Origin of the sequence: Streptomyces sp. NPDC058195, assembly GCF_042883525.1 — a bacterium.
In the GTDB taxonomy this organism is placed as follows: domain Bacteria; phylum Actinomycetota; class Actinomycetes; order Streptomycetales; family Streptomycetaceae; genus Streptomyces.
In genome coordinates this window covers 111748-225629 of the sequence record NZ_JBHVVM010000011.1, presented here as the reverse complement: position 1 = coordinate 225629, position 113882 = coordinate 111748, and the positions used below count along the sequence as shown (strand labels likewise).

The 113882-nt window shown below is 72.2% G+C and carries 97 protein-coding genes, 2 tRNA genes, 3 pseudogenes and 1 riboswitch (2 of these 103 only partly in view); of the genes and pseudogenes, 47 read left to right on the top strand and 55 right to left on the bottom strand.

What is annotated here, in order from left to right; all coding sequences use genetic code 11:
* The 4 genes from ACFVWY_RS16790 to ACFVWY_RS16775 all read left to right on the top strand — a co-directional run.
* The coding region annotated (locus tag ACFVWY_RS16790) for a type I polyketide synthase (RefSeq protein WP_389872441.1) crosses the window boundary (this coding region is incomplete at its 5' end): on the top strand, positions 1 to 1060 show 1060 of its 3626 nt. 2566 nt of the annotated region lie to the left of the window's left edge.
* Positions 1057 to 2499: an MFS transporter gene (locus ACFVWY_RS16785; protein ID WP_389872438.1), complete on the top strand. Its 1443-nt coding sequence runs from the start codon at positions 1057 to 1059 to the stop codon at positions 2497 to 2499. The genes ACFVWY_RS16790 and ACFVWY_RS16785, both read left to right, overlap by 4 nt.
* Before the next feature lie 119 nt (positions 2500 to 2618).
* Entirely contained in the window at positions 2619 to 4076 is a 1458-nt protein-coding gene (locus tag ACFVWY_RS16780) for a cytochrome P450 (protein WP_389872436.1), read from the top strand.
* 104 nt (positions 4077 to 4180) lie between these two features.
* The gene (locus ACFVWY_RS16775; protein WP_389872433.1) at positions 4181 to 4879 is read left to right on the top strand and encodes a 4'-phosphopantetheinyl transferase; all 699 of its coding nucleotides are present in this window, start codon (positions 4181 to 4183) and stop codon (positions 4877 to 4879) included.
* Here ACFVWY_RS16775 and ACFVWY_RS16770 read toward each other — a convergent pair.
* Positions 4879 to 5073, bottom strand: a pseudogene (locus ACFVWY_RS16770) (IS4 family transposase); the annotation flags it as partial. The gene ACFVWY_RS16775 and the pseudogene ACFVWY_RS16770 sit on opposite strands and share 1 nt — an antisense overlap.
* Before the next feature lie 200 nt (positions 5074 to 5273).
* On the opposite strand from ACFVWY_RS16770, the gene ACFVWY_RS16765 reads away from it, so the two are divergent.
* Positions 5274 to 5453, top strand: coding sequence for a hypothetical protein (locus ACFVWY_RS16765; protein ID WP_389872431.1), 180 nt, complete (start codon positions 5274 to 5276; stop codon positions 5451 to 5453).
* A 365-nt stretch (positions 5454 to 5818) separates the two neighbouring features.
* On the opposite strand, the gene ACFVWY_RS16760 is transcribed toward ACFVWY_RS16765, so the two are convergent.
* Positions 5819 to 5892 (bottom strand) — tRNA-Pro (locus ACFVWY_RS16760).
* A gap of 53 nt (positions 5893 to 5945) precedes the next feature.
* Positions 5946 to 8579: an ATP-binding protein gene (locus ACFVWY_RS16755; protein WP_389872429.1), complete on the bottom strand. Its 2634-nt coding sequence runs from the start codon at positions 8577 to 8579 to the stop codon at positions 5946 to 5948.
* A gap of 107 nt (positions 8580 to 8686) precedes the next feature.
* Here ACFVWY_RS16755 and ACFVWY_RS16750 point away from each other — a divergent pair, with 107 nt between their 5' ends.
* Positions 8687 to 9187, top strand: coding sequence for a DUF309 domain-containing protein (locus ACFVWY_RS16750; protein ID WP_389872426.1), 501 nt, complete (start codon positions 8687 to 8689; stop codon positions 9185 to 9187).
* A gap of 91 nt (positions 9188 to 9278) precedes the next feature.
* The gene (locus tag ACFVWY_RS16745) at positions 9279 to 9791 is read left to right on the top strand and encodes a hypothetical protein (protein WP_389872423.1); all 513 of its coding nucleotides are present in this window, start codon (positions 9279 to 9281) and stop codon (positions 9789 to 9791) included.
* Between the two features lie 7 nt (positions 9792 to 9798).
* On the opposite strand, the gene ACFVWY_RS16740 is transcribed toward ACFVWY_RS16745, so the two are convergent.
* The 3 genes from ACFVWY_RS16740 to ACFVWY_RS16730 are packed head-to-tail and all read right to left on the bottom strand — an operon-like array spanning position 9799 to position 13926.
* Positions 9799 to 11034 carry an FAD-dependent oxidoreductase gene (locus tag ACFVWY_RS16740; protein ID WP_389872420.1) on the bottom strand — a complete coding sequence of 412 codons (1236 nt, stop codon included), beginning with the start codon at positions 11032 to 11034 and terminating at the stop codon, positions 9799 to 9801.
* A complete protein-coding gene (locus ACFVWY_RS16735; RefSeq protein WP_389872484.1) occupies positions 11031 to 12473 on the bottom strand; it encodes an NAD(P)/FAD-dependent oxidoreductase in 1443 nt (480 codons plus the stop codon). The genes ACFVWY_RS16740 and ACFVWY_RS16735 overlap by 4 nt, the downstream gene beginning before the upstream one ends.
* Positions 12474 to 12492: 19 nt before the next feature.
* Positions 12493 to 13926, bottom strand: a complete 1434-nt coding sequence (locus ACFVWY_RS16730) for an FGGY family carbohydrate kinase (RefSeq protein WP_389872417.1) — start codon at positions 13924 to 13926, stop codon at positions 12493 to 12495.
* A 480-nt stretch (positions 13927 to 14406) separates the two neighbouring features.
* Between ACFVWY_RS16730 and ACFVWY_RS16725 the strand changes: the two genes are divergently transcribed.
* From ACFVWY_RS16725 to ACFVWY_RS16705, 5 genes are all read left to right on the top strand, one after another.
* Positions 14407 to 15414, top strand: a complete 1008-nt coding sequence (locus tag ACFVWY_RS16725) for a hypothetical protein (protein ID WP_389872414.1) — start codon at positions 14407 to 14409, stop codon at positions 15412 to 15414.
* 109 nt (positions 15415 to 15523) lie between these two features.
* Positions 15524 to 17053, top strand: a complete 1530-nt coding sequence (locus ACFVWY_RS16720; RefSeq protein WP_389872411.1) for an amino acid permease — start codon at positions 15524 to 15526, stop codon at positions 17051 to 17053.
* Positions 17054 to 17257: 204 nt separating this feature from the next.
* Positions 17258 to 18361: a substrate-binding domain-containing protein gene (locus tag ACFVWY_RS16715; protein ID WP_389872408.1), complete on the top strand. Its 1104-nt coding sequence runs from the start codon at positions 17258 to 17260 to the stop codon at positions 18359 to 18361.
* A gap of 165 nt (positions 18362 to 18526) precedes the next feature.
* On the top strand, positions 18527 to 19567 hold the full coding sequence (locus tag ACFVWY_RS16710; RefSeq protein WP_389872405.1) for a hydroxyacid dehydrogenase: 1041 nt from the start codon (positions 18527 to 18529) through the stop codon (positions 19565 to 19567).
* On the top strand, positions 19564 to 21465 hold the full coding sequence (locus ACFVWY_RS16705) for a DUF2264 domain-containing protein (RefSeq protein ID WP_389872402.1): 1902 nt from the start codon (positions 19564 to 19566) through the stop codon (positions 21463 to 21465). The genes ACFVWY_RS16710 and ACFVWY_RS16705 overlap by 4 nt, the downstream gene beginning before the upstream one ends.
* Before the next feature lie 46 nt (positions 21466 to 21511).
* Here the strand turns inward: ACFVWY_RS16705 and ACFVWY_RS16700 are convergent, their stop codons facing one another.
* The 4 genes from ACFVWY_RS16700 to ACFVWY_RS16685 are packed head-to-tail and all read right to left on the bottom strand — an operon-like array spanning position 21512 to position 25130.
* A complete protein-coding gene (locus tag ACFVWY_RS16700; protein WP_389872399.1) occupies positions 21512 to 22144 on the bottom strand; it encodes a lactate utilization protein C in 633 nt (210 codons plus the stop codon).
* Positions 22141 to 23691: a lactate utilization protein B gene (locus tag ACFVWY_RS16695; protein ID WP_389872396.1), complete on the bottom strand. Its 1551-nt coding sequence runs from the start codon at positions 23689 to 23691 to the stop codon at positions 22141 to 22143. Before ACFVWY_RS16695 ends, ACFVWY_RS16700 begins: the two co-directional genes overlap by 4 nt.
* Positions 23688 to 24455: a (Fe-S)-binding protein gene (locus ACFVWY_RS16690; RefSeq protein ID WP_389872394.1), complete on the bottom strand. Its 768-nt coding sequence runs from the start codon at positions 24453 to 24455 to the stop codon at positions 23688 to 23690. The genes ACFVWY_RS16695 and ACFVWY_RS16690 overlap by 4 nt, the downstream gene beginning before the upstream one ends.
* A gap of 42 nt (positions 24456 to 24497) precedes the next feature.
* Positions 24498 to 25130 (bottom strand): TetR/AcrR family transcriptional regulator, encoded by a 633-nt coding sequence (locus tag ACFVWY_RS16685; protein ID WP_389872391.1) that lies wholly within the window; start codon positions 25128 to 25130, stop codon positions 24498 to 24500.
* A 114-nt stretch (positions 25131 to 25244) separates the two neighbouring features.
* Here ACFVWY_RS16685 and ACFVWY_RS16680 point away from each other — a divergent pair, with 114 nt between their 5' ends.
* Positions 25245 to 26261, top strand: a complete 1017-nt coding sequence (locus ACFVWY_RS16680) for a hypothetical protein (protein WP_389872388.1) — start codon at positions 25245 to 25247, stop codon at positions 26259 to 26261.
* A 38-nt stretch (positions 26262 to 26299) separates the two neighbouring features.
* On the opposite strand, the gene ACFVWY_RS16675 is transcribed toward ACFVWY_RS16680, so the two are convergent.
* The 3 genes from ACFVWY_RS16675 to ACFVWY_RS16665 all read right to left on the bottom strand — a co-directional run bounded on the left by ACFVWY_RS16675 (position 26300) and on the right by ACFVWY_RS16665 (position 29242).
* Positions 26300 to 27046 carry a FadR/GntR family transcriptional regulator gene (locus ACFVWY_RS16675; protein WP_389872386.1) on the bottom strand — a complete coding sequence of 249 codons (747 nt, stop codon included), beginning with the start codon at positions 27044 to 27046 and terminating at the stop codon, positions 26300 to 26302.
* Between the two features lie 133 nt (positions 27047 to 27179).
* Positions 27180 to 28229, bottom strand: a complete 1050-nt coding sequence (locus ACFVWY_RS16670) for a S66 peptidase family protein (RefSeq protein WP_389872384.1) — start codon at positions 28227 to 28229, stop codon at positions 27180 to 27182.
* Between the two features lie 233 nt (positions 28230 to 28462).
* Positions 28463 to 29242, bottom strand: a complete 780-nt coding sequence (locus tag ACFVWY_RS16665) for a crotonase/enoyl-CoA hydratase family protein (RefSeq protein WP_389872382.1) — start codon at positions 29240 to 29242, stop codon at positions 28463 to 28465.
* 97 nt (positions 29243 to 29339) lie between these two features.
* On the opposite strand from ACFVWY_RS16665, the gene ACFVWY_RS16660 reads away from it, so the two are divergent.
* Positions 29340 to 30239, top strand: a complete 900-nt coding sequence (locus tag ACFVWY_RS16660) for a DUF2510 domain-containing protein (RefSeq protein WP_389872379.1) — start codon at positions 29340 to 29342, stop codon at positions 30237 to 30239.
* A 93-nt stretch (positions 30240 to 30332) separates the two neighbouring features.
* Complete coding sequence (locus tag ACFVWY_RS16655; RefSeq protein ID WP_389872376.1) at positions 30333 to 30659, top strand: hypothetical protein; 327 nt, start codon at positions 30333 to 30335, stop codon at positions 30657 to 30659.
* 44 nt (positions 30660 to 30703) lie between these two features.
* On the opposite strand, the gene ACFVWY_RS16650 is transcribed toward ACFVWY_RS16655, so the two are convergent.
* Positions 30704 to 31336, bottom strand: coding sequence for a class I SAM-dependent methyltransferase (locus tag ACFVWY_RS16650; protein ID WP_389872374.1), 633 nt, complete (start codon positions 31334 to 31336; stop codon positions 30704 to 30706).
* Between the two features lie 465 nt (positions 31337 to 31801).
* Here ACFVWY_RS16650 and fusA point away from each other — a divergent pair, with 465 nt between their 5' ends.
* The 7 genes from fusA (at position 31802) to ACFVWY_RS16615 (ending at position 40413) form a co-directional block, all read left to right on the top strand.
* Positions 31802 to 33889: an elongation factor G gene (gene fusA, locus ACFVWY_RS16645; RefSeq protein WP_389872371.1), complete on the top strand. Its 2088-nt coding sequence runs from the start codon at positions 31802 to 31804 to the stop codon at positions 33887 to 33889.
* A gap of 154 nt (positions 33890 to 34043) precedes the next feature.
* Positions 34044 to 34613 (top strand): TetR/AcrR family transcriptional regulator, encoded by a 570-nt coding sequence (locus ACFVWY_RS16640; protein ID WP_389872482.1) that lies wholly within the window; start codon positions 34044 to 34046, stop codon positions 34611 to 34613.
* 51 nt (positions 34614 to 34664) lie between these two features.
* Positions 34665 to 35852 (top strand): GDSL-type esterase/lipase family protein, encoded by a 1188-nt coding sequence (locus ACFVWY_RS16635; protein ID WP_389872479.1) that lies wholly within the window; start codon positions 34665 to 34667, stop codon positions 35850 to 35852.
* Between the two features lie 504 nt (positions 35853 to 36356).
* On the top strand, positions 36357 to 38219 hold the full coding sequence (locus ACFVWY_RS16630; protein ID WP_389872477.1) for an ABC transporter ATP-binding protein: 1863 nt from the start codon (positions 36357 to 36359) through the stop codon (positions 38217 to 38219).
* A complete protein-coding gene (locus ACFVWY_RS16625; RefSeq protein WP_389872368.1) occupies positions 38216 to 38452 on the top strand; it encodes a hypothetical protein in 237 nt (78 codons plus the stop codon). Before ACFVWY_RS16630 ends, ACFVWY_RS16625 begins: the two co-directional genes overlap by 4 nt.
* Before the next feature lie 27 nt (positions 38453 to 38479).
* Positions 38480 to 39259, top strand: a complete 780-nt coding sequence (locus ACFVWY_RS16620; protein ID WP_389872365.1) for a PIG-L deacetylase family protein — start codon at positions 38480 to 38482, stop codon at positions 39257 to 39259.
* A gap of 62 nt (positions 39260 to 39321) precedes the next feature.
* Positions 39322 to 40413, top strand: coding sequence for an NUDIX domain-containing protein (locus tag ACFVWY_RS16615; protein WP_389872363.1), 1092 nt, complete (start codon positions 39322 to 39324; stop codon positions 40411 to 40413).
* Positions 40414 to 40919: 506 nt separating this feature from the next.
* Here the strand turns inward: ACFVWY_RS16615 and ACFVWY_RS16610 are convergent.
* Positions 40920 to 40993, bottom strand: a tRNA-Pro gene (locus ACFVWY_RS16610).
* A 125-nt stretch (positions 40994 to 41118) separates the two neighbouring features.
* Between ACFVWY_RS16610 and ACFVWY_RS16605 the strand changes: the two genes are divergently transcribed.
* From ACFVWY_RS16605 to ACFVWY_RS16595, 3 genes and pseudogenes are all read left to right on the top strand, one after another.
* A complete protein-coding gene (locus ACFVWY_RS16605; RefSeq protein ID WP_389872360.1) occupies positions 41119 to 41820 on the top strand; it encodes a transketolase in 702 nt (233 codons plus the stop codon).
* A 32-nt stretch (positions 41821 to 41852) separates the two neighbouring features.
* Positions 41853 to 42755 (top strand): transketolase family protein, encoded by a 903-nt coding sequence (locus ACFVWY_RS16600; RefSeq protein ID WP_389872358.1) that lies wholly within the window; start codon positions 41853 to 41855, stop codon positions 42753 to 42755.
* 72 nt (positions 42756 to 42827) lie between these two features.
* Positions 42828 to 42905 (top strand): annotated as a pseudogene (locus ACFVWY_RS16595) (RidA family protein); the annotation flags it as partial.
* A 412-nt stretch (positions 42906 to 43317) separates the two neighbouring features.
* On the opposite strand, the gene ACFVWY_RS16590 reads toward ACFVWY_RS16595, so the two are convergent.
* From ACFVWY_RS16590 to ACFVWY_RS16570, 5 genes are all read right to left on the bottom strand, one after another.
* Entirely contained in the window at positions 43318 to 43905 is a 588-nt protein-coding gene (locus ACFVWY_RS16590; RefSeq protein WP_389872355.1) for a GAF domain-containing protein, read from the bottom strand.
* Positions 43902 to 44525 (bottom strand): ATP/GTP-binding protein, encoded by a 624-nt coding sequence (locus tag ACFVWY_RS16585; protein WP_389872475.1) that lies wholly within the window; start codon positions 44523 to 44525, stop codon positions 43902 to 43904. The genes ACFVWY_RS16590 and ACFVWY_RS16585 overlap by 4 nt, the downstream gene beginning before the upstream one ends.
* Positions 44526 to 44847: 322 nt before the next feature.
* Entirely contained in the window at positions 44848 to 45219 is a 372-nt protein-coding gene (locus ACFVWY_RS16580) for a DUF742 domain-containing protein (RefSeq protein WP_389872473.1), read from the bottom strand.
* Positions 45220 to 45221: 2 nt separating this feature from the next.
* Positions 45222 to 45656: a roadblock/LC7 domain-containing protein gene (locus tag ACFVWY_RS16575; protein ID WP_389872353.1), complete on the bottom strand. Its 435-nt coding sequence runs from the start codon at positions 45654 to 45656 to the stop codon at positions 45222 to 45224.
* 7 nt (positions 45657 to 45663) lie between these two features.
* Complete coding sequence (locus tag ACFVWY_RS16570) at positions 45664 to 47625, bottom strand: sensor histidine kinase (RefSeq protein ID WP_389872350.1); 1962 nt, start codon at positions 47623 to 47625, stop codon at positions 45664 to 45666.
* Positions 47626 to 48295: 670 nt separating this feature from the next.
* Between ACFVWY_RS16570 and ACFVWY_RS16565 the strand changes: the two genes are divergently transcribed.
* Positions 48296 to 48907: a class I SAM-dependent methyltransferase gene (locus ACFVWY_RS16565; protein WP_389872347.1), complete on the top strand. Its 612-nt coding sequence runs from the start codon at positions 48296 to 48298 to the stop codon at positions 48905 to 48907.
* Positions 48908 to 48969: 62 nt separating this feature from the next.
* On the opposite strand, the gene ACFVWY_RS16560 is transcribed toward ACFVWY_RS16565, so the two are convergent.
* Positions 48970 to 50172, bottom strand: coding sequence for an MBL fold metallo-hydrolase (locus tag ACFVWY_RS16560; RefSeq protein WP_389872345.1), 1203 nt, complete (start codon positions 50170 to 50172; stop codon positions 48970 to 48972).
* Between the two features lie 329 nt (positions 50173 to 50501).
* On the opposite strand from ACFVWY_RS16560, the gene ACFVWY_RS16555 reads away from it, so the two are divergent.
* Both ACFVWY_RS16555 and ACFVWY_RS16550 read left to right on the top strand, forming a co-directional pair.
* On the top strand, positions 50502 to 51065 hold the full coding sequence (locus ACFVWY_RS16555; protein WP_389872342.1) for a carboxymuconolactone decarboxylase family protein: 564 nt from the start codon (positions 50502 to 50504) through the stop codon (positions 51063 to 51065).
* 104 nt (positions 51066 to 51169) lie between these two features.
* Positions 51170 to 51760 carry a TetR/AcrR family transcriptional regulator gene (locus ACFVWY_RS16550; RefSeq protein WP_389872470.1) on the top strand — a complete coding sequence of 197 codons (591 nt, stop codon included), beginning with the start codon at positions 51170 to 51172 and terminating at the stop codon, positions 51758 to 51760.
* A 44-nt stretch (positions 51761 to 51804) separates the two neighbouring features.
* On the opposite strand, the gene ACFVWY_RS16545 is transcribed toward ACFVWY_RS16550, so the two are convergent.
* Together ACFVWY_RS16545 and ACFVWY_RS16540 are read right to left on the bottom strand one after the other, a co-directional pair.
* Positions 51805 to 52806, bottom strand: coding sequence for a DUF6745 domain-containing protein (locus ACFVWY_RS16545; RefSeq protein WP_389872339.1), 1002 nt, complete (start codon positions 52804 to 52806; stop codon positions 51805 to 51807).
* A 79-nt stretch (positions 52807 to 52885) separates the two neighbouring features.
* A complete protein-coding gene (locus ACFVWY_RS16540; protein WP_389872468.1) occupies positions 52886 to 53212 on the bottom strand; it encodes a hypothetical protein in 327 nt (108 codons plus the stop codon).
* A gap of 191 nt (positions 53213 to 53403) precedes the next feature.
* Between ACFVWY_RS16540 and ACFVWY_RS16535 the strand changes: the two genes are divergently transcribed.
* Genes ACFVWY_RS16535 through ACFVWY_RS16510 form a run of 6 tightly spaced genes read left to right on the top strand, consistent with a single transcriptional unit; the run spans position 53404 to position 59587 of the window.
* A complete protein-coding gene (locus ACFVWY_RS16535; RefSeq protein WP_389872336.1) occupies positions 53404 to 54357 on the top strand; it encodes an STM4015 family protein in 954 nt (317 codons plus the stop codon).
* A 7-nt stretch (positions 54358 to 54364) separates the two neighbouring features.
* Positions 54365 to 55333: an STM4015 family protein gene (locus ACFVWY_RS16530; RefSeq protein ID WP_389872333.1), complete on the top strand. Its 969-nt coding sequence runs from the start codon at positions 54365 to 54367 to the stop codon at positions 55331 to 55333.
* On the top strand, positions 55314 to 56468 hold the full coding sequence (locus ACFVWY_RS16525; RefSeq protein WP_389872330.1) for an STM4014 family protein: 1155 nt from the start codon (positions 55314 to 55316) through the stop codon (positions 56466 to 56468). Before ACFVWY_RS16530 ends, ACFVWY_RS16525 begins: the two co-directional genes overlap by 20 nt.
* Positions 56469 to 56505: 37 nt before the next feature.
* Positions 56506 to 57321, top strand: a complete 816-nt coding sequence (locus tag ACFVWY_RS16520; RefSeq protein ID WP_389872466.1) for an STM4013/SEN3800 family hydrolase — start codon at positions 56506 to 56508, stop codon at positions 57319 to 57321.
* On the top strand, positions 57318 to 58706 hold the full coding sequence (locus tag ACFVWY_RS16515; protein WP_389872327.1) for an STM4012 family radical SAM protein: 1389 nt from the start codon (positions 57318 to 57320) through the stop codon (positions 58704 to 58706). Before ACFVWY_RS16520 ends, ACFVWY_RS16515 begins: the two co-directional genes overlap by 4 nt.
* An 8-nt stretch (positions 58707 to 58714) precedes the next feature.
* Complete coding sequence (locus ACFVWY_RS16510; RefSeq protein ID WP_389872324.1) at positions 58715 to 59587, top strand: STM4011 family radical SAM protein; 873 nt, start codon at positions 58715 to 58717, stop codon at positions 59585 to 59587.
* Positions 59588 to 59655: 68 nt separating this feature from the next.
* Here ACFVWY_RS16510 and ACFVWY_RS16505 read toward each other — a convergent pair whose 3' ends face one another.
* The 3 genes from ACFVWY_RS16505 to ACFVWY_RS16495 form a co-directional block, all read right to left on the bottom strand.
* Positions 59656 to 60495: an SGNH/GDSL hydrolase family protein gene (locus ACFVWY_RS16505; protein ID WP_389872321.1), complete on the bottom strand. Its 840-nt coding sequence runs from the start codon at positions 60493 to 60495 to the stop codon at positions 59656 to 59658.
* Positions 60496 to 60668: 173 nt separating this feature from the next.
* The gene (locus ACFVWY_RS16500; RefSeq protein ID WP_389872319.1) at positions 60669 to 61574 is read right to left on the bottom strand and encodes a peptidoglycan DD-metalloendopeptidase family protein; all 906 of its coding nucleotides are present in this window, start codon (positions 61572 to 61574) and stop codon (positions 60669 to 60671) included.
* A 3-nt stretch (positions 61575 to 61577) separates the two neighbouring features.
* Positions 61578 to 61734, bottom strand: a riboswitch (cyclic di-AMP (ydaO/yuaA leader).
* Positions 61735 to 62029: 295 nt separating this feature from the next.
* Positions 62030 to 64126: an alpha-galactosidase gene (locus ACFVWY_RS16495; protein ID WP_389872316.1), complete on the bottom strand. Its 2097-nt coding sequence runs from the start codon at positions 64124 to 64126 to the stop codon at positions 62030 to 62032.
* A 225-nt stretch (positions 64127 to 64351) separates the two neighbouring features.
* On the opposite strand from ACFVWY_RS16495, the gene ACFVWY_RS16490 reads away from it, so the two are divergent.
* Positions 64352 to 65164, top strand: coding sequence for a tyrosine-protein phosphatase (locus ACFVWY_RS16490; RefSeq protein ID WP_389872314.1), 813 nt, complete (start codon positions 64352 to 64354; stop codon positions 65162 to 65164).
* Between the two features lie 10 nt (positions 65165 to 65174).
* Here ACFVWY_RS16490 and ACFVWY_RS16485 read toward each other — a convergent pair whose 3' ends face one another.
* The 18 genes from ACFVWY_RS16485 to ACFVWY_RS16400 form a co-directional block, all read right to left on the bottom strand.
* Positions 65175 to 65342 (bottom strand): DUF6126 family protein, encoded by a 168-nt coding sequence (locus ACFVWY_RS16485; protein ID WP_389872311.1) that lies wholly within the window; start codon positions 65340 to 65342, stop codon positions 65175 to 65177.
* 32 nt (positions 65343 to 65374) lie between these two features.
* Positions 65375 to 65980, bottom strand: coding sequence for a helix-turn-helix domain-containing protein (locus tag ACFVWY_RS16480; protein ID WP_389872308.1), 606 nt, complete (start codon positions 65978 to 65980; stop codon positions 65375 to 65377).
* 62 nt (positions 65981 to 66042) lie between these two features.
* Positions 66043 to 67440 carry an aspartate aminotransferase family protein gene (locus ACFVWY_RS16475; RefSeq protein ID WP_389872305.1) on the bottom strand — a complete coding sequence of 466 codons (1398 nt, stop codon included), beginning with the start codon at positions 67438 to 67440 and terminating at the stop codon, positions 66043 to 66045.
* On the bottom strand, positions 67437 to 67661 hold the full coding sequence (locus tag ACFVWY_RS16470; protein ID WP_389872303.1) for a hypothetical protein: 225 nt from the start codon (positions 67659 to 67661) through the stop codon (positions 67437 to 67439). Before ACFVWY_RS16470 ends, ACFVWY_RS16475 begins: the two co-directional genes overlap by 4 nt.
* 110 nt (positions 67662 to 67771) lie before the next feature.
* Positions 67772 to 68791 (bottom strand): adenosyl-hopene transferase HpnH, encoded by a 1020-nt coding sequence (gene hpnH / locus ACFVWY_RS16465; RefSeq protein ID WP_389872300.1) that lies wholly within the window; start codon positions 68789 to 68791, stop codon positions 67772 to 67774.
* 5 nt (positions 68792 to 68796) lie between these two features.
* Positions 68797 to 69456 (bottom strand): 1-hydroxy-2-methyl-2-butenyl 4-diphosphate reductase, encoded by a 660-nt coding sequence (locus tag ACFVWY_RS16460; protein WP_389872298.1) that lies wholly within the window; start codon positions 69454 to 69456, stop codon positions 68797 to 68799.
* Positions 69456 to 71456: a squalene--hopene cyclase gene (gene shc, locus ACFVWY_RS16455; RefSeq protein WP_389872296.1), complete on the bottom strand. Its 2001-nt coding sequence runs from the start codon at positions 71454 to 71456 to the stop codon at positions 69456 to 69458. Before shc ends, ACFVWY_RS16460 begins: the two co-directional genes overlap by 1 nt.
* Before the next feature lie 106 nt (positions 71457 to 71562).
* A complete protein-coding gene (locus ACFVWY_RS16450) occupies positions 71563 to 72666 on the bottom strand; it encodes a polyprenyl synthetase family protein (protein ID WP_389872293.1) in 1104 nt (367 codons plus the stop codon).
* Positions 72663 to 74051, bottom strand: coding sequence for a hydroxysqualene dehydroxylase HpnE (gene hpnE / locus ACFVWY_RS16445; RefSeq protein ID WP_389872290.1), 1389 nt, complete (start codon positions 74049 to 74051; stop codon positions 72663 to 72665). Before hpnE ends, ACFVWY_RS16450 begins: the two co-directional genes overlap by 4 nt.
* Positions 74052 to 74169: 118 nt before the next feature.
* A complete protein-coding gene (gene hpnD / locus ACFVWY_RS16440; protein ID WP_389872287.1) occupies positions 74170 to 75090 on the bottom strand; it encodes a presqualene diphosphate synthase HpnD in 921 nt (306 codons plus the stop codon).
* A 29-nt stretch (positions 75091 to 75119) separates the two neighbouring features.
* Positions 75120 to 76031: a squalene synthase HpnC gene (hpnC, locus tag ACFVWY_RS16435; RefSeq protein ID WP_389872284.1), complete on the bottom strand. Its 912-nt coding sequence runs from the start codon at positions 76029 to 76031 to the stop codon at positions 75120 to 75122.
* A 444-nt stretch (positions 76032 to 76475) separates the two neighbouring features.
* Complete coding sequence (locus ACFVWY_RS16430) at positions 76476 to 77261, bottom strand: ABC transporter ATP-binding protein (protein WP_389872281.1); 786 nt, start codon at positions 77259 to 77261, stop codon at positions 76476 to 76478.
* Complete coding sequence (locus tag ACFVWY_RS16425) at positions 77254 to 78183, bottom strand: ABC transporter permease (protein ID WP_389872278.1); 930 nt, start codon at positions 78181 to 78183, stop codon at positions 77254 to 77256. Before ACFVWY_RS16425 ends, ACFVWY_RS16430 begins: the two co-directional genes overlap by 8 nt.
* Before the next feature lie 107 nt (positions 78184 to 78290).
* Positions 78291 to 79163 (bottom strand): glycosyltransferase family 2 protein, encoded by an 873-nt coding sequence (locus ACFVWY_RS16420; RefSeq protein WP_389872464.1) that lies wholly within the window; start codon positions 79161 to 79163, stop codon positions 78291 to 78293.
* A gap of 8 nt (positions 79164 to 79171) precedes the next feature.
* Positions 79172 to 79951, bottom strand: a complete 780-nt coding sequence (locus ACFVWY_RS16415; RefSeq protein WP_389872276.1) for a CDP-alcohol phosphatidyltransferase family protein — start codon at positions 79949 to 79951, stop codon at positions 79172 to 79174.
* Positions 79929 to 80990 carry an iron-containing alcohol dehydrogenase family protein gene (locus ACFVWY_RS16410; RefSeq protein ID WP_389872273.1) on the bottom strand — a complete coding sequence of 354 codons (1062 nt, stop codon included), beginning with the start codon at positions 80988 to 80990 and terminating at the stop codon, positions 79929 to 79931. The genes ACFVWY_RS16415 and ACFVWY_RS16410 overlap by 23 nt, the downstream gene beginning before the upstream one ends.
* Complete coding sequence (locus tag ACFVWY_RS16405) at positions 80978 to 81715, bottom strand: sugar phosphate nucleotidyltransferase (protein WP_389872271.1); 738 nt, start codon at positions 81713 to 81715, stop codon at positions 80978 to 80980. The genes ACFVWY_RS16410 and ACFVWY_RS16405 overlap by 13 nt, the downstream gene beginning before the upstream one ends.
* Positions 81712 to 83481 (bottom strand): DUF5941 domain-containing protein, encoded by a 1770-nt coding sequence (locus tag ACFVWY_RS16400; protein ID WP_389872460.1) that lies wholly within the window; start codon positions 83479 to 83481, stop codon positions 81712 to 81714. The genes ACFVWY_RS16405 and ACFVWY_RS16400 overlap by 4 nt, the downstream gene beginning before the upstream one ends.
* A gap of 437 nt (positions 83482 to 83918) precedes the next feature.
* On the opposite strand from ACFVWY_RS16400, the gene ACFVWY_RS16395 reads away from it, so the two are divergent.
* From ACFVWY_RS16395 to idi, 3 genes are all read left to right on the top strand, one after another.
* Complete coding sequence (locus ACFVWY_RS16395; protein WP_389872268.1) at positions 83919 to 84860, top strand: cation diffusion facilitator family transporter; 942 nt, start codon at positions 83919 to 83921, stop codon at positions 84858 to 84860.
* A 209-nt stretch (positions 84861 to 85069) separates the two neighbouring features.
* Positions 85070 to 86338: a GNAT family N-acetyltransferase gene (locus ACFVWY_RS16390; protein WP_389872265.1), complete on the top strand. Its 1269-nt coding sequence runs from the start codon at positions 85070 to 85072 to the stop codon at positions 86336 to 86338.
* 146 nt (positions 86339 to 86484) lie between these two features.
* Positions 86485 to 87078: an isopentenyl-diphosphate Delta-isomerase gene (gene idi, locus ACFVWY_RS16385; protein WP_389872262.1), complete on the top strand. Its 594-nt coding sequence runs from the start codon at positions 86485 to 86487 to the stop codon at positions 87076 to 87078.
* A 71-nt stretch (positions 87079 to 87149) separates the two neighbouring features.
* Here idi and ACFVWY_RS16380 read toward each other — a convergent pair whose 3' ends face one another.
* Positions 87150 to 87605 (bottom strand): ATP-binding protein, encoded by a 456-nt coding sequence (locus ACFVWY_RS16380; RefSeq protein WP_389872259.1) that lies wholly within the window; start codon positions 87603 to 87605, stop codon positions 87150 to 87152.
* 134 nt (positions 87606 to 87739) lie between these two features.
* Positions 87740 to 88366 carry an HdeD family acid-resistance protein gene (locus tag ACFVWY_RS16375; protein ID WP_389872256.1) on the bottom strand — a complete coding sequence of 209 codons (627 nt, stop codon included), beginning with the start codon at positions 88364 to 88366 and terminating at the stop codon, positions 87740 to 87742.
* A gap of 80 nt (positions 88367 to 88446) precedes the next feature.
* On the opposite strand from ACFVWY_RS16375, the gene ACFVWY_RS16370 reads away from it, so the two are divergent.
* Positions 88447 to 89217 (top strand): enoyl-CoA hydratase/isomerase family protein, encoded by a 771-nt coding sequence (locus ACFVWY_RS16370; protein WP_389872253.1) that lies wholly within the window; start codon positions 88447 to 88449, stop codon positions 89215 to 89217.
* Between the two features lie 15 nt (positions 89218 to 89232).
* Here the strand turns inward: ACFVWY_RS16370 and ACFVWY_RS16365 are convergent, their stop codons facing one another.
* Together ACFVWY_RS16365 and ACFVWY_RS16360 are read right to left on the bottom strand one after the other, a co-directional pair.
* Complete coding sequence (locus ACFVWY_RS16365; protein WP_389872251.1) at positions 89233 to 89868, bottom strand: DJ-1/PfpI family protein; 636 nt, start codon at positions 89866 to 89868, stop codon at positions 89233 to 89235.
* 139 nt (positions 89869 to 90007) lie between these two features.
* Positions 90008 to 90970 (bottom strand): GlxA family transcriptional regulator, encoded by a 963-nt coding sequence (locus ACFVWY_RS16360; protein WP_389872249.1) that lies wholly within the window; start codon positions 90968 to 90970, stop codon positions 90008 to 90010.
* Positions 90971 to 91105: 135 nt separating this feature from the next.
* Between ACFVWY_RS16360 and ACFVWY_RS16355 the strand changes: the two genes are divergently transcribed.
* A complete protein-coding gene (locus tag ACFVWY_RS16355) occupies positions 91106 to 91969 on the top strand; it encodes a hypothetical protein (RefSeq protein WP_389872246.1) in 864 nt (287 codons plus the stop codon).
* A 173-nt stretch (positions 91970 to 92142) separates the two neighbouring features.
* Complete coding sequence (locus ACFVWY_RS16350) at positions 92143 to 94560, top strand: Tex family protein (RefSeq protein ID WP_389872244.1); 2418 nt, start codon at positions 92143 to 92145, stop codon at positions 94558 to 94560.
* Between the two features lie 86 nt (positions 94561 to 94646).
* Here the strand turns inward: ACFVWY_RS16350 and ACFVWY_RS16345 are convergent, their stop codons facing one another.
* The 3 genes and pseudogenes from ACFVWY_RS16345 to ACFVWY_RS16335 all read right to left on the bottom strand — a co-directional run.
* A complete protein-coding gene (locus ACFVWY_RS16345; RefSeq protein WP_389872241.1) occupies positions 94647 to 96122 on the bottom strand; it encodes a chlorohydrolase family protein in 1476 nt (491 codons plus the stop codon).
* A gap of 23 nt (positions 96123 to 96145) precedes the next feature.
* The gene (locus ACFVWY_RS16340) at positions 96146 to 97783 is read right to left on the bottom strand and encodes an ABC-F family ATP-binding cassette domain-containing protein (protein WP_389872238.1); all 1638 of its coding nucleotides are present in this window, start codon (positions 97781 to 97783) and stop codon (positions 96146 to 96148) included.
* Positions 97784 to 97815: 32 nt separating this feature from the next.
* Positions 97816 to 98163 (bottom strand): annotated as a pseudogene (locus ACFVWY_RS16335) (transposase); the annotation flags it as partial.
* A 382-nt stretch (positions 98164 to 98545) separates the two neighbouring features.
* Between ACFVWY_RS16335 and ACFVWY_RS16330 the strand changes: the two are divergent.
* From ACFVWY_RS16330 to ACFVWY_RS16320, 3 genes are all read left to right on the top strand, one after another.
* Positions 98546 to 100741, top strand: a complete 2196-nt coding sequence (locus tag ACFVWY_RS16330; protein WP_389872235.1) for a hypothetical protein — start codon at positions 98546 to 98548, stop codon at positions 100739 to 100741.
* A 100-nt stretch (positions 100742 to 100841) separates the two neighbouring features.
* The gene (locus tag ACFVWY_RS16325; RefSeq protein ID WP_389872233.1) at positions 100842 to 101801 is read left to right on the top strand and encodes a DUF11 domain-containing protein; all 960 of its coding nucleotides are present in this window, start codon (positions 100842 to 100844) and stop codon (positions 101799 to 101801) included.
* Complete coding sequence (locus ACFVWY_RS16320) at positions 101798 to 103660, top strand: DUF11 domain-containing protein (RefSeq protein ID WP_389872230.1); 1863 nt, start codon at positions 101798 to 101800, stop codon at positions 103658 to 103660. The genes ACFVWY_RS16325 and ACFVWY_RS16320 overlap by 4 nt, the downstream gene beginning before the upstream one ends.
* 498 nt (positions 103661 to 104158) lie before the next feature.
* Here the strand turns inward: ACFVWY_RS16320 and ACFVWY_RS16315 are convergent, their stop codons facing one another.
* On the bottom strand, positions 104159 to 106153 hold the full coding sequence (locus tag ACFVWY_RS16315; protein WP_389872228.1) for a Xaa-Pro dipeptidyl-peptidase: 1995 nt from the start codon (positions 106151 to 106153) through the stop codon (positions 104159 to 104161).
* Positions 106154 to 106366: 213 nt separating this feature from the next.
* On the opposite strand from ACFVWY_RS16315, the gene ACFVWY_RS16310 reads away from it, so the two are divergent.
* Both ACFVWY_RS16310 and ACFVWY_RS16305 read left to right on the top strand, forming a co-directional pair.
* A complete protein-coding gene (locus tag ACFVWY_RS16310; RefSeq protein ID WP_389872226.1) occupies positions 106367 to 107860 on the top strand; it encodes a M1 family metallopeptidase in 1494 nt (497 codons plus the stop codon).
* Between the two features lie 114 nt (positions 107861 to 107974).
* Positions 107975 to 109024 carry a LacI family DNA-binding transcriptional regulator gene (locus tag ACFVWY_RS16305; protein ID WP_389872224.1) on the top strand — a complete coding sequence of 350 codons (1050 nt, stop codon included), beginning with the start codon at positions 107975 to 107977 and terminating at the stop codon, positions 109022 to 109024.
* 113 nt (positions 109025 to 109137) lie between these two features.
* Here ACFVWY_RS16305 and ACFVWY_RS16300 read toward each other — a convergent pair whose 3' ends face one another.
* The 3 genes from ACFVWY_RS16300 to ACFVWY_RS16290 form a co-directional block, all read right to left on the bottom strand.
* Positions 109138 to 111828 carry a M4 family metallopeptidase gene (locus ACFVWY_RS16300; RefSeq protein ID WP_389872221.1) on the bottom strand — a complete coding sequence of 897 codons (2691 nt, stop codon included), beginning with the start codon at positions 111826 to 111828 and terminating at the stop codon, positions 109138 to 109140.
* A gap of 125 nt (positions 111829 to 111953) precedes the next feature.
* Positions 111954 to 112970 carry a helix-turn-helix transcriptional regulator gene (locus tag ACFVWY_RS16295; RefSeq protein ID WP_389872219.1) on the bottom strand — a complete coding sequence of 339 codons (1017 nt, stop codon included), beginning with the start codon at positions 112968 to 112970 and terminating at the stop codon, positions 111954 to 111956.
* Positions 112971 to 113196: 226 nt separating this feature from the next.
* Positions 113197 to 113673, bottom strand: coding sequence for a macro domain-containing protein (locus ACFVWY_RS16290; RefSeq protein WP_389872216.1), 477 nt, complete (start codon positions 113671 to 113673; stop codon positions 113197 to 113199).
* A 132-nt stretch (positions 113674 to 113805) separates the two neighbouring features.
* Between ACFVWY_RS16290 and ACFVWY_RS16285 the strand changes: the two genes are divergently transcribed.
* On the top strand, positions 113806 to 113882 hold the beginning of the coding sequence (locus ACFVWY_RS16285; RefSeq protein WP_389872214.1) for a MerR family transcriptional regulator. 655 nt of this gene lie beyond the right edge of the window; 77 of the gene's 732 nt are visible here — the first part of the coding sequence; it begins with the start codon at positions 113806 to 113808; its stop codon lies beyond the right edge, outside the window.

Below are 113882 nucleotides of genomic sequence, written 5' to 3'. Positions count from 1 at the left end.
CTTCGACTCCCTCGGCGCCGTCGAACTCCGCAACCGCCTCACCCAGGCCAGCGGCATACGACTCCCCTCCACCCTCGTCTTCGACCACCCCAACCCCACCGCCGTCGCCCACCACCTCCTCACCGAAATCAGCGACACCCTCACCACCGCGGCCGCCCTCAGCGAGGTACCCGCGTCCGCGGCGGCGGCCCTGCCGGGCGGCACGGGAAGCCGGTCCGTTCTCGGCACCCTGGGAACGCTGCTGCGCCACGCGCACACCTCGGGTTCGATCCGGCACACGGTGCCGCTGCTGACCGAGGCCTCGCGCTTCCAGAGCTCGTTCGCCTCCGCTGCCGAGCTCGGGGACACCCGTGGGTACGTCGTCCGGCTCGCGTCCCGGCAGGACGGGGAAGCCACCGGTGACACGGCCGAGAAACGGCTGAAGATCGTCTGCGTTCCGTCCTTCGTGGTCGGTTCGGGCCCGCACCAGTTCATGCGGTTCGCGGACCAGTTCGAAGGTCGACGGGACGTCTACGTCTGCACCCTGCCCGGCTTCCGCGGCGGAGAGCCCGTACCGGCCACCTGGGAGGCGGCCGTCGACGTCCTTGAGCAGGCGATCCGGCACGCCGTTGGCGACGACCCGTTCGTGCTCGTCGGCTACTCCATCGGCGGGGTGGTCGCCCACTCCCTCTCGGCCCGGTTCGAGGCCTCCGGGGCCTCCCCGGTTCCCCTGGTGATGATCGACACTCCGACCCCGGAGGGAGAGGAGGAGACCGACCGGGTCTTCTCGATGGTGATGACGGAGATCCTGAGCCGCGAGGACGCCGCCATCGTCGTCGACGACGCCAACTGGCTCTCCATGGGCACGTACATGAGGCTCCTCACGGAGCGCCCGGCCGCCGGGATCTCCGCGCGCAGCCTCCTCATCCGCGCCGGTGAACTCCTCGGCGACACCGGTCAGTCCTGGCCGGCCTGGCAGATCACCGACGACGACGTGGAGGTCGCCGCCGACCACTTCGCCCTGATCGAATCGGCGTCCGCGGACACCGCGAACGCCACGGAGAGGTGGATCGAAGCATGAGCCCCCATCACACCACCGGCCGGGCCGCCCCGGCCCCCGCACCTGCTTCCGGGCCGGTGTCCGAGGTCCTCGCCGCCCGGCGGGGGCTGTCCATCGCCGTGGTCCTCACCGGGGTCTTCGTCTCGTCCCTGGACCTGTTCATCGTCAACATCGCCTTCCCGGAGCTGGCCCGGTCCTTCCCGGACTCCTCCCTCGGCGACCTCTCCTGGGTACTGAGCGCGTACGCGATCGCCTTCGCCGCGCTGCTGATGCCCGCCGGGTCCTGGGCCGACCGGTCCGGCCGCAAGCGGGCGTTCATCGCCGGGTTCGTCCTGTTCACGATCGCCTCGGCGGCCTGTGCCTTCGCGCCGTCCCTGGGCGTGCTCGTCGCGGCCCGGATCGCGCAGGCCGTCGGCGGCGCGCTGATGCTGCCCAGCTCGCTCGGGCTGATGCTGCCGCTGTTCCCGGCGCACAAGCGCGGTGCCGCGGTCGGCCTGTGGGCGGCCATGGGCGGCGCGGCCGCCGCGGCCGGACCGCCGGTGGGCGGGCTCCTGGTCCAGGCGGACTGGCGCTGGGTGTTCCTGGTCAACCTGCCCCTCGGGCTCGTCGCCGTCCTGGTGGCCTGGCGGGTCCTTCCCGAGATCCGGGACAGTGGCCGCTCGGCCCCGGACGTGACCGGCGCGCTGGTGCTGGCCGCGGCCATCGCGGCCGTGGTCGCCGCGATCGTGCAGGGCGAGTCCTGGGGCTGGGGCAGTGCCCGGGTGCTCGTACTGACTGCGGCAGGCGCGCTCGGTCTCGCGTACAGCGCCCTGCGGGTCCTGCGCCACCCCTCGCCGATCGTGGAACCCGCCGTCCTGCGCATCCGCTCGGTGGTCTTCGGAGACCTGGCCACCCTGTTGTTCTTCTCGGGCTTCGGGGCGATGATCCTGGGCTCCACCCTGTTCCTCACCCAGGTCTGGGGGCACTCCGTCCTGCGGGCCGGGATGGAGATCGCGCCCGGCCCGCTGATGGCAGCCGCGTGCGCGGTCCCCGGCGGGATCCTCGCCTCCCGCTACGGAGCCCGCTGGGTCGGATTCGCCGGCAGCGTGCTGTTCGCCGTCGGAGGCGCCTGGTGGGCCGCCGCGACCGCCGTCGCCCCGGACTACGCGTCCGCGTTCCTCCCGGCGGGCATCGTCGCCGGCATCGGCTCGGGGCTGGTCCTGCCCAGCCTGTCGGGGGCGGCGACCCTGCCGCTGCCACCGGAGCGCTTCGCCACCGGCACGGCCCTGATGTCGATGTGCCGCCAGGTCGGCCTCGCCCTGGGGGTCGCCGTGGTCGCGGCCGTCCTGGGCTCCCGGCCCGCGCTGGCCGAGTTCCACGCCACCTGGCTGTTCATGGCGGGCTGCGGGCTGGCCGGTGGCCTCGCGATGCTCCTCATCGGCACGGGACGCGCCCCCGCGGCTGCCGCGCCCGCACCTTGACCCGTACCCCGGCAGCACCCCAGCACCCCCAACACCCCAGCACGTCAGCACCCGCGCGCAGGGGCGGGCGGACGACACCGCCGCCCGCCCCGCGCACCTCGAAAGGATGAACGGCAGTCATGAACACTCCCCAGCAGGCGGATCCCGCGAACGGAACGGCCGGAGAGACGCCCGCCGCGGCCGGATGCCCCGTGGACCACACCGCGGCCGCCGCTCCCCGCACCCGGCCTGCCCTCCCCGCCGAGGCTCTGCCCGGGCCCAAGATGTCGGCGCTGCGGCAGATCCTCTCGTACTGGAAGAACCCCGCGGACTTCGTGGAGAGCTGCCAGGACCAGTACGGGGACCGCTTCGCCCTCCGCATCCGGGTTCCTCCCCGCCCGCTGTACGTGCTCTCCGCCCCCGAGGACATCAAGCAGATGTTCCTGGCCCCGGCCGACGTACTGCACACCGGGACCGGCTCGGCCACGATCGAGAAGTTCACCGGGCAGTCCGGGCTGGCCTGGCTGGACGAGGACGCCCACAAGACCCGCCGCAAGCTGCTGATGCCGAGCTTCCACGGCAAGGCGCTGAACCGCATCGAGGAGTCGGTCAGCCGCATGGCCGTCGAGGAGGTGGCGAAGTGGCCGCGGAACGAGGCCATGCCGCTGCACCCGCTGGTGCACCGCTTCACCCTGAACGTGATCCGTGAGGTCATCTTCGGACGGGTGGTGCCCGCCCAGTGGGACGAGCTCCTCGAAGTCCTCATCGGGATGATGAAGTTCAACAACAGCATGGCGTCGGCCATGATGATCCACAAGATGTCCCCCGCGGCGGTGCGCGTGCTGCGCATGATCCGCCCGCTGGGGCTGGACGAGTTCCTGACCCTGCGCGAGCGCGCCAACGCCCTCATCGCCGGGGCCGTCGCGGACCGCCGGGCCGTGGGGGACCTCGACAACGACATGCTCTCGGTGCTCCTCGGCATCACGCACGAGGACGGCACCCCCCTCTCCCAGACCGAACTGCGCGACGAGATGATGACCATCTTCCTCGCGGGCACCGAGACGACCGCCGCCGCCATCTCCTGGGCCTTCGAGTTCCTCAGCCGTGAGCCCGAGGCGCTGGAGCGGCTGGTCGCGGAGATCGACGCGGGCACGGAGGACGCGTACCTGACCGCCACCGTCCAGGAGGTGCTCCGGGTACGTCCCTCGATCCCGCAGATCATCCCCCGGACCGTCGTCAAGCCCATCGAGATCGGCGGGGTCCGCTTCGAGCCGGGCATGGTCCTGTGGGCGAGTGCCTACCTCATGAACCGCGACCCCCAGCTCTACCCCGAGCCCGGCCGGTTCCGCCCGGAGCGCTTCCTCGGGAACAAGCCGGGCGTCTACACCTGGATCCCGTTCGGCGGCGGCCGGATCCGCTGCATCGGCGACAAGATCGCGCTGCTGGAGATGAAGACCGTCCTGCGCGAGGTGCTGGGCAACTGCGAGCTCCACCGCACCGACCCCGCGCCGGAGGCCACGAAGAGCCGCAGCGTCTCCACCCTCCCCGCGAGGGGCGCCTTCCTGGAGCTGCGCCCCCGCACCCGCGTCGGGAGCTGAGCCACCGGGCGGCGGGCACTTCCCCCTGGCCCGCCGCCCGCCGCCCGCACCCGGCACCCGGCACCCGGCACCCGGCAGCATCCGGTGGAAAGGAGTACACCCCCGTGCTCAAGGAGATACTGCCCCCCGGCGCTGTGGCCGCGGAGTCCTTCGGGGATCCGCCCCCCGGCACGCTGGCGCCCGGCGAGGGACTGCTGCCGGAGGAAGAGCCCCTGGTGGCACACGCCGTACCGGCCCGGCGCGCCGAGTTCACCACCGTACGAATCTGCGCCCGACGCGCCCTGTCCGGGCTGGGCCAGCCACCGGTCCCGGTGACCGCGGACGGCCGGGGAGCACCCCGGTGGCCCGTCGGCGTGATCGGGAGCCTCACCCACTGCACCGGCTACCGCGCGGCGGCGGTGGCCCTGGCCTCCCCCGGCCTACGCTCCCTGGGCGTGGACGCGGAACCACACCGCGCGCTTCCGGACGGGGTCTTGGAGACCGTCGCCCTGCCCTCCGAGCGGCGCGCGCTGACGGCGCTGACGCGACGGGCCCCCGCGACCGCCTGGGACCGGATTCTCTTCAGCGCGAAGGAAAGCGTCTTCAAGGCCTGGTACCCCCTGACGAAGGAACAACTGGCCTTCGAGGAAGCTGAACTGACCCTGTCCGCGACCACCCCCCGGACAGGCACCTTCGAAGCCCGCCTCCTCCGCCCGGGCCCCCTCCTGGACGGCCACCCCCTCACCACGTTCAAGGGCAGCTGGTCACTGCGCGGCGGCCTGATACTGACCGCGGTCGCGGTCGGCCCCGGCCACGGCACGTGACCCGGAGCGGTCGTCACCGTGATGTGCGCATCGGTGATCCTCAGCCGGGTCTCGTTGGTCCTGGCCAGGTATGACCTGTCCGGCAGGAGTACCGGCGTGCGGGTGTCCGGGTTCCCTTGAGGCGTGCCAGCGGCTGTGCCCCGGTACCCGCAAGCCTTCGCGAGGAAGTCGTCGGAGTCGAAGCTCCGGCCGTTGTCACGGCGGGCGTGGGAGGTACCGGACCGTTCGCGCGGACGAGGGCTCCTGGGACCATGCCCGGCGCCCGAAGTCCTTTTCGCCGCACCAGAGTCCGGCCTCGTGGGACACCGTCACGGGCAAGCTGGGCGAAGACCGGCCGCCGCGTCCGATCGCTGGCTGGCTCGCCCGCACCGTCGCGCCCGAGGACGGTATGCAGGTGTCTCACGAGACGATCTGCGAAAGCCTGTTCATCCGGGACCGAGGCGTACTGAAGAAGGAACTCGTCTCCCCTGTGCGCCGCCAGCGCACGATGCGCCGCCCGAAGAACGCCTCCACCGCAGGTCAGCAGCGCGGCTGCGTCCGCGACGCGGTCTCCATCCGCGAAACGCCCCGCTGAGGCCGGAGAACCGGGCTGTTCCCGGCCACAGGGAAGGCGGCCTGATCACCGGTGCGAAGACCAGCCCTATCGCCACGCGGTCGAACGCCACTCCCCGCGTCGCGCTCGTCCGGGACGCAGGCAAGGACACCACCAGCGTGATCTCTGCCCTCAGGTCCGTACCCGGACATACGCAGAATCACGGCCGCAGGGGCGGCACTCTCGGCCCGCTTCAGTGGACTGCGCGCACCGCGCTCACTGCCGAGCCCCATCGTCCTGACCGCTGGGCCTGGCCGAGGACACCGGTCCCCAACTGGTCCCTAAAAATGATCAAGGGCCGGTTTCGGATTTCTCCCAAACCGGCCCTGACCCACGACTGTCTCCAGTCGGGACGACAGGATTTGAACCTGCGACCCCTTGACCCCCAGTCAAGTGCGCTACCAAGCTGCGCCACGTCCCGGCGCGAAACACCTTCCCGGTTCCACCGGGCGGCTTCGCAGGACAAACATTACCTCACTCCGAGGACCGGATCGACGCCCGTGCCTGGTGGGCGCGGTTCGCCAGGGATTCCGCGCCGCAGGCGGTGGCCAGTTTGTACGCTCGGGCGAGTTCCCGCGGGGAGCGGATGGCGATGCCGTAGTCGACGAGGGCCAGCGCGTGTTCGTACGCGGCCGGGGACGACTCCAGGTGGCGGACCGACTCGGCCAGCAGGCGGGTGGCCTCCTCGGGAGCGGCGAAGAGGGCCAGGCAGCGCAGGGCCTCGCCGATCGCGGTCTCCGTGCCGAACCGTTCGGCGTGCACCCGTGCGGTTCCGGCGAGCTGGGCGGCTCGGGCCGGGTCCTCCTCGGCCAGGGCTCGGGCGAGGTCACCGGCCCAGGGGGCCCACACGCCGTTGAACCTGCCACGGGGTTCGAGGCCGTGACCGGCCGCTTCGAGCTCGGCGACCGCCTCCTTCGTACGGCCTTCGGCCAGCAGCAGCCGGCCGCGTACGCACGGGCCGTCGGGGAGCACCATCGCGCTGGGGTACGGCGCTCCGAATCCGTAGCGGTCGGCGATCTCGCGGGCGTCGGTGACCCGGCCCCGGGCGACCAGGGTGTCGATGAGCAGGCAGGCCGCGTCCCAGTGGACCGGCAGTCCGCTGCCCACACGGTCGGCGAGGCGCAGACCTTCGCGCAGGAAGCCCTCGGCCTCCGCCAGCCTGCCGCGACGACGGTGGACCAGCCCGAGCAGGGTGTGCGCGAACGCCAGGTGCGCGCCGCTCCAGCCGGAGATCTCGAAGGCCCGCACGGCCTCGCCGAAGAGTTCCTCGGCGCGGTCGAGCTGGTCGGTGAAGGCGTAGGTGATGCCGACCAGGGTCGGCAGCTCGAAGCCCCACTCGGTGTCGGTCCAGCCGAGTCCCCGGGCCGGGCGCCCGTCGACCAGGGCGCGTTCGCAGAGGTCGACGACGAGCTGGGCGTTCTCGCCGCGCAGCATGGAGTCGAAGGCCCGGAGGGTGAGCAGGGCGCGTTCGGCGTTGTCGCGGCCGTGCAGGTGGTCGGCGTTGCGGGCGAGCCGGGCGGAGCGGCCGGGGCCGTCGTCCTCGGTGGCCTGCATGCCCTCCCAGAGGAAGTGGGCGGCCTGGAGCCGCATCAGGCCGGGGCCCGGTGCGGTACGGGCGGCTTCCGCGGCGAGCGCGCTCGCGGCCTCCTTGAGCTGGTTGTTGTGCGAGTGCGCGGCCGCGAGCCGGTAGGTGGCGTCCACGCGCTGGTCGTCGTCGAGTCCGGGCATGCCGAGGGCGTCGCGCAGGTGCTGGACGGTGGTGGCCGGGGAGCTGAGCAGGGTGGCGCAGCCCAGCTCGTACAGGAGGGTGGCCTTCACGCGCTCGCGCGGGGGTTCCTTCAGGGCTCGTTCGAGGCAGCGGCGGGCGGCTTCCGGGGCACCGACGGCGAGGTGTTGCTTGGCCGCTTCGCGGAGCTGCTCGACGAGTTCCTGGTCGTCGTCCGGGTGGACCTCCAGCAGGTGCCGGGAGGCCGCGGCAGGGCCGAGCCCGGCCCTGCTGATCGCCCAGGCGGCCCGGCCGTGCATGGCGGTGCGGGTGGCCGGCGGGATGGAGCGGTAGACCGCGCTCGCGATGAGCGGGTGGACGAACTCCAGCGGGTCGAAGCCGGTGACGATCCGTGCCTCGCGCAGCCGCGCGGTGCAGTCGGCGGCCTCGGCCGAGGTCATTCCGGCCAGGGTGGCGGCCAGGTCCTGGGAGATGTCCGTGCCGAGGACGGCCGCCGCCCAGGCGAAGCGGGTGGCGTTGGTGCCGAGCCGTTCGAGCCGGGCGACGAGTCCGCTGCCGCGTGCGGAGGCGCCGAGCTCGCGCAGCAGTCCGGCCGACTCGTCCAGCGGCACCAGCTCGCGGTCCTGCACCTTGGCGACGAGCTCGACCGCCTCGTACGGGTTGCCACCGGTGACGGCCCACACCTCGCGGCAGAAGGGGTCGTCCGCGTGTTCGCCCAGGGCCGCGCGGACCAGTTCGGCGGTGGCGTCCGGGGTGAGGGCGCGCAGCGCGACCCGGACCTGGGCGGGATGGGCGCCGCCCAGCCCGCCGTCCTTCTCGCGGGCGGCCAGCTCCTCGGGGCGGTGGGCCTGGACGACCAGGACCGGGAGTTCACCGAGGCGGGCGGTGAACGAGGCGAGCCAGGCGAGGGATTCGCCGTCCGCCCAGTGCGCGTCGTCGATGACGAGCAGCAGCGGACGATGGCTCAGCCGGGAGGCGAGGCGGCCGACGACGAAGTCCAGGCCGTCGCGCACGCCCTGCGGGTCGGGCTGCGGGCCGGTCGGCTCGGCCAGTCCGAGGGCGGGTGCGGCGACCTCGTACCAGGGGCCGAACAGGGTCCGGACCTCGTCGGGCGGGAACCGGTCGAAGGCGGGCTGGAGCAGTTGGCGCACGACGTGGAACGGCACGGAGGTGACCGTTTCGCCGCCGCGTGCGGACCAGACCGTGCAGCGGTCGGCGGCCATCGCCTGGATCTCGCCGAGCAGCGCGGTCTTGCCGATGCCGGCCTCACCGCTGAAGATCAGCAGTCCGCCGACGGCTTGGGCACCGCAGAGTGCGTCCACCGCCTGCGCGGCGACGGCGAGTTCCGGTTCGCGTTCGTACAGCGGCCGGGACGGCTTCATCCCTACCCTCCCCAGGGGTGGTGCGTGTGGATTCGACACTAGTCGTGAACGGTGGTCGACGGACAGTGGTTCGGACAGTTCACCGCGGGTGCGGGCACAATCGAGGAGTGGACGAGAAACGCAGGGACCGCGACGCCGGGGGCAGGGCGCGCAACGCGCGCCCGCGCGACGGGCTGGGCCGCCCGCTTCCGTACGGGAGCACGGGGATCGCGCGGCAGCCGGAGGGGGTGGTGCGCACTCCCGAGGAGACCGTGCGCGAGGCACAGCGGCTGCTGGACGCGGGGATGCCGTTCCACGCGCACGAGGTGTTCGAGGACGCGTGGAAGTCGGGTCCGGAGGCGGAGCGGGAGCTGTGGCGCGGGCTCGCGCAGCTGGCGGTGGGGCTGACGCACGCCGCCCGGGGCAATGCGACGGGCGGGGCGCGGCTGCTGCGGCGCGGCGCGGCGGCGCTCGGCGGCTTCGCCTCGGCCCGGCCGTACGGGATCGGCGTCGCGGAGCTGATCGGCTGGGCCGAGGAACTGGCGGAGCAGGTGGCGCGGGAGGCCGCGCCGGACCGGGGTGTCGACCCGGTGGCGCGGGCTCCGCGGCTGCGCGGCCCGGTGCGGTGAGAGGCCGGGAGCGGCCCGCACCGCGGCGGATTCGCCGCCCGTCGCGCCGAGCGGCGAACAGGGCGGCCCGCAGCCATTACGATCGCGCGTCATGAGCACTTCTGACCAGGAGCAGGACCGGACCGTGCGGGGCCCCATAGCGGCGGACGCGGACGTCGCGAAGGCAAAGACGGAGGCGGAGGCGGGCACGGACCCGGACGCCGGTACCGAGGCGGGCGCGGGCGCGGATGCCGGTACCGAGGCGGACGCGGGCGCGGATACAGACGCCGGTACCGAGGCGGATGCGGATGCGGATGCGGATGCGGATGCGGAGAACGATCCCGGGGCGGCCGACGGGGCCGGTGGCCGGAAGCTGACGCCGCGCCAGGCAAGACGGCTGCGGATGGTCCTCTCGGCGCTGGGCATGGCCGCGATGGCGGTGGTCCTCGCGCTGCGGATCGCCAGCCGGTCGTCCGTCCTGGTGGTCGGGGTGTACGGGCTGGCGCTGATCCTGTGCGGGATCGTGATCGAGCTCAGCCGCAACGGGCGTACCCGGCTCGGGAGCTGGCTGCTTGCCGTGGGCCTGGTGGCGGCGATCGGCTCGGACTGGCTGCTGATTCCCTGACGCACGGTCAGCACACCGAGATCCGTACGGTGCCGCCGTCCCGTTCGGCCCGGTCGAGCCAGTCGGCGCGCAGCGGGAACGAGCGGCCCGGCTCGGCGGGCCGCAGCAGTCGCCGACGGTACAGTTCCCGGCCGTCCTGCCGGACGACGAGCAGCGGCGCGGTGAGCCTTCGCTCGGTGCGCAGCAGGAAGCGGCCGCCGGGCGGGAGGGTGCCGTCGGGGCCGACGAGGTTGGGTGCGACCCAGCGCAACGGGGCGTCGACGGCGACGGCCGGTCGGCCGGTGGGCCACGCGCCGGTGGTCAGGTGGTGCAGGACGGGGGCGGCGACCGCACGTCCCTCGGCGAGGGCGTAGCCCGCGCTCTCCACGCCGTGCAGCAGATTGCCGACGGCGAAGACGCCGGTCCGGTCGGTGCGGTGGGCCGGGTCGTAGGCGGGGCCCCGGGTGCCGGGGTCGAGGGTGACGGCTCCGCGCCGGGCCAGTTCGTGCTCGGGGAGCCAGTCGCCGGTGAACACGACGGTGCCGCAGCGCAGGGTGGTGGTCCGGCCGTCGTGGTGGCGGACGGCGACGCCGGTGAGCCGTTCCCGGCCGGTGAGCGCGGTGACGGTGGTACGTGTGAGGAGCGGGGTGCGGTCGCCGCCGCGGGTCAGGGCGGTGAGCGGGGCGGGCGGCTGGTCGGTGACCAGGGCGACGACTCGCGCGCCCGCGGCGCGCAGGGTGTCGGCCGCGGCACGGCCGATGGGCCCGTCACCGATGACGACCGCGCGGCCGCCGATGCGCCGCCCGTGGAGATGGACGGCCTGCTGGAGTTCGCCGGTGGTGTAGACGCCGGGCGGGCGGCTGCCGGGGACGAGCCGGGCGCTGCGGGGGCGTTCGCGGGCTCCGGTGGCGAGGACGACCGCACGGGCGGTGATGCGTTCGAGGCCGGTCGGTGCGGTGGTGTCCACGGTGAGCGGTCCTGCCCAGCCGGTGACGGTGACGCCGGTGCGCAGGGCTGCTCCGGCGTGCAGTGCGGTGGTGACACAGCTTCGGGCGTACGCGGGTCCGGTGGCCGTTCCGCGGCCGAGGGTCCGGCCGCCGAAGCCGCCGTGGTGGCAGTGGCGGGGGATGCCGCCCGCGCTCTGTTCGCGTTCCAGGATCTCGACGCGGCCCGCGCCGGACGCGGCGAGTTCGGCCCCGGCGCCGAGTCCGGCCGGGCCGCCCCCGATGATCAGGACGTCGACGGTGCGTTCGTGCCGGTTCATGACCGGGCCTCCTCGAACAGGGCGCGGACCGCGGCCCCGCAGTAGAACCCCTGGCACCGGCCGTTGCCCGCGCGTGTTCTGCGGCGCAGTCCGTCCAGGGAGCCCGGTGGCACGGTGCTCGACAGGGCGTCCCTGATCTCGCCCGCGGAGACGCGTTCACAGTGGCAGACCAGGGTGCCGTACGCGGGGTCGCGGGCGATGAGCCCGGCGTCCTGGTAGGGGCGGGGGAAGGCTTCGCCGAGGTTGGGCAGGGTGACGGGCGGCAGTTCGGAGGGTTCACCGAGGTCGAGGCCCGCCGCGCCGAGCAGTTCCACGACATGGGCGGCGATGGCCATGGAGGCGGTGAGCCCGGTGGAGCGGATGCCTCCGACGGTGATGTGGCGCTCGTCGGGCCGGGAGCGGATGCGGTAGTCCTCCTGGCCGGTGGCGGCGCGCAGTCCGGCGTAGACGGCCGTGACCTCCTCGTCAAGGAGCTCGGGCAGGATGCGGCGGCCCTTCTCGCGCAGCAGGCGGAGGGCGTCGGCGGTCGATCCGGTGGCGGTCTTGTCGTCGATGTCCTCGGCGGTGGGGCCGAGCAGCACGTTGCCGAAGACGGTCGGCGCGACCAGCACGCCCTTGCCCGCGGCGGTGGGGACCGGAAGCAGGATGTGGCGGACCAGGTCCCGGGCGAGCTTGTCGAAGACGAGGAGCTGGCCGCGGCGCGGGGTGACGGTGAACTCGTCGTGGCCCAGCAGCCGGTCGATCTCGTCGGCGTACAGTCCGGCGGCGTTGATCAGGTGGCGGGTGCGCAGTGCGCCCCGGGTGGTGGTGAGGGTGTGGAGGCCACCGGCGCTGTCGATGCCCCGGACCCGGAAGTTGAGGTGGAGGTGGACTCCGGCGCGTACGGCCTGGGTGGCGTAGGCGAGCGGGGTGGTCCAGGGACAGATGACGCTCTCGTCGGGGATCTCCAGGGCGCCGAGGGCGCCGGGGCCCAGCCGGGGTTCGCGGGCACGCAGTTCCTCGGCGTCCAGGAGACGGGCCGCGTGGTACTCGTTCTGCTCCGCCTTGGCCAACAGGGCGGGCAGCGCGGCGAGTTGTTCGTCGTCCCAGGCGACGAGCAGGGCGCCGACGCGTTCGACGGGGATACCGGTCTCGGCGGCGTAGGCGCGCAGCCGGCGCTGTCCTTCACGGACGAGCCGGGCCTCCAGGGTGCCGGGCACGGCGTCGAAGCCGGTGTGCAGGATGGCGGTGTTGGCCTTCGAGGTGCCGTCGGCGATGTCGCCGGACGCCTCGACCAGCGCGATGCGCAGGGGATGGCGGGCCAGTTCGCGGGCGAGGGCGGTGCCGACGACTCCCCCGCCGATGACGGTCACGTCGTAGGCCGGGGCCCCGGTGCCGGAGCCCGTTCCCGGCAGGTTTGCCGTCGGCAGGGGTCCGGTGGTGGTGATCGTGGTGCGCATGGCGTTGCTCTCGTACGTGTCAGGCATGGTCCAGCAGGGTCTGTACGCCGGTGCGGAACGCGGCGAGCCGTTCGGCGGCCCGGTCGACACCGATGCGGGGTTCGTAGACGGTGACGGGCTTCCACTCGGGGACGGCCTCGCGGACCGTGAGGTGCGGGTCGAGGCCGAGCCGGGCGACCGCTCCGACGCCGAGCGCGGTGGCATCGGGCAGCGCGGACACCTCGACGGGCCGTTGCAGCAGGTCGGCCTGGGTCTGCATGAGGAGCGCGGAGCGGGTCAGGCCGCCGTCGACGCGGAGCGAGGTGAGCGGTGCGCCGAGGTCGGCGGCGACCGCCTCGGTGAGCTCGACGACCTGGGCCGCGATGCCTTCGCACAGGGCGCGCACCAGGTGGCCCTTGGCGGTTTCGAGGCCGAGTCCGGTTACCGATCCGCGCAGGTCGCCGCGCCACCAGGGGGCGGCGAGCCCGGCGAGCGCGGGGACGAAGGTGACGCCGCCGGAATCGGGGACCGTACGGCCGACGGGGTCGAGGTCGGCCGCGCCGGAGATGACGCCGAGGCCGGTCAGCCAGTCGACGGCGGACGCGGCGGTGTAGACCTGGCCGTCGAGGCAGTAGGCCGTACGGTCGCGAAGCCGCCACGCCACGCAGCCGGCCAGCCCGGTGGAACCGCGGCGCGGGTCGCGCCCGGTCTGGGCGAGCAGGAAGGCGCCCGTCCCGTAGGTGCACTTGGCGTTGCCGGGATCCAGGGCGTTCTGGGCGAGGAGGGCCGCCTGCTGGTCGACGAGGAGTCCGGTCAGCGGGAGTTCGCCGCCGAAGGCGGTCGTCGTGCCGACCGTCCGGTCGCAGTCGACGACGTCCGGCAGGCGTTCGTCGCCGAGGCCGAAGAGCTCCAGGGCCCGGGGCGACCAGCCGACCTGGTCGAGGTCGAGGAGCTGGGTGCGTCCGGCGGTGGCCGCGTCGGTGACGAACGCACCGGTCAGCTGGTGTACGAGCCAGGCGTCGGTGGTGGTGACGACGCCTTCACGGGTCAGCTCCCGGCGGATCCAGGCCATCTTCGGTGCGGCGAAGTACGGATCGAGGGGCAGGCCGGTGAGCTGGGTCAACTCCTCGTTGTGCTGGTCGAGTCCGGCGCAGAGGGCTGCGGAACGGCGGTCCTGCCAGACGATCGCTTCGGTGAGCGGGCGCCCGGTGGCCCGGTCCCAGGCGAGCACCGTCTCCCCCTGGTTGGCGAGGCCGACCGCATGGACCGGTTCGCCTGCCTCCTGTACCGCCCGGCGGCCCGCTTCGAGGACCGAGCCGAGCAGTGTGGCGGGATCCGCCTCCACCGCTCCCCCCGGACCGTGGCGGACGGAGACGGGAACGGAAGCGGATGCGATCACGCCGCGCTCGGGACAGATCACCAGCGCCTTCGTCCCCGATGTGCCCTGGTCCACGGCGAGTACCGGGCCTGTCATCGACTCTCCAGCGGTGCGGAAGCCCGGCCGGCGCGGAGGCCCGGCGGCTTGAACGAAATCGTGATCACTGAACTCGCGGCCCAGAGTGGTGCAGACCACCGCGTACGTCAAGGGCCGACCGGCCCTTGACCGGAACTGCACGAACATTCAGTTCAACTTTGAACGTCCGCTTGAATGAACGTACTTGAGTAAGATCCGCGAATTGGTCCGGAGACCGGTGGCAGTGGCCTTACACTCACCGCCGAGCAACAACCGGGCGCTTTCGAGTAGTTCGTTTCTCGACAGCTGCTTCACCCCCCACGTCCTTGAGGATTGATGAGATCGAAACCCTGTCCCACGCACCGCTCCACAGGCTCCCGGGCCTTCCGCGTCAGCATGGGCTCCATGCCGCCACCGGGCTGCGTGACGTGCTGAGAAGATCTATTGACCGTCGCGTTGCGGCCTGCGGTCCGGCCTGTCGTCCGAGGACAGGGCAGGTCCATGGCCAACAGTGATTTCCGGCCGGTCTATCATCCAGCCGGCCATGACAACGATCTGCGGGCCGCGTTACAGGATCTGCGCACGGGACGCTGGATGTCCATGCGCAACCTCCTGGAGAACACACCGGACTGGACCCTGTGGACCCAGCGCACCCAGGTGCTGGGCGCGGTGGCGGCTGGTTCGGACGCCGTGCAGGCCTGGCTGGCCGAGGAGCCGAGGAGCATCGCCGCCGCGGTGATGCAGGCGCGGGTCGTCGTCGAACGTGCGGTGCGCGCACACCGCGAGGGCCACCACCGGGCCCGCGAGCTGTGGCAGGAGGCCTGGCAGGCCTGCCGGACGGCGGCGAACGCCTCACCCGTGGACCCGGTGCCCTGGGTCTGTCTGCTGGCCCTGTCCCAGCTGGACGAACAGCAGCAGCTGGAGGAGCACCGGCTGCATCCGCCGGGGCCGATGCTCTTTCCCGGGCCGTGGGGGCTGCTGGCGGAGGCCGACAAGCGCGATCCTTTCAACCGCGAGGCCTACCACCGGATGCTCCAGTTCGTCTACGCGCGCAAGGCCGGAGGATCCCTCTCGGAGGCGGTCAACTTCGTTCAGTGGGCAGCCTCTTCGGCCCCGGACGGCTCCGCGCTGCACGCGTTGCCGCTCTATGTGCGAGTCGAGCGCTACCGTCGCGAGCAGGGGCACGAGAAGGCCCTCGACCTGCACTGGGTCACCGAGGACGCGGAGCGCGACGCGGCCCGTGCGCTGGAGCTCTGGTTCCGCCGTACGCCTGCGGCCTCGCGCTCGCTGCTCGACCTGAACTACCTGGCGCACGCCTTGTGGGGCGCGCTCCAGTTCGCCGACGCGGCAGCGGTGTTCGAGGCGCTCGGACCGTATTTCACATCGGTCCCCTGGGCGTACCGCACCCGGGACCGCAAGGGCCCGGGGGACGCAGAGGACGTCTTCCTCCGCGCCCGCGGCCGCTGCCTGTCCGCTCCCCGTACCCCCGGACGGGGGCCGCGCCGCTGAGTGACGGCCCCGCGCCGCCGGGTCCGTCCGGTGGCTCCGGGCCGGTTTCCGTCCGCCCCCTTTTTTTCGTACGTCCCCCTTTTCCGTACCGCTCATGGAGGTTTTCCCGATGTCCATATCCACCCCGGCCCAGTCGGGTGCGGAGGCCATGCCGCCGAGGGACGAGGAGGAGCGGCTGCGCGAGCTCGGCTACCAGCCCGTTCTCGCCCGCCGGATGGGCGGCTTCGGCAACTTCGCCATCAGCTTCTCCGTCATCTCGATCCTCTCCGGCTGCATGACCCTGTACGGCTTCGGCATGTCGACCGGCGGTCCGGCCGTGATGCTCTGGGGCTGGGCCGGTGTCGGGCTCTTCGTGCTCTGTGTGGGCATGGCACTCGCCGAGGTCACCAGCGCCTACCCGACCTCGGGTGCGCTGTACTACATGGCGGACCGGCTGGGCGGGCGCAAGTGGGGCTGGTACACCGGCTGGCTGAATCTGCTCGGCCTGCTGGGTGCCATCGCGGGCATCGACTACGGCGCGGCGCTGTTCACCGGCGCGTTCATGAACCTGCAGTGGGGATTCACCCCCACCCCCGGCAAGACGATGCTCATCTTCCTCTGCATCCTGCTGCTGCACGCGGTGCTGAACCTCTTCGGTGTCCGCCTCGTCAGTGTGCTGAACTCCATCAGCGTGTGGTGGCACCTCATCGGTGTCGCGGTGATCGTCACCGTGCTCGCGGTGGTGCCCTCGCACCACCAGTCGCCCTCGTTCGTCTTCACCGAGTTCGTCAATGACACGGGCTGGCACAACCCGCTGTACGTGGCGGCGATCGGTCTGCTCCTCGCCCAGTACACCTTCTGCGGCTACGACGCCTCCGCCCACCTGTCGGAGGAGACGTCGAACGCCTCCGTGACCGCCGCCAAGGGCATCGTCCGCGCGATCTGGGTCTCGTGGATCGCCGGATTCGTGCTGCTCGCCGGGCTGACCTTCGCCATCCAGGACTACGCGGGCACCCAGAACAGCCCCACCGGGGTGCCTCCGGCGCAGATCCTGATCGACGCGCTGGGCACCTCCGGGGCCACCGCGATGCTGCTGATCGTGATCGCGGCGCAGCTGTTCTGCGGCAACGCGGAGGTCGCCGCCGCGAGCCGGATGGTCTTCGCGTTCAGCCGCGACAACGCGCTGCCCGGCTCGGCGCTGTGGCGCAAGGTGAGCGGCCGTACCCAGACGCCCGCCAACGCGGTGTGGCTGTCGGTCGCCGTCGCCGCGGTGCTGGCGGTGCCGTCGCTGTACTCCGCCACCGCGTACGGTGCGGTGACCGCGATCAACGTCATCGGGATCACACCCGCCTACGCGATCCCGATCTTCCTGAAACTGCGCTCCGGCCACCGGTTCGAGCGCGGACCCTGGCACCTGGGACGGTGGAGCAGGCCGATCGGCTGGATCGCCGTGGTGTGGGTCGCCATCGTGACCGTGCTGTTCCTGCTTCCGCAGTCCTCCCCGGTGACGGTCGACTCGATGAACTACGCCTCGATCGCGCTGATCGCGGTGCTGGTGCTGGCCACCATCTGGTGGTTCGTCGCCCGCCGTTCGTACAGCACACCGTCGGCGTACGGGAACGCCCGCGAGCAGGCGGAGATCGAGGAAGGCATCGTCTGACCCGGCTCTGCCGCCCGGTCCTCCTGGCGCCTTCGGCCCTTCCGGCTTTCTCAGCCCTTCCGGCCGTTTTGGCCCTCCGGCCCTCCCGGACCGCTGCCCGTGACGGGCGGCGGTCCGGGAGGGCCGATCGCTATGCTGCGAGCCGAACGCCTGCCGAAAGCGTTCAAACGAACAGTGCGGCGGTACGACGAGGGAGCCAGCAGTATGCGGGAGCCGGTGGAACTGAGGCGGCGGCGAATCCTGTCGGTGGTGGAATCGCGCGGTGCCGTCAGGATCGCCGTGCTCGCGGCCGAGCTGGACGTATCGGTGGTCACGGTCCGGCGGGACGTCGAGGAGCTGGCCCAGACCGGCCGACTGCGTCGCGGACACGGGGTGGCCCGCCCGGTACGCGATCCGGAGCTGGCCCCGGCGGTCCCGGAGAGCCGGGACCGCGAACCGTCACAGGACGCCGGGGCGGTCGCGCTGGTCGTACCGGAGCGGCACTCCTATCTGTACGAGACCCTGCACGGTGCCCGCTCCGCGCTGGAGGAGTCCGGCGTCCGGATCGCCCTGCACATCGCACCCCCGTCGCCCGGCGCCGAACGCTCCCTGGTCGGGCGGGCGCTGGCGGACGGGGTGCGCGGGCTGCTGATCGCGCCGCGCTGGCCCGGACTCCGCGCGGAGGAGCGGGACCACGACTGGCTGGCCGACGTGGGGGTGCCGACGGTCCTGATGGAACGGCGGCCCCGGCCTGGCAGCCCGCTGCACGCCCTGGACTCCGTCTGTTCCGATCACTGGTACGGCACGCATCTCGCCGTGGAGCATCTGGTCGCGCTGGGGCACCGCCGGATCGTGCTGGCCGCCCGCGACGACAGCCCGACGGCGCGCAGTGTCCGCGCCGCGTTCGCCGAGATCGCCGCGGCCCGCCCCGAGGTGACGGACTGGACGGTGGTGCTGAGCTCGCCGCAGGCCGCGGCCGACGGCCGGGGAGCGGCGACCGATCTCCCCGCGCTGCTGCGGGAGCGGGGCGCGACGGCGGCCGTGCTGCACGGCGACGTGGACGCGCTGATGCTGGTTCAGCGGCTGGCGGAGAGCGGGATGGAGGTGCCCCGGGACTGTTCGGTGGTGGCGTACGACGACGGGGTCGCGGCGCTGGGCAGCCCGCCGCTGACCGCGGTGGCTCCGCCGAAGGCGGAGATCGGCCGGGCCGCCGCCGAACTGCTGCTGCACCGGCTGTCCGGGGCGGGCGGCCCGGTGCGCCGGACGGAGCTGTTGCCCACGTTGGAGGTGCGGGGATCGGCACGGGCGCGGCAAGCCGACATCGACTGATCGTTTGACCGCTTTATTTTCTTCTGATCGATCTATTGACCAGTTCCGATCAGCCGATCAGGATTCCCCTGAGCCGTTCCGGCGGCCGGGGGAGGCACCCCTGTCCGGCCGAGCCGTCGATCCGTGCTCGGAGAACCGGCCGTCCGCCCCTCCACCAGGAGAGAGATGCCCCACCCCGCACCCGGCACCCCGGTCACCCGCAACCGGCCGCGCGCCGCCGTCGCCATGAAACCGTCGGCCGCCGCCGCGCTGCTCGACGCCCCGTCCCTGGCCGCGCTCGACACGGTCTGCGAACTGGCCCCGCTGCCCGTACTCGACGACTTCACCACGGGCCGGGCCCGTTCCGTCCTGGCCGAGGCCGAGATCCTGATCACCGGCTGGGGCTGCCCGCCGATCGACGCGGCGGCCCTGGCCGCGGCTCCGCGCCTGCGTGCGGTGGTCCACACCGCGGGCAGCGTCCGCGGGCACATCACCGAGGCCTGCTGGGAACGCGGCATCGAGGTGTCGTCGGCCGCCGCCGCGAACGCCCTGCCGGTCGCCGAGTACACCGTCGCGATGATCCTGCTGTCCGGCAAGCGGGTCCTGGAGCGGTCCCACGACTACCGCACGCTGCGCCGCCGCGACGACTGGCTGGCCGCCCCCGGTCACATCGGCAACTACGGCCGCACCGTGGGCATCCTGTCCGCGTCGATGATCGGCCGCCGCGTCATCGAGCTGCTGCGCCCCTACGACCTGCGCGTCCTGCTGCACGACCCGTACGTCTCCGAGGCGGAGGCCGCCGAGATGGGCGTGCGGCCGGTCGGTCTCGCCGAACTCTTCGAGCGGAGCGACGTGGTGAGCGTCCACACCCCGCTGCTGCCCGCCACCCGCGGGCTCGTCAGCCGTGAACTGCTCACCTCGATGCGCCCGGACGCCGTGCTCGTCAACACCGCGCGGGGCGCCGTCGTCGACCAGGACGCGCTCGTCGACGTACTCCGGCAGGAGCGCATCCGGGCCGTGCTCGATGTCACCGACCCCGACGAACTGCCCGCCGCGCACCCGCTCTGGGAGTGCGCGGGCGCCCTGATCACCCCGCACCTCGCGGGCTCCCAGGGCAACGAACTGCGAAGGCTGGTCGACCTGGCGGCCGCCGAGACCGGCCGCTGGGCCGCGGGCGACGGCTTCGCCCACCGTGTACGACGCGAAAGGCTGGCGTTTCTCGCATGACCGCCGCACATCCGATCTCCCCCGTCGAACTCCCCGCGGAGGAGAGGGGGCTGAGCCCGCACACCGGCTACACCCGGGCCCACTGGGAGGCCGCCGCCGACGGACTGCTGGGGGCCGCCTGGCAGTGGGCCACACCGGGGGGCGCGCTGCTGGACCTGCCGGGCAGGCCGTCCGCGTCGGGGGTGCGCTCCGACGGCCTGGAGGGGTACGCGCGCACCTTCCTGGCCGCCGCCTTCCGGGTGGCGGGCGCGGACGGCGGTGACCCGCACGGCTGGCTCGGCCGGTACGCGGACGGGCTGGCCGCCGGAACCCTCACCCCCGGCCGCGAGGACGCCGAGTCCTGGCCGCTGATCCGCGATCACCACGTCTTCGGCCAGCCCATGGTCGAGTCCGCCTCGGTCGCCATCGGCCTGCGGCTGACCCGGCCGTGGCTCTGGGACCGGCTGGACGACGGGGTGCGGGACCGGACCGAAGCGTGGCTGCGCGACGCGCTGCGGCACGTCCCCTCCCCCAACAACTGGTACCTGTTCCCGTACTCCGTGGCCGGGTTCCTGGAGTCTGTGGGCCGGGGCGACGCGGAGACCGCGCGGGCCAAGGAGCGCGCCCTGGACCTGCTGGAGGGCTGGTACCGGGGTGACGGCTGGTACGCGGACGGCGACGGCCGGGCCTTCGACCACTACAACGGCTGGGCACTGCACCTCTATCCGGTGCTGGACGCGTACCTGTCGGGCGACGCGGAGCTGTCCGCGCGCTACGGGGACCGGCTGCGCGAGCACCTGGAGGGCTTCTCGCTGCTGTTCGGCGGCGACGGCGCGCCGATCCACTTCGGCCGGTCGCTGACCTACCGGTTCGCCGCCGCCTCGTCGGTCGCGCTGGGCGCGCTCAGCGGGCACACCCCGCTCACGCCCGGGACCTCGCGACGGCTGATCAGCGGAGCGCTGCGCTACTTCCTGGACCGGGGCGCGACCGGCACGGACGGGCTGCTGAACCTGGGCTGGCACGGCCCGCACCAGGCGTCGCTGCAGAGCTACTCGGCGCCCGCCTCGCCGTACTGGGCGTCCAAGGCCTTCGTCGCGCTGCTCGCCCCGCAGGGACATCCGCTCTGGACGGCGACCGAGGAGCCCGCGCCGAGCGAGGGCCCCGACCGGGTACGCGCCCTGCCCGCGCCGGGCCTGCTGGTCCAGTCGACGCGTGCCGACGGCATCGTGCGGCTGCACAACCACGGCAGCGACCATGTGCGCCCGCACGAGGGTGAGGCGCAGGTGCAGGACGACCCGCTGTACAGCCGCCAGTCGTACTCCACGGTGACCGGACCCACGGCCCGGGGGAACACGGCGGACAACCATCTGGCCGTGGTCGTCGCCGGAGCGCGGAGCGAGCGCCGGGTGATCCGCGCGCTGGGCGCCGGTGAGGGCGAGGGCTGGGGATGGGCCGCCTCCTGGCACCGGCCGGTGTTCACCTCGGGCTCGCCGATGGTGCCGGGGCTGCGGGTGGAGAGCGTCACGGTGGCACACGGCCGGTACGAGCTGCGGGCGCACCGGGTGCTCGGCGCCCCGGACGGGGCCCGGGTGGAGCAGACCGGCTGGGCCACCGGCCGCGACGACGGCCTGGCCTCCGCCTTGCACGGGCTGCACGGCTGGGAGTCCCCCGACGAGGTCCGGGCCCCGCAGGGCACCGCGTACACCCCCTGGGCGGTGGTGCCCCGGCTGTCGGCGCCCGTCGGGGGCACGGCGGTGCTGGTCGCGCTCGCCTCGCTGACCGCGGAGGCGGACGCGGCTCCGCTCGACGCGGCGGTGAGCGGTGTGGTGGTGGACGGGGACACGGTGGAGGTGCGCTGGGCGCGGGACGGAGCGACGACCCGGATCGGCTTCGCGCCGGTGACCGTCACCCACGGCTGAGCGCCGGGGTGCGCGGCCCGCACGCCGCGCACCCCGCCCCAGCGCGTTACACGTCCGTCCGGATGATCACGGCGAGGGTGCGCGGTCCGTGCACGCCCTCCACACGCTCCAGTTCGATGTCGGAGGTGGCCGAGGGCCCGCTGATCAGCGTCGTCGGCCGCTCCGGCACCAGCCGTGCCACCGCTTCCGGCACCCCCGCCTCGACCGTCGACAGGTCGACGACGCACACATGCAGATCAGGGACGAGGGAGAGAGCCCGTCGCCCCTGGTCCGAAGAGCCGTCCAGGAAGATCGTGCCGGTCTCCGCGCAGCTGACGGCCGAGGCCGTGAGCACACCGTCCAGGTCGTCGAGCCGGGGTGCCGGGATGTCGGCGGAGTCCTGCTGGACCTCACCGTCGTACGCGTCGAGCCAGCGCGGGTCGAGGCCGGCCGGCACCCCGATCCGGCGCGCCCCGCGCTCCCCCAGTACCTCGGCGACGACCTGGGCGGTGCGGTCCGCGGCGCAGGTGTGCACCGTGGCCTTGTAGTCGACAAGCCTGTCGGTGAAGAGGGCCAGGCGCGCGTCGTCGGGGAGGGTGCGGCCGGTGCGGTAGGCGCGCGGTACGTCGGTCCCGGGTGCCGGGGCGAGTGCGAGGGCGTCCTTGATCCGTCCCAGCACGGTGTCGCGAGCGGTCGTCACTTCCCCTCCTCCTTCTTCCGGTTCTGCGCGTTCTCCCGGTACTCGTCCTCGGCGGCCCGCATCGTCGCGCCGCCCTCCGGCGACGCCAGCCACGAGCGGAAGGTCTGTTTCGGTGGCGCGGCGATGTCCCGGCTCTCGCTCCAGCCGTCGAACGGCGGGGGCAGGCGGGAGATCCTGCCGTCCCTCCCGGCCAGGACCCGGCCGATGCCGCCGCCCTTCTGCGCGGCGGTGAAGAGCTTCGGGTGCTTCATGACGGTGGCCGCGGCCTTCATGGCCAGCTTCTCCGCCGTCGTACCGGACTGCTCGGTGCTCTGGTGGCGCAGCTCGACCAGCAGCGACGGGATGTCGATCTTGACCGGGCAGGCGTCGAAGCAGGCGCCGCAGAGACTGGAGGCGTACGGCAGCGAGCTGTTGGGGTCGTTCTTCGCCGCGTCCATCCCGGCGAGCTGCGGGGTGAGGACCGCGCCGATCGGTCCGGGATACGTCGATCCGTAGGCGTGGCCGCCGGCCCGTTCGTACACCGGGCAGACGTTGAGGCAGGCCGAGCAGCGGATGCAGTTGAGGGCCTCGCGGCCGATCCGGTCGGCGAGGGCCGCGGTGCGTCCGTTGTCGAGCAGGACCAGGTGGAAGTCCTGCGGACCGTCGCCCGGCGTGACCCCGGTCCACATCGACGTGTACGGGTTCATGCGTTCGCCGGTGGAGGAGCGCGGCAGCAACTGGAGGAAGACCTCCAGGTCCTGATAGCGCGGCAGCACCTTCTCGATGCCCATCACGGTGATCAGGGTGTCGGGCAGGGTGAGGCACATCCGGCCGTTGCCCTCGGACTCCACGACGGCCAGGGTGCCGGTCTCGGCGACAGCGAAGTTGGCGCCGGAGACGGCGACCTTCGTCGTCATGAACTTCTCGCGCAGGTAGGCGCGGGCCGCGGCGGCGAGATGGGCGGGCACGTTGTCGAGGCCGGGGTCGACGCCCGGGATCTCCTTGAGGAAGATCTGACGGATCTCGTCGCGGTTGCGGTGGATCGCGGGCACCAGGATGTGCGAAGGCTTGTCGTGCGCGAGCTGGACGATGAGCTCGGCGAGGTCCGTCTCGTACGGGGTGATGCCGACCGATTCGAGGTGCTCGTTGAGGCCGGTCTCCTGGGTGGCCATCGACTTGACCTTGATGACCTCGCGACTGCCGGTCGCCTTGACCAGGCGGGCGACGATCTCGTTGGCCTCGACTCCGTCGCGGGCCCAGTGGACGGTGCCGCCGCGCTCGGTGACCTTCCGCTCCAGTTGTTCCAGCAGCTCGGGGAGCCGGTTCATGGTGTCGGTCTTGATGGCCGAACCCGCCGCGCGCAGAGCCTCCCAGTCGGGCAGTTCGCCGGTGACGTTGAGGCGTTTGGCGCGGATGGTGCGGGTGGCCCGGCCGAGGTTGCGGCGGAGCTGTTCGTTGCGCAGTTCGTCGTGGGCGGCCTTCGGGAACGTCCGGTCGCCGCGCAGGTTGCCCGTTCCGTACGGGGAGCGGGGCGGGGCCGCGGGCATGCCGAGGAAGGTGCTGCTCATCGGACGGCCTCCGTGGGGACGTACGGCGAGGTGCGGGTGGCGGAGAGGATCTGGGCGAGGTGCAGGGTGCGGGTGCCCGATCTGATCCGGGAGAGCCCGCCGCCGATGTGCATCAGGCACGACGAGTCGCCCGCGGTGCACACATCGGCCTCGGTGGTGGAGATGTTGCGCATCTTGTCCTGGAGCATGGCGGTGGAGGTGTCGGCGTTCTTGACGGCGAAGGTGCCGCCGAAGCCACAGCAGGAGTCGGCCTCCGGCAGCTCGGCCAGGTCGATCGCGTCGACGGCCCGGAGCAGTTTCAGCGGCTTGTCGCCGACCCGCAGCATGCGCAGGGAGTGACAGGTGGGGTGATACGTCACCCGGTAGGGGAAGTACGCGCCGACGTCCTCGACGCCCAGCACGTCCACGAGCAGCTCCGACAGCTCGTACGTCTTGGCCTTCACGGTGGCGACGCCCGCACGCAGCGCCGCGTCCCCGTACCGTTCGGCGACGATCTCGTGCTGGTGGCGGACCGATCCCGCGCATGATCCGGACGGCATGACGACGGCGTCGATCGAGGCGTCGCCGAACTGCTCGGCGAAGTTCCGCACCAGGGGTACGGGTTCACGCTGGTATCCGGTGTTGACATGCATCTGGCCGCAGCAGGTCTGCTCCGGCGGGAACACCACGTCGTGGCCCAGGCGGGCGAGCAGGACCGCGGTCGATTTCACCGCCTCGGGGAAGAGGGTGTCTCCCAGACAGGTGGCGAAGAGTCCGACGCGCATGGGTCTCTCCGTTCGCTATTCCGATTTTATGGTCAGACCATACTAGCCTCGGTCCGCATCATGAAGGCCGCGACACCGCACCAGCGGCAGATACACCTCGTCGACGATCTCGACGAGGACGTCGTCGGGCGCGGTCGGGGCGCCACGGACGACGAACTCGTTGCGCAGCAGGACGATGGCGACGGTCGCGACCCGCGGATGCAGGGCCTCGGGGCCGGCTTCCCCGCGCGCCACGGCGCGCCCCAGGACGGTCAGCCAGGGAGCGGCCACGGCATCCCCGGACTGGTCCCGCAACTGCGCCACGAGCTCCGCCGCGCCACCGGCCGCGGCGAACAGCTCGCGCAGGATCGCACCGAGCGGGGAACTCCAGTGGCGGTTGGCCTGACGCAGCAGCTCCAGGGCGTCAGCGCGCAGGCTGCCGGCGTCCGGAAGGGGGGCCGTCGTGGCCAGTTGACGGTACGCGGCGATCCCGAGCGCCAGCCGGTTCGGCCAGCGGCGGTAGATGGCGTTCTTGTTGGTGCCCGCACGGGCGGCGACCTTGTCCATGGCCAGCCCGGCATACCCGGACGCGGTCATCTCGTCCACCGCGGCCCGCAGGATCGCCTCCTCCAGAGCCGCGCCACGCCGCCTGGTCCGCCCAGCGGGACGCGAGGCCGGACCCTCCGCCTCATCCATGGTCTTCTCCCCAAAACGGTACTGATCGTACCTTCGCATTCTCATCGATGACGCGCCAGGGCAACAAATAAGGTACGTTCAGTACCGTAAAAGTTCAGAGGGAAGGGGACACACGTGCGGGCCAGAGGGATCAGCTACGACACCGGCTTCATGAAGAACGGGATCACCTCCCGGAAGCACTTCGACCCGGAGACGGTGGAGCGCGAACTGCGCGTCATCCGCGACGACCTGCACTGCAACGCCGTCCGCGTCATGGGCGGCGACCCGGACCGGATCGAGCTGGCGGCGGCACACGCGGCCGCTCTGGGGCTGGAGGTCTGGTTCTCGCCCTACCCCCTCGAACTGTCCGCCGACGAGATGCTGGCGCTGTTCGCGGACTGCGCCGAACGCGCGGAGCGGCTGAGGTCGCGGGGGGCCGAGGTGGTGTTCGTGACCGGCGCGGAGCTCAGCCTGATGAATCCCGGTTTCCTGCCCGGCGACAGCACCGACGAGCGGATCGCCCTGCTGAGCCGTCCCGAGCTCCTGCGCGAGCGGATCAGCGAGATCGGCGACCGGGTCAACGCGTTCCTCGGCCGGGCCGTGGACATCGTCCGCGAGCGCTTCGGCGGCCGGGTGACGTACGCCTCCGTGCCACTCGAACGCGTGGACTGGACACGCTTCGACATCGTGTCCATGGACGTGTACCGGTCGGCCGAGACCGCCGACCGTTTCGCCGACGGCGTCCCCGCGCTGGTCGCCCAGGGAAAGCCGGTCGCGATCACCGAGTTCGGATCAGCCAGCTACCGGGGCGCCGGTGACAGGGGGGCACTCGGACTGGAGATCGTCGAGTACGACAAGGAGGTCCCGGTCGGCCTGAAGGGTGAGTACGTCCGCGATGAGGCCGGTCAGGCCGCGTACGTGCGGGAGCTGCTGGAGGCGTTCGACGCCGGTGGCATCGACAGTGCGTTCGTGTTCACCTTCGCCCTGTACGACCACGTCCACCGCCCCGACGGTGATCCCCGCGCCGATCTGGACCTGGCCAGTTACGGCATCGTCCGGGTCTACGAGGACCGGCTCGGGACCACCTACCCCGACATGGCATGGGAGCCCAAAGCCGCCTTCACCACCCTCGCCGCCTACTACCGCGGCTGAACCGCGGCCCGCACGGCCCGCACCGGCGTCGGCGGCCGTCAGGAACGCCCTTCACCCGGACCGGAGTTCTCGTCGACCAGGGTGCCGTGGAGGCTGCGGATGTGCCGCTCGGCCAGGTCGGCCGCCTCCACGCCCCGGCCCGCGCGCAGCAGCCGCAGCAGTTCGGTGTGCTCGGCGTTGAGCGCGGCGGCCGTCGCCGGCCAGTCCTCGGCCGCCTCCAGCGCCCGCAGGATCAGCGGCCGCACCGATTCGCGGACGGCGGAGGTGAGCGTGGAGGTCAGTTCGTTGCCGGAGACACGGGCGATGTGCACATGGAACCGGGTGTCCAGGTCGTTGAACTCCGCCACCGCCACGCCCGCCTCCCCCATGCCCTCGACCAGCTCCCGCGCCGCGTCGAGGTCCTGTGGGGAGGCATGCCGGGCGGCCGCCTCGAAGCTGGACCGCTCCAGCACGACGCGCGCCTCCAGGACATCCTCCAGGCTGTAGCTGCCCAGCGCGAAGTGCAGCCGGAGCAGCCGCCCGAGCGCGTCGTCGGGGTTGCGGACGATCCGAGCCCCGGCGTCCGGCCCCCGCCCCGGCTGGGCGACCAGCACACCGATGGTCTCCAGCACCCGCAGCGCCTCGCGCAGCGCGGAACGGCTGACCCCGAGCACCGGCGCGAGCTCGCGCTCGGGCGGCAGCCGGTCACCCGCCTTCAGCTCTCCGGCGAACACCCGCTCCTCGATGCTCTGGAGCACCAGCTCATGCGTACGGGACTGCCGTACGGGCTGCCACTCGACGGGCATTGCGCACCCCCTGCCTCGACCGGAACCGCCCGGTCGCCTTCACCTCTGCTGCCCGTCTTCAACTATGTCACACACCACATATGGTCGGACCAAAGAGTGAGGGGTGGCCTCGCCGGTCGCCGGGCCCAGGCCGTCAGTAGGTGACGACGATGCGGCGCTCCACGCCGTCCACCTCGATCTGTCCTCCGTACGGGATGACGAGCTGCGGATCGGTGTGGCCGAGGTCGACGTCGAAGACGGCCATCGTGCCGGGGGCGTACTCGCCGAGGGCGCGCAGCACCGCCTCGCGCTGTTCCGCGCGGAAGCGCTCCCGGTCCTCGACGTCGAGCGGCTGCTCGAACGACCAGTCCTTGGCCCGGCCCATGAGAAGGGCGGGGAACTGCGCGAGCAGACCGCGCTCCCCCATGTTGCGCAGGATCCGGTGAACCTCCACCGCCGAGGGCATCTCCTCGCACGTTTCGAGGAACAGCACCCGGCCCGCGTAGCTCTCCACCGGGCCGATCTCGCGGTCGGCCATCAGCAGCCAGGACACGATCGACAGCTCCCCGCCCCAGCTCGCCCCCTTCACCGTCCGGCCCTCGGCGTTGTGCCACGTCCAGCCGTCGCACGGGCGCATCTCGGGTTCGGACGCGAAGGTCGCCGGGTCCTCCCAGCGGCCGTTCGCCCCGTTGGTCTCCTTGGCCGGGGTCAGCTCGAAGGGTCCGCTGGTGAAGAGCGCGGCCCGCAGGGACGCGGCGGTCAGCGGGTGCATCGCGCCGGGACGCCCGAGCTCGCACATCACGGTGCCGCCGTGGTAGCCGACCAGGCCCAGGTTCTCCAGGAAGACCAGCAGGTTGGTGTTGTCGCTGTACCCGAAGAAGGGTTTGGGGTGGGCGCGCAGCAGCTCGCGGTCCAGATGCGGCAGCACGGTGATCTGGTCGTCGCCGCCGATGGTGGAGATGACCGCCTTGATGCCGGGGTCGGCGAACGCCGCGTGGATGTCGGCGGCCCGTTCCTTCGGGGTGGAGCCCATCTTCCGTGTTGTCGGGTACTCCACGGGTATGAGCCCGAACTCCTCGCGCAGCCTGCGCAGTCCCAGCTCGTGGGGCAGGGGCAGAATGCCGGGAAGGCCGGAGGACGGGGAGATCACGGCGACGCGGTCGCCGGGGCGCGGCTTGGCCGGGTACGGGTTGCTGGTCGGCATCCGGCGATCCTAAGGGCTGTCCCGTAGTCCCTGGTGGATCAGCGTGCGGCGTCAGACGCGGTGCGTCGCACGGCGGAGGGACGCCCGGACTACCGGATGTATCCGGGCGCTCCGTCAACGCGGCGAGGTGCCGTGGCCGTCGTCGCACGCCCGCCAGGGATGACAGGGCAGCCCATAGCCGGCCCGGCGCGGTGCCGTCGCGGGCTTTCCGCCCGGACGCGCCGTCCCGTCCGTCAGTCGCCGAACGAGCCGTGCCGTCCGGCCCCGTGACCGAACCGTGCGGCCCCGGCCAGCGTCTCCCCCGCGCTCAGCGGCACCATCCCGTGCCGGAACTCCGCTGCCAGCGCCTCCTGTTCGTCCAGCCCCTGCTGCTCGTACACCGAGAGGCGGTCGTGGCGCAGGCACAGCTGGGGAAACGCGGCGAGTTCCCGCGCCAGCCGCTCGGCCGCCGCGCGTGCCCCGCCGGGCGGGACGATCCGGTTGGCGAGCCCCATGGCGTACGCCTCGGCGGCGGGGACCGGACGCCCGGTGAGGATCATGTCCATGGCCCGGCTCTCCCCGATCAGCCTCGGCAGCCGTACCGTACCGCCGTCGACCAGCGGCACGCCCCAGCGGCGGCAGAACACCCCGAACACCGCGTCCTCCTCGGCCACCCGCAGGTCGCACCAGAGCGCCAGTTCCAGACCGCCCGCCACCGCGTGACCGGAGACGGCAGCGACGACGGGCTTGCTCAGCCGCATCCGGGTGGGCCCCATCGGCCCGTCGCCCCCGGCCCGCACCGTGTTGCCGCGTTCCGTGCCGATGCCCTTCAGGTCGGCGCCCGCGCAGAAGGTCCCGCCCTCGCCCCAGAGCACGGCGACGGAGGCGCCCGGGTCGGCGTCGAACGCGCGGAAGGCGTCGGCCAGTAGCGCCGCCGTCGGCCCGTCGACCGCGTTGCGCACCTCGGGGCGGTGCAGGATCACGGTGAGGACGGCGCCGTCGCGCTCGATCCGTACCGGCGGCTGTTCACCCATCGTTCGGCCTCCTTCGAAGACGGTGCGCGACGGGCGGCGAGAGCCCTCGGCGCAACGGATTCATGCGATTCTCACGCAATCCCTCTACGGTGGGGGCGTGACCGACACGAGCCCGCCCGGCTGGCACCCAGATCCCGGGTATACAGGAATTGGCCCCGTCTACGAACGCTGGTGGGACGGGACCAGGTGGACCGACCAGCTCCGGGTGCCGCCCGCCGCGGCCCGGCGCCGCCGGACGCGGATCGCGCTGGGTGTCATCGCCGCCGTGGTGGTCATCGCCGCCGTCGGAGGCGGTCTCCGGCTGCTGTCGGACTCCTCCGGCGACGGAGGGGACCGCGCGGACCGGTCCCCGTCGGCCGCGCCGTCGGACGGCCCGCGCCGCGGCCCGGACGGACAGGGCGGCGGGAACGGGAACGAGGACCGGGACCAGGGCCAGGGCCGGGAGAAGGGGCTGCCGCAGGCCGAGGACGGCTACGCCACGGACCTGCTGAGCGGGATCAGCCTGCCGGTCCCCGACGGCTGGCAGGGCACCTCCGGGGTCGGCGGTGCGGGTGTGACCATCGGCGATTACCCCTGTCCCGGCAACGCCTCCGAGCAGTGCGTGCGCGGCGGGGTGTTCTCCATGCCCGCGAAGTCCCTGAAACTCGACACCACGACGGCGAAGGCCACCGCGCTCAAGGACATCCCGGTCAATGCCTCGGAGTCGTACGGCGAGAAGATCTACGGCGGCATCACCTCGCACCAGCAGCTGAAGTCCGAAGCGGTCACCGTCGCCGGTGAGCAGGGCTATCTGGTGCGCTGGAAGGTGGTGACGAAGAGCGGTGACGACGGCTACGTCCAGTCGCTGGCCTTCCCCTCGCCCCGCTCCAAGGACCTGCTGGTCGTGGTCCGGTCCGGCTTCGACATCAACGCCCAGGCCCCCGCGCTCTCCGTGATGGACGACATCACGAAGGGGATCAAGGCCTACTCGGGCAAGGGCCCCGGCACCGACGTATGAGCGACCGGGGGCCCCGGGTCTGAGTACCCGGGCGGTACGGCCTGAGTACGCGGTCCGATCCGCCCCGGCGCGGCCACCGGTCGAATGGTGGTCATGCTTCCCGACACACCGTCGCACCCCCGCATCCGCCACGTCACCTCGGCCGGCACCACGCTGGCGCTGTCCCTGGCCCCCGTGGTGATCGGCGTCCTGCTCGCCAAGTCCCTGGCGACGGACCCGATGTCGCCGGTGAACGCCCTGGTCACCCGAGGTGGCCAGGGCGTTCCCGTCTCGCCCGCGCAGTGGCGGGGCTGCGGCAGGCAGGCGCTGCGCGGCTGGAAGGACCCGTTGCGCCGCGACGGGCGTACGGGGGCTCCGGCACGGTGGTGCTCCGCGGTCCGGCGCACGCGCCGTCGGCGGTCGCTGCCGGCCGGGCGCTGAACCCGCGGGTCCGGGCACCGGCCGGTGCCCGGACCTGGCTGGAGTCAGGTCCGTCGGCAGTGCAGGAACAACTGGGGCTCGGCCGGGGCCGCTTCGTACTCCGGGGTGAAGAGGGTGCTCTGCTCCCAGAGCACCGTGAAGCCCGCCTCGGTGACCATCCCGGTGAACTCCTCCGGGCCGAAGCTCGTGGCCCGCACCGTCTGCCCCATGAAGACGACGTCGACGTCCTCGGCGTCCAGCGGCACCGTCGCCACGACCAGGTGACCGCCGGGCACCAGCAGCCGGGCGGCCTTCCGCAGCAGCCGGGACTGCTCCGCGCGGCTCATCTGGAGCAGCGAGAAATACGCGCACACCGCGTCGAAGCTCCCTTCCTCCAGGGAGAGCCGGAGGATGTCGGCACACGCGAAGGACGCACCGGGCACATTGCGGACCGCGAGTTCCACCATGACCGGCGACACGTCGACACCGTGCACCTCATGACCGGCCTCGGTCAGGACCTGGGCTGTCGGCCGCCCCGTACCGCTGCCGATGTCCAGGACCCTGCCGCGCGGTGCGAGATCGTCCAGCAGCCGCCGCAGCGAGGCGTGGTGCGCGGCTGATCGGCCGAACGCCCGCTCGTAGTCGGCGCCCAACGCGTCGAACACCGTGGCGGCGGCGAGGCCGTGGCCCTCGTCCATCGATGCGGTTCCTTCCTCTTTCCCGGCGGTCCCCCGGATCGTGTCATCCTTCGCCGCCGCCTTCAACGCCCGCCCCGGGTAAGCGACATGCGTCCTGAAAAACCGTTTCCTCATGGGTGTGCCGCATCCCTACACTCACCACACATCGCACGCCGCGGCCACCGCGCGGCGCGCACCGTGACCAGTGAGGGGAGACAGGCCGTGCGTTACCGCACCACTGCCGTCGTTCCCCCGTCGCGGTACGAGGTGATCCTGGTGTCTTCGTCCGCCCGGTGCGGGCCGCGCGGCCCGCACCGGATCCCCTGACGGACACCTGACCTCCTCCGCCGCCCGCCGCTACGGCCGGGCCGCGGCCCGGCGCCGCCACGCGCCGTCGCCAGGTCGTCGCCCGGCCCGTTCATGGGCCGGTCCGTCCGGGAATCGCGCACCCTCTCCGTTCCGGATCATTCCGAAAGGCCATGGGCCGTGCGTACCGAACTGCACCGTCAACCCGCCCGACCGCTCGCCGACGTCCGCAACCTGGGCATCCTCGCCCACGTCGACGCGGGCAAGACCACCGTCACCGAGCGGATCCTGTACCTCACCGGCGCCGTCCACAAGCAGGGCGAGGTCCACGACGGCACGACCGTCACCGACTTCGACCCGCAGGAGCGCGACCGCGGGATCACCATCTTCGCCGCGGCGGTGAGCTGTTCCTGGGACGGTCACCGGATCAATCTGCTCGACACCCCGGGCCATGTCGACTTCTCCGACGAGGTGGAGCGCTCGCTGCGGGTGCTCGACGGGGCGATCGCGGTGTTCGACGCCGTCGCGGGCGTCGAGCCGCAGAGCGAGTCGGTGTGGCGGCAGGCGGACCGGCACGGTGTGCCGAGGATCGCGTTCGTCAACAAGCTGGACCGTACCGGGGCCGACCTCGACACCGCGGTCGCGTCCATCCGGGACCGGCTGCACACCGTTGCGCTCGCGGTCCAGTTGCCGATCGGGACCGAGGACGGCTTCGCCGGGGTGGTCGATCTGCTGCGCATGCGGGCGCTGGTCTGGGCCGACGGGGCCGCCGCCTTCGAGGAGGGGGAGGTGCCGGAGGGGCTGCGCGACGAGGCGCTGCGGCGTCGGCGGCTGCTGGACGAGGCGGTGGCGGAGCTCCATCCGGCGGCGCTGGAGGAGTTCTGCGCACGGTCGTCGCTCTCCGAGGGAACGCTGCGGGGTGCGCTGCGCGATCTGACCCGTACCGGGGAGGCCGTGGTGGTGCTGTGCGGCTCGGCCTACCGCAACCGCGGGATCGAGCCGCTGCTGGAGGCCGTGGTGGCCTATCTGCCCTCGCCGCTGGATGTTCCGCCGGTGCGCGGCACGTGGGGCGACGCGGTGCAGGAGCGGGCCGCCGATCCGGCTGCGCCGTTCGCGGCGCTGGTGTTCAAGGTGAACTCCACGGCCACGGGGCGGCTGGCGTTCCTGCGGGTCTATTCGGGCACGGTCCGCAAGGGGGACTCCGTGTGGGACGCGGCCACGCGGCGCCAGGAGCGGATCGGACGGATCCTGCGGGTGCAGGCTGGCCGGCACACGGACGTGGACGCGGCGGTGGCCGGGGACATCGTCGCGGTGATCGGCCTCAAGGCGGCCCGCACCGGGGCCACGCTGTGCGCGCCCTCGGCACCACTGGTGCTCGAACCGCCGTCCGCCGCCGCGCCGGTGGTCTCGGTGGCGGTCGAGGCCCGGCGGAGCACCGCCACCGAACGGCTGGTGACGGCGCTGGCGCGGATCGTCGAGGAGGACCCCTCGCTGACGGTCCGGACCGACCTTGAGACCGGTCAGACGGTGCTCTCGGGGATGGGGGAACTGCATCTGGAGGTCGCGGTGGAGAAGATCCGGCGCGCGCACGGGCTGGAGATCGGCGTGGGCAGGCCGCAGGTGGCGTACCGGGAGACGATCGCCCGCGGGGTGTCGCAGCTGGTGTACCGGCATGTGAAGCAGGACGGCGGGGCGGGCCAGTTCGCCCATGTCGTCCTGGACGTGGCGCCGTTGGAGGACGGTGACGGCGGCGAGGCCGGTTTCGCGTTCCGGTCGACGGTCGTCGGCGGGCGGGTGCCGCAGGAGTACGTCCGGGCGGTGGAGGCGGGCTGCCGGGACGCGCTGGCCGAGGGCCCTCTCGGCGGGCACCCGGTGACCGGGGTGCGGGTCACACTGACCGATGGGGCGACCCACTCCAAGGACTCCTCGGAGATGGCGTTCCGTACGGCTGGCCGGTTCGCGCTCCGCGAGGCCCTGCGCGCGAGCGCGATGGTACTGCTGGAGCCGGTGGCCGAGGTCACCGTCACGGTGCCCGACGACGCCGTGGGCGGGGTGCTCGGCGATCTCGCGGCCCGGCGCGGCCGGGTCTCCGGCTCGGCCGCCCGCGCGGGCACGGCGGTGATCACGGCGACCGTGCCGCTGGCGGAGCTGTTCGGCTACGCGACCCGGCTGCGCGGCCGCACCCAGGGGCGCGGCACCTTCACCTCCCGCCCCACCGGTTACGCCCCGGCTCCGAAGCCGGTGGATCCGGGCACGCCGGGCCGGTAGCGGCCGGGCCGGTCCCTCCCCCACGCGGGCGGGAGGGACCGGCCCGGACCGGGCGCTTCGGGATACCGGCCCCTCGCCCTCCATCGCCAAGTATCAATTTGCCTAAAGGCTTTAGGTACATACGCTATCGTTATCGTCGAACAGGAGGATGATGATGGTGAGAGCGGGGCTGACCCCGGAGCGTCTGACCCGGGCGGGAGCGGAGCTGGCCGACGAGGCGGGCTTCGACCAGGTGACCGTCTCGGCGCTCGCCCGGCGGTTCGACGTCAAGGTCGCGAGCCTGTACTCGCACCTGAGGAACTCCCAGGAACTCAGGACCAGGATCGCGCTGTTCGCCCTGGAGGAGCTTGCCGACCGGGTCGCCGAGGCTCTGGCCGGGCGCGCCGGGAAGGACGCCCTGGCCGCCTTCGCCCACGCCTACCGCGACTACGCCCGGGAACACCCCGGCCGGTACGAGGCGGCCCGGTTCCGGCTCGACCCCGAGACCGCGGCGGCCAGTGCCGGTGTCCGGCACGCGCAGATGACGCGGGCGATCCTGCGGGGCTACGACCTGGCGGAGCCGGACCAGACGCACGCGGTCCGGATGCTGGGCAGCGTGTTCCACGGCTACGTCAGCCTGGAGGCGGCCGGGGGGTTCGACCACACCCCGGTGAGCTCGCAGCAGTCCTGGGAGTGGGTCGTGGATTCCCTCGACGTCCTCCTGCGCACCCGTGCGGACCACTGACCAGGCACCTTCGCACCCCCCGTGAAAACCTCTGATCAACAGGCCGAGGACATGAACACCGCGCACCCCACGATCACCACCCCCGTCACCCCCGCCCTCCTGCGCGGCTTCCTGGACCTGGAACCGACCGCGCACGGCCTGCTGCCGCACCGGCTGCCCGCCCGCGCACGACGGCAGATCCCCGACGAACAGCTGGCCATGGCCGAGGCACAGCCCTCCGGCGTGCGCCTGGCCTTCCGGACCCGGGCCACCACCGTCGAGCTCGACACGCTGCCCACCAAGCGGGCCTACCTCGGTCTGCCCGCCCCGGCGGACGGCGTGTACGACCTGCTGGTCGACGGCCGCCTCGCCGCCCAGTCCACGGTGACCGGCGGCAACGTCCGCACGATCGACCTGGCCTCCGGCGCCGCCGAGCTGACCGAAGGGCCGCCCGGCACCGCCCGGTTCACCGGTCTGCCCGCGTCCGCGAAGGACGTGGAGATCTGGCTTCCGCACACGGAGATCACCGAGCTGATCGCGCTGCGCACCGACGCCCCCGTCGAGCTCGCACCGGACAGCGGGCGCCGGGTGTGGCTGCACCACGGCAGCTCCATCAGCCACGGCTCGAACGCCACCCACCCCACCGCCATCTGGCCCGCGCTGGCCGCCGCGCAAGGCGGGGTGGAACTCCTCAACCTGGGGTTCGGCGGCAGCGCGCTGCTCGACCCGTTCACCGCTCGGGCGGTCCGGGACACCCCGGCGGACCTGATCAGCCTCAAGCTCGGCATCAACATCGTCAACGCCGACGTGATGCGGCTGCGCGCCTTCGTCCCCGCGGTCCACGGCTTCCTCGACACCGTACGCGAGGGGCATCCGGCCACGCCGCTCCTGGTCGTCTCCCCCGTCCTGTGCCCCGTCCAGGAGGACACCCCCGGCCCCCTCGCTCCCGACTTCACGCAGGGCACCGTACGTTTCAAGGCCACCGGCGACCCCGCCGAACGTGCCGCCGGGCGCCTGACCCTCACGGTCATCCGCGAGGCGCTCGCCCGCATCGTCGAACAGCGCGCGGCCGACGACCCTCACCTCCACCACCTCGACGGCCGGGAACTCTACGGGGAGCGGGACTACGCCGCGTGGCCGCTCCCCGACGAGGTGCACCCCGGCCCCGAGGGACACCGCCGCATCGCCGAGAACTTCGCGCGGCACGTGTTCGCCACTGACGGTCCCTTCGCCGCCCGCCCGGACCGTGCGCCGGACTGACGTTGCGCGCTGCCTCCCGAACCGCCCTTCCACCGCCCTTCCGGACCTCCCCTACGCGGAACGGGCCGCCGCGACTGTCGCGGCGGCCCGTTCCGCGTTGACCGCAATCCCCCGATCGAGCGAACGGGCTCGAACGAACGAGTTCACCAGGTCACCGCCCAAAGCGCGCATGCCCCGAAGCCGCGATTCGAACTGACCTTCAGGATCTGTCCGCCGTAAGGCCGTTACGCGACCGAATCCGGCACGTTCTTTAGTGCACCAGTACCACACCGACGCTCAGACGGAGGACACCGTGCACTCTGGCCCCGCCCCCGCGAACCAGCCTCCCGGAATCGAACGATCCGGTGCGTCCCCGCTCACGGCTGACGGCATCCGTACCCCGGCGGGCCCGCATGCGCGGGGGAAGGCATGAGCGAGCCGCCCGCCGCGTCAACGGGCAAGGTGCCGGGACCGCGCACCGCCGACCACGGGCCGGGGCACGGGGCGGACGCCGCCGCCCCGGAGATGCGGTACGTCGATGTGACCGGCAGCCGCGAGGCGGCCGGGCGCTCCATCCGGATGCGTGACATGGCCCGGCGCCTGCCGCAGTTGGTGCGCCGCTCGCTGGGCCTGGCCTGGCGGGTCGACCGGCGGGCGACCTTCGGCCTCCTGCTGTGCCAGGCCGTCGCCGGGGTGATGCAGGCCCTGGGCCTCGTCGCCATCGCCGGTACCCTGACCGCGCTGCTGAGCAGCGGGGACGTCTACCACCGTCTCCTCGACGCCTGGCCTTCGGTCGCCCTGCTCGCCACCGCCGCCGGAGTGCGCGCGCTCCTGGGGATCACCGTCAGCTGGCTGTCCTCCCGGCTGGGCCCCCTGATGTCGCGTGAGGCCGAGCAGATGCTGCTCACCGCCTGCGCCGGGGTGGAGCTGAGCGCGTACGACGAGCCGGGCTTCAACCGCGACCGCGAGGCCGCCGACCGCGGCGCCCAGGTGACCGGTGACCTGATCGACGAGGGCCAGGGCCTGATCGCCTCCGGTGCCGGGTTCGTCGCCGGTGCGGTCGTGCTGGCCGGTGTGCACTGGGTCCTCCTCCCCCTCCTGGTCGCGGCGAGTCTTCCGCAGGCCGTGGCCCAGGTCGGCGCCGCGCGGGTGCGGTACCTGGCGAACCTGCGCAGCAACGGCGACAACCGGATGCTGTCGGTGCTGCGCTGGCACATCTACAACCGGGAGGCCGCCGACCAGATCCGCGCGGGCACCATGGCCGGGTTCCTGACCGGGCGCTACCGGCAGACGGTCGCCCGCATCAACCGCGAGGACCGGACCGCGGCCGACAGGGGCGCCCGTATGTCGCTCATCGGCGCGGTGTGCGGAGGGCTGGGGTCAGCGGTGGTGTGGGCCACGGTCGTCCGGCTGCTGGCGGACGGCCGGATCAGCCTCGGGCACGCGGGTACGGCCGTCTTCGCGCTGCAGACGGCCGGTCAGTCGGTGCGCGGGCTGGTGGCCGTCGGGGCACGCGCCGTACGCACCGGCCTGTACATGGACGACTGGAGCGGCTTCCTGGACAGGGCGGGCGGATACCGCATGCGGCGCGGCCCGCACGAACCCGCGCCGCCGAAAACCATCGAGGTCAAGTCGGTCACGCACCGGTACGCGGGCAAGGACCGCGACGCACTGTCCGACGTGTCGCTGACCCTGCGCCGTGGCGAGGTGACCGCCCTCGTCGGATACAACGGATCGGGCAAGTCGACGCTGTCGAACCTGGTCAGCGGGCTGTACCTGCCGACCGGCGGTCAGGTGCTGTGGGACGGCGTCCCCACAGGTGAGGCGGACCCGCAGGCGCTGTGGCGGCAAGTCGCCCTCGCACCGCAGGATTACGCGCACTGGCCCCTGACCGTGCGGGAGAACGTGACCCTGGGCCAGCCCGCGGAACGCGGCGACGCGGCGGTGAGGGAGGCGTGCGCGGCAGCCGGGGCCGACGAGGTCGTCGGGACGCTCGGGGCCGGTCTGGACACACTGCTGGCCCGAGAGTGGCTCAACGGCGAGGAACTGAGCGGCGGACAGTGGCAGCGCGTCGCCCTCGCCCGCGCGTTCTTCCGCGAGGCCGGATTGCTCGTCCTCGACGAGCCGACCGCGAACCTCGATCCCCGCGCCGAGTTCCGCATCTTCCAGCGGCTACGGGACCTGGCCCGGGACCGGGTGGTGCTCCTGGTCACCCACCGCATCACCAACGTCGCCGCCGCGGACCGGATCGTCGTCCTCGACGAAGGCCGGGTCGTCCAGGAGGGCACGTACGCCGAGCTCTCTCAGCAACCGGGAATCCTGGCTCAGCTGCTGTCCTACCAGGTCACCTCCGGGGCTCAGGACGACCCGCACGACAAGCGCCCATGACCGGCGGCGCCGCCCCGTCGCCCCATGCCTCCCCGGAGCGCGACGCCGTGCCGCCACGCCCCCGTGCGGTCGATGTCGTCCTCCCGGTCGACGTCGTCCTCCTGACGATGAACGACAGGCCCGGACAGGAGCGGGCCGCGCAGGCCGCACCGGCGGCACGGCGGGGAGTCGTCCCGCGCGACCGCGTCGTCGGCAACGGCCGCGTCGCCGCCGATGCCCGCACGGTCTCCTGAACCGCCCCGACACGAGGGAGCTTCTCCATGACCGCACCATCCTCCGCCATGCCGTCCCTGCTCGGTGTGTTCGGCCATCCCGACGACGAGAGCCTCCTGGCGGGCGGGGTACTCGCCCAGCACGCCGCCGCACAGGCACGCACCGCCGTGGTCACCCTGACGTGGGCACCCGGCAGCCCCCGCGCAGCCGAGCTCGCCGACGCGCTGAGGGTGCTCGGCGCGGGCGGGCCGCGCATGCTCGGGTACGGCGACGCCCGCGACCCACGTGCGGCTCCCGGCCGTCCCCGGCTCGTCGACGCGCCGCTGGACGAGGTGGTCGCCGCCCTGGTGGGACAGATCCGGTCGTTCCGCCCCGGCATCGTCGTGACCCATGACGCGGTGGGCCAGCTGACCGGTCACCCGGACCACCGCCGCACCCACCAGGCCGTCCTCCTCGCCGTTCACGACGCGGGGCTCGCGCACCTGCATCCGGAGGCCGGCGCGCCCTGGCAGCCGGGCGCCGTGTACTGCGCCACGCACCCGGAGTCGGGGGTCGGCGCGCTCGGGCCACTGCTGACGGGCGTCGGCAAGCGCGTACTCGCGGTCCCGGACGCGTACGCCACCACGGCGATCGACGTCACTCCCTGGTCGGAGCAGAAGTGGGCCGCGATCCTCGCCCACCGCGGCGAGGTCGCGCGTGAGCGCCCGCTGCCCGGGATTCTCGCCCGGCTGCCGGAGGAAACGCGCCGTGCCGTCCTCGCGACCGAGTACTTCACCCGGCTCGCCCCCGGCCCCGCCCCCGGCGCACCGCATCGGCTCACCCCCTGAAGCCGGCCGCTGCCTCCCCTGGTTCGTTCCGGCCCGAAGCGGCCGATCCCGATCGGAGACGCATGACCACGACCACCCCGCCCGGCGGGCAGCCCCGCAAGAAGCCGAGCGACGAGGAATACGGGGCCCTGCGGGCCCGCGCCGCGCTGTGGGCCGGTGCGTCCGTACTGATCACCAACCCGCTGGGGCTGGTACTGATCCAGCACGTGGACTACCGCGACACCTGTCTCCTGCCGGGCGGGGCCGTCGACGAGGGCGAGTCACCCGCCCACGCCGCCGCGCGCGAAGTGCGCGAGGAACTCGGCGTCACCACCGCGGCCGACCGGGGCCTGGCCGTCGACTGGGTCTCCGCCGAGGGTTTCGGCGCCCGCCCGGCCCTGCGGTTTCCCGGCGAGATCGTGCACGTCTTCGACGGCGGCAGCTGGGACGAGGACCGGATCGCGGAGATCCGCCTGCCCGACCACGAGATCACCGGCATCGAGTTCGTCGAACCGGCCCTGCTCCCGGACCTCCTCGCCCCCAGCGACGCCCGGCGCGCCCTGTCCGCGCTGCGCGCCCGGATCAACTCCGCCGGGACCGTCCTCCTGGAGAACGGTCTCCCGCTCGCCCCGACCGTCCTTGACCGCCTCGCCGTCCTGCGCACCGCCCGCGCCGAGCACGCCTTCCCGTGGCACGACGGCCCAGCCCCGCACGAGCGGACGGTGACACGGGCCCAGGGATGGCTGTTCGCACCGGACGGGCGCGTACTCGTCCTCCTGGACCCCGAAACCGGCGCCGCCCGCCTGCCGGGCGGCCCGCCCGTGGCCGGGGACCGGGGCGACTGGGCGTCCACTCTGGTCCGGGCGGCCGAGGAACAGGCCGCGGCCCGGCCCGTGTCGCCGCTGCTCCTCGGACACCTCACCGACCCCCGTACGCTCCACACCCATCTGCGCTGGGCAGCCGCGTTCACCGGCATCACCACGCCCTCGCCCGACCTGCCCGGAGGCCTCCGCCCCACCCGTGTCCTGGCCACCCCCGAACAGGCCACTGAGCTCGTCGGGCGCGGTAAGCCGGCCGCCGCCCAGCTCGCCGCCGTCCACCGGGGGCGCCACCACCTGAACATCCCGCGGGCCGCCCCGCAGCCCGTCACCGAACTCCCCCGCCGTACCGGCTGAGCCACTCAAGCGGAATCGGCATCGGCTGAGGGCCGGTCCCGGTTTTCTCCGGAACCGGCCCACCGCTTGCCGCACTTCTTGCCGGAGGTCTTGTCGGAGTTCTTGTCGGAGAAGATCCGGATGCACCCCGCTTCGGTGAGCGCGTGGTGCTACGGCGACGGTCCGACTGTGCGCGGTCACGGATTGGTCCTGCTCATCAATCGGTCGGCAGATGACCGCGACTCGTTGTTCATGTGTGGGGGCGGCCTCATCCGGGCGATTACCGGCGGCCTCGGCCCGGCTGTTCGGGCCCCCGCCCGCAGGCAGTCACGGCCGGCAACGGGCTCCCCCGCTCCGAAGGTCCGAACCTCGCCGTGGTCGACACCAGCACCACATACCCAGCGGAACCGAGCAGACGGTCGGCCGCGCAGGCCGGCCTGCGCGGCTGTGGCCACCACGCCCCCGACGCACGAAAGGCCGCCCTCTCAGAAATGAGAGAACGGCCTCCGACCTGCGTTTCCGCACAGTCGGGACGACAGGATTTGAACCTGCGACCCCTTGACCCCCAGTCAAGTGCGCTACCAAGCTGCGCCACGTCCCGATACTCGCTGACCTGGGGTTTCTCCCTGGCCGAACGCGCATGAGAACAATACCGCACTCGGGCGGGTGGTCACGAACGCCTTTGGCGCTTGACCTCAACCGGGCTTGATGTTCAACGCTTGTTCCATGACGAACTCCACCGCCGCGGCGCGGCGCGGCCACCACGAGATGAACCGCCTGATGAGCATGATGACCGGGGACGAGAAGCACGGTCCCGCGGCCACCTCCACGCTGGATGTGCTGTGGGTGCTGTACGACCGGGTGCTGCGTGTGACGCCCGGGACCGTCGACGCCCCGGACCGCGACCGGTTCCTGCTCTCCAAGGGGCACGGGCCGATGGCGTACTACGCGGTCCTCGCCGCGCACGGATTCTTCGGCGAGGAGCTGCTGCCGGGCTTCGGGACGTTCGACTCGCCGCTCGGGCACCACCCGGACCGGGTCCTGGTGCCCGGGGCCGAGATCGGCAGCGGCTCGCTGGGGCACGGGCTGCCGCTGGCCGTGGGAAGCGTGCTCGGACTCCGGGCGCAGGGGTTCACCGACCCCCGGGTGTGGGTGCTGATCGGCGACGCCGAGCTGGACGAGGGCAGCAATCACGAAGCGCTCGCCTACGCGGGCCCGGCCGGGCTGGAGCAGCTGCACACCGTGGTGGTCGACAACACCTCGGCTTCGTACGCCCGGCCCGGCGGCATCGCGGCCCGGTTCGAGGCGGCGGGCTGGTCGGTCGGCACGGTCGACGGACGCGACCACGAAGCGCTGTACGCGGCCTTCACCGCGCCGCACCCCGGGCAGCCGCGCGCCGTGGTCGCCCAGGTCGAACCCAAGAACTGAACGCTCCGCACACGACGGTAAGGACTCCGATCATGGACACGATGCGTGACCGCTTCATCACCACCGCGACCCGGCTGCTGGACCAGGATCCGCGCCTCGCCCTGGTGCTGGCCGAAATCAGCCGGGACGGCTTCGACCCGGCGCTGGAGGCGCATCCGGACCGGGTGGTCAATGTGGGTATCAGGGAGCAGCTGCTGGTCGGGGCTGCGGCCGGGATGGCGCTCACCGGAATGCGGCCGATCGTGCACACCTTCGCCAGCTTCCTGGTGGAGCGGCCCTTCGAGCAGGTCAAGCTGGACTTCGGCCACCAGGGGGTGAGCGGCGTACTGGTCAGTGCGGGGGCTTCGTACGACTGGCCGGCGGGTGGGTTCACGCATATGGCACCCGGTGATGTCGCGCTGCTGGACACCCTCGACGGCTGGACGGTTCACGTACCGGGCCATCCGGACGAGGCGGAGGAACTGCTGCGGCAGGCCGCAGCGGCCGACGACCGGGTGTACGTACGCCTGTCGCTGCAGTCCAACGAGCGGGCCCGGCCGGTCGGTGCGGGGAGCGGGTTCACGCCGGTGCGGGAGGGCGCGGGCGGTGTGGTGGTCGCGGTCGGACCGATGCTGGACAACGTGCTCGCCGCGACCGAGGGACTCGATGTGACGGTGCTGTACGCGACGACGGTCCGCCCGTTCGACGGAGCCGGGCTGCGGCGGGCGGTCGATGCCGGGAAGGCCGATGTGGTGATCGTCGAGCCGTATCTGGCGGGCACCTCCACCACCGCCGCCAATGACGCGCTCGCCGCGCTGCCGCATCGCGTGCTGGGCCTCGGCGTGGGGCGGGCCGAGCTGCGCAAGTACGGGGAGATGGACGAGCACCTCGCCGCGCACGGGCTGGACGCGCGGGGGCTGCGCGAGCGGATCGGGGGCTTCCTCCGCCGGTCCTGACCCACCCGGCCGGCGACGGCCAGGAGCTGGGGCGGGGTGGCTCCGGCCGGGGTCAGGGCACGGTGGGCGGGCCTGACACAGCCCGCACCGTACCCTCATGTGGCCGTGGGCACCGGGACGAGGCACGTGCACGTCAGCGGGCAGATCGCCCCGTCATCACCCCTCCCGGTCAGCACCTGGCCGGCCGGGAGAATGCGGTCCGAGGGCGCGTCCACGCACCCGGCGCCGGTGTCGCGCCGATCCCGGCCTCCTCCGGCCGCGCCCACCGCCACTGCCTCCACCGCGGCGGCGACCGGGCCGCGGACAACGCCCCCCGCACGCCCTCGTGCTCACCCGCATGTGCTTCGACGAACGCACCCGCGCCTACGCCGCACGCCGCACGCCGCACGCCGCACCGAGGAAAGGCTGAACAAGAAGGACATCACGCGATGTCTCAAACGGTTCGTGGCGCGCGAGGTCTCTCGCGCGCTGACCAGCAAACCAACCGAACGCATCACTCACACCGGCCTGACTCCGGCGGCTCGGCAGCCATAGGAACATCCCGGTCACCGGAGGCGGCGGGTCAGCCCCCGAGACCGTTCCCCTCCCGCTGGTCGATGTGTACCACCAGCTCCAGGGCCAGTGACTTGATCGTGTCGAGCCCCGCCCTGCCCCACGGGCGGGGCACGGTGTCGACCGCGCAGACGGCACCCAGGGCGACGCCGGTACGGTCGATCAGAGGGGCACCGAGATAGGAACGGATGCCTATCTCGTCGACGACCGGATTCCCCGCGAACCGCGGGTAGTCGCAGACGTCCTCCAGCACGAGCGCCTTGCGCCGGACCACGACATGCGGGCAGTAGCCGCGGTCGATGGCGACATAGCGCCCGCTACGGCTGCTGCACGCGGCGGCGATGCCCAGGTCCGAGCCTTTGTGCGTACCGGTCGGGGTGTGCAGACCGGCGAAGAACTGCCGGTTCCCGTCGATGAAGCTGACCATGGAGAACGGCACTTCGGTCAGCTCGGCCACCCGGTCGGCGAAGGCATCGAAGTTGTCGAACGACGCGTCGGAACGCTCCCCGAGCCCGAGCGTCCGCAGCCGCCGGGTACGGACGACGGCGTCACGGTCGACCGGCGTGAGCAGCAGCCGTCCGGTGGTGTTCCGGGTCACGGGCGGACTCCGAAGCCGGTCAGCGGGGCCGGTGCCGCGGTGGCGTTGATCAGGTGCTGGACCAGGGTGACCAGAGCTCCGGTGCCCGAACTGGCGATCCGGGCGTCGCAGAGCACCACCGGGACGTCCGGGCCCAGGTCGAGCGCGGCCCTGATCTCGTCGGGTGCGTAGCGATAGGCGCCGTCGAACTCGTTGACCGCGACGATGAACCCGATGCCGCGCCGCTCGAAGAAGTCGACGGCGGCGAAGCACTCGGCGAGCCGACGGGTGTCGGCGATCACGACCGCGCCGAGCGCCCCCTGGGAGAGTTCGTCCCACATGAACCAGAAGCGCTCCTGGCCAGGCGTGCCGAACAGATAGAGGACGTGCTGCTCGTCCAGGGTGATGCGGCCGAAGTCCATCGCCACGGTGGTGGCGGTCTTGGACTCGATGCCGTCGAGATGGTCGGTCCCGACGCTCACCTGCGTCAGCAGCTCTTCCGTGCTCAGCGGTGCGATCTCGCTGACCGCGCCGACGAACGTCGTCTTGCCGACGCCGAACCCGCCCGCTACCAGCACCTTGAGGGCGACGGGGAAGCCCTCGGCCTCGCCCGGCCCCTCGGCCCCGGAGGGCTCCGGCACGGCTGGGGCGTGCGGGGCAGGGACGGGGTCGCCGTACCCCGGCGGCTCCCCGTACCCCCGCGGTTCGTCGTAACCCCGCGGTTCCCCGTACCCCTGCGCCGCGTGCCCGTGGGCGTGTACGTTCCCGTAGCTCTGAGTGTGCCCGTGGGCGGGTGGGTGCCCGTAGTCCGGTGCGACCGGGTAGTCCGGGGCGCCTCCGTGGTTTCCCGGGTGTCCGTAGCTCTCCGGACTCCCGTGGTTCTCGAAACGGCCGTGGTGCCCGTGGCCCGCGAATCCTTCGGGGTCTTCGTCGTTCCGGTACGCGGCGGAGCTGCCGAAGCCGTCAGAGCTGTCGTCGTAAGCCATCGAGCACTGCCTCCAGCAGAGATCGGTCGGTGGGCATGTCGTGGAAGGCGGGCGGGTGCGCGGTCACCGCCCCGCAGTCGACCAGGTCGGAGACGAGCACCTTGGTGACGACCGCGGGCAACCGCAGATGGGCGGCGATCTCTGCCACGGAGGTGGGGCCGTCGCACAGCCCCAGCGCGACGGAGTGCTCGGGGCCGAGGTGCGTCTGCGGATCGCTCCCCGTGGCCATGATCAGCGAGAGCAGGTCGAGTACGGCCGTAGGACGGGTCCGGCCGTTGCTCACGGTGTAGGGGCGGATGAGCCGCCCCGCCGCGTCGTCGAGCAGCGGCCCGTCCTGCGGGACCGACACCCTCACAGCCCCGTGGTGCCGGAGGAACCGGCCGCTTGTCTCACGGGCGTCATCAGATACGGCCGGACGCTCTTGACCAGCATGGTCATCTCGTAGCCGAGCACCGCCGCGTCCGCCTCGCGTCCGGCGAGGACGGCGAGGCAGGTGCCCGATCCCGCGGTGGAGACGAACAGCAGGGTCGAGTCGAGCTCGACCACCACCTGCCGTACCTCACCGCTGTCGCCGAAGCGCGCGCCGGCGCTGCGCCCCAGCGAGTACAGACCGGCCGCCAGCGCCGCCATGTGGTCGGCGCTGTCGGCGTCCATGCCGTGAAGGGACTTCACCAGCCCGTCGGCGGAGAGCAGAACCGCGCTGCGCGTGTACGGGACACGCTGGACCAGGCCGCTCAGCAGCCAGTCGAGGTCCGAGACCTGACCGGAGGGCATATCGGTCGCCATGAAGCATCTACTCCTTCGGGGGGTGCGTTTCGAGGGGGTCGCTCGCCGGGGCCGCCTCCGGGCCCGGTGCAGGGGCCGCCGGGTGCGGGGCGGTGGTCGTGGAACGGCCGCGTACCGGCAGCGGTTCGAGCGGGGCCGATGGCTGCCAGGACTCCCCGCCCGCCGTTTCGGGGCCGGGATCCGGCTCGGGGGCACTGCCCGGCTCGGACTCGGTGCGGGCCTCGGCGAGTTCGATGCCCCGCCGGAAGGCGGCCAGGAGTCCCGGGTCGTGCAGGGCCTGTTCGTCCTGGGAGCGCGGGACCGGTGCTTGCCTCAGCTGCGGGACGAGATGCTCCTGGTTGCTGCGCCGGGGGAGCTGGGGCCGGCCCATGGTGCCGCGTACGGGGGCTGGCTCCGGCTGGGGCTCGTCGGGTGTCTGCTCCGGGAGCCGGGGGCCGGGAGGGGCGTCGGCCGGTGCGGGGCGGGCGGGGCGCTCGGCCCGCGCCGGGAGTGCCGGGGTCTCGCCCTGTCCGGGTGCCTGCTGCGGCGACTGGTACAGGCGCAGCGGCTGGCTGGGGACGTACGGCTGACGGCCGGGGACCGGCTGCGCGGCGGGGGCGGCGCCGGGACCGGCGGTGAGGCGTGGATTCGGCGTGGGGTGGTTGCGGTGACCGCTCCCTTCGTCCTCGGCCGGCGGGCGGTGGACCGGGCCCGGGGGCGGGACCGGTGCCGCGCCCTGCTCGGCCGCGGCGTCCTCGTCCACGCCCAGCAGGGACTGCGGCAGGACGAGGACGGCCTGTGTGCCTCCGTAGATGTTGCTCTGCAACCGGACCGCGATGCCGTGCCGCCGGGCCAGCGAGGCGACGACGAACAGTCCGATCCGGCCATCCTGCAGCAGATGGGCCACATTGACCTGGTCGGGCGCGGCGAGCAGGGCGTTCATCCGCTTCTGCTCGTTGCCCGGCATGCCGAGCCCCCGGTCCTCGACCTCCAGGGCCAGCCCGGCGGTGACCTGCTGGGCACGCATCAGCACCTGGGTGTGCGGGGCGGAGAACACGGTCGCGTTCTCCACCAGTTCGGCGAGCAGGTGGATCACGTCCGCCACCGCGTGACCGCGCAGCGTGCCGTCGATCGGCGGTACGAGCTTGACCCGTGGGTACTGCTCGACCTCGGCGATCGCGGAGCGCAGGACCTCGGTCATGGTGACCGGATTGCTCCACTGCCGCCGGGAGACGGCGCCGCCGAGCACGGCGAGGTTCTCGGCGTGCCTGCGGATGCGGGTGGCGAGGTGGTCGACGTGGAAGAGGCCCTTGAGCAGATCGGGGTCCTCGACCTCGTGTTCCAGCTCGTCGAGGATCTGGATCTCACGGTGCACGAGCGACTGCAGACGCCGCGCGAGATTGACGAAGACCTCCACTTTCTGGTCTTCGCCGGAGTGGTCGGCGAGCCGGGACGCCTGGACGACCGCGGTCACGGCGGCGTCCTGGTGCCGGCCGAGCTCCTGGGCCAGCAGTTCGAAGGCGTCGCTGCCCGGGGCGACGGGACCGGCGGGCCTGCGGGCGGCCACCGGTTCGCCGTTGCGGAGCTGCTCCATCACCCGTTGCAGCTCGGCCTGGCCCTGGGCACTGGTGCGGCGCAGTGCCAGGCAGCGGGCGAACACGGTGGTGGCGAGCCGGTTCGCGGCCAGGAAGGCGGCCAGTACCGCGGTGAACGCCAGCCCGGCGGCCGTGCCCAGCACGATCCAGAGCTCGGTGGAGGGCCCGGCCCCGGTGGACCGGGCGGTGAAGATGACCGCCGCGGAACCGCTCAGTACCGCCGCCACGGTCGGCAGCACCGCGGTGCGCAGGATCTGGGGGCGTATGCGCGTCTCGGCGGTCGGCTGGGCGGCGCGCGGTCTGCCCGCGGCGGTGTGGGAACGGGCGCCCGGTCGGCCGTGCCGCCCGCCCTCTCGGCGCTCCGGTCGCGCTTCGGGTGCGCGAAGTTGAGACATCAGTGTCCTCGGTACGTGGGGCACCCGGAAGCGGCGTTCCTGCGGTGGCACCTACGGTGGTTGGTCCGGCTCGGTGCATGGGTCGGGCAGGCTCGAAACGTATGAGCCCCCCGTTGATCACCGGACACACACGGTAGTCGTCCCTCACATGGGTGCGGGTCCGAGTTGTCGAACTTGCCCGCCATCCGTCCCGCTCTGGTATGAGCTCTCGCACGGTAGGCCGATCACGCCGCCTTGACGCCCGGACGGCCGACCCCCGAACGGCCTACGGGCAGGAACCCTTGAACGCGGGGCGCTCTTCGGCCTGTCCGGCGTTCGTGGACCGGTCGGTCGCCCCGGACCGGCCACCCGGTACGTCACACAGCGTAATCATCGTGGCCATGAGGCCGATCGGGTGAACGGCGCGCCCCGGCCACGTGGTGCGGGGCACCCCTGCGGGCGCCTCATCCGCCGCCTCATCCGTCGCCTCATCCGTCACAGGGGTTTCAGGCGTCGGCGATTCGGCCATTCCGGCCCGCGGCGCGGGGGTGGCGCGGCGGGCCCGGGACGGTCCGGGCCGTGCGGCACAAGGGGCCGACGCCGTCCAGAATCGAGCGCGTTCGATTCGCGAGCGGCGTCGTTAAGCCGTGCGCCGCCCGTCCCCCACCGAGATCGAGGCACCATGACTGGCATGTCCCCGCGTACCCGGGCACACGGAACGGTCCGCGCAGGCGGAAACAGCGCCTACTGGGAACCCCTGTGGCGGTCCGGCCGCCGCTACCGGAACATCGATGTGCCGGAACGCGAGGCCCTCTACCGGCAGGTGGGCATCGGCGCTGGCAGGCCCGCCCTCGACATCGGCACGGGCGACGGGGGCCTGGTGCGGGCCCTGACCGACCTGGGCTACCGGACGACGGGGATCGACTGTGCGCCCGGCGCGCTGTCCGCCGCCCGCCACGAGCACCCGGGGCTCGACTTCCGGCGCTTCGACTTCGGCACCGACGACCCGGCGGAGCTGCCCGGACCGGCCTTCTCCCTGATCACCTGCCGTCTGGTCTACCCCTGGGTCCAGGACAAGCCCGGCTTCCTCGCCCTGGTACGCCAACTCCTCGCCCCGGGCGGCGTCTTCTGGGTATCCGCCTCCGTGCACCGCCCTCGGTCCGGTGAGGCGGCCAGGCCCTGGGAGGTCAGTGCGGCGGAGGTGGCGCTCCTCGCGTCCGCCTGGTCCCGTGCGGACGTGACCCAGCTGGACGAGTCGTACCACTGCTTCGCCCTGCACCCTGGCAGGCCACGCGTACGGTGAAGGGGACCGGGCCGCCTCCCGGCAGGGCCGGGCACCAGATCCTTCAGCCGCCACCGCCTCCTTCAGCGGCCGCTCGTGAGGTCGAGGTTCTGCTCGTCGGCCTCGGGGACGGTGAGCGGCGTCTTCCCCCCGCTGCGCCAGGGGCGCGCGATCGGGCGGGAGACGGGCCGCCACCACGGCTCCGTGGGAAGGGCTCCGGCGGGCTCGAACGGCAGCCCGGGGTTCGGGAGGGCGACGTCCTGCCCTGCTTCCCGCGCCACGTCCCTGGTCCATTCGGCGGGCTCGGCCCACGGGTGCGGCGCCAGGTTGAAGGTGCCCCAGTGGATCGGCAGCATCACACCGTGCGGTCTGCCGCCCTGGAGGTCGAGATGCGCCCGCATCCCCTCGGCCGGTGTCATGTGGATGTCGGGCCAGTACTCCGAATAGGCGCCGATCTGGATCATCGTCGCGTCGAACGGGCCGTGCTCGGCACCGATGTCCCGGAAGCCGGAGAAATAGCCGGTGTCGCCACTGTGGTAGATGCGGTGCCCGGGACCGGCGACCGCCCAGGAGGCCCACAGCGTGTGCTGCTGGTTGCGCAGGCCCCGGCCGCAGAAGTGACGTGCGGGGGTGGCGGTCAGCTCGATCCCGGCGATCCTCGTGGTCTCGTTCCAGTCCAGCTCGCGCACCCGGTCTGCGGGGACACCCCAGTGCTCCAGGTGGGCGCCGACGCCGAGCGGAACGGCGAACACCGTGGAGGTGCCCGCGAGGGCGCGGACGGTCGGCAGGTCGAGGTGGTCGTAGTGGTCGTGGGAGATCACCACCACGTCCACCGGGCCGAGCGCGGCGAGCGGCAGCGGCACGGGGTGCAGGCGCCGGGGACCGGCGAAGGCGAAGGGCGAGCAGCGCTCGCCCCAGACCGGGTCGAAGAGCACACGTCGGCCGTCGATCTCGGCGAGCACGCTGGAATGACCCATCCAGGTGAGCCGCAGCCCCGTGGCGGGCGGCTCGGCCAGGTCGGCGTAGGTCGTGGGGTGGACGGGCACGGTCCCGGCCGGGGCCCGGCGGACCCGCTCCTCCTTACGGAAGTAGACCTTCGCGAACTCCAGTGTGGATCCCGACGGCCTGGTCCGCGCACCCACCGGATTCTGAAAGACACCGTCCGCGAAGTTGGGCGAGCGCCGGATGCGCTCCATGCGGGCGCCGCCGGGATCCGCGCCGAACGCGGCGGGGCGCAGCGCACGCAGCCGGGTGCGGAGCGGGGTCAAGGGATCGGCGCCGGTCACAGCATCTCCTGGGGGAGTCGGTGTCGTCTCATTATGTGCAAGGGGTGCGAGTGTGCGAGCGCGGTGGACCGGGGCGGCCGGCCGGGCCGGGCGGCCCGCGCACCGCGCCGCCCTCCTCGGCGTGTGCTCCCCCGGGCAGCGCTGTCCCACCCTGTGTCCCATCCCCTCACGCCGACTCCAACGTGCGGGCCCGTCGCAGGATTCCGCGTCCGCCCGACCGGCATGTCACATCCGCCGGGGCCCGTCCGTCGCATCGGTGCAAGCAGCCGTCGGCGTGGAACACGTGGCCTCGCCTGACGGTGTCCGAGCCGTACCGAAGGAGACCGGTCATGACCGCCCGAATCCCGCTCGACCCGCCCCGCACGCTCCTCTTCCGCGCTGTGTCGTGGTACTCGAACCGCGTGTACGGCAAGGTCATCGACCCGCTGCGGGCCGCCGCCCACCACACCGGGGTGCTGTGGACGCAGTCCCGTTTCGAGATGTCCGCGGGCCGTTGGAAGAAGCTGGACCCACAGCTCAAGGCGCTCGCGGTGATGGCGTCCGCAGCCACCATCGGCTGCGGCTGGTGCATCGACTTCGGCTACTGGGAGAACCACCGGCACGGCATGGACCCGGCCAAGCTGCGCGATGTCCCGGTGTGGCGGGAGAGCGAGGTCTACGCCCCGCTGGAGCGGGACGTCATGGAATACGCGCAAGCCATGAGCCTCACTCCGCCGGAGGTCGGGGACGAGCTCGCGAGACGGCTGCGGGACGCACTCAGTGAGGCGGCGTTCGTCGAGCTCACGGCGATGGTCGCGGTGGAGAACATGCGTTCCCGCACGAACTCCGCCCTCGGTCTGACCAGCCAGGGATTCAAGGACCGTTGCGCGGTGGACCGGCCCGCGAACAGCTGATCGGGCGGGTGCACCGGGGCGGGGCGCGCGGCGCTCCGCCCCCCGGTCTTCCCGTGTCTGGCATATTCGTTAGTCTGACGGGCGTGGCAAGAGTGCGCTTGAGTGTGGCGGAACGACGTGAGGAACTTCTGCGCGCCGCCGTCGAGCAGATCGAGGTGCGGGGGGTCGCCGCCGTCCGGATCGCCGACGTGGCCTCCGTCCTCGGTGTGAGCAACGCGCTCGTGCTCTACCACTTCTCGACCAAGGAGAAGCTGGTCGCTGCGGCCTTCGCGCATGCCGCCGAGGCCGACCTCGCCCAGCTTCGCAAGGTGCTCGGCCGACGCACCAGTGCCGTCCGGCGGCTGCGCGCCGCCGTCCGCTGGTACGCGCCGACCGGCCAGGCCAAGGGCTGGCGGCTGTGGATCGAGGGCTGGTCCGCCTCGCTGCGCGATCCGGCGCTGCGCAATGTGGCCGGTGATCTCGACCAGCAGTGGAAGGCGGAGCTGGCCGAGGTCATCGAGGAGGGCGCCGCCGCCGGGGAGTTCCACTGTGACGACCCGATGTCCGCGGCCTGGCGGCTGACCGCCCTGCTGGACGGTCTGGCCGTGCAGACGACCTCGTACGCCGGGCCGCTCTCCCGGGCCACGATGCTGGCCTGGACCGATGAGGCCCTCGCCCGTGAACTCGGCATCGACCGTGCGGCCCTGACGGGCTGACAGCTCCTCCCCCGCTTCGCGTGGCGGCCCCGGCCCGCCGCGGGTCAGGTCTGGCGTACGGGGGCGTAGACATCGCCCGCCAGGCCGAAGGTCCATGCCACCCCGTCCTTCGCGGTCCTGGTGCCGGGCGGCACCCGCAGCCAGTAGACCCGGTGCGTACCGTCCGGCTCCGGGGTGGAGTTGACCACCTCGACCATCACCACGTCCTCGTCGCCGTCCAGCGCGATCCGCCACAGGACACCCGTCTCGTCCCGGTGGACCGGCTCCGCGCCGGACTCGGTGAGGTAGCGGTCGTACCCGTAGAACTCCAGCATCACGCGGCGCAGTTCCGCGTTCTCCTCCCCGCGTATCCGCTGCGGGGTGAGAGAGCCCAGCTCCTCCAGGAACGCGGCGGGCACCGGCATGCCGCGCCAGGCGTACAGGGCGAAGCCGTCCCGGTAGGCGAGCGCCGGTCCGTCCCCGCGGTCGAGCCGTCCCGCCTCGTCCCGGTACAGCGCCTTCGGCCGCTCGCTGATCACCACGGCGCGCTCGTAGGGCCACCACCAGCCCGCGTGCCGGGCCACCGCCGCCAGGCCGTCGAGCCGGTCACCCCGCCCGTCGAAGGCGGCGAGCCAGGCCGCGTCGTGCTGGCCCAGGACCGCGTCGAGCAGGACCAGCCGGACGCCGGTCTCGTCCTCGGGGCGCTCGGCGAGGTCCGCGACGACCCCGGATCTGATCCGGTCGGCGAGGGCCGCGGTGGTCTCCCAGAGCTGGGCGCCGGTGGCGGACCACAGCGCGGACCAGCCCGCCGGGCCCAGTTCGTCGTACATCCGGCGGCGCTCCTGCGCCCAGGGCCGGGTGCGCACCTCGTCGCGGACCGAGCGTCCGGCATCGGCGAGCTTCCCGACGGCCTCGACCGCGGCCCTGGGCGAGTCGGCCCAGATGATCCGCTCCGGTTCGGCGAGTCCCGCGCTGCGGTAGGCGAGCCGGAGCCCGTCCTCGGCGGCGGAGCGGTCCGCCGCGCCGGTCGCCGCTGCCACGGTCCGCCATGAGTCCACGTACTGCATCGGTCTTTCCCGTCCCCTGTGTTCGGTGTTCTGCGTTCGGTGTGCTGTCTTCGGCCAGTGGTGTGTGCCGTGCGCCCGGTCAGTCCGCGACGATGCGGACCGCTCCGGGCGCGTACTCCCGCTGGCGCACCACGCGGTACCAGCCCTTCGCGAGGGGTATCGTCGCGTGCTCCTCGTGCACTACCCGGCCGCCTTCGGGGAGATGAAGCAGCATCGGCCCGAACGGGCCCGCCTCGCGCATCAGCCGGCCCGGCCCCTGCACCGCGTGGGCGTGGCCGGTGACCTCGCCGAGCGCGAGGACCATGCGGCCGCGGCCGTCCCGCGGCTCACCCGGTGCCTCCACCAGATGCGGGGGCACCGCCGACTCCTCCAACGACACGATCAGTACATCGCCCTGCCGGTACACAGACGTCTCCCATCGAAAGGCCGCACCCGCTGTGCCGGCCACGCAGAAAACGCTACGGCGGGGGTCTGACAATCGTCGGCCGCCGGTCCGCGCGGGCCGGTCCGTCGGGCGGTCCCGGTCGTGGCGTTGTCAGTGGGGCTTGATAAACCTTGTGCACATCAGTCGTCCCCCAGTTCCAGGAGCTCAGCGCCATGTCCGGTGTGGACCATCTGCACGAGTTGCTCGGCCTTCCCGCTGTCGATTTCCCGCACGCGACGGGGGCGGCGCCCGAGCAGGCCGCCGGTGCGGCCGCCTGGCGCATCTCGGTCGATCCGTACGAGGACGACGAGACGAGCTGGGAGGACGCGTTCAAGGCGTTCCTGGAGGCGGTCGACCCGGCCGGGGTGCGGGCGCTGATCATCGGCCAGTGGGGCGAGTCGTACGAGAGCAGCTCGTCGTACGCGATCGACCTGGTCATCGCCGCCGCCGACCGGCTGACCTCGCTGGAGGCGGTCTTCGTCGGTGACATGACGATGGAGGAGAGCGAGATCTCCTGGATCGAACACGACGACGTCACGCCGCTGCTGACCGCCTTCCCCGATCTGGTCGAGCTGGGTGTGCGCGGCGGCACGGGTCTGGTCTTCCCGCCGGTCAAGCACGAGCGGCTGCGGTCGCTGACGATCGAGGCCGGCGGTCTGCCGGCCGGGGTGGTCCGGGGCGTCCTGGACAGTGAACTTCCCGCGCTGGAGCGGCTCGACCTCTGGCTGGGCGTCTCCGCCTACGGGGGCGACGCCGACGTGGCCGACCTGGCCCCGCTGCTCTCCGGCACCCGCTTCCCCGGGCTCTCGCATCTCGGTCTGCGCAACAGCGAGCTGCAGAACGAGATCGCCTCGGCGGTCGCGAGCGCCCCGGTCGTCGCCCGGCTGCGGGTGCTCGACCTGTCGAACGGCACCCTGGGCGACGAAGGCGCGACAGCACTGCTGGACGGCCAGCCGCTGACCCATCTCGAACGGCTCGATCTGCACCACCACTTCATGACCGAGCCGGTGGAGCGCCGGGTCGTGGCGGGGCTGGAGCCGCACGGGGTGCGGGTCGACGTGTCGGAGCGCGAGACACCCTGGGGCGACCGGGGCATCGAGGGCCGCTACACCTCGGTCGCGGAGTGAGGGTCCGATGACCGGTATCGATCACCCCGAGACGTTCCACGGCCTGCCCGTCCACACCTTCCCCCGCCCCGGCGACGCCTCCGGCGGCGCGCTCCCGGACGCCGGTTCGGTCGCGTGGCGGCTGGAGAGCGCCTGGCAGGGCGACCTGACCTTCGGCCCGCTGTGGCAGCACTTCGTCGACACGGTCGACACGACCCGGGTGCGGGCCCTGGTGATCGGCGCCTGGTGGCAGGAACAGTACGAGAGCTTCGCTCCGGTCGTCGAGCTGCTGACCTCCCACGCCGACCGCTTCCCGGCCCTGCGGGCACTCTTCCTCGCCGATGTCGTCAGCGAGGAGTGCGAGCTGTCGTGGCTGGAGATGTGCGACATCACTCCGGTGCTTGAGGCGTTCGGGCAGGTGGAGGAGCTGGCGGTGCGCGGCTGCGGGGAGCGGTTCGACGACCGGACGTCCCTGGATCTGCGGCCGGTGCGGCACAAGGCGCTCACCTCGCTGCGGTTCGAGTCCGGCGGGCTTCCGGCCCGTATCGTGCGGGCGATCGGTTCCTCCGAGCTCCCGGCCCTGGAGCGTCTCGAACTCTGGCTCGGCGTCCAGGAGTACGGCGGCGACACCGCGGTCGCGGACCTCGCCCCGATCCTGTCCGGTGCGGGCTTCCCCGCCCTGCGCCATCTGGGGCTGCAGAACAGCGAGATCCAGGACGAGATCGCGGCCGCCGTGGCCTCCGCTCCCGTGGTCGCCCAGCTGGAATCGCTCTCCCTCTCGATGGGCACCCTGGGCGACGAGGGTGCCGAGGCGCTGCTCCAGGGCCAGCCGCTCACCCACCTGGCCTCGCTCGACCTGCACCACCACTACATGAGCGAGCCGCTGGTGGAGCGGCTGAGGGAGCTGCTCGGACCGGACCGGATCAACGACGACGTCGACGACGCCGACTGGGATGAGGACGAGGACGACCACCGCTATGTCGCCATCGACGAGTAGCACGGCGGGTCTGCCGCCCCGCTTCGCCGTCGTGGGGGTGCCCGGCAACCGCCGGGTCGCGCTCTTCCAGGACGCCGTCCGCGCCGCCGGGCTGCCGGCGGCGCGTGTGGTGCCCTGGTCCCGGGTACTGCGCGGCGAGGCGGTCTTCCTCCCCGGCGAGACCGTGCGGCTGGACTCCCCCGGTGAGGACACCGAGGTGGAACGGCTGCTCCGGAAGGTCGACGACCCGACCAGGGTCGAGGGCGGCGCCGCCTGGTATGCCGGATTCACCGAGGCCGTACGGGAGGTGGCGCGGGCCGCCGCGGCTGTCGGGGCCACCCTGCTGGACGGCCCCGACGAGGTGGCGGTGCTGTTCGACAAGCGGCTCTGCCACGCGGTTCTGGACGCGGCCGGGGTGCCGGTCCCGGCGTCACCGACCTCGGGGGCCGCGGCGCCCGGGGTACGGGACTGGGCGGACGTGCGCGGCCGGATGGCGGAGCACGGCATGCCCAGGGTCTTCGTGAAGCCCGCGCACGGCTCGTCCGCCTCTGGGGTACTGGCCGTGGAGACCGCCGGGCCCGGACGGATCAGGGCGACCACCTCGGTGGAACGCGACGCCTCCGGACGGCTCTACAACTCGCTCAGGCTGCGCCGCCTCACCACGGAGCGGGAGGTCGCGGCGATCGTCGACGCGCTCGCCCCGGAAGGGCTGCATGTCGAGCGTTGGCTTCCCAAGGCCACCCTCGGCGGCCGGGCCACGGACCTGCGGGTCGTGGTGGTGGCGGGCCGGGCCACCCACGCCGTCGCACGCACCAGCCGCTCGCCCATGACCAACCTCCACCTCGGCGGTGAGCGCGGCGATCTCGGCCGGGTCCGCGCGGCCGTCGGGGCGGCGGGCAGCGACTGGGGCGCGGCCCTGGCCGTGTGCGAGCGGGCCGCCGCCTGCTTCCCCGACACCCTGTGTGTGGGCGTCGATCTGCTGCCCTCGGCCGGCTGGCGGCGGTTCGCCGTCGGCGAGGTCAACGCCTTCGGCGATCTGCTGCCCCGGCTGACCGGCCTCGACGGCAGCGGAGCCGAGGGCCTGGACACCTACGCGGCGCAGGTCGCCGCCGTCATGAACAGAGCAAGGAACGACCGTGCAACCACCATCGTCTGACACCGCGTGCACCCCCGAGCACGCCGGGAACCCCGATATGAGCCGGATCGTGGGCAGCCACGATCTGCTGTTCGTCACCCTCGACACCCTGCGCTACGACGTGGCGGCGGAGCTCGCCGCCGCCGGGCGCATCCCGCATCTGGCCCGCCATCTGCCGGGCGGCGTCTGGGAGGAACGGCACGCGCCGGGAAGCTTCACCTACGCCTCCCACCAGGCGATGTTCGCCGGATTCCTGCCGACCCCGACGGGCCCGGGGCCGCACCCCAGGCTCTTCGCGGCGCGTTTCGCGGGCAGCGAGTCCACCGCTTCGGGCACCTTCGTGTTCGATACGCCGGACCTGGTCTCCGGGCTGGCGGGCGTCGGCTACCGCACGGTGTGCATCGGCGGCGTCGGCTTCTTCAACAAGCAGGCTGCGCTCGGTTCCGTGCTGCCCGGCATGTTCCAGGAAAGCCACTGGGAGCCGGAGTTCGGCGTGGCCTCGCCCACGTCCTTCGAGGCACAGGTGGCCCGCGCCGAGCGGGTCGTCTCCCAGCTCCCCGCGGAGCAGCGGCTGTTCCTCTTCGTCAATGTGTCCGCGCTGCACCAGCCCAACTGGTTCCACCAGCCGGGGGGCACCCGCGAGGCGGGCGACTCCCGCGCCACGCATGCCGCGGCCCTGGAGTACGTCGATGCCCACATCGGCCGGCTCTTCGCGGCCGCGAGCAGCCGCCGCCGCTGTTTCGCCCTCGTCTGCTCGGACCATGGCACGGCGTACGGGGACGGCGGCTACACCGGTCACCGGCTCGGCCACGCGTCGGTGTGGACCGTTCCGTACGCGCACTTCTTCCTGGAACCGGGGGCCACCGCACGATGAGCAGCACCACGACCGCCACACCCGCCGCGCACGCCACCGGGGCCACGCACGCCGTCCGGCCGTATCAGAGCTACGTCTACGCCTACCCGCACAAGACCGCCTACCGGCCGCTGGCCGACCGGCCGCGGCTGCGCGAGCTGTGGGCCGGTGAGCGCAGGGACGCGCTCTCGCTCTATCTCCACATACCGTTCTGCGAGGTCCGCTGCGGCTTCTGCAACCTCTTCACCCGGATCGGCGCGCCCGACGAGCTGACGACCCGCTACCTCGACGCGCTGGAGCGGCAGGCCGTCACGGTCCGGGAAGCGCTGGGTGACGCGGAGCCGGTGCGGTTCGCCGCCGCCGCGTTCGGGGGCGGTACGCCCACGTTCCTGACGGCGGCCGAGCTGGAGCGGCTCTGCGACATCGCGGAGATGCGGATGGGAGCCGATCTGCGGTCCGTGCCGCTGTCGGTCGAGACCTCGCCGTCGACCGCGACCGCCGACCGGCTGGCCGTCCTCGCCGACCGCGGTACGACCCGGGTCAGCATCGGGGTGCAGAGCTTCGTCGAGTCGGAGGCGCGTGCCGCGGTGCGCCCGCAGCGGCGCGCCGATGTGGAGTCGGCGCTGGGCCGGATACGCGAAGCCGGTATCCCGGTCCTCAACATCGATCTGATCTACGGCATCGACGGCCAGACCGAGGAGAGCTGGCGCGCGTCACTGGACGCCGCGCTCGCCTGGCGGCCGGAGGAGCTGTACCTCTACCCGCTGTACGTGCGCCCGCTGACCGGTCTGGGGCGGCTGGGCGCCGAGGGCGAGGCCGCGGACGCGGCCTGGGACGAGCAGCGGCTGCGGCTGTACCGCGCGGGCCGCGACCACCTCCTGTCGCACGGCTACGAGCAGGTCTCGATGCGGATGTTCCGCCGCGCCGACGCCCCCCGCGCGCAGGGCCCCGACGACTACGCCTGCCAGACCGACGGCATGATCGGCCTGGGGTGCGGCGCCCGTTCGTACACCACGCGGCTGCACTACTCCTTCGACTACGCGGTGGAGATGCGGGAGGTGCGGGCGATCATCGACGGCTACACCGCCACCGAGGACTTCTCCCGCGCCGAGGTCGGACGGTACGTGGACGGGGACGAGGCGCGCCGCCGTCATCTGCTGCAGTCGGTGCTCCAGGCGGAGGGGCTGTGCCTGGACGGCTACCGGGAGCGGTTCGGCGGCTCGCCCTTCGAGGACTTCCCCCGGGAGCTCGGCGCGTTCGAGGCGCGCGGCTGGCTGGACGCGCCGGCCGGGGATCAGCGGCGGCTTCGCCTGTCCCCCGAGGGTCTGGCGCACTCCGACGCCCTGGGCCCGGAGCTCTTCTCCCCCGCCGTGCGCGCCGCGATGGCCGCGTACGAGCTGAAGTGAGCGCGGCGATGGACCTGACGATCCTGTACCGGGGCCCGCTGGCCTCCTGTGATTACGACTGTCCGTACTGTCCGTTCGCCAAGCGGCGCGACAGCCGGGAGCAGCTGCGGGCCGACCGGGCCGCGCTGGAGCGGTTCACGGCGTGGGCCGCGGCGCAGACCGGCGACCGGATCTCGGTGCTGTTCACACCGTGGGGCGAGGGCCTGGTCCGCTCCTGGTACCGCCGGGCCCTGGTGGAGCTGGCGCAGCTGCCGCACATCCGCCGGGTGGCGATCCAGACCAATCTGAGCACCCGTACGGGATGGCTGGCCGAGGCGGGCGCGGGCCGGGAGAAGATCGCCCTGTGGTGCACGTACCACCCAGGGCAGACGCCGTACGAGCGGTTCCTGGCCAAGTGCCGGGAGCTGAGCGCGCTCGGGGTCCGGCACAGTGTCGGTGTCGTCGGGCTGGACGCCCACCTGGAGGAGGCGAGGCGGCTGCGCGCCGCACTGCCCGACGAGGTCTATCTCTGGGTGAACGCGGCGGAGGGCCACAGCTACACCGACGCGGAGGCGGAACTCTGGACGGCCGTCGATCCGCTCTTCCCGTACAGCAGGCACCCGCACCGTTCGGCCGGTCTGCCGTGCCGGACCGGCGAGTCGGTGATCTCGGTGGACGGCGAGGGCACCGTGCGGCGCTGTCATTTCGTGCCCGCGCGGCTGGGCAATCTCTACGACGGTAGCTACCGGCGGGCGCTGGGGCCGCGCGCCTGCCCCCTGGCGGTCTGCGACTGCCACATCGGCTATGTGCATCTGGAGACGCTGCCGCTGTACGACGTCTTCGCGGGCGGCGTGCTGGAGCGGATACCCGCCTCACCGCCGCTGCCCGGCGGGCGTGGCTGAGGTCCGGCCACGTCCGCCGGGCAGCGGCGGTGCTTCACAGGGGGCTCCGCCGCGTAGCCTCGGGGGCTCTACAGCGGCAGCAGGTCGGGGCGCTTGGCCTCGACGTGGTCGCCGGAGGACTCGCCCCGCAGCCGCCGCCCGATCCACGGCACCAGGTGCTCGCGCGCCCAGTGGATGTCGTCGCGCCGCACCTCCAGGGTGCCGCGCTGGGCCTGCGGGGGCCATTCCTGGTCGGGGTCGGCCGGTACGTCGATGCCGAGGACCTGGGCGGCGCGCAGCGCGACCCTGGTGTGTCCCTCGGGCGACAGGTGGAGCCGGTCGTCACCCCAGGCGCGCCGGTCCTGGACGGACCGCAGCGACCACAGGTCCAGGACCGGGCAGTCGTAGCGGTCGGCGATGGCCCGTACATGGGCGGTGTACGTGGCGATCTTGCCGCGCAGATGGCGCAGCACGGGAATGTCCCGGGTGTCGAAGCCGGTGGTGACCATGACCGTGCCCACCGCCCCGGTGAGCTCGGCGACGGCGCGCTCGAAGCGTTCGGCCACGTCGTCGGGGTCGGTGCCGGGCCGGATGATGTCGTTGCCGCCCGCGCAGAAGCTCACCAGGTCGGGGGCGAGCTCCTTGGCGCGCGGCACCTGCTCCTCGACGATCTGGTCGAGGAGGCGTCCGCGTACGGCGAGATTGGCGTATCTGAATTCCGCGTAATCTCCGGCGTCGAGCGCCGCGCCGGGGTCCGGAAGCTGGTCCGCGAGAAGTACCGCGAATCGGTCCGCCCAGCCGACGAAGGTGCCGTCCGGGCCGGGGTCACCGACTCCCTCGGTGAAGCTGTCGCCGATCGCCGCGTACGACCCGATGACGCCCTGCCGGTTGATGACGCCACGTTGCATATTTCTCGAATCGTCTGCCACAAGCGCTTATCCTGCACTGCCGAATGTGACCTACGCGACCGTAATAAAGGGTTGACGGGTGGTGAGATAGACCACCCGGTCAGTTTTTGGCAAAGAGGGAATAGCCGGAAGGGGCGGTGCGCCACCGCGCACCGCCCCTTCGGTTCCCTCAGGTCACGCCCCTCAGGTCACGCTCAGACGTGGATACCGTGCGAGGCCAGGAAGGCGATCGGGTCGATGTCCGAGCCGTACTCCGGGCCGGTGCGCACCTCGAAGTGCAGGTGCGGGCCGGTGACGTTGCCGGTGGCGCCGGAGAGGCCGACCTGCTGGCCGACGCTCACGGCCTGGCCCGCCGAGACGGACAGGGAGGACAGGTGGCCGTACTGCGAGTAGTGGCCGTCGGCGTGCTTGACGACGATCTGGTTGCCGTAGGCACCGCCCCAGCCGGCGGCGACGACGGTGCCGGAGGTGATGGCCTTGACGCCGGTACCGGTGCCGACGGGGAAGTCGATACCGGTGTGGCTGCCACTGGACCAGTTGGAGCCGGAGGCCCGGTAATTGGTGGTGTGGTTGCCGGGGACCGGGTGGGCGTAGCCGGAAGCGGTGCTCTCGGCGGCCGGGGCCTCCTCAGCGGCGGATTCGGCCGGAGCCGGCTTCTCGGCGGCCGGGGCGAGGGCCTTCGACGGCAGGGCGGAACCGGCGCCGGCGCCGGCGGGTGCGGCCTTGGCCGCGGTCGCCGCGGAGAGGGTCAGCTTCATGCCGGGGAAGATCAGGCCCGGGTTCTCGCCGACGACCTCGCGGTTGTCCTGGTACAGCTTCTGCCAGCCGCCCTTGACCTGGTGCTCGGCGGCGATCTTCGACAGGTAGTCGCCGGACACGACGGAGTACGTGGCGGGCGCGGCCTTCGGGGCGGACTTCGGCGCGGTGTGCGCGGTGGCGGCCCGCTCCGGCGCGGCGGCCGGGGCCGACTGCTCCGCGGCGTGGGCGCCGGTGGCGCCGAGCAGCGGCAGTGCGATGACGGCGCCACCGGTGCCGACCGCGGCGATGCCGCGGGCGATGGGGCCGATCTTGGTACGGCGGTGCTTACCCGTGTTGGGCATGGCGTCTGTCCTCTCCGGCGCCTGCGAGGTGAGCTGTCGGGTTCGGGCTGGAGATGCCCGGCCGCACCACGTGCGACTTCACCCCTAGCCGGCCGGATTTCCCCGGTCGGCGGCCTACCTGGTTCCCCCGCTCCTGCCACGCGATAAGTGGATGTGAATTCCGGTCGGCGGCAGGATTGGGCGGACCGTCCGGAATGACGGTGACCGTAAGCGAGCCGGGACGGCGAGAACAAGCGGCAGGTTCCACCCCGGTATTCCGTTCCGGGAATTCGGCGCGGAATTCCGGTCACCCTCCGTGGATTACGGATCTTGTCATTCCGCACCGGGTACGGAATGCCCGCCGGGGCCGCCGCCACACACCGTCACGAATATGATCCCGCTCACGGGACGCCGGCCATCTCCCTTACAAGCAGGCGATGTTAGGAAAAAGTGCGCATTACGGACACCTCGGGTGCTCAGCTCCGTCGCAGGCGCAGCACCCGCGCGTCGAGATCGCCCCGGAGCCCGGTGTGCAGCCCCTGGTGCAGCAGCACCGAGCCGTGGTGGACCGCCCCGGTCTCCCGGCAGGTGTACACGGCCGCGGGGTCGAGCCCGCGCAGCCGCAGGGCCGGGGGGCGTTCCCCGTACCGCTGGGCCTCCAGCCACATCAGGACCACGGCCTCCTCGCCGAGGACGTACTGGACCGCGCTGAGTCCGCCGCGCGGCTCGCGCAGCCGGTACAGCGCCCCGTGCTGCACCACGGGGCGGATCTCCTTGTAGAGGTCCACCCAGCCGCGCGCCTCGGTCAGCTCCTGCTCGCTCCATTCGGTGAGGTTCCCGCCGATGCCGAGCACCCCGGCCATGGCGCTCACGAAGCGGAATCGCAGCGAGCTGACCCTGCCGTTGAGCTGGCGGTTCGGGCTGTCGGTGACCCAGGCGGCCATCACCCGGGCCGGGTGGAGGTGCCCGAAGCCCTCCTGGATGGCGAGCCGGTCGAGCGGGTCGGTGTTGTCGGAGGTCCACACCTGGTCGGTACGGGACAGGATGCCCAGGTCGATCCGGCCGCCCCCGCCCGAGCAGGACTCGAAGGCAACGGCGGGGTGGGCGGCCCTGAGCCGGTCGATCAGCGCGTACAGGGCGTCCACATGGGCGGTCCAGATCTTCTGGGGATACTCCTCACCGGGCCAGCCCGGGTCGGTGAAGCAGCGGTTGAAGTCCCACTTCACGTAGTCGACGGGGGTGCCGGAGAGCAGCGCGTGCAGCCGCTCCCAGAGGTACTCCTGGACATCGGGCCGGGCCAGATTGAGCACCAGCTGGTTGCGGTACTCCGTCCGGGCCCGGCCGGGGACGTGCTGGACCCAGTCGGGGTGCGCGCGGTAGAGGTCGCTGTCAGGGTTGACCATTTCCGGTTCGACCCAGATACCGAACCGCATGCCGAGCCCGTGCACTTCGTCGGCGAGCGGCTTCAGCCCGCCGGGGAAGCGGTCCGGATTGGGGGTCCAGTCACCGAGCCCGGCCCGGTCGCTGGTCCGCCGCCCGAACCAGGCGTCGTCCACCACGAACAGCTCGACGCCCATCGCCGCGGCGCGCCGGGCGAGGGCACGCTGCTGGTCCAGCGAGATGGCGAAGCCGGTCGCCTCCCAGGAGTTGTAGAGCACCGGCCGCAGGCTCCGCGCGTCCGGGATGACATGAGCCAGCTGCCAGGCGTGCCAGGCCCGGCTGGCCCCGCCGAAGCCACCGTCACTCCAGAGCCCGGCGAACACGGGGGTGGTGTACGACTCCCCCGGGGCGAGCCGGAGCAGCCCGGATTCGTCATGCCCGGCGCCGCCGGTGATCTGCACGAGTCCGTCGGGCAGCCGCTGCACGCTGATCCGCCAGGAGCCGGACCAGCCGAGCGCGCAGCCGTAGACCTCCCCGCTCTCCTCGGTGGCCGCGCCGTCGGCGTCCAGCGCGGCCCACGGGAGGTACTGGTGGCCGGTGTGGCCGCGCCTGCTGGAGATGACGCCCTCGCCGTGGAGCAGTTCCGCGCGCTCGATCCGGGTCTCGGCCGACCAGCGGCCGTGCAGCCGGCTCAGCCGCCAGCCGTCGCGGGCGGGCAGCGACCAGGCGGCCGCGTCGGCGCGCAGCAGTTCCAGCGGCGGGCCGTCCGGACCGGTGTGGGTGACGGTGGCCCAGCGCTCCACGACGTCGGAATCGTCCCTCATCCGGTAGTGCAGGGTCAGGGAGAGGCGGTGCACGGCATCGGTGAAGCCGATCCGCAGTTCGTCGCCCTCGGTCACGGCGGCGTGAAAGGCCCACTCGGTGCCGCGGACGAGCGGGGTGCGGACGCTGAGCGCGGGGCGGACGAACCGGGGGCCGCCCTCCACCGGGTATTCCTCATGACCGTCGAGGGGGGATTCGAAGGACCGGAAGGGCAGGTCCGGCGCCTCGGCCAGTGACTCGGCGGCGGCAAGGGTGATCCTCGGCCCCCAGTGCAGATGGAGCAGCTCGTCCTGTCCGGTCAGTGCCAGTGCGTAGCCGCTGTTCTCGCCGGTGAGCAGCCAAGTACGGCCGGTACGGCCTGTCTCGATCATGTGCGCCCCCAATTTCCGACAGTTCCGCACATCATCGACCGCGGAGGGGGCGTGGGCAACGGTGCCTGACGCGTCGCGCCGGGCCGGAGGGACGCCGCGAACCGGAGTTCGCCCGGGTATCGACAGGGCGGAGCCGGGATGATTGCCTGAGGAATCAATGTCGTATCGTCGCGGCAGTCGTACCGCCGACGACCGGCGTCGGCGCCGGAGCTTCCAGGAGTCACCGTGACGCAGCAGTCGCCCCAGGTCCCGTCGGCGGAGCCCGAGCTGGCGGGGGTCCGCAACTTCCGCGACGTGGGCGGGCTGCCCACCGTGGACGGCCGGCGGGTGCGGTACGGGCGGCTCTTCCGCAGTGGCCACCTGGCGCACGCCACCGCCGAGGACGCCGCTTTCCTGGACGGGCTGGGTCTTCACACGGTCTTCGACTTCCGCAATGCGGCCGACCGCCGCCTCGACGGCCTGGACGTGGAGCTGCCGGGGGTGCGCAACATCAGCATCCCGCTCTCCGACCCGGCCGACGGAGCGGAGTTCTGGCGCATGGTCCGGGACGGCGACATGGAGCAGCTGCGCTCCATACTCGGTGACGGCAGGGGAACGAACCGGATGATCGCTTCGTACCGTTCGATCATCCGGGAACGTACCGCCGAGCACAGCCGGGTGCTGCACGCGCTGGCCGAGGACAGTGTGCCCGCGCTGATGCACTGCGCGGCGGGGAAGGACCGGGCCGGGCTGTCGATCGCGGTGTCACTGCTGGCCGTCGGGGTCGAGCGCGAGGCCATCGAGGCCGACTACCTGAAGTCGAACGACGCGCACCGCCGCTACCGGGTGCGCCGCAGCGACACCTCGGCCGCCGGGATGTCGCCCGAGGTGATGGAGCTGCTGAACCCGCTCTTCGGCGCCCACGCCGTGTACCTCGCGGCGGCCTTCGCCACCATCGAGGAGACCTGGGGCAGCACGGAGCGCTACCTCCTGGAGGGTCTCGGTCTCGCTCCCGAGACCCGTGAACTGCTGCGCGACCGGCTCCTCGACCGCGCGTGACCGGGGGCGGTCAGCCCTTGCCGGCCACCTCGAACAGCAGGTAGAGGAAGGCGGCGACGACGTGGCCGGCGACGAGATAGGCGATGAGCCGGATCACGATGCCGCGCGGGAACTTCCGCTCCTGGGCCTCGTAGTGCTTGCTGGAACCGAGCGGGTCGTAGTTCTCTGAATCGGACATGACGGTCCTCTCTGGCGACCGGAAGACAGGTCTCAGTGGTGGATGGCGCTGCCGAGGCACAGCTCGGCGGCGGGGCTCTGCAGCAGGGTGTGGACGAAGAGGAGCTCGGCACCCTCACGGTCGGCGGCCGTGATCCGGTGCGGGGTGAGGGAGTCGAAGTGCGCGCTGTCACCGGGGGCGAGGTCGTGCACGGTGTCCCCGAGCCAGACGCGGAGGTGCCCGGCCAGCACGTAGAGCCATTCCTCGCCGGGGTGGACCCGTACGAGATCGCTCTGCGCACCGTGCGGAACCCGGACCCGGAGGGCCTGCATGGCCCTGCCGGAGCCACCGGCCCGCCGGTACATCCAGCCGTCGGCCTCGGCCCCCTCGTACGATCCGCCCCGGATGATCGCGTCGCGTTCCGGCGGCATCTCGCCCAGAAGCTCGGAGACCGTCGTTCCGTAGATCCGGGCGAGGCCCAGGAGCATCGGCAGCGAAGGCTGGCGGCGGCCCGTTTCGAGCCGGGAGAGATGGGCTGGTGAGAGCCCGGCCCGCTGGGCGGCGCTCTCCAGGGTGAGACCGCGGCTTCTGCGCAGGTCGCGCAAGCGGGGCGCGACCCCGGGCAGCTCCTCGGCCACCCCTCCGTCTGGAGGATTCATGTACCCATTGGGCCAGGTGACCTGCCTCAGAGGCAAATTTCTTACCTCTCAGGCAAAATCCCTCAGCGGTTGGCGACCGCCTGCTTCACCAGTGTCCTCCCGAAGTCCCACATCAGCCCACCCCCGCCGTGTGCGTCGTCCATCACCTCGGTGAACGCCGTGACGAAGCGGCCGACATCCGCCTCGTCGACCACCAGCGGCGGGATCAGCTTGATCACTTCCAGGTGGTCGCCCGAGACCTGGGTGAGGATGCGGTGCTTCTGGAGCAGCGGCACCACGACCATCTGCGCGAACAGACCCTTGCGGGCCGCCTGGAGCATCGTCCAGCGGCTGCGCAGTTTCAGGGAGGACGGCCTGCCGAACTCGATGCCGATCATCAGCCCGCGTCCGCGCACCTCGTGCAGCAGCTCGTACCGGCCGACCAGGGCGGTCAGCCGCTCCCGCAGCAGGTCGCCGGTGCGGCGCGCGTGGCCGACGGTGCCCTCGTCCTCCATCACCGCGAGCACCGCGAGCCCGGCCGCCATCGCCTGGGCGTTGGAGCCGAAGCTCGCGGAGTGCACGAGGACCCGGTCCATCGAGGAGTAGACACGGCGGAAGATCCAGTCCTTGCCCAGAGTCGCGCCGACCGGCACGTATCCGCCGGAGAGCGCCTTCGCGACACAGACCAGATCGGGCTCGACGCCCTCCTCGTGCTGGTACGCGTAGAAGTCACCGGTGCGGCCGAGGCCGGTCTGCACCTCGTCGGCGATGAGCAGCGCCTTGTGCCGGTGCAGCAGTTCCTGGGCCTCGTGCAGGAAGCCGGGGGGTGCGGCGTGGACCCCCTTGCCCTGGATCGGCTCCACGACCAGCGCCGCCACATCACCGCGCTTCAGCTCGCGCCGCAGCGCGTCGAGATCGCCCAGCGCGATGGCGGTGTCCGGGAGCAGAGGCGCGAAGCCGTCCCGGAAGCCGTTCTCCCCGTTGACCGAGAGGGAGCCGGTCGTCAGCCCGTGGAAGGCGTGGGCGCAGTACAGGACGCGAGGTCTGCCGGTGGCGTAGCGGGCGAACTTCAGGGCCGTCTCGACCGCCTCGGTGCCGCTGTTGCCGAAGAAGACCCGGTCCAGGTGCGGGCTGTGCGCGAGCAGCTTCTCGGCCAGCAGACCGGGCAGCGGCTGGCAGTCGAACCGGGTCAGGTCGGCCAGCGAGGCGTCCAGCACGTCGTGCAGCGCCTTGCGTACGACCGGATGGTGCCGCCCGAGGCCCATCACGCCGAAACCGGCGAGCATGTCGAGGTAGTCGTTGCCCTCCGCGTCCCAGAAGTGGGCGCCCTCGGCCCGTTCGTAGACCTTGTCGAAGCCGATGGTGTGCAGCATCCGGGGCAACTGGTGGTTGAGATGCCGGGTGTGCAGCTCATAGCGCTCGGCGCCGCGCTCGGCGAGGAGCCGGGCCAGGTCGAAGCCCTCGGGCCGGTCGTCGGTCATTGCCCGCTCTCCTCGTTCCTGGGGCGCCCGGCGGGCGGGCCGGACGCACGGTGCGGGGCGGCGGAGAGTTCCGCCGTCCGGGAGCCGGGCCCCAGACGGCCGCCGGTCCCGGCGACCGCCTTGACGAGGAACTTCCCGGTGTCATCGGCCGGTTCGCCGGGTTGTGCTCCGTTCGGCGCCATGAGGTCGCGCGGCCCCCGGATGTCCTCCAGGATCGTCACGCCCGGTCCCCCTCTCTGGTCTTGTCCCGGCGGCCGGCCTCGTCCGGCAACGCCGCCGGGGCCGGTGACCCGGGCAGTCCCGGGCCACCGGCTCACCTGCGGTCCTGACGTCAGCGGTTCCCGGAGACGGTCTCGCGCGCCGCGCGCAGGGACTCCTTCAGCGACCCCATGGTGGCAAGGACCGCGGTGGGCTCGTAGCCGCAGTGCGCCATGCAGTTGTCGCAGCGCGGGTCCTTGCCCCGGCCGTACTTGTCCCAGTCGGTCTCCTCGATCAGCTGACGGTACGTCGGTACGTAGCCGTCACTCATCAGGTAGCAGGGCCGCTGCCAGCCGAACAGCGAGTAGTTCGGAATGGCCCAGGCGGTGCACGGGAAATCCGCCTTGCCCTCCAGGAAGTCCAGGAAGAGCGGCGAGTGGTTCAGCCGCCAGCGGCCCCGGTTGCCGCCCGCGAACGCCTTGCGGAAGAGTTCGCGGGTCTGCTCGACGCCCAGGAAGTGGTCCTGGACGGGTGCCTTCTCGTAGGCGTAGGCGGGCGAGATCATCATTTCGTCGACCTTCAGGTCGTCGTTGAGGTAGTTGAGGACCTCGATGATGGTCTGGGGGGTGTCGGTGTTGAAGAAGGTGGAGTTCGTGGTGACCCGGAAGCCGCGCTGCTTGGCCTCCTTGATCGCCGCCACCGCCTCGTCGAACACGCCTTCCTTGGCAACGGATTCGTCGTGCCTCTCACGCAGCCCGTCGATATGGACGGCGAAGGCGAAATACGGCGAGGGCGTGAATTTCTCGATCTTCTTCCGCAGCAGCATCGCGTTGGTGCAGAGGAAGACGTACTTCCTGCGCGCCACCAGCTGCCGGACGATCTCGTCGATCTGCGGGTGCATGAGCGGTTCGCCGCCCGCGATGGAGACCATCGGGGCACCCGATTCGAGGACCGCGCCCACCGCCTGCGCCACCGGCATGCGCTGTTTGAGCACACCGGCGGGATGCTGGATCTTTCCGCAGCCCTCGCAGGCGAGATTGCAGGCGAACAAGGGTTCCAGTTCCACAATGAGCGGGAACTTCTCCCGCTTACGGATCTTCTGTTCGATGAGATACGTCGCAACCTTGATGGACTGACGGAGCGGCATGGCCATCTGGCTCACCTCCTGGGGAGCAGCAAAGATCGGTGCCATTCGTAGAAAGCAGGCAGGACGGCACGGAGAACGCGGAAAGCCGATATTCCACCGCGTATCGTGCCGATGCGAACGAGCTCATGCTCCGGAGCATCCACGACCACCCGTACGGCGGCAACCGGGCGGGGCCCGGAGCGCAGAGCGGTGCGCAGGGTGGCGGCGGACTCCATGTCCACCGCGATCGCTCCGGTGGCCCGCAGCCCGGCCCGCTCGTGTCCGCGTACGACATGGGCGGAGCCGGTCAGCGGACCGGTGTGGACGGTGCGGCCGGGCACCGCCCTGGACAGGGCCTCGACGAGCAGGCCCGTGCCGGTGCAGGCCGTCGATTCCCCGTCCTCACGGGTCTCGTCGGCGACGACCAGGTCCCCGGGCCGCATACCGGGCCGCAGCCCGGCACAGAAGCCGGAGGCCAGGACCGCCGCACCGGCCGTCCCGTCCCGGCCGAGCGCCCGTACGACGGCCTCCTCGGCCGCCCGGGGGCCCATGCCGGTACGGAGCACGGTGACCGGGCCGGGCTGCGGCCCGGCCCTGGCCCGGCCGCTGCGCAGGGCGAACCGCTCGATGCCGAGCGCGCAGGCGATCAGCAGCGGGGCGGCGGGGCCGGCCGTACCCGGCCCGTCGGCCATCAGGCCCCCTTCACAGCGGCCACGCGGTCGGCGAACGGGTCGCCGTGCACGTACCGTCCGAGTGCGGTGAGCGGGAAGACCTGGCGGTAGAGGTGGTAGTTGATGGAGAAGTCCCACGGGAAACCGGTGCCGGTGAAATACGGCTCGTCCCAGGACCCGTCGGCCCGCTGCGTCTCGCTGAGCCAGCGGACGCCCCGCCGTACGGCCCCGCTGTCGCGCTCCCCGGCCGCCAGCAGGGCCAGCAGCGCCCAGGCCGTCTGGGAGGCCGTCGAGGCGCCGTGCCCGATCCACTTCTCGTCGTGGTACGAGCGCAGGTCCTCGCCCCAGCCGCCGTCGTCGTTCTGCACGGACTCCAGCCAGCCGACCGCGCGGCGGATCGCCGGGTGCGTCCCGGGAAGCCCGGCGGCCACCAGCGCGGGGACCACCGACCCCGTGCCGTACACGTAGTTGACGCCCCAGCGGCCGAACCAGGCGCCGCCGTCCTCCTGTTCGGCGAGCAGCCACCGGATGCCGCGCCGGGTGACGGGGTGGCCGGACCGTCCCTCGACGGCGAGCATCTCCACCACGTGCCCGGTGACATCGGCGGACGGCGGGTCGACGACCTCGCCGAAGTCGCAGAAGGGCAGCCGGTTGGGTAACGGGCTGGTGTTGTCCGCGTCGAAGGCACCCCAGGCGCCGTTGCGGGACTGCATGCCCACGCTCCAGCGCACGCCGCGCTGGATCGCGGCCTCGACGCGCGCCGGGTCCGGGTGGCGGACCCGGCGCAGCGCGAGGACCACCTCGGCGGTGTCGTCGATGTCCGGGTAGTTGTCGTTGTGGAACTCGAAGGCCCAGCCGCCCGGGTCGAGCCGGGGGCGGCGCACCGCCCAGTCGCCGGGCCGGGCGATCTCCTCGTCGAGCATCCAGTCCGCGGCCTTCACCAGGGCGGGGTGGTCGGGGCTGAGCCCGGCGTCGGCGAGCGCGATGGTGGCGAGGCAGGTGTCCCACACCGGCGACTGGCAGGCCTCGATCATCCGGGCGCCGTCCTCGCGCCACACCGCGAACCGGTCGAGTGATTCGAGTCCGGCCCGCATCACCGGGTGGTCGAGGTCGTAGCCCATCAGGTGCAGGGCGATGACGGAGTACACGGCGGGGGGCTGGATGCCGCCCCAGCAGCCGTCGTTCTCCTGGCGTTCGATGATCCAGCGGGCCGCGGCGTTCATCGCGGTCCGGCGCAGTCCGCGCGGGGCGATCCGGTGGTAGAGGTGCAGCGCCTTGTCCAGGCGCTGGAAGACGCCGTCCCAGATGGCGGCCGGTGCGGGACGGCGCGAGGGACTGGGGTTACGGGCGTCGGTGTGCAGTTCGTCGAGCCGGAAGGGGGCCGGACGGACCGGCCGCTTCGCCGAGACGATGGTGAGCGGCACGATGGTCTGGCGGGCCCAGCAGCCGAAGTCGTAGATGTTGAGCGGGGCCCACTTCGGGAAGAACATCAGCTCGGGCGGGAGTTCCGGGAGGTCGTCCCACTTCCACCAGCCGAAGAGGGCCAGCCAGATCCGGGTGAAGACCCTGGAGGCGGCGATCCCGCCCTGTTCTCTGATCCAGGCCGAGGCGCGGACCATGTGCGGTTCGTCCGGCCGGTCCCCGGCCAGCCGCAGGGCCACGTACGCCTCGATGGTGGTGGAGAGTTCGCCCGGCCCGCCGTGGAAGGTGGCCCAGGTGCCGTCCCCGAGCTGTTCGCCGCGGATGAAGCGGCCGGCCGCCCGTAACGTGTCCGGGTCCTGGATGCCGAGGAACTGGCGGAGCAGCAGGTCTTCCGCGTCCATCGTGACGTTGGTGGCCAGGTCGCCCTTCCACCAGCCCTGCTCGTCCTGTTGGCCGAGGAGGTGTTCCACCGAGCGTTCCGCGGCCCGCCGCGCGGCGTCGAGCACGTCGTCCGCGGCGATGGTCGTGTCGGTCGGCTTGCTGGCCGAGGCCGCTCGGGGGTTCACGGCCCCGGTGCTTCCGTCGGTCGTCGCTGTCATGGCTTCCCCTTCGTGCAGTCCGGTCCTGCTGTGCTGGGGTCTCCGTCGGCCGGTGCCTTGTACGGGCACCGGCCGGCGACTGCGAGTCATATGGAGCAGATGGTCATCATCTCTTTCGTACGACCACGAAGTCCGCGAGCGCCGTGAGCTGCGCCCGCACGGTCTGCGGCATGTCGACGCGGTGCAGCGCCTCGATGGCGACCGCGTGCTGCCGACGCGCCTCCTGAGCGGTCCAGTCGCGGCCGCCCGCCTCCTCGATGAGCGCCGCGCGGGCGGCGAACTCCTCCTCGGAGAAGCTGTCGAAATCGCTGCTCTTGGCATCGGCGGCGAGCAGTTCGCCCAGCCGCTCCGAGGCCGGACCGCCCGCCGCCAGCGCGGCGACGACCGGCAGCGACTTCTTGCGCTGGCGCAGGTCGCTCCAGGTCTGCTTGCCGGTGGACTCGGGGTCGCCCCAGATGCCCAGGAGGTCGTCGACGGCCTGGAAGGCGAGACCGAGGTGGTAGCCGTACGCCTCCAGGGTGTCGGCGGTGCGGTCGTCGGCGCCGCCGAGCACCGCGCCGATGGAGCAGGCACAGGCCAGGAGGGCGCCGGTCTTGTTGCCCTCCATCTCCAGGCACTCCTCGACGGTGACCCGCTCGCGGTGCTCGTACGAGATGTCCTGCGCCTGGCCGTCGATGAGCTTGCGGCTGGCGGTGGTCAGCCTGCGCGTCGCGCGGCCCGCCTCGACGGTGCCGAGCTCCAGCAGGACCTCGTTCGCGAGGGCGAAGAGCGCGTCGCCGACCAGGATCGCCTGGGCGGGGCCGTGCACCTTCCAGACCGTGTCGCGGTGGCGGCGCTGTTCGTCGCCGTCCATCAGGTCGTCGTGCAGCAACGAGAAGTTGTGCACCAGCTCGACGGCCACGGCGCCGGGGACGCCCGCCTCGGGGGCGGCTCCGGCGACCTCCGCCGACAGCAGCGCGAGGGCCGGACGGACGGCCTTGCCGCCGTCGCTCTCGGCGGGGTGTCCATGGGCGTCGATCCAGCCGAAGTGGTAGGCGGCGACGGTGTCCATGGGCGGTGCGAGCCGGTCGACGGCGGCCCGGAGCACCGGAGCGGAAAGGGCTCGTCCGCGCTCCAGAAGCGCGGTGACGTCCGTGGTGTCGGCCACGGTGTCGTAAGCCGGATTCGCCGGGGTCACTGACTCTCCTCTTGTTCCGGTGGTACTGCTCATGCCGCCTCCTGCAGCGGATGTTCTTGGGTGCGGCCGAGCGCCCGGAGCGCGGCGTCCGCCGCGCTGAACCCGCTGCGGACGGCGCCCTCCATCGTGGCGGGCCAGCCGGTGTCCGTCCACGCGCCGGCCAGGCTGAGGCCCGGCAGGCGGGTGCGGGCACCCGGCCGCAGCCGTCCCACGCCCGGGGCGGGGGCGAAGGTCGCCGCCCGTTCCCGGGTGACGAAGAAGTCACGGATGCCCGCCCCGCGGGCGGCGGGCAGCAGCCGCTCCAGTTCGGGCAGGTAGCGGGCGCGCAGTTCGGCCACGGGCAAGTCGATCTCCTCGCCCGCGGCGGACTGGGACACCGCGAGGTACTGCCCGGGGCCGGTGAGCCCGGAGGCGTCCGTACGGTCGAAGACCCACTGGACCGGGGAGCCGAGCGCGGCGAAGAACGGGCGGCGCAGCACCTTGCGGTCGTAGACGACGTGCACGTTGAGGATCGGCGAGGTGCCGATGGAGAGCAGCCGGTCAGGCGCGTCGAGCGAGCCCTCGGGGAGCAGTCCGTGGGTCTCGTACTGCGGGACGGCGAGGACGACGGCGTCCGCCCCGATCCGCTCCCCACCGGTCTCCACGCTCCAGCCGCCCTCCGCCGTACGGGTCAGGGCGGTGGCCTTCGTCCGCAGTTCGGTGCGGACCCCGGCGGCGTCCAGTGCCGTGCGCGCCAGTGTGTCGTGCACCTCGCCCAGCGGTACGCGCGGCAGGCCGATGTCAGCGGCGCCGGGCCCCGAGAGAAGCCCGGTCTTGAAGACCTTCGCGGCGAGCGCCAGCGAGGATTCGGGCGCGGTGGCGTTCAGCGTGGCGACGCCGACCAGGTCCCAGAGGGCCTCGATGGTGCGCGGGGACTGGCCGTGCCGGGCGAGCCAGCTGCCGAAGTCGATGGTGTCGAGGGCCGGGTCGTCCAGGTCGAGGCGGCCGAGCGCCAGCGCGGCGCGGCCCACGCTCGCCCGTTCGGCGAGCGAGAGGTGCGGGTAGGCGGCCAGCCCGGCGGCGAGGTGGAAGGGCACCGGCAGGGCGTTGCGGCGCAGCCGCCCGAGCCGGGGGCCCGACGGCCGACCGACGTCGAGGACGGGTACGTCCAGCCGGTCCTGGAGGGGGGCGAGGCGGGTTCCGTCGACACGGTCGAGGAACCAGCGGTAGGCGGTGCAGCAGCGCAGGTAGACATGCTGTCCGTTGTCGACCGTCAGTTCGCCGCGCCGGAAGGAGAAGGCGAGGCCGCCGAGCCGGGGCCGTCCCTCCAGCAGGGTCACGTCGATCCCGGCATCCGCGAGGCGCAGGGCCGAGGTGATGCCGGCGAGGCCGCCGCCGATCACGACCGCGCGGGCGGCGCCCGGTGCGTCGTGCGTCATGCGTCCTCCTTCCACCAGGTCACTTCAGTCTGGGACGCGTTCCCCCGGTACGGGGTTGACCGCTGGCGCGATCGGATCTCCGTGGTGCACATGGTGCGCGAGATGTCCTCACGGCGCATCAGGTACGCCCCCTGGCCGTACGCCGGGAGACGTGCCGGGCGTCGAGACCCGACAGGCCGCGGACCGCGACGTACGCCTTCTCGTGGCCCGGCAGCGAGACCCGGCCGCGCAGCACCGCCCCGGGGTCGCGCTCGATCCGGTCGAGCAGCCGCCGGTAGATGCCCGCCATGGCCGCCACGCAGGCTCCGCTGCGCCGGTCCAGCATGGGCAGCAGCCGGTATCCCTCGGCGAACAGGGCGCGGGCCCGCCGTACCTCGAAGTGCACCAGCCCCGCGAAGTCGGCGCCGGGCGGGGGTACGGACTGGTGGAAACCGGCCGAGCAGCCGAATTTGGCCAGGTCGTCGGCGGGCAGGTAGGTGCGCCCGTTGCCCGCGTCCTCGCGGACGTCGCGCAGGATGTTGGTCAGCTGGAGCGCGAGCCCGAGGGTGTCGGCGTACTCAGCGGCCCGTTCGGCCCCCGGCGCGCCGGGTTCGGTCCCGAAGACGCCCAGGCTGAGGCGGCCGATGGCGCCCGCGACGCAGCGGCAGTAGACCTTGAGGTCGTCCCAGGTCTCGTAGGTCGCTCCGCGTACGTCCATCAGCACGCCGTCGATGAGCTCGTCGAGCCCGCCGAGCGGCAGCGGAAAGCGGCGCGCGGCATCGGCGAGCGCGACGGCCACCGGGTCGGTGTCGTCCTCGTCGACCGCCCCGTTCCGGATGCGGTCCAGGAGGGTACGGGTGCCCTCCAGCCGGGTCCGCTTGGTCTCCGGATCCAGCTCGCCGTCGCCGATGTCGTCGACCCGGCGGGAGAAGGCGTACAGCGCCGACATGGCCTGTCGCTTCTCGGCCGGCAACAGCCTGATCCCGTAGGCGAAGTTACGTGCCTGCTGTCCGGTGACCGCCTCGCAGTAACTGTATGCGGCCTGTACCGGTGCCGACATGTACGTCGTCTGTCCCTCCACGGTCCGGCTCACCCCTCTCTACGCGCTCTTCGCAAGACAACTCCCACCTCGCGCAGCCGTCCGGGCTTGCTGGGCTTGGGCGGTCCGGGCAGTACATCGAACCCGGCGGCCGTGATCGCGGCCAGGGCGGCGTGCCCGCCCGCCACGAACCCGGCGAGAAGCAGCTTGAGCCTGCCGTCGACGCTGCCCACCAGGGGGGCGCCCTCGTTCAGCAGTTCGCGGGCGCGGTCCGCCTCGTAGGCGACCAGTGAGCGCACCGAGGCGCTCGCCGAGGGTGCGGCGAGGTCGGCCTCGGTGACACGGAACCGCGCCATGTCGTCGGCGGGCAGATAGATCCGGTCGCGGCCGAGGTCCTCGGCGACGTCCTGGAGGTGCTCGACGATCTGCAGGCCGGTGCAGACCGCGTCGGAGCGGCGGATGCGCTCGGGGCTGGCGGTGCCGGTGATCTGGAGCACCAGCCGGCCCACGGGGTTGGCGGACAGTTCGCAGTAGGCCAGGAGTTCCTCGTACGTCCCGTAGCGGCGGACCTTCTGGTCCTGCCGGTTCGCCTCCAGGAGGCCGAGGAAGGGTTCCGGGGTGAGGGCGCGGCGCCGCACGGTGGGGCGCAGGCCGCGCAGCAGGGGGTGGCGCGGCGCCTCGCCGGAGGTACCGAAGACCCGGTGCAGGTCGGCCTCCAGGGCGTCGAGCATGGCGAGCCGGTCCGAGGACCGCGCGGGGTCGACGCCCAGGTGCCGGGCGTCCGCGCCACCGGGGGCGAGGTCGCCGTCGCCGATGTCGTCGACGAGCCGGGCGTAGCCGTAGACGGCCATCAGGTCGTCGCGCCAGGCCCGGGGCAGGAAGAAGGGGGCTACGGGGAAGTTCTCGTGCGCGGCCTTGTCGAGGGTGCTGGGCACGACGTCGTCGGCGTACGTCCGGGTCATCGGTCGCCGCCCGGTGCTGGGACGGCGTGAGCACCCCGGAGCTGGAGATCTTCCGTCATTGCCGCCACATCTCCCGTTCTACACCGCTGACCCAAAACATCCCATTCCGGACACGCCGCCCGCTCGGCCGAGTGCGGAGCGCTGTCTACGGGCCGTGCACCAGGGGCTATCGCCCCACTTGCCTCGAATCAGCACCGGTCCAGCTTACGTTGTACAACGCTCATCCATACGGCGGGGTGCGAGGCGCCCCGTCGCCCCGTGCACCGCCTCGCCAACCTTCCACCCGATCAAGGGAATTGACGTCATCCGACGGGACGAGATCCGGCGCGGGGCATACCGCCGGGCGTGCACGGGCCCGGACACCGTCCAGCATCCGGACACCACGACGGCCCCCGCCGGGAAGACCGGCAGGGGCCGTCGGGACGTCACGGAGCGGCGGGGGCCCTACTTGCCGGTCTCGCGCTCGTACGCCTTGAGCACCTCGTCCGTCGGACCGTCCATCAGGAGCTCGCCCTTCTCCAGCCAGAGCACCCGGTCGCAGGTGTCCCTGATGGACTTGTTGCTGTGGCTGACCAGGAAGACGGTGCCCGCCTCCTTGCGGAGCTCCCGGATGCGCTTCTCGGAGCGGATCTGGAACTTGCGGTCACCGGTGGCCAGCGCCTCGTCGATCATGAGGACGTCGTGGTTCTTCGCGGCGGCGATGGAGAAGCGCAGCCGCGCGGCCATGCCGGAGGAGTACGTACGCATCGGCAGGGTGATGAAGTCGCCCTTCTCGTTGATCCCCGAGAAGTCGACGATGCCCTGGTAGCGCTCGCGGATCTCCTCGCGGGACATGCCCATGGCGAGGCCGCCGAGGACCACGTTGCGCTCACCGGTCAGATCGCTCATCAGCGCCGCGTTGACCCCGAGCAGCGAGGGCTGGCCGTCGGTGAAGACCTTGCCCTGCTCGGTCGGCAGCAGACCGGCGATGGCCCGCAGCAGCGTCGACTTGCCGGAGCCGTTGGTGCCGATGAGGCCGATCGCCTCGCCCCGGTAGGCGGTGAAGGTGACACCGCGCACGGCGTGGACCTTGCGCACCCCGCGGGGCTCGCCCTTGCCGCGGCGCAGTATCCGGCTCAGCGCCGCGGTGGCGCTTCCCTTGCCGCCGCCCGTGCCGTTGACCCGGTACACGATGTGCACGTCGTCGGCGATGACGGTGGGGACGCGTCCCTGGGTCTTGTCGTCAGCCACGGCCGTACCGTTCCTCTGCCTTCCAGAAGTACACGAAGCCCACGAGCCCGACGAGGACCGACCAGCCGAGCGCCACGATCCACACATGCGCGGGCAGGTTGCTGGAGCTGTAGCCGTCGATCAGCGCGAAGCGGATCAGGTCCATGTAGATGGCCGCCGGGTTGTACTGGAGCACATCGGCGATCCAGGCCGGCTTGTCCGCGAGCATCACGGGGATGGAGAACATGACGCCCGAGGCGTACATCCAGGTCCGCATCACGAACGGCATCAGCTGGGCGAGGTCGGGGGTCTTGCTGCCGAGCCGGGCCATGATCAGCGCCAGGCCGGTGTTGAAGACGAACTGCATGACCAGCGCGGGAATGATCAGCAGCCACGAGAGACCCGGGTAGCTGCCGAAGGCGACCGCCACGACCGCGAGCACGATCATCGAGTACAGCAGCTGCTGGAGCTGCTGGAGCGAGAACGAGATGGGCAGCGACGCGCGCGGGAAGTGCAGCGCGCGGACCAGTCCCAGATTTCCGGAGATGGCCCGCACCCCGGCCATGACGGAGCTCTGGGTGAAGGTGAAGACGAACACCCCGGTCACCAGGAACGGGATGAAGACTTCCTGGGTCATCCCCTTCCGGGTGCCCAGGATCAGCCCGAAGATCAAGAAGTAGACCAGGGCGTTGAGCAGCGGCGTGGCCACCTGCCACAGCTGGCCGAGCTTCGCCTGGCTGTACTGGGCGGTCAGCTTCGCCCTGGAGAACGCCATGATGAAGTGGCGCCGGCCCCAGAGCTGCCGGATGTACTCAAGGAGCCCCGGCCGGGCGCCGCTCACCGTCAGACCGTACTTGGCGGCCAGCTCGGCCGGGCTCAGGCCGTCGTCGGCGGATGGCGGGGTGCTCAGGGCGACCGCACCGTCGTGGGTTGTGTCACTCACCAGATGAAACTCTCGTATTCAAGATGCGCAGCCAGTCGCGGGCGCGGCTCGGAGCGGACAGGTCCCGCAGGGAAAACGTACGTCCCATGCTCTCAGAGGAGAACCTCTCAGATCACGGGAGGTCGGCCGAGGCGGGTCAGCCGCCATACGGTGCGCCACTTCATCGGACGGCGGGTACCGCACGGGGTGGACCAGCCCTCCCGGAAGCCGCCGAACCACGCCTTCAGCGCCGCTCCGGACGGCTTGCGGAGCAGGGTCAGCAGCAGCCACACCCCGAGGTAGACCGGCACCAGGGGGGCGGGCAGGTTGCGGCGCGCCAGCCAGACCCGGTTGCGGGCCACCATCCGGTGGTAGACCGCGTGCCGCGAGGGCGCGGTCGTGGGGTGGTTGAGCACCATGTCCGCGCGGTAGTCGATCATCCAGTCGGCGTCCAGCGCCCGCCAGGCGAGGTCGGTCTCCTCGTGCGCGTAGAAGAACTCTCCCGGCAGCGGGCCGACCTCGGCGATGACCTTGGTGCGTACGGCGTTGGCGCCGCCGAGGAAGGTCGTCACGCGGGAGGAGCGCATCGGGTCGGAGGCGCGCAGCCGCGGCACGTGGCGGCGCTGGGTGACACCGGTGTCCGGGTCGGCGATCCGGAAGCTGATGATGCCGAGCCGGGGGTCGGACGCGAAGGCGCGGCGGCACAGCTCGGCGGTGTCGGTGCGCGGCAGCAGTCCGTCGTCGTCGAGGAAGAGCAGGGCGTCCACATCGGCGCCGGACGGGCCGAAGGCCTCGATCCCGACGTTGCGCCCGCCGGGGATGCCCAGGTTCTCCGGCAGCTCGACGGACCGCACGCCCGCGGGGACGTCCGGTACGGGCGCGCCGTTGCCGACGACCACCACCTCGATCCGGTCGCCCTCCTGCGCGGAGACCGAATCGAGGAGGGCACGGAGCTCCTCGGGGCGATTGCCCATGGTGATGATGACCGCGCCGAGTTTCATGGGTGCGCTCACTTCAGCCTGCTCGACACCAGGATCGACACCAGGTGCAGCAGCGTCTGCAGCAGCGCGATCCCGGCCAGCACGGCGACCATCAGGCGGCTGAAGAAGAGGTCGTCGCGGACCGAGTCCAGAACGGCCGCCACCAGGATGACCAGGGACGCCTCGACCCCGAGGATCAGCCGGTGGAACTTGAGCGCGGCGGCGGCCCGGCGGGCGAGCGCCATCCCGGAGGAGCGCGGCTCCGAGGCGGCCTCCTTGACCGGGGGCAGCCCGCCCTGGTGACGGGCGACGCCGACCAGGTCGGTCTCGGCCTTGATCAGGATCGCGCCGAGGGCCGCGAGCGTCCCCAGGAAGGCCCAGAGCCAGTCGATCCGCCCAGTGCCCCACAGGTCGGCGGCGCGCAGGCCGAAGCCGACCAGCACGGCCGCGTCGCAGAGGTACGCGCCGACCCGGTCGAGGTAGACGCCGCCCAGCGAGAACTGCTTCTTCCAGCGGGCCACCTCCCCGTCGACGCAGTCGAGCAGGAGGTAGAGCTGGACCATGAGCACGCCGAGCAGTGCGCCGGGGATGCCGGGCACGAGCAGGGCCGGTGCGGCGAGCACCCCGGCGATGGTCATCACGTAGGTCAGCTGGTTCGGGGTGACCCGGGTGTTCACCAGGTGCCGGTCGATGCGCAGCGAGATCTCGCGCATGTAGAGCCGACCAGCCCAGTGCTCACCGCTGCGCCGGTCCTTCACGCCCGGCGGGTGCACGACCGGACGGAGTTCAGCTATCGATGGCTTTTGCATAGTCGGCGTACGCGTCCCTGATCTGGTCGGTGGACAGGTTGAGGTGTTCCAGGATGGTGAAGCGCCCCGGGCGCGTCTGCGGGGCGTACTCGACGGCCCGGACGAACTCGTCGGCGCTGAAGCCGATCTCGTCGGGCCGGACCGGCAGGCCGTGGCGCCGCAGGGTGGCCGCCATGAGCAGCGACTCCTCGCGGGCGCCGCGCAGGTGCATGGCGAAGCAGGCGCCGAGGCCGACCTGCTCGCCGTGGCTGGCCGCGCGCCGGGGGTACAGCAGGTCGAAGGCGTGGTTGATCTCGTGGCAGGCGCCCGAGGCCGGCCGGGAGTCCCCGGCTACGGACATCGATATGCCGGTCATCACCAGGCCCTCGGCGAGCACCTTGAGGAAGGCGTCGTCGCCGATCCCGCCGGGGTGGCGCAGCACGGCCTCGCCGGCCTGCCGGGCCATGGCGGCGGCCAGGCCGTCGATCTCCTCGCCGGTGACCTCGTGGGCGAGCTCCCAGTCGGCCACGCAGGAGATGTTGGAGACCGCGTCGCCGATGCCGGAACGCACGAAGCGGGCCGGGGCCCGGCGGACGATGCCGAGGTCGATGACCACCGCGATCGGGGTGGGCACCCCGTAGGAACCGCGGCCGTTGTCGTTGTCGAGCGTGGCGACGGGCGAGCACAGGCCGTCGTGGGCGAGGTTCGTCGCCACGGCGACCATGGGCAGGCCGACCCGGGCCGCCGCGTACTTCGCCACGTCGACGATCTTGCCGCCTCCGAGGCCGACCACGGCGTCGTACCGGTTGCCCTTGATGTCGTCGGCCAGCTTGACCGCCGAGTCGAGGGTGCCGTCGGTCACCGGGTACCAGTCGGCGCCGGGCAGCGCGGGCTCCAGCCGCTCGCGCAGCGCGCGCCCCGAGCCGTCGCTGATCGCGACGGCCAGCTTGCCGGAGGCGGAGATCCGCTGGTCGGCGAGGAGGCCGGCCAGATCGTCCAGGGCGCCGCGACGGATGTCGACGACGACCGGGGACGGGATCAGCCGGGTCAGTACTGGCACGCGATCTCACGGCCCTTCGCGAGGTCGTCGTGGTTGTCGATCTCCACCCACGTCACTTCGCCGATGGGGGCCACGTCGATGGTGAAGCCGCGGTGCACGAGCTCCTGGTACCCGTCCTCGTAGTAGAGGTCGGGGTCACGCTCGAAGGTCGCCTTCAGGGCGTCGGCCAGCTCCGCGGCGGCCTCGGGCTCGATGAGGGTGACGCCGATGTACTCGCCGGTCGCGGCGGCGGGGTCCATGAGCTTGGTGATGTGCCGCACGCCCTTGCCGTCCTCGGCGACGACCTTCATCTCCTCGTCGGCGAGCTGCTTGACGGTGTCGAGGGCGAGGATGATCCGGCGGCCCTCGCCGCGGGCGGCGAGCAGGGTCTTCTCGACGGAGACCGGGTGGACGGTGTCGCCGTTGGCCAGGATGACGCCGCGGCCCAGGACCTCACGGGCGCACCACAGGGAGTAGGCGTTGTTCCACTCCTCGGCCTTGTCGTTGTCGATCAGGGTGAGGCTGAGGCCGTAGGCGGCCTCCAGCTCGGCCTTGCGGGCGTACACGGCCTCCTTGCGGTAGCCGACGACGACGGCGACCTCGGTGAGGCCGATCTCGGCGAAGTTGGCCAGCGTGAGGTCCAGGACGGTCTTCTCGCCGTCGACAGGCACGAGGGCCTTCGGAAGCGTCTCGGTGTAGGGGCGCAGGCGCCGTCCTGCACCGGCTGCCAGTACGAGGCCGATCATGCGGGTTCTCCTTCGTCGTGAACGGCGGGTGCTCCGGAGGACACCCAGAAGCGGATGGACTCCACGAGCACCACCAGGGCCACCGCCACGGCGAGCGTGGTGAGTGCCGCGGTGAAGGCCTGATGCTGGGTGAACACGGCGGCGAGTACGGCCACCGCCAGGACGCGTCCCTCGTGCCCACCGATCGTGCGGACCAGCCACTGGGGCGGTGCGCCGGTGCCACCGCGGATGCGGTACACGGTGTCGTAGTGATGGTAGGCGACGGCCGAGACCAGCCCGAAGGCCGCCGGCAGGGCGCCGGGGACCTCGCTGCGGGCCGCGAGGATCAGCACCGTGCAGTATTCGGCCGCCCGGAACGCCGGGGGCACCAGCCAGTCGAGGGCGCCCTTGAGCGAGCGGGAGACGGCCATGCCGGAGAACATCGCGTAGACCACCGCGGCCAGGATGGTGTGCCAGCTGCCGAAGGGCTGGGTGAGCGCGGACGCGACCATCAGGGCACCGGCGAGCAGGGCGGTGACCGGGGCGCTCCAGCTGCCTCCGAGCCGGGGCCCGACCGCGGCCACGGCCTCGGCCAGCGGGCCGGAGTCGGCGAGGTCCGCGAGGGCCTGGGCGGCGCGGTCGGTGCGCCGTGCCTTGCGGGTGACCGAGCGCAGCAGCCGCCCGGCGGTGGTGTAGCAGGCGGCGAAGGAGCAGCCGATGAGCAGGGCGTAGAAGACGGTCCGGGGCGTGGTGACGGCGGTGAGGACCGCGATCATCGCCCAGCGCTCACCGATCGGGAGCACGATCATGCGGCGCAGCCAGACCGTCCAGCCGACGCTGTCGAGCTTGGTGGAGAGGGCTGCCGTGGGGCTCGAGTTGGCCACCGCGTCGTGGTTGGCCTCGTTGAACGAGAAGTCGATGACGTGCCTGCACGCCTGGAGCACCATCGCGCCGAGGGCGAGCGCCCATACGTCGTCGCCGCCGCGGGCGGCACCGAGCGCGAGGCCCGCGTAGTAGGCGTACTCCTTGGCCCGGTCGAAGGTCGCGTCGAGCCAGGCGCCCATCGTGGAGTACTGGAGCGAGTAGCGGGCGAGCTGCCCGTCGGTGCAGTCGAGCACGAAGGAGAAGAGCAGCAGCAGCCCGGCGGCGATGTAGCCGCCGCGGGTTCCGGTGGCCGCGCTGCCGGCCGCTATGAGCGCGGTCAGCAGGGACGCGGTGGTGACCTGGTTGGGCGTGAGGCCGCGGCGGGCGCACCAGCGGGCGATGTAGCGGGAGTACGGGCTGATGAAGAACGTGGTGAAGAAGCCGTCGTGGGCCTTCACCGCGCTGCGCAGCCGTACCGCTTCGTCGTCGACCGCGTCACGGGCGTGCCGCGCCGCGTCACGGGCGTGGCCGTCGGCAGGTACGGCGGCGACCAGCGAGCCGAGTTCGGGGCGCTGGACCGCGGTGCCCCCGGCGTCCATGGTGAGAGCGATCCGGCCGGGGACGGTGCGGTCGGTGACCGCCACGTCGGCGGGGCCGACGGGCACGCCCGCGCCGACGGCCTCGGCCGTGGTGTCCAGGGCCCGGGCGAGCGCGGGGCGTGCCTCGGGCTGCGCGGTGAGCGCGCCGGGCACGGTGGCGGCGGGGAAGCGGGGGTCGGTCAGCCCGAGCCGGAGGGCGTGGACATGACCGACGAAGCGGGGGTCCACCAGTGCGACGCGGCGATCGGCGGGGACGGCCGAGAGCAGCCGTGCGGCCTCGGACACATCGGCGGCGATCTGTACGTCGAAGCCGAGTGACCTCAGGTCGTCCGTGAGCGACGACCCGGGTACCGGTGCACCGGTGAGGATGGCGGTCGACAGACGAACTCACTCCTTGGCGCTGGCGAAGTCGGCGCGCGACAGTGCGGCCCTGATGCGGGCCGGCGGCACGTCGGCAGAGGCTATCGGATGAACGGAAGCGCGAGTTCACTGACCGTTTGCGCTCTGTTCGAGGCGGACCGGCATCCTGCGACGCCGTCCGCGATCATCATCGTCGATCGCCGCCTCCACTGACAAAACGCGGTGGTCCCCGCCCCCTCCCCCGCCAGGCCCCAACGCTCTGACCTGCCAGCATTTCCGCAGGTCACAGCATATGACAACGGTGTTCAGTACCGTGTTGCCGTATACCCCCCACCCGTAGTTCACTGGGCCTCCCGGGCCGACCGCGTCCGGGGTGTCGAGACGGCCGGGAGGCGTTCCTCATGGGGGCAGGGCACGACCACGGACACACACACGGCGGCCCGCCGCCCACCGGCACGGCGGCGGCAGCCCACCGGGGGCGGCTGCGGATCGCGCTCGGCATCACACTCACCGTGATGACCGTGGAGATCGTCGGCGGCCTGTTCGCCAATTCCCTCGCGCTGATCGCCGACGCGGCCCACATGGCGACCGACGCCCTGGGGCTGGGCATGGCACTGCTGGCGATCCACTTCGCCAACCGGCCGGCCGGGCCGAACCGCACCTTCGGCTACGCCCGCGCCGAGATCCTCGCCGCGCTGGCCAACTGTCTGCTGCTGCTCGGGGTGGGCGGCTTCCTGCTCTTCGAAGCCGTCGAGCGCTTCATCACCCCGGCCGAGACCAGGGGCGGGCTGGCCATCGCCGTCGCGCTGGTCGGCATGGCCGCCAACATCATCTCCCTGTCGCTGCTGATGCGCGGGCAGAAGGAGAGCCTCAATGTGCGGGGCGCCTATCTGGAGGTGATGGCGGACACGCTCGGCTCGGTCGCGGTGCTGGTCTCGGCGGGGATCGTCCTGCTCACCGGCTGGCAGGCCGCCGACCCGATCGCCTCGCTGGTCATCGGCCTGATGATCGTCCCGCGTACGGTGAAGCTGCTCCGGGAGACCCTCAACGTGCTGCTGGAGTCCGCGCCCAAGGGGGTCGACATGGCGGAGGTACGGGCCCACATCGTCGCCCTGCCCGGCGTGCTGGACGTCCACGACCTGCACGCCTGGACGATCACCTCGGGCATGCCGGTGCTCTCCGCCCACGTGGTCGTGCGCCAGGACGCGCTGGACTCCATCGGCCACGAGAAGCTCCTCCACGAACTCCAGGGCTGCCTCGGCGCCCACTTCGACGTGGAGCACTGCACCTTCCAGCTGGAGCCGAGCGGCCACGCCGAGCACGAGGCCAGACTCTGCCACTGAGCCCCGTGCCGCAGGCCGTGTAGAGTGCGCGCGGAGGCATGGTGGCCTCCTGTGTGTGAGACGAGAGAGGAGCTGAGGTTGATGACCGTCACGACGGCGCCTGCCCGGCGCAGCATCCGGTCCTTCCTCATCTCCCGGGTTCTCGGCTAGCGCCCGACTCGCAACGGGTCGACCCGTTGGCCGGAGCCCTCTCACCCAAGGGTTCTCCGTTGACCGAGCACGACCACGCCGTCGTTACCGAGGCGTTCTTCTCCCTTCATCATGGCCTGCCCCGGCAGAGCCCCGGCTCCGACGCCACCACCCGGCGGCTGCTGGAGCTGACCGCCGCGCTGCCGCCCCGTCCGCGCGTCCTGGATCTGGGCTGCGGGCCCGGCCGGGCCGCCCTGCTCCTCGCCGCCGAGGCCGGTGCCGAGGTGACCGCCGTCGACCTCCATCAGCCGTTCCTCGACGAACTGCGCACGGCGGCCGACGCCCGCGCCCTCGGTGACCGCATCCGTACGGTCCGCGCCGACATGGGCGCGCTGTCCGGCCCCGATTTCCCCGACGGGTCCTTCGACCTAGTCTGGGCGGAGGGCTCGGCGTACTGCGTCGGGCTCGGCACCGCGCTGCGGGACTGGAAGCGGCTGCTCGCCCCGGGCGGCTCGCTCGTGGTCACCGACTGCGTCTGGACGACCGACGCGCCGACGGCCGCGGCGCGGGCCTTCTGGGAGCGTGAGACGACCATGCGCCCCGTGGCGGGCAACACCGCCATGGCCGTGGCGGCGGGCTACCACGTGCTGGGAACGCTGGTGCAGCCCGACAGCGACTGGGACGCGTACTACCTCCCGCTGGCCGAGCGGGTCGCGGCCGCCGACGTCTCGGCCCCCGGCATGGCACAGGCGCTCGCGGCGACCCGTGAGGAGCTGGCGATGCGGCGCGACCACGGCGGGGAGTACGGCTACGCGGGCCATGTGCTGCTCCCGGCCGACCCCCGCTGGCCGACGCGGCCGGAGACGGCGGCGGACGCGGCGGACGTGCACGCGGTCAACGCCGCGGCCTTCCCGACGCCGGACGAGGCGGCGCTCGTCGACGCGCTGCGCACCGACCCGGCGGCCTGGCGGCCCGGCCTCGCCCAGGTGGCGACGGACGGTCCGGACGGCGCCGTCGCGGCGTACGCCCTGCTGACCCGGTGCTGGGTCGGCGAGGCTCCGGCGCTCGCGCTGGCCCCGGTGGCGACGGCTCCGGAACACCAGCGGCAGGGTGCCGGTCAGGCCGCCGTACGGGCTGCGCTCGACGCGGCCCGGCTGCAGGGCGAGTCGCTGGTCCTGGTGCTCGGCCACCCCGCGTACTACCCGAGGTTCGGTTTCGTACCGGCGTCGCGGTACGGGATCCGGCCGGGCTTCGACGTTCCGGACGAGGCCATGATGGCGCTGGTGCTCGACGCGTCCGCACCGGTACCGCAGGGCACGATCACCTACCCGGCCGCCTTCGGCGTCTGATCCCGGTCCGCATCCGGTCCGCCGGACACGCCCCGCGCGTGTCCGGCGGACACGCCCCAGGTGCGGACAAGCCGCTTTTGTACGGCAGACTTGGCCGGACTCGACGGGACCGGCGCACCGGGCCGGGACCATAGCGAAGGATGGGTATGCCGACCACACCAGCCACCGCGGCACACAGCTCGTCGAACGGCGCAGCAGAAGAGATCATGCTCGAACTGGTCGACGAGAACGGCACCACCATCGGTACGGCGGAGAAGCTCGCCGCCCACCAGCCGCCCGGTCGGCTCCACCGCGCCTTCTCCGTCTTCCTCTTCGACGAGCAGGGCCGCCTGCTGCTCCAGCGCCGCGCGCTCGGCAAGTACCACTCCCCCGGTGTCTGGTCGAACACCTGCTGCGGCCACCCCTACCCGGGTGAGGCTCCGTTCGCCGCCGCCGCCCGGCGCACCCATGAGGAGCTGGGGATCTCGCCCTCGCTGCTGGCCGAGGCGGGCACGGTCCGCTACAACCACCCCGACCCGGCCTCCGGCCTGGTGGAGCAGGAGTTCAATCACCTCTTCGTGGGAATGGCGCAGGACCGGCCGGACCCGGATCCGGAGGAGGTCGGCGAGATCGCGTTCGTGACGGCCGGGGAACTCGTCGCGCGGCATGCCGAGGCGCCGTTCTCGGCGTGGTTCATGACGGTGCTGGACGCCGCGCGTCCGGCGATCAGGGAGCTGACCGGGCCGTCCGCGGGCTGGTGACGGCGCCCCGGCCGGCCGCACCCCGCTCCGGGCGGGACGCGGCCGGCCGGGGGCGAGGCCGCGGGGCGGGCTCAGGCCCGGGGGTTCAGCGGAAGCGCCGCCCAGATGGTCTTCCCGCCGCCCGCGGTGTGCTCCACGTCGCAGGCACCGCCCGCCTCCCGGGTGATCTCCCGGACCAGCAGCAGCCCGCGCCCGCCGGTCTGCCCGTGGTCCGTCTCCAGGGCCGTCGGACGGTAGGGGTGGTTGTCCTCGACGGACACCCTGATCCACTCCTCGCCGACGGCCAGCTCGACGGCGAGCTCCGGCGAGAGCAGCGCGGCGTGCTTCACCGCGTTGGTGACCAGCTCGGAGACGATGAGCAGCAGTCCTTCGGCCACGTCCTCGTCCAGCGGCACGCCCTGGCGTGCGATCAGGTCGCGTACCGCGTGCCGGGCCTGCGGCACGGAGACGTCCACGGCCGGGGCGGTGAACCGCCAGACTCCCTCGTACGACACGGGCCGTGCGGGGACACTCCCGCGGCTCTCCATAGTCCGGTACCCGCTCTCGCTCGATGGTGACTGCACGTCGGGTACAGAGTGCGCGGCGTCACCGGGCCGGTCTGGGCCAGTGAACTGAATTCGACTCCTATCGATGCGTTTTGACCGGACCGTGTGTCGACGGCTCAGTCTTCGGACCGGTTGTGCCCGTCCTTACCGGGCGGGTGGGACAGCCCCTCGGTCACCCTCTGTTGTTCGGAGACCAGCGAGACGACCCGGCGGCCACCTATCCCGGTCGCGATCAGGCCGAGCCCGTCGAAGAGCAGTGCCAGCGAGAAGAAGACGCCCAGGACGTAGCGGCTGCTGTGCGGCCAGTCGAAGAGCACCAGCAGACCCAGCAGCAGGCCGAAGGCGCCCTGCAGCAGCGTCCAGCCGAACTGCGGGCCGCGCACCACGACACTGCCCACGAGACGGAACACCCCGCCGGTGAGGAAGAGCAGCGCGGCGAACATGGTCAGCGCCTCCGCGCTGCCCTGCGGGTGGCGGATGACGACGACTCCGGCGGCGATGTTCAGCGCGGCCACCACGACGCCCAGCCAGAAGTAGTCCGTGCCCCGCGAATCGATGGCGTGGAGCAGGCCGACGATCCCGCCGACCAGCAGCAGCCAGCCGAACAGGAGCATCGACGTCAGCGTCGCGACGCCGGTGTAGACGAGACCGACCAGGCCGGCCACGACGAGAATGATGCCGAGCAGGGCGAGCCAGCCGAAACTGCGGCTCAGCCTCCTGCCCTCGGCTGCGGGATCGGCCATGGGAAGCTCCTCACGGTGCGTGCCGGGTCGGCGACCCCTTCTTGATCATAGGTTCGAGCGCGCCGGATAGCATCCGGCGCATGGACCGCACCGAACCCGGCCTGGAGCACGCCGTCGCTGACGGCGTCGCCACCGTCGTCATCCGCAACCCCGCCAAGCGCAACGCGATGACCACCGCGATGTGGCGCGCGCTGCCCGGCCTGCTGGAGCGGCTGGCGAAGGAGGAAGCGGTCCGGGTGCTGGTGCTCACTGGCGCCGGGGACACGTTCTGTGCCGGTGCGGACATCTCCTCGCTGCGCGCGCCGGAGCGCGGGCCGGGGAGCGATCCGCAGACGCTCGCGATGGCGGCGGAGGAGGCACTGGCCGCGTTCCCCCGGCCTACGCTCGCGGCGATCCGCGGGTACTGCGTGGGCGGCGGCAGCCAGCTGGCGGCCGCCTGCGATCTGCGGTTCGCCGAGGAGGGCGCGTCCTTCGGCGTCACCCCGGCCAGGCTCGGCATCGTGTACGCCGCGTCGTCGACCCGCCGTCTGGTGGCGCTGACCGGCCCGGCCACGGCCAAGCACCTGCTGTTCTCCGGCGAGCTGATCGACACGGCACGGGCGCTGCGGACCGGTCTGGTCGACGAGGTGCTGCCGCCCGGCGCACTGGACGGACGGGTCGCCGCCTACGTGAAGACCCTGGTGGCCCGCTCGCGGCTGACGCAGTCGGCGGCGAAGGAGTTCGCCGACGGGCGGGAGGGGCGGGAGGCGTACTGGGCGGAGCAGGCGCGCCTCAGCGGCGACACCGCCGAGGGCGCCGCCGCCTTCCTGGAGCGGCGCGCGCCCCGCTTCACCTGGACCGGCCGGGCCTGACGGCCCGCGCCCGCGCTACTGGAGGAGGTAGTGGCGCTGGGCGCGGAACTTCTCGACCATCGCCGCCGGGGCCTTCTCCGGCGAGCCCGCGTCGTACGGCGGCTGCGGGTCGTACTCGGTCAGCAGCTGTACGGCCTGGGCGTGTTCGTCGCCCGCGATCCGGCCGGCCAGGGTGAGGCCCATGTCGATGCCGGAGGAGACCCCCGCCGCTGTGACGTACTTGCCGTCGACGACCACGCGTTCACCCGACGGCTCGGCCCCGAGCTCCGCCAGTACGTCCAGCATGAGCCAGTGCGAGGTGGCCCGGCGGCCCCTCAGCAGTCCGGCCGCGCCGAGCAGCAGTGAACCGGTGCACACGGAGGTGGTCCAGGTGCTGGTGGCATCAGCGGCGCGCAGCCAGCCGAGCAGGGCCTCGTTCTCCATCTGGTCGCGCTGGCCTGGGCCTCCGGGCACGACCACCACGTCCGGTGCCGGAACTTCGGCGAAGGTCCGCTCGGCGACGAGTGTGAGGCTGCCGACGTCGTTGCGCACGGGGCCGGTCCGTCCGGCCACGAACACGCTCCGGGCACCGGGGGTGCGGGCAAGCATGTCGTACGGGCCCACCGCGTCGAGTGCGGTGAAGCGGTCGAAGAGGACGATGGCGATCTGCATGGGTTCCCTTTCACGGCCGGTCAAGGACGGGCCTTCGGTCATCGGCAGCCGGCCGGTGGTCAGCCGGTCATCAGCCAGTCGGTCGGTCGTCAGTGGCCGGGCGGCGACGGATCCGTCGCCGCCGGACGCGGGTCAGTGATCAGCCGACCGCGGGATGCGGGCGGAACCGTCGGCGGTATTCGGCGGGGGCGGTGCCCAGGGCCTTCACGAACGCGCGGCGCATGGCCTCGGGGGTGCCGTATCCGCAGGCCCGGGAGATCCCTGCGACACCCTCGGTGGTGTCCTCCAGCAGCCTGCGGGCCTGTTCCAGGCGTACGCGGTCGACATAGCGCCCCGGTGTGAGCCCCGTCTCGGCCCGGAAGGCGCGCGCGAAATGCCGGGGCGAGAGGCGGGCGCGGGCGGCGAGCGCCTCGATACGGAGGTTCCCGCCGGGGTTCTCGGTGATCCAGTGCTGGACGTCGCGCAGGGGTTCGCGCCGCGCGGCCTGGGCGGAGAGCTGGGCGCTGAACTGGGCCTGGTTGCCCGGCCTGCGCAGAAAGACCACGAGGTGCCGGGCGACGGTCAGCGCGATGTCCCTGCCGTGGTCCTCCTCGACGAGTGCGAGGGCCAGGTCGATTCCGGCGGTCACTCCGGCGGAGGTCGCCAGTCTGCCGTCGCGCACGAAAATCGGGTCCGGGTCGACCTCGACAGCCGGGTGGCTGCGGGCGAGGTGGTCGCAGACCGTCCAGTGCGTGGTCACCCGGTGTCCGTCCAGCAGTCCGGCCCCGGCGAGCAGCAGCGCGCCGGTGCAGACGGAAACGAGCCGTTCGGCGCGCGGAGCGTGCTCGCGCAGCCAGTCGACGAGTGCCGGGTCGGGGTCGCGGGTGCCCTCGCCGCCGGGCACGAGCAGCGTGTGGGGCGGTCCGGCGTCGGCGAGGCTGCTGTCCGGGACGAGGACGAGGCCGCTGCACGTGCGGACCGGGGCGCCGTCGAGCGAGGCGGTGCGCAGGGCGTACCCGGCCCCGGGGAAACGGGAGGCCCCGGCGAAGACCTCCACCGGCCCGGTCACGTCGAGGCTCTGGACGCCGTCGTAGAGGACGACGAGTACGGATCGCTGCGTCATGCCCGCCATCCTGGCCGGACCCCGGAGATGGCCGCAATGACGAAGAACCCACCTTTCCTGCCCTCGCACGGCGCCGGAATCCGGGCGCCGCCTCGGGGTTACGGTGCGTACCGACCAGTCGGTAATCTGCCCCGCATGAGCACTCTGCCGCCGCGCGCCGGACGCCGCTGTCACAACGCCCTCAACTCCCTCCACTCGACGGTCTACTTCTCACCCGACCTCGACAAGGAGTTCACCGCACTCGGCGTCGACGACTGGAGCGCCGCCTATTTCGCCTCGCGTGCGGCGGCGATGGGTGCTGTCGGACCGGGCCCCGTCACCGCGGCGTTCTACAACTTCGACCACCGGCTCATCGCCCGCCATCTGCCCGCCGTGTGGTCGGCCGTCCCGCCCCGGGCGGCCCTGGACGCCCGGCTGCGCGCCGCCGACGCCACCCTGCGGCGGCTGCTGGGCGAGGAGACGACCGCCTCCCCGGAGATGGCCGAGGCGGCCGCTCTCGCCCTGCGCGCGACCGAGGCGTGCACCCGGCACTCCCGTCCCCTCTACGCCGCCCACGCCGACCTTCCGGTCCCCGAGGAGCCGCACCTGGCGTTCTGGCACGCCGCGACGCTGCTGCGCGAGCACCGCGGCGACGGCCACATGGCCGCGCTGCTGACCGCCGGGCTCGACCCGCTGGAGTCGGTGGTCAGCCACACCGCGACCGGCCGGGGAATGTCCCCGCGCTGGGTGATGACCACCCGGGGCTGGCGGCACGAGGATCTGGACGCGGCCCGCGAGCGGCTGCGCGGGCGCGGGGTGCTGGACGCCGCGGGCGAGCTGACCGAGGCGGGCCTGGCGCTCCGGGCGGAGCTGGAGGAGACCACGGACCGGATCGACGCGGCGCCGTACGAGCATCTGGGCGCGGCGGGGGTGGAGCGGCTGACGGAGCTGGGGCAGGGCTTCCTGATCACGGCGGCTTCGGCGGGCGCGTTCCCCGAGGACCTGATCGGGAAGGGCTGACCCCGCACCAGGCTGGGCATCTGATCGGAACGGAGGCACGCCGCCGTCCGGCCGACACCGGGGGTGGCCGGGCGACACGGCGCCCGGCCACCCGGCACAATGCAGGGCGAAGGGGCCCCGCCCCGGCATGCACAGCCAGTAGAGCCCGTACGAGAAGGCGAGTCGGTAGAACCGTGACGACGTCCATCGAAGGCAGGATCGCCGAGGAGCTCGGCGTACGCGAACGGCAGGTGAAGGCGGCCGTCGAGCTGCTGGACGGCGGGTCGACCGTGCCGTTCATCGCCCGCTACCGCAAGGAAGCGACCGAGATGCTCGACGACGCGCAGCTGCGCACGCTCGAGGAGCGGCTGCGCTACCTGCGGGAGCTGGAGGATCGCCGGTCGGCCATCCTCGACTCGGTGCGCGAGCAGGGCAAGCTGGACGCCGCGCTGGAGGCGCAGATCCGGGCCGCCGACACCAAGGCGCGCCTGGAGGACATCTATCTGCCGTTCAAGCCCAAGCGGCGTACGAAGGCGCAGATCGCCCGGGAGGCCGGTCTCGAACCGCTCGCGGACGGGCTGCTCGGCGACCCGTCCGCCGAGCCGCTCGCCGCCGCCGCCGCCTTCGTCGACGCGGACAAGGGCGTCGCGGACCCCGCGGCGGCGCTGGAGGGCGCGCGTGCCATCCTCACCGAGCGGTTCTCCGAGGACGCCGATCTGATCGGCGAGCTGCGCGAGCGCATGTGGTCGCGGGGCAGGCTGGCGGCCCGGGTCCGGGAGGGCAAGGAGGAGGCCGGGTCGAAGTTCGCCGACTACTTCGACTTCGCCGAGCCCTTCACCGACCTGCCCTCGCACCGGGTGCTCGCGATGCTGCGCGGCGAGAAGGAGGACGTGCTCGATCTGGTGCTGGAGCCGGAGGAGCCCTCCGACACGCCCGGCCCCTCCGCGTACGAGGGCCTGGTGGCCCGGCGCTTCGGGGTGGCCGACCGCGGGCGCCCCGGTGACAAGTGGCTCGGTGACACCGTGCGCTGGGCCTGGCGGACCCGCATCCTGGTGCACCTCGGCATCGATCTGCGGCTGCGGCTGCGCACCTCGGCGGAGGACGAGGCGGTACGCGTCTTCGCGTCGAACCTGCGCGATCTGCTGCTCGCCGCCCCGGCCGGGACGCGGGCCACGCTCGGGCTCGACCCCGGTTTCCGTAGCGGGGTGAAGGTGGCGGTCGTCGACGCGACCGGCAAGGTCGTCGCGACGGACGTCATCCATCCGCACGTACCGGCGAACAAGTGGGACCAGGCGGTGGCCACGCTGGCGCGGCTGGCGAAGGCCCACGAGGTCGATCTGGTCGCGATCGGCAACGGGACGGCGTCCCGCGAGACGGACAAGCTCGCCGGTGAACTCATCGACAAGCACCCGGAGCTGAAGCTCACCAAGGTGATGGTCTCGGAGGCGGGCGCCTCCGTGTACTCGGCCTCGGCCTTCGCCTCGCAGGAACTCCCCGACATGGACGTGTCGTTGCGCGGGGCCGTCTCCATCGCCCGGCGGCTCCAGGACCCGCTCGCCGAGCTGGTGAAGATCGACCCGAAGTCGATCGGGGTCGGCCAGTACCAGCACGACCTGTCCGAGGTGAAGCTCTCGCGCTCGCTGGACGCCGTCGTCGAGGACTGTGTGAACGGTGTCGGCGTCGACGTCAACACCGCTTCGGCGCCGCTGCTTTCACGGGTGTCGGGGATCGGCGCGGGCCTCGCCGAGAACATCGTGGCGCACCGTGACGCCAACGGCCCCTTCCGGTCCCGCAGGGCGCTGAAGGACGTGTCGCGGCTGGGCCCGAAGGCGTACGAGCAGTGCGCGGGCTTCCTGCGCATCCGGGGCGACGACCCGCTGGACGCCTCCAGCGTGCACCCGGAGGCGTATCCGGTGGTGCGGGCGATGGTGAAGAGGACGGGCGGCGACGTCGCCTCGCTGGTCGGCAACACGGGGGTGCTGCGGTCGCTGCGGGCCGACGACTTCGTGGACGAGAAGTTCGGTCTGCCGACGGTCACCGACATCCTGAAGGAGCTGGAGAAGCCGGGGCGCGACCCGCGGCCCGCGTTCCGCACGGCCACCTTCAAGGAGGGCGTCGAGAAGATCGGCGACCTGGAGTCCGGCATGGTGCTGGAGGGGGTCGTCACCAACGTCGCGGCGTTCGGCGCCTTCGTGGACATCGGGGTCCACCAGGACGGTCTGGTCCATGTGTCGGCGATGTCGCGGACGTTCGTGAAGGACCCGAGGGACGTCGTGAAGCCGGGTGACATCGTGAAGGTCAAGGTCATGGACGTCGATGGGGCGCGGAAGCGGATCTCACTGACGCTGCGGCTGGACGACGACGCGTCGGCCGGTGCGGGCTCCCAGGGCGGCGGTCCGCGGCGTGAGCGCGGTGAGCGCGGCGGTCAGGGTGTTCGGCCGCCCCGGCAGCGCCAGGGGCAGGGACAGGGACAGGGCGGTGGTCAGGACCGTGAGCGGCGCGGTGGCGGCGCGGCCCGGCCGGCCCAGGCGCCGGTGAACAGCGCGATGGCGGACGCCCTGCGGCGGGCCGGTCTCGCCGATCCGGAGCGGGGCGGCGGCCGGAAGCGGTAGGGACGCCCCCCGGTCCGGCGCCGTCGGGCGGGGAGGCGGTACCGGGGGCGCGGCCCGGCCGGGCCGTGCCCCCGGTGCCCCGTGTCTCAGCGGTCCGTCCGGTCGAACGGCGGGAAGGTCGGCGGGAAGAGCACGTCGGCGGGGCGCCTCAGCGTGTCGCGTTCGCCGTAGGCCTCGCGCATCCGGTCGAAGAGGCCCTGGGCACGTCGGCGCAGTCCGGCCGGGTCGACGCCGGGGAGGCGGCCGTCGGTCATGACCGGGCGCCCGGCCACGACGGAGTGGGTGGCCTGCCGGGCGGTGCCGTTGAGCAGGAAGGTGCGGACGGGGTCGTCCTGGACGCCGTCACGGAGATCGTCCAGCCGGAAGGCGACCAGGTCGGCCTGGGCGCCCGCTTCCAGCCGCCCGAGGTCGGTGCGGCCCAGGGCGGCGGCTCCGCCGAGGGTGGCGGCCTCCACGTAGTGCTCGGCGGGTGCCGCGTCCGCGCGCCCGTCGGCCACCTTCGCGAGGTGGACGCCGAGGTCCATGCCCCGGATCAGGTCCGGCGGGAAGGAGTCGGTGCCCAGGCAGAGGTTGATGCCCGCCCGCCGGTACGTGCCGAAGGAGTGCAGCATCTGCCCGTAGCGCAGCGAGGTCTGCGGGCAGTGGATGACAAAGACGCCCGCCGCTGCCAGTCTCGCCAGGTCGCCGCGGTCCTCGCCGTGCACGTCGGGGTGCCGGTCGATCACGATGCCGTGCGGTACGAGCAGCCGGGTGTCCAGCAGGCCGGTGCGTTCGAGCAGTCCCAGGGGGGTGGTGCCGTGCAGCTGCCGCACCAGGTCCCGTTCGCGCATGCCCTGGAGACAGTGGATCCGTACCAGCGCGTCGCGCCGCCGGGCGGTCGCGGCGGTCTCCCGCAGCAGCTCCTCGGTGAGCGTCTCGATCCGGCAGGGCAGCAGCACCCCGTTGACCAGCGGGTCGTCCAGGGCGGCCGCGTGGTCGAGGAAGCGCACGGCATCCCTCAGCCCGGCACGGCCCCGCTCCTCGTCGAACGCCACGCCACGGCTTCCGTCGGGCTGGGTGACATGGACACCGGAGCGGTAGGCGGGCCCCAGATAGCCCCGCAGCCCGATCCGCCGGGAGGTCTCCGCCATGGTGACCAGTTCCTCGTACGGCTCGGCCCAGGCGCTGTGGACCTCGGAGGCGATGGGCATGTACGTGGTGATGCCGTGCAGGGCGAGCTGGACGAGCGCGTACTCACGGACGGCGGCCCGCTCCGCCGGGGTGAACACGTCGCGCCGCCGGCCGGTGAAGTACTCCCGCGACCAGACGAGTCCGCTGTCGGTCTCCGGCGGAGCCCAGGAGTCCAGGACGAGGTGGTCGATGTCGGTCAGCGCGTCCAGGTCGATCAGACCGGGTGTCACCAGCGTCTCGCCGAGATCCAGGTCCACGTCCACCGGGCCGTCGTAGCCGGTGCCGACGTACAGGACCGTGCCGGCCTCCCAGACGATCTCGCCGTCCCGCAGCAGCGCGTGGCCCCCGTCGCGGTGGGCGAGGATGTGCCGCGCCCGCCAGCGGGTGCGCACGGGGGGCATCTCCCGGCCCGGGGTCACCGCTCGGTCACCCGCCCGGCCGCCACGTCGATCCGGCGGGTCGTGCGGACCGCTTCCAGCATGCGCCGGTCGTGGGTGACCAGCAGCAGCGTCCCGGTGTACGAGTCCAGCGCCGATTCCAGCTGCTCGATCGCGGGCAGGTCGAGGTGGTTGGTCGGCTCGTCGAGCACCAGGAGGTTGACGCCCCTGCCCTGGAGCAGGGCGAGCGCCGCGCGGGTGCGTTCACCCGGGGAGAGCGTCGTCGCGGAGCGCATCACGTGGTCGGCGCGCAGGCCGAACTTGGCGAGCAGGGTGCGTACGTCGGCCGGTTCGGTGTCGGGCACGGCCGCGCAGAACGCCTCCAGCAGCGTCTCCGTACCGTGGAAGAGCCTGCGGGCCTGGTCGACCTCGCCGACCACCACGCCGGAGCCGAGCGTCGCGTGCCCGGAGTCCAGCGGGAGGCGGCCGAGCAACGCGGCCAGGAGGGTGGACTTGCCCGCGCCGTTGGCGCCGGTGATGGCGACCCGGTCGGCCCAGTCGAGCTGGAGGGAGGCCGGGCCGAAGACGAAGTCACCGCGCACGGCCCGCGCCTCCCGCAGGGTGGCCACCACCGCGCCGGAGCGGGGCGCGGAGGCGATCTCCATCCGCAGTTCCCACTCCTTGCGCGGTTCCTCGACGACATCGAGCCGCTCGATCATGCGCTGGGTCTGCCGGGCCTTCGCGGCCTGCTTCTCGCTGGCCTCGCTGCGGAACTTGCGGGCCATCTTGTCGGAGTCGGTCGCCTTGCGACGGGCGTTCCTGACGCCATTGTCCATCCAGGAGCGCTGCATCTGGGCGCGTCCTTCGAGGGCGGCGCGCTTGTCGGCGTACTCCTCGAAATCCTCCCGGGCGTGCCTGCGGGCGCGCTCGCGCTCCTCCAGGTAGGCCGCGTACCCACCGCCGTAGAGGTTGATCTGCTGCTGGGCCAGATCCAGTTCGAGGACCTTGGTGACCGTGCGCATCAGGAACTCGCGGTCGTGGCTGATGACGACCGTGCCCGCGCGGAGCCCGGAGACGTAGCGCTCCAGCCGTTCCAGACCGTCCAGGTCGAGATCGTTGGTGGGCTCGTCGAGCAGGAAGACGTCGTACCGGGACAGCAGGAGCGAGGCCAGTCCGGCGCGGGCGGCCTGGCCGCCGGAGAGCGCGGTCATCGGCAGGTCGAGGCCGACGGTCAGGCCGAGCTCGGCCGCGGTCTCCTCGGCGCGCTCGTCCAGGTCGGCGCCGCCGAGGGCCAGCCAGCGCTCCAGGGTCTCGGCGTACGCGTCGTCCGCGCCGGGCGTCCCGTCGACGAGCCCCTGCGTCGCGGCGTCCATCGCGGCCTGGGCCTCGGCGACGCCGGTGCGGCGGGCCAGGAACTCCCGTACGGTCTCGCCCGCCCGCCGCTCCGGTTCCTGCGGGAGGTGTCCGACGGTGGCGGTGGGCGGGGAGAGCCGCAGCTCGCCCTCCTCGGGGCGGTCGAGTCCGGCGAGGAGCCGGAGCAGCGACGATTTTCCGGCCCCGTTGGCTCCGACGAGACCGATCACGTCGCCGGGCGCGACGACGAGGTCGAGCCCGGCGAAGAGAGTGCGGTCGCCGTGTCCGGCGGCGAGGTTCTTGGCGACGAGAGTGGCAGTCATCAGGGGATCGATCCTAAGCACTGTTTCCCAGATCATGTTCGCAGCCAGATGGCGAGGGCTGCGCGTGTGACGGTGCCGAGGTAGACGGAGGCGCGTTTCTCGTAGCGGGCGGCGACGGCACGGAAGCCTTTGAGGCGCTTGATGGTGCGTTCGGCAGTGCTGCGCTTCTTGTAGCGCTCGCCGCCGAACCCTGTAGGCCGACCGCCTCGGGATGCCCGGTTCTTGCGATTCCTTGGCTGGTCGAGACGTTCGGGGATGGTGTGCCGGATTCCGCGGCGCCGCAGGTAGCGGCGGTTCTTCCGGGACGTGTAGGCCTTGTCTGCCAGGACCTGGTCGGGCCGGGTACGAGGCCGGCCGGCTCCGGCCCGGGGTACGGAGATTGCTCCAGCACCCGCTCAAGCTGGGGCTACACGCCAGCAAGATTGCGTTACGAGTTCTTAGTAGGGAATACCCCATGGCTGCGAGCCGGGCAGCGGTGGTGTGGCCGGGACGCGCCGCAGGTCGCGGAGTCCGCCGCCACCGCAGAAAAGACGGCGTGATTTTCATCATTCGATGTTTTGCATAAGAAACACACCTTGCTCCCTCCAGTCGCGCGTTCACGACTTCAAGGGGGAAATCGGGTAAAAGGTCGTTTTAGTTATGGAAGGTCGCGGCAGGGATGCGTCGTCTTGGGCCGGGACAGCGGGAATCCCGCGGAAATCGCGGCAGGAGCGGAGGACGATGCCAGCATTCGGGGCAGTCAGACGGATGAGGTCCGTGGTCGTGGCAGGGGTCGTCGCGTCCATGCTCTTCGGGATGGTGTCGGCGGAAGCGGCGGCCCCTCAGGACGGTCCGGCGACCAGGGCGGTGACGCCCCGTCTGGTGAAGGTACTGGGGCTTCCGCGCCCGAACAGCTTGGACAGCGAGGTGCGGGCCGACTTCGTGATCGCGGTGCCGACCGGCACGTCGCCCTCACTGGTCCGCTACGACTGGAACGGCGACGGGACGGTGGACACCACGGCCACGCTGAAGACCGGGCCGGGGATCGACCAGGAGTATCAGATCGTGCGGCGCGAGCCGATGGGCGGCGGTGAGGACTGGCTCACCCTCACGCTGCGCGGCGATGGCGCGTACGACAACGCGACGTGCCCGGACACTCCGGTGAATCTCAAGGCAGAGGTCACCGTGTCCGGCACCGTGATCACCGTCCCGATGCCGATGGACCAGCGCAGTTTCAACGCCTGTCCCGGCAACGGCAGGCCGCTGATGCGTCTGCCCTGGGACAACGTGTGGAACAGTCCGGACGGGAACAGCCAGGACGGCTGGGGCACGGTCACATCGGACGGCAAGGTCCCCGGTGACAAGTTCGTCCTGGACGCCGACAACCCGTTGACCGTCAGTACGGCCGGGCAGAACGACTGCGGCGTCACCGGCACCGTCTGGTACCAGTTCGTCCGCGAGGACGGCAGCCCCACGCTGCTGACGCCCAGCCCGGTGAGCGTTTCGGTGACCTCGCACCACGCCGATGTCTCCAAGCAGGTCGCCCTGCCCGCAAAGGACTTCGGGCCGGACGGTCCCGGCTACTACAAGTTGCTGGCCTGGCCGGAGGCGAAGAGCCGGGACGGTTCGGTGGACTGCGCCGCACGGACGTGGACGCCGGGGGACGTGGCCAACTCATTCCAGGTGGGTTCGGTCTTCTTCGTCAGCACCACCCAGGCGCAGCTGGCCAAGTCGTTCAGCCCGGCCACCGTGGCCGTGGGCGGAACCACCAGGCTGACCTATACCGTGTCCACTGCGGCGGGCGCGACCGGCCAGAACGGCCTCGCGTTCACCGACACGCTTCCCGCGGGGCTGGTCGTCGCCCCCACCTCCGCGACGGAGACGACCTGCGGCGGCACGGTCACGGCATCCGGCGGCACGGTGTCCTTCAGCGGGGGGTCGATCGGCCCCGGGCCGAAGACGTGCACCGTGTCGGTGAACGTGACGTCGTCACCGGCGGTGGTCACCGCGACACCGTGCCCCGCACCCGCGCTGACCAACGGTGCGGACCGGATGAGCGGTCTGGCGCCGAGCAACCTGGTGCTGGCGTCCCCGTTCGGCGCCTGCGTCTCGATGACCGGCGGGGCGACCCTCGTCAAGAGCGCCGACCGGGCTTCCGCGGCACCCGGCGAGTCGGTCAACTACCGTCTCGTGGTGTCGAACCCCGGCACCGCGCCGATCGCCGGACTCAGTCTGCTGGACGACGTCTCCCAGGTCGTCGCCCACACGGGTACGCCGACGGCGCTGACCGCCGTGGCCTCCCCGCCCGCCACGGCCGCAGCCCCGCAGTTCGACGCGGCGAACCAGCGCGTCACCTGGTCGGGCAGCGTCCCGGCGGCCGTCAGCGGTGTCGCCGGTACGGTCACGCTCACCTACACGGTGAAGGTGAACGACCCGGTCGCAGCCGGCACTACCCTGACCAACACGGCCAGTTCGACACCGGACCTGTGCGGCTCCGCCACTCCGAGTCCGTGCCGGGCGGCCGTCGTCGTCGCCGCGGCGGCGGCTGACCTGTCCGCCGGGAAGGCGCCGGTGGGCAACACCGCCGTCGGTCCGGGGACCACCTTCCAGTACACCGTGACCGCCGCCAACGCCGGCCCCTCGCAGGCCGTCAACGTCAGGGCGACCGACACCCTCCCGGCAGCGCTGTCGTTCGTCTCCTCGTCCAGCGGCTGCACGGGAAGCGGCGGGACCGTCAGCTGCGGTCCCCAGGCCGTCCTGCACGCCGGCGAATCCGCCTCGTGGACCTTCACGGTCCGCCTCGACCCGGCGTACACCGGCAACGGTTCGGACATCGCCAACCAGGCGGCCGTCTCGTCCGACACCAGCGACCCGGACCCGGCCAACAACACCGGCCCCCAGCCCGGCGCCGGCCTGCCCGGCGGGACACCCGCGCCGGCTCAGGCCGACCTTGAGCTGGGCAAGGGCGCCGGGCCCTGACCCGCTCACACCCCCACAGGACTCACAAGGGCGCACCACCGCGCCATCCCCCTTCTGAAAGGCGTCGCCGGTCATGCCAGGAATTGTTCGAAAAGTACAGGTGAGCGCATTCGTCGCCTGCACAGCACTGGCCCTGGGGAGCGTGCCCGCCACGCTCCCCGCAGCCCAGGCGGTGACGCCGGGCGAGACCTTCACCTACACGCTCAGCGTGAAGAACAACGGCCCCGCGGTGGCACACAACGTGACCGCCACCGACACCCTGCCCGCCCATGTGACCTTCGTGTCGTCGCCCGACGGCTGCACCGCGGTCGGGCAGGACGTCAGCTGCGGGCCAGAGCCGACGCTGGCCGTCGGGCAGTCCAAGACCTGGAAGGTTCTCGCCAAGCTCGACCCGGCGTACATCGGCGACGGCTCCGACCTCGGCAACATCGCCGCGGCGAAGTCGGACACCAACGACAGCAACCCCGCCAACAACACCAACCCTCCCGTGCTGCCCCCGGGCCCGTTCACCCCGCTGGCCGATCTGTCCGTCGGCAAGGTGCCCCTCGGCAGCACGATCGGCCCCGGCGAGACGTTCCAGTACACCGTGACCGCCGCCAACGCCGGCCCGTCGCAGGCCGTCAACGTCAAGGTGACCGACACCCTGCCCAGCCAGCTGTCCTTCGTTTCCTCGTCCGACGGGTGCACCGCCAGCGGGCAGGTCGTCAGCTGCGGACCCGAGCCGGCTCTCGCCCCCGGCGGCAGCAAGGCCTGGACGTTCACGGTCCGCCTCGACCCGGCGTACACCGGCAACGGTTCGGACATCGCCAACCAGGCGACCGTCTCGTCCGACACCAGCGACCCGAACCCGGCCAACAGCACCGGCCCGACGCCAGCGGCCGGGCTGCCCGGAGGAGCGGTGAACTCCGGTAACGCGGACCTGGAGATCTCCAAGGAGGTCGAGAGCACGCAGCCCGCGGCAGCGGCAGCCGGACAGCGGACCGGCTCGCCGAGCACACGGCCCAGCGGGCGTCGTCTTCCCGGTGCGCCGCGGGTCCAGGCCGAGGAGACGGTGAAATGACCGCAGGCGCATGGCGGTTCGCTGTCCGGATCCTTGTCGCGGCAGCTGTGCTGTCGTGCGCCTCCGTCACGGGTGCGAGCGGGGCCGTTCCGGACGCCGTACATCGTCCGACGGCCCCTGCGCCCGCTCCCGGGCCGCGGGCCGGTCTCAGCGGGGCGGTCGAACTCCGTGCTGTGGCGCCAGGTTCGGCCCCCCGTGAGGTCCACCCCGGTGACCTGCTCGTCTACACACTGACCGCGAGGAACAACGGGCCCTCCGTGGCGCGGAATGTGACCGCGGTCGACGAACTGCCCCGGAGTATCACGTTCCTGGGGTCGGACGACGGCTGCACCGCCGACGGGCAGACGGTGACGTGCGGGCCCGAGGCCCTGCTCGCCGTGGGCAGCACCCGGACATGGACGTTCACCACCCGCCTGGACCCCGCCTATCTGGGCGACGGCTCCGATCTGGGCAACGTCGCCGTCATCAGGTCGGACACGAACGACGACGACAGCGGCAACAACAGCAGTCCGCTGGTCGTCCCGCCCGGTCCGGTCGTCCCGACGGCGGACCTGGCGATCACGAAGAGGGCGGCGAGCGGCACGCCGGTTTCGCCGGGATCGACCTTCGACTACGTACTCACCGTCTCCAACAGCGGACCGTCCCAGGCTGCCGGGGTCGTGGTGACCGACACCCTGCCCGCAGCGCTGGCCTTCGTGTCCTCCGCGGACGGCTGCACCTCCACCGGGCAGAACGTGACCTGCCCCGAACTCGCCACCCTCGCCGTCGGCGCGTCCCGCACCTACACCATCAAGGTACGGGTGAGCGCCGACTACCGAGGCGACGGCTCCAGCATCCGCAACGTCGCGAAGGTCACCTCGGACACCGCCGACCCCGACACCTCCGACAACACCGCCGAGGCCGGTCTGCCGGGGCGGCCGCCGACCCGGGGACTCGCGGACCTCATGGTGGAGAAGACTGCCACGGGGCCGCAGGTCGCTCCGGGCGAGACGATCCCGTACACGATCACCGTCATCAACAAGGGCCCCGGTGACGACGCCCATCAGGTCGTCGTCACCGACCGCGTGCCCGCGCCGTTGACCTACCTGTCGTCACGGCCGGCCGGCTGCCGGTACGACGGCACCACCCGCACCGTGACCTGCCCCGCCAAGGACCTTCTGAAAGCCGGGGACACGCTCTCCTACACCCTCGTCATGCGGCTTGACGCCGCCTACCGGGGCAACGGATCGGACGCGGTGAACACCGCGTCCGTCACCAGCCAGGACGTCGATCCGGACACCGCCAACAACACCAGTACCGCACCGCTTCCGTACCACGGCCGTCCCGCCAAGCCCCGGCGGGACATGGCGGTGCACGCCTGGTTCGCCAAAAAGTCCGTCACCCCGGGCAAGACGGTTCGGCTGAAGACCCGCGTGCGCAACAACGGCCCGTCGGCGAGCAGTGGCCGGGGCACACACACCCTCTCGCTTCCCGCCGGACTGACGTTCGTCGACAAGATCCCACCGGGCTGCCGACGGAGCAGCCCGACCAAGATGGTCTGCGGCATCCCGCCCGGGCTGGACCCCCACGCCGGTCGCGACGTGATCCACGAGTTCTCCGTCCGGGTCTCGCCGCACGCCCGTGCGGGCCTCGTCCTCACCGGCCACGACCACGTCGACGAACCGGGCGACGGCATCCGCACCAACGACGACGCCGACTTCTCCGTCCGCGTCTGCCGCGCCGCCGACGGCCCCTGCTCCGGCCAGACAGGTCACCCGCCCAAGGGGCACAAACCATGCCGCGCCGGGCACCCCCCTCACTCCCATGGCCAGTGCCCCCGGCAGCAGCCCGCCGCCCACAGCAAACACCCAGGCCACTGACCCGCTCCCGCGCAGCCGGACGGCCGACGGTGAACACCGACTGAGACCAGAGAACGACGAAGGCCCGGACCGTGATGCGGTCCGGGCCTTCTGCTGGCGGAAGACGCGAGAGGAACTGCCGGGGCACGCAAGCCGACGTACGCGAATGCCGACGGGCGACCACGCCGACACGTACTGCACCGTGTGCCAGGCCGTCCTCAACAGGAGAGCGCCGCAACTGCGACCACGACTAGGGTCTTTCGTTTGGATCAGGCTGGATCAGGGAGCGGGGGCTGGTGCGTGCAGCTGCAAGGCGGAGGAAGGAGCCGACGCGGAGCGTTGGTGACTGACGACAACGCGGCAGATGTGCGTGCCGGCCCCCGCGAGCCCGGCATGATCCAAACGAGAGGCCCTAGTGACCTGAGTCCAAGGGCCTGGCGCCGGACCGCCGTCTGCCGGGCGACAGCGGTCCGGCGGCGGGCCGGGGGTCACCTCCTGGCCCCCTGCCCGCCTGGAGCGTCAGGGGCGGCCGTCACCCGGGACGCGCGGGGCCGGGTGCGGCGGGGTCACTCCCCGGGCCCCCGGCGCCATGGAGACGGCGTCCGCTGCGGTGGAGCCCGCGGTGGCGCGTACGAAGGCGCCGGTGCCGCCGACGAGGGGCAGCCGCGCGGTGGTGCGGGACAGGTCGAGGGTGAGGGTGGGGGTGGAGCCGGGCGGGTCGATGAGGTCGCGGTCGGTGCCCGCGACGATCAGGGCGAGGCGGTGTCCGGCCGGGACGACGTGGTCGGTGGCGGCCAGGTCGAGGGTGAGGGTGACAGGGCGGCCCGGGGTGAGCGGGCGGCCCTTGCCGGGCGAGGCGTAGGTGCCGAGGTCGGCCCACCCCCGGCTGATCACGGTCCGGTCGACGGCGGCGGTGCGGGCCGCGGTGTCGCGGTAGCAGGCGCTGTCGCCGGGGGTGCTCGCGCCCCAGCAGCTGCGGTCGGTGAGGGTGGTGATGCCCTCGCCGGAGGCTCCGTAGTCGCGGATGGTGTCGGGGCCGAGGTCCACCAGGACCGCGGAGAGGTGGGCGGTCGAGGTGGTCGGGGTGGCGGTGACGGTGACCGTCGAGGAACCGGAGAGCCGCAGGTCGGCGGTGAGCCGCCCGGTTCGGAACCCGGCCTTGGCGGTGGTGGTCCGGTCCAGGTCGGCGGCCCACTCCGTCTCGCTCTGCGCCGGATCGTCGGTGAACGTCTCGGCGGCGCCGGGGCGGGCGGGCCGCAGGCTCAGAGCGCCGACGCCGGGAGCGGTTCCGGAGCCGGGGTGCAGGGCGGTGGTGCGCGTGGTGCGGGGCGGCCAGACCCGGTCGGTGGACCACTGGCCGGGGTGGCGTTCGATGTCGGCCATCGGTTCGCGGTCGATGCCGTTGTCGTAGCCGAGGAGGTAGTGGTCGAACCAGCGGTGCAGGGTGTCGGCCCACTCAGCGCGCCGGAAGTCGAACGGGTCGACGTGTCCGGTCTGGGACAGCCAGATCTTGCGTTCCACGCCCTGCTCCGCGAGCGCGTCCCACCACTGGCCGAGGTGCTTGGTACGGACGTTGAGGTCCTGCATGCCGTGGACGGCGAAGACGCTGGCGCGCACCTTGCGGGCGTCCTTCACGTAGTCGCGCCCGGTCCACAGCGGTGTCCAGTCGCCGGTGCGGGGTGCCCCGTCGGCGAGCCGCTGCTGCACGGCGGCACAGCGTCCGAGCGCCTCGGGGCTGTCCACGTAGCCGGAGAGCCAGTCGGGGCCGCCGTCGTAGAGGGGCGCGCCCTGGGCGAAGTAGTAGTCGTACCAGGAAGAGATGGCGCTGATCGGCACGATGGTGCGCAGCCCCCGGACACCGGTCGCGGCGACGCCGTTGGCGATGGTGCCGTCCCAGCTCTTGCCGATCATTCCGGTGCGGCCGTTCGACCAGCCCGCCGTGGCGCGTGTGCCGCCGGTGCGGGTGGTGTAGGCGCGGGCGCGGCCGTTCAGCCAGTCGATCACGGCCTTGGCGGACTGCACGTCGGAGCGGCCGCCGACGTCGACACAGCCGTCCGAGCGATTGGTTCCGGCCAGATCGACGGCGACGAAGGCGTAGCCGCGCGGGACGAAGTAGTTGTCGTAGTGGAGCGGGAATCCGACCGGCCGGCCGTCGCTGTCGTAGGTCTTGAGCTGGCTCTCGTTACCGCGCCCGCAGCAGGAGTAGTACGGACTGGCGTCCATGATCACAGGGATCTTCCGGCCCTGGCGTGCGGGTTCGCGCGGCCGGATGATGTCGGCGGCGACGCGGTCGTCGCGGCCGTCTCCGTCGCCGTCGAGGCCGGTGTCGACCCAGACCGATTCGCGGACCGCGCCGGAGTACGAGTAGACGGGTTCGCTCAGCGGCGTCCGGGCCCCGCCGGAGCCCGCGCCCTGCGCGCCCGCCGGGGAGAGCAGGACGGCCATCAGGGCGGCGACGGCCGCCACCACCAGAGATCTGTACCTCGAACGGAGTCCGTGCGCACGTGTCGGCATGGGCGGAAGGTACCCCCGGCCAACTCCCCCGCGACAGAGGGCAGTCAGAGGCGAGAGTGACATGATCATGGCCTGAAACAACCCTGTCGCCCCGGCGGCCGAATGGCGATCGTGTGACAGCTGTGGCCATGGACACGACTGGGGCGGTGGTCGCTGAATAGGGTCTGCGTGACGGTTCAAGAGATCTTCCGCCCCGACCACTTGGAGCATTCCGTGCACCGCAGACTCATCGCCCCGAGCGCGCTCGCGATCTCCCTCCTGCTGGCGGTCCCGGCCTCGGCCGCCGGGGGCACCGCGGGCGTCCCGGGCATCGGCGACCCCTATTACCCGTCCAGCGGCAACGGCGGCTACGACGTCTCCCACTACGACCTGCGGCTGAAGTACCAGCCGTCGACCGATCTGCTGGAGGGCACGGCGACGATCCTCGCCACGACCACCCAGGAGCTCTCCCGTTTCAATCTGGACTTCGCACTGGACGTCTCCGAGGTGCGCGTGAACGGCAAGAAGGCCGGTCACACGAAGACCGGCGAGCAGGAGCTGGAGATCACCCCGGCCGCCCCGCTGGCGAAGGGCAGGGCCGTCTCGGTGGTCGTGCGGTACGCCGGGAAGCCCTCCGAGGCGAAGATCAACGGCTGGACGTCCTGGGTCCGCACCCCGGACGGCGCGGTGGCCGCGCAGGAGCCGGAATCCGCCGCCTGGTGGTACCCGAGCAACGACCACCCGCTGGACAAGGCGACGTACGACATCTCGGTGTCGGTGCCGGACGGGCTCCAGGCGATCAGCAACGGCACGCTCCAGTCCCAGAGCTCGAAGCTCGGCTGGACCCGCTTCAACTGGCGCTCCGGCAAGCCGCAGGCCACGTATCTGACGACGCTGGCGGTCGGGAAGTTCGACATCACCACCGACACCACGTCCGACGGGCTGCCGGTGCTCAACGCGTACAGCAAGGACCTCGGCGCCAACGCTGGTGCCGCGCGCGCCAGCCTTGAGCGGAGCACCGAGGTCGCGGAGTGGCTGACGGAGGTCTTCGGGCCGTACCCCTTCGAGGCGCTCGGCGGCTACGTGCCCAATGTGACCAGCGGTTTCGCCCTGGAGACCCAGACCAGGCCGTTCTACAGCCCGAAGCAGTTCGCCAGCGGCTCGAACGTCTCGGTGGTCGTCCATGAGCTGGCGCATCAGTGGTACGGCGACAGCGTCTCGGTCAAGGGCTGGAAGGACATCTGGATCAACGAGGGCTTCTCCCGCTACAGCCAGTGGCTGTGGTCGGAGAAGGAGGGCGAGGGGACCGCGCGGGAGCTGGCGGACTACACCTACGCCCAGCACCCGGCCGACGACCCGTTCTGGCAGGTGAAGCCCGGCGATCCGGGCCCGGACAACCAGTTCGACGCGGCGGTCTACGAGCGGGGAGCACTGGCGCTCCAGGCGCTCCGCGACGAGCTGGGCGACGAGACCTTCTTCGCGCTGCTCAAGGGCTGGCCCGCCGAGCACGCCTACGGCAACGCGAGCGTGAGCGACTTCCTCGGGTACGCGGAGCGGGTCTCGGGCCGGCCGCTGGCCTCGCTGCTGGACACCTGGCTGTTCCAGCCGGTACGGCCCGAGGCGCCCGCGGCGGACGGCGCGCGGGTCCTGCGCGGCGACGCGAAGCCCGTGCGGCCCGCCTCCTGGAAGAAGATCGCGGCGACGAACTCCGTGCACGACCGCCACTGACCGGCGCACCCGCGCCGCCGCCCCTCCCCCTCCGGAAGGGCGGCGGCGGACGGTTAGGCTGACGGCGCCGGCGCGGTAGGGCCGGTCCGATGCCGTGTGTCCGAGGAGCGCCCCTTGCCCGGTCCGTCCCGCGATTCCGCCTCCGCGGCCCGCCCCACCCTGGAAGCGGTGGCCGCCCGCGCGGGCGTCTCGCGGGCGACCGCCTCCAGGGTGGTCAACGGCGGGGCCGGGGTACGCAAGCCGCTCGTGGAGCAGGTGCGCAAGGCGGTCGAGGAGCTGGGGTACGTTCCGAACCACGCCGCCCGGACCCTGGTCACCCGGCGCAACGGAGCGGTCGCCGTGATCGTCGACGAGCCGGAGTCCCGGCTCTTCTCCGACCCGTTCTTCTCCCAGCAGATCCGCGGTATAAGCCGTGAACTCACCCTGAACGACGTGCAATTGGTCCTGCTCCTGGTGGAGGGGCGCGGTGATGCCGACCGGGTCGCCCGCTATCTGGCCGGTGGCCATGTGGACGGCGTGCTGGCCTTCTCGCTGCACACCGACGGCAAACTCCCCGAGCTCATCCGCCGGTTCCGGGTGCCCGCGGTGTACGGCGGACGGCCGGGCCGCCCCGGCGGGGCCCCCGGACCGGCCGTGTCCTACGTCGACTGCGACAACCGCGGCGGCGCCGCGGCGGCCGTACGCCATCTGGTTTCCCTGGGCCGCCACCGGATCGCGCACATCGCCGGGCCGCGCGACCAGACCTCGGCGCTCGACCGGATCGACGGCTACCGCGACGTGCTGCCCGACGCGGATCCGGCCCTGGTCGTGGACGGCGACTTCACCGCGGAGGGAGGCGCGCGGGCGATGGCGGAGCTCCTCGACCGCCGTCCCGGCCCGGACGCGGTCTTCGCCGCCAACGACCTGATGGCCTCCGGGGCGCTGCGGGTGCTGCGCGAGCGGGGGCTCGGAGTGCCGGACGAGGTGGCGCTGGTGGGCTTCGACGACATGGTGTCGATCGCCGGGGCGACCGATCCTCCACTGACGACGGTCCGTCAGGATGTCGAGGGAATGGGCCGTCTGATGGTGCGGATGCTGATGGAGCGGCTGTCCGGCGGCAGCGGCTCCGAGGAACCCCGGGCCGTGGTCACCCCGACCGAACTGGTACGCCGGGCCTCCGCCTGAGCGCAGCCCCTCTCCGTAGCGGTCCCCGCGCCCGCTCCCTCCCCTGACGGAGGCAGGGGCGCCCCCGGATCACCGGGTGGACGCCCCTGCCTTCGGTGTGGTGGTGCGGACCGCTACTCGCAGGTCCCGGCGAACGTCTCGCGGGTCACCACGTCGGTGGCGGCCGCGGTGGTGTCCAGCCAGGCGATGCGCTGGCCGTCACCGAGCGACGGGGCCAGCTGGGCTCCGGAGGAGCAGGAGACCCGGGTGTAGGTGTTGAGCCCGGCGAGCACGTCGGCGGTCCTGGCGACCTTCGCCTTGCCCGGCCCGCTCCAGGAACCGAGCGCGCCCCAGAGGTCGTACGTGGAGTACGCGAAGTACTCGTCGGTGACGGAGAACTGGGCGAGGTAGATGCTCGTCGGGTAGCGCAGCGCCGCGGCCTTGGACACGTCGCCGAGCGGGGCCGACACGAACTTGGTGCCCGGGATCAGGAAGCCGCCCGTCTCACGCCAGAAGACCCGGTCCGAGGTGAGCTGGATGTCCGAGACGTAGTCGAAGAGGAAGCCGGTGATGCGCTTGGTCTGCGTGGTGCCCGTCGCGGTGTCGTACACGTACACGTACGTGCCGTCACCGCCCGCCCAGGCGATCCGCCCGTTCTTCATCGCGAGGTGGCTCGCGTGGGAGCCCGTCTCGGGGGTCACGTTGACCGTGGTGCCGTCGGCCTTGCGGAGCATGACGTCCTGCTCGCCGTCGGCGGTGGTGCTGATGTAGGCGAGCGCGCCGTTGTCGGTGACCGGCTCGGTCTCGTCGGCGTCGGGGCGGTCGACGGCCTTCTTGATCGCGCCCTGGCCCTTGGGGCCGGTCTGGTAGACGCCGATGCTGTCACCGGCGATCCGGGTGAAGACGATGCGGTCGTCGTCCATCGACGGGTCGAGGAGGTAGGCGTCCTTCTGGGCCAGTTCGTGGGTCGGCTTCTTGCCGAAGCGGCCCACGGTGATGCCGAAGGCGGCGCTGCCCTGGTCCCAGGCGATGGCGTCGCCGTGGCTGATGGCGTAGACGTCGCCGTTGATCTGCGCGGCCTGCTCGTCGACCCCGCTGTAGACCTCGTAGGCGGGCAGGATGCCGGCGCCGATGGTGGTGCCGTCGTGCGTGCCGCCCTTCTGCTCCCAGCCGGCCTCGATGCCGTGGGTGTCGAAGGCCTTGTCGATGGCGGCGAGGTCGGCCGCTGAGACGTCCAGCGACCGGGCGGCCAGGGTGACCGCGTTGCGCATGTCGGTGAAGCCGGACAGCGGGGTGAGGTAGTTCTGCGCGGACCGGTAGATGATCCGGTCGGCGAGCTTGCTGTCGATGTTCTTGCGCATGTCCCACAGCGCGCCGCCGACGATGGTGGAGTTGTAGTGCACCCCTCCGTTGTCGATGTCGAGCGGGATGGGCTCGTAGTCCTTCTGCGCGCTGCGCCCGTCGTTCAGGTCCCGCAGGGCGCACTCCTCCAGCGGCTTGGTGCCGTTGCAGAGGTACTCACCGATGAGGCCGGACGTCGGGTCGCTCATCGCGACGCCCTTGTCGGCGGTCTCCATGGCGTTGCCGAAGTAGTCGGATATCGCCTCGTTGAGCGCGCCGGACTGGTTGAGGTAGACGAGACCGGCGGAGTGCTCGGTGACACCGTGCGTCATCTCGTGGCCGACGACGTCCAGGCCGACGGAGAGCGGGACGCCGTCCATGTGGCCGTAGACCATCTTGGAGCCGTCCCAGAAGGCGTTGGCGTAGTCCTTGCCGTTGGAGGCGACGTTGACGACGGAGTAGATCGTGCCGCCCTTGCCGTCCACACCGTCGCGGCCGATCTGGTCCTTGTAGTACTCGTAGACCTTCGAGGCGTTCAGGTGGGCGTCGACCGCGCCGGAGGACGTGTTCGCGCCCTCGAAGCGGTCGCTCGCCGAGGCGGCCAGCGGGATGTCGTCGGTGACCGGGCCGCCCGCGACGAGCGTGTACTGCTTGCGCTGCGCGTCGTAGGTGCGGATCTGGCCACCGGTCGCCGGGTACATGGCGCGCGTGGAGTCGACCAGGGTGTACGAGCCGCCCGTCTCCTTGTTGACGTCCAGCGCCGCCTCGGTGCCGTCGACCCGGACGCCCGTGCCCTGCGCGGGCGAGGCGTCGGCCGCGTCGATGTTGTTGTACGAGAGGGCGATGCCGCCGACCCGCGCGTCGACGTACACCTCCTGGCGCACCGGGGAGCCGTTGCTCTTACCGCCGGTGACGGTGAAGTGCCAGGCCAGTCGGCCGCCCTGGGCGTCGGGCAGTACGGACAGGCCGTGCGCCTCGGTCTTCGCGCCCCGCACCCCGGACAGGCCGCGGTCCAGGCTGAACATCCGCTGCTTCGCGGTGGCCTCGCTCACCGTGGGCGTGGTGGAGACCGTGAGGTCCGTGTAGAGGGTGCCGGTCGCGGAGGTGACCTGCTGGCCGCCGTCGGCCGCCCGGGTCTGCACCGCGTACTCGGCGCCGAAGACCGGGACGCCGTTGTGCTTCTGCTGGAAGCGCACCGAGGACTGCCGGCCGTCCTTGGTCGTCCGCACCGTGCTCAGGTCGGAGACGGGAACCTTGTACGTGTCCTGGTGGGCCTTGATGTGGGCACGGGCGGCCTCGGCCGGGGTGCCCTGGCGGGCGGCCTTGTCCAGGCCCTGCGTCATCGCCGGTGCGACGCGCACCGGTTGCGGCGTCTGCTCCGCGGCGGCGTCGTCCGCCCAGGCCGGCGCGGCCAGCAGTGACGCGCCGGTCGCGGCGGCGACCACCCCGGTCGCCAGCAGCCGCAGCACGTTCGTTCGTCTCACAGGACCTCCCCATCGCACACCTGCGCCTGATCCGTACGGGCATCCGGCGCTTGACGTGCTGATCGTTCGCCATGCGGGCGCGGGTGAACAAGGGGTGACGCTGGCGCGAAAGTGCCGTGGCGTAATTACGCCTCAGGAGCGTTCGGTACGGCGGGGTTGTCCGCGGCGTCCGGCAGCCAGCCGGCCCGCGCCGCGTACCAGCCGAGCTGGAAGCGGGTCGCCGCGCCCACCTCGTCCATCAGCGTGTGCAGCCGCCGCTGGACGGTGCGGTGGCCCATGCCGAGCTGGCGGGCGATGGCCGCGTCGGTCAGCCCGACGTGGAGGAGGGCCACGATCTGCCGGTCGAGGGCGGCGATCTGGGCTCCCCGCTCCTCCTGGGTACCGAAGGCGCTCAGCCGCCAGCCCTTGTCGAAGTGCTCCTCGAAGAGCGAGACGAGCGCCGTGAGCAGGCCGGTGCGGTGCACGACGAGCGCCACCGGCTCCGTCTCGCGCTCCGGGTCCAGGGGCAGCAGCGCGATCCGGCGGTCCACGATGGCGAGCTTGATCGGCAGTTTGTCCGTGACGGAGATGTGCTGGCCCTGGGCGACGCAGGAGGCGAGCAGGGCGGCGGTCTGCGGCTGTTCCAGCCATTCGCGTTCGACCACGCTGCGCACGCTGACCCCGCGGCGCGTCATCTCGGCGTCCACCTCCTCGTGGTTGTCCTCGAAGCTGAGCACCGCGGGCACGTGCCGGGCCGGTACGAGGGTGCAGACCTCGCTCCTGGCCTGGCGCTGCATGCTCAGCAGCCGCCGCCGGATGGCCGCCGGGCCGGACAGCACCTCCACCGGCGCTCCCGAGGCGTGCGTCTGGGCGGAGCGGTGGCGCTCGGCGAGGTCGCCGACGAGCGATTCGACGCGGTGCAGCGCGGAGCGGCGGGATTCGAGGAGCGGTCCGAGCGCGAGGAGCGGCGAGGCGGCCCGGTAGCGTACGAGCCCCTCGTCGTCCGGCCGGGCGGCGCTGGCCAGGCCGCGGTCGACGAGCGCGTCGAGGACACGGGCCACCGCCGTGCCGTCCAGCGCACCGGTGAACGCCTCGGGTTCGCTGTCGGGCCGGTCCACCAGCTGGCGGTAGACCGCGTCCTCGTCCGGGGCGAGCCCGAGCATGGTCAGCAGGGTCGCGTCGACCGGACCGCCCTGCGCCGCGGCACCGGGGCGCGCGGGCTCCTGCGACCGCCCGGTTTCCTCTGGCCTGCCGGGCTCCCCGCGTCTTCCGGCCCCTTCGTCTCCTGCCCCAGAACCCGCCACCGGACCCACCCCGCTTCCTGCCGCCGCGTCGACCGGAAGCAGGTTATCCGGCCGGTTTTTGCAGGTCGGGGCCGCCCGGTGGACCTCAGCCGATGTCGTAGACCGTGACCGGTATGCCCTGACCGGTCAGCCGCTCCTCGATCAGGGGCTCGATCAGGGACCATTTCCCGCCCGCGAGCCCGCAGCCGATCCGCGGCATGTGGACGGAGGCCCCCAGCTCCCCGGCCCGCTCGGCGACCGCGCCGAGCGCCGTGCCGATCGCCTCGTAGCGCACCGGGACGCCGTTGCTGCCTCTGCGTATCCCCCGCTGGCCCACCATGTTCGCCACCCAGATGTCCGGCTTCACCTGCACGAACTGTGCCGCGCCGAGACCGAAGTCATTGTGCGCGCGCTCGCGGTGCCAGCGACGGTAGGCCGCCTCGGGCTCGGGCCAGCGGCGGGAGAGCGCAAGGACGAACCCCTTGCCCCAGCCGCCGAGGTCGTTGCAGACATGGGCGATCAGTTTGACGCCCTTGGCCTGGGGCGCGGTCGCGTCCCCCTGGATGTACGTGATCTCGGACATGTCGGCAGACCTTACGCGGTGCCTCTGACAGCCGGGCACTTTCACATCATTGGTGAGACAGCAATACTGTTGCAGCGGGTGGACGCCGCGCACGGCGGCCCGTCTCCCACGGGCCGGACACGAGGAGCAGATATGGCGACCGGGGCCGACGAGCCCACGCTCACCGTCGACGAGCTGGCGGCACGCGCCGGGGTGACCGTGCGTACGGT

Excerpts from the sequence above, each read along its gene's own strand:
- ACFVWY_RS16785 (WP_389872438.1), top strand. The coding sequence starts at position 1,057 with ATGAGCCCCCATCACACCACCGGCCGGGCCGCCCCGGCCCCCGCACCT.
- ACFVWY_RS16780 (WP_389872436.1), top strand. The coding sequence starts at position 2,619 with ATGAACACTCCCCAGCAGGCGGATCCCGCGAACGGAACGGCCGGAGAG.
- ACFVWY_RS16755 (WP_389872429.1), bottom strand. The coding sequence starts at position 8,579 with ATGAAGCCGTCCCGGCCGCTGTACGAACGCGAACCGGAACTCGCCGTC.
- ACFVWY_RS16745 (WP_389872423.1), top strand. The coding sequence starts at position 9,279 with ATGAGCACTTCTGACCAGGAGCAGGACCGGACCGTGCGGGGCCCCATA.
- ACFVWY_RS16740 (WP_389872420.1), bottom strand. The coding sequence starts at position 11,034 with ATGAACCGGCACGAACGCACCGTCGACGTCCTGATCATCGGGGGCGGC.
- ACFVWY_RS16735 (WP_389872484.1), bottom strand. The coding sequence starts at position 12,473 with ATGCGCACCACGATCACCACCACCGGACCCCTGCCGACGGCAAACCTG.
- ACFVWY_RS16730 (WP_389872417.1), bottom strand. The coding sequence starts at position 13,926 with ATGACAGGCCCGGTACTCGCCGTGGACCAGGGCACATCGGGGACGAAG.
- ACFVWY_RS16725 (WP_389872414.1), top strand. The coding sequence starts at position 14,407 with ATGGCCAACAGTGATTTCCGGCCGGTCTATCATCCAGCCGGCCATGAC.
- ACFVWY_RS16720 (WP_389872411.1), top strand. The coding sequence starts at position 15,524 with ATGTCCATATCCACCCCGGCCCAGTCGGGTGCGGAGGCCATGCCGCCG.
- ACFVWY_RS16715 (WP_389872408.1), top strand. The coding sequence starts at position 17,258 with ATGCGGGAGCCGGTGGAACTGAGGCGGCGGCGAATCCTGTCGGTGGTG.
- ACFVWY_RS16710 (WP_389872405.1), top strand. The coding sequence starts at position 18,527 with ATGCCCCACCCCGCACCCGGCACCCCGGTCACCCGCAACCGGCCGCGC.
- ACFVWY_RS16705 (WP_389872402.1), top strand. The coding sequence starts at position 19,564 with ATGACCGCCGCACATCCGATCTCCCCCGTCGAACTCCCCGCGGAGGAG.
- ACFVWY_RS16695 (WP_389872396.1), bottom strand. The coding sequence starts at position 23,691 with ATGAGCAGCACCTTCCTCGGCATGCCCGCGGCCCCGCCCCGCTCCCCG.
- ACFVWY_RS16690 (WP_389872394.1), bottom strand. The coding sequence starts at position 24,455 with ATGCGCGTCGGACTCTTCGCCACCTGTCTGGGAGACACCCTCTTCCCC.
- ACFVWY_RS16685 (WP_389872391.1), bottom strand. The coding sequence starts at position 25,130 with ATGGATGAGGCGGAGGGTCCGGCCTCGCGTCCCGCTGGGCGGACCAGG.
- ACFVWY_RS16675 (WP_389872386.1), bottom strand. The coding sequence starts at position 27,046 with ATGCCCGTCGAGTGGCAGCCCGTACGGCAGTCCCGTACGCATGAGCTG.
- ACFVWY_RS16670 (WP_389872384.1), bottom strand. The coding sequence starts at position 28,229 with ATGCCGACCAGCAACCCGTACCCGGCCAAGCCGCGCCCCGGCGACCGC.
- ACFVWY_RS16665 (WP_389872382.1), bottom strand. The coding sequence starts at position 29,242 with ATGGGTGAACAGCCGCCGGTACGGATCGAGCGCGACGGCGCCGTCCTC.
- ACFVWY_RS16655 (WP_389872376.1), top strand. The coding sequence starts at position 30,333 with ATGCTTCCCGACACACCGTCGCACCCCCGCATCCGCCACGTCACCTCG.
- ACFVWY_RS16650 (WP_389872374.1), bottom strand. The coding sequence starts at position 31,336 with ATGGACGAGGGCCACGGCCTCGCCGCCGCCACGGTGTTCGACGCGTTG.
- ACFVWY_RS16640 (WP_389872482.1), top strand. The coding sequence starts at position 34,044 with ATGGTGAGAGCGGGGCTGACCCCGGAGCGTCTGACCCGGGCGGGAGCG.
- ACFVWY_RS16635 (WP_389872479.1), top strand. The coding sequence starts at position 34,665 with ATGAACACCGCGCACCCCACGATCACCACCCCCGTCACCCCCGCCCTC.
- ACFVWY_RS16630 (WP_389872477.1), top strand. The coding sequence starts at position 36,357 with ATGCGGTACGTCGATGTGACCGGCAGCCGCGAGGCGGCCGGGCGCTCC.
- ACFVWY_RS16625 (WP_389872368.1), top strand. The coding sequence starts at position 38,216 with ATGACCGGCGGCGCCGCCCCGTCGCCCCATGCCTCCCCGGAGCGCGAC.
- ACFVWY_RS16620 (WP_389872365.1), top strand. The coding sequence starts at position 38,480 with ATGACCGCACCATCCTCCGCCATGCCGTCCCTGCTCGGTGTGTTCGGC.
- ACFVWY_RS16615 (WP_389872363.1), top strand. The coding sequence starts at position 39,322 with ATGACCACGACCACCCCGCCCGGCGGGCAGCCCCGCAAGAAGCCGAGC.
- ACFVWY_RS16605 (WP_389872360.1), top strand. The coding sequence starts at position 41,119 with ATGACGAACTCCACCGCCGCGGCGCGGCGCGGCCACCACGAGATGAAC.
- ACFVWY_RS16600 (WP_389872358.1), top strand. The coding sequence starts at position 41,853 with ATGGACACGATGCGTGACCGCTTCATCACCACCGCGACCCGGCTGCTG.
- ACFVWY_RS16575 (WP_389872353.1), bottom strand. The coding sequence starts at position 45,656 with ATGGCGACCGATATGCCCTCCGGTCAGGTCTCGGACCTCGACTGGCTG.
- ACFVWY_RS16570 (WP_389872350.1), bottom strand. The coding sequence starts at position 47,625 with ATGTCTCAACTTCGCGCACCCGAAGCGCGACCGGAGCGCCGAGAGGGC.
- ACFVWY_RS16565 (WP_389872347.1), top strand. The coding sequence starts at position 48,296 with ATGTCCCCGCGTACCCGGGCACACGGAACGGTCCGCGCAGGCGGAAAC.
- ACFVWY_RS16555 (WP_389872342.1), top strand. The coding sequence starts at position 50,502 with ATGACCGCCCGAATCCCGCTCGACCCGCCCCGCACGCTCCTCTTCCGC.
- ACFVWY_RS16545 (WP_389872339.1), bottom strand. The coding sequence starts at position 52,806 with ATGCAGTACGTGGACTCATGGCGGACCGTGGCAGCGGCGACCGGCGCG.
- ACFVWY_RS16535 (WP_389872336.1), top strand. The coding sequence starts at position 53,404 with ATGTCCGGTGTGGACCATCTGCACGAGTTGCTCGGCCTTCCCGCTGTC.
- ACFVWY_RS16530 (WP_389872333.1), top strand. The coding sequence starts at position 54,365 with ATGACCGGTATCGATCACCCCGAGACGTTCCACGGCCTGCCCGTCCAC.
- ACFVWY_RS16525 (WP_389872330.1), top strand. The coding sequence starts at position 55,314 with ATGTCGCCATCGACGAGTAGCACGGCGGGTCTGCCGCCCCGCTTCGCC.
- ACFVWY_RS16520 (WP_389872466.1), top strand. The coding sequence starts at position 56,506 with ATGAGCCGGATCGTGGGCAGCCACGATCTGCTGTTCGTCACCCTCGAC.
- ACFVWY_RS16515 (WP_389872327.1), top strand. The coding sequence starts at position 57,318 with ATGAGCAGCACCACGACCGCCACACCCGCCGCGCACGCCACCGGGGCC.
- ACFVWY_RS16510 (WP_389872324.1), top strand. The coding sequence starts at position 58,715 with ATGGACCTGACGATCCTGTACCGGGGCCCGCTGGCCTCCTGTGATTAC.
- ACFVWY_RS16500 (WP_389872319.1), bottom strand. The coding sequence starts at position 61,574 with ATGCCCAACACGGGTAAGCACCGCCGTACCAAGATCGGCCCCATCGCC.
- ACFVWY_RS16495 (WP_389872316.1), bottom strand. The coding sequence starts at position 64,126 with ATGATCGAGACAGGCCGTACCGGCCGTACTTGGCTGCTCACCGGCGAG.
- ACFVWY_RS16485 (WP_389872311.1), bottom strand. The coding sequence starts at position 65,342 with ATGTCCGATTCAGAGAACTACGACCCGCTCGGTTCCAGCAAGCACTAC.
- ACFVWY_RS16480 (WP_389872308.1), bottom strand. The coding sequence starts at position 65,980 with ATGAATCCTCCAGACGGAGGGGTGGCCGAGGAGCTGCCCGGGGTCGCG.
- ACFVWY_RS16475 (WP_389872305.1), bottom strand. The coding sequence starts at position 67,440 with ATGACCGACGACCGGCCCGAGGGCTTCGACCTGGCCCGGCTCCTCGCC.
- hpnH (WP_389872300.1), bottom strand. The coding sequence starts at position 68,791 with ATGGCCATGCCGCTCCGTCAGTCCATCAAGGTTGCGACGTATCTCATC.
- ACFVWY_RS16460 (WP_389872298.1), bottom strand. The coding sequence starts at position 69,456 with ATGGCCGACGGGCCGGGTACGGCCGGCCCCGCCGCCCCGCTGCTGATC.
- shc (WP_389872296.1), bottom strand. The coding sequence starts at position 71,456 with ATGACAGCGACGACCGACGGAAGCACCGGGGCCGTGAACCCCCGAGCG.
- ACFVWY_RS16450 (WP_389872293.1), bottom strand. The coding sequence starts at position 72,666 with ATGAGCAGTACCACCGGAACAAGAGGAGAGTCAGTGACCCCGGCGAAT.
- hpnE (WP_389872290.1), bottom strand. The coding sequence starts at position 74,051 with ATGACGCACGACGCACCGGGCGCCGCCCGCGCGGTCGTGATCGGCGGC.
- hpnD (WP_389872287.1), bottom strand. The coding sequence starts at position 75,090 with ATGTCGGCACCGGTACAGGCCGCATACAGTTACTGCGAGGCGGTCACC.
- hpnC (WP_389872284.1), bottom strand. The coding sequence starts at position 76,031 with ATGACCCGGACGTACGCCGACGACGTCGTGCCCAGCACCCTCGACAAG.
- ACFVWY_RS16420 (WP_389872464.1), bottom strand. The coding sequence starts at position 79,163 with ATGAAACTCGGCGCGGTCATCATCACCATGGGCAATCGCCCCGAGGAG.
- ACFVWY_RS16415 (WP_389872276.1), bottom strand. The coding sequence starts at position 79,951 with ATGCAAAAGCCATCGATAGCTGAACTCCGTCCGGTCGTGCACCCGCCG.
- ACFVWY_RS16405 (WP_389872271.1), bottom strand. The coding sequence starts at position 81,715 with ATGATCGGCCTCGTACTGGCAGCCGGTGCAGGACGGCGCCTGCGCCCC.
- ACFVWY_RS16395 (WP_389872268.1), top strand. The coding sequence starts at position 83,919 with ATGGGGGCAGGGCACGACCACGGACACACACACGGCGGCCCGCCGCCC.
- idi (WP_389872262.1), top strand. The coding sequence starts at position 86,485 with ATGCCGACCACACCAGCCACCGCGGCACACAGCTCGTCGAACGGCGCA.
- ACFVWY_RS16380 (WP_389872259.1), bottom strand. The coding sequence starts at position 87,605 with ATGGAGAGCCGCGGGAGTGTCCCCGCACGGCCCGTGTCGTACGAGGGA.
- ACFVWY_RS16375 (WP_389872256.1), bottom strand. The coding sequence starts at position 88,366 with ATGGCCGATCCCGCAGCCGAGGGCAGGAGGCTGAGCCGCAGTTTCGGC.
- ACFVWY_RS16370 (WP_389872253.1), top strand. The coding sequence starts at position 88,447 with ATGGACCGCACCGAACCCGGCCTGGAGCACGCCGTCGCTGACGGCGTC.
- ACFVWY_RS16365 (WP_389872251.1), bottom strand. The coding sequence starts at position 89,868 with ATGCAGATCGCCATCGTCCTCTTCGACCGCTTCACCGCACTCGACGCG.
- ACFVWY_RS16360 (WP_389872249.1), bottom strand. The coding sequence starts at position 90,970 with ATGACGCAGCGATCCGTACTCGTCGTCCTCTACGACGGCGTCCAGAGC.
- ACFVWY_RS16355 (WP_389872246.1), top strand. The coding sequence starts at position 91,106 with ATGAGCACTCTGCCGCCGCGCGCCGGACGCCGCTGTCACAACGCCCTC.
- ACFVWY_RS16340 (WP_389872238.1), bottom strand. The coding sequence starts at position 97,783 with ATGACTGCCACTCTCGTCGCCAAGAACCTCGCCGCCGGACACGGCGAC.
- ACFVWY_RS16320 (WP_389872230.1), top strand. The coding sequence starts at position 101,798 with ATGACCGCAGGCGCATGGCGGTTCGCTGTCCGGATCCTTGTCGCGGCA.
- ACFVWY_RS16315 (WP_389872228.1), bottom strand. The coding sequence starts at position 106,153 with ATGCCGACACGTGCGCACGGACTCCGTTCGAGGTACAGATCTCTGGTG.
- ACFVWY_RS16295 (WP_389872219.1), bottom strand. The coding sequence starts at position 112,970 with ATGCTCGGGCTCGCCCCGGACGAGGACGCGGTCTACCGCCAGCTGGTG.
- ACFVWY_RS16290 (WP_389872216.1), bottom strand. The coding sequence starts at position 113,673 with ATGTCCGAGATCACGTACATCCAGGGGGACGCGACCGCGCCCCAGGCC.